Origin of the sequence: Tessaracoccus rhinocerotis, from assembly GCF_007197885.1 — a bacterium.
GTDB lineage: Bacteria > Actinomycetota > Actinomycetes > Propionibacteriales > Propionibacteriaceae > Arachnia > Arachnia rhinocerotis.
This window is the reverse complement of sequence record NZ_VKKG01000005.1, coordinates 55,503-167,800: the sequence shown is the minus strand read 5'-3', so window position 1 is coordinate 167,800 and position 112,298 is coordinate 55,503. Positions and strand designations below refer to the sequence as shown.

Genomic DNA, 112,298 nt, shown 5'->3' with positions numbered 1-112,298 from the left:
GGCGCACCACCTGGGAGTGCTCGCGGCCGCGGGTGTGGTCACCCGCCGGCGCAGCGAGCACGACGGGCGCAGGCAGTACCTCCAGCTCTCGCACTTCGAGCCGATGGTGAGGCAGTTGGTCGGCGTCGGCATCGGAGCCCGTCCCCAACCGGAGCGGGTGCTGTTCGTCTGCACCCGCAACTCGGCCCGTTCGAAACTGGCCAGCGCGCTGTGGCGACGCCACAGTCTCCTCCCCAGCGCGGACGCGGGCACCGCTCCCGCGACCGCGCCGCACCACACCGCGAACGCCGTCGCCGAACGCCTCGGCCTGTCACTGGATCGTGCGATGCGTGACGTCGAGCGCGCCCGGCGCCCGGGGGACCTCGTCGTCACGGTCTGTGACCACGTCCAGGAGACGTGGGATCACGATGGGCCCGGCCTGCACTGGTCGGTGCCGGACCCCGTGCCGGGCGGCGCCGAAGCGGACTTCGTGGGCGCCGCAGAAACCCTCGAGGCCCGGATCTCGATCCTGGCCCCGCAATTCCAGAAGGAGTCAAGCCATGACCAACACTGACACCAGGGCGAACCTGTTGTTCGTCTGCGTGAAGAACGGTGGCAAGTCACAGATGGCGGCGGCCATCGCACGGCAGGTCGGCGGCAACGCGGTCGACGTCACCTCCGCGGGGACCAGGCCCGGGTCGAAGCTGAACCAGCAGTCCGTCGAGTCGCTGGCCGAGGTCGGTGCGGGGATGGAAGGCGAGTACCCCAAGCAACTGACCGACGACATGCTGCGTGCCGCGACGCACGTGGTCCTCGTCGGATCGGAGGCGCAGGTGGAGCCGGTCGAGGGGATGACCGGCCAGATCCGCACCTGGGACATCGACGAGCCCAGCCTGCGTGGGATCGAAGGGGCCGAGCGCATGCGGCTGGTCCGTGACGACATCTCCGAGCGGGTGCTCCACCTGGTGCTGGAGGTGACCGGTCAGCCGGCCGAGCATGCGGAGCGCTACGCGGGCATCATTGCGGACCTGACGAACCAGTACGAGGGGGTATTCACGGTCGACGAGGTGCGGGCCTTCGTGCGCGAGGCGCACGCCAACCTCGCGCCGAGCGCCAGGATCCCCGCCAACCTGCCCGTGTTCGTGGAGCGCTTCAGCCACGACAAGCTGCGCGCGGCCGCCAAGGCCAAGGGCGAGCCGCGCGACGGCAAGCCGGAGCTCCTGTTCGTGTGCGTGCACAACGCCGGCCGCTCCCAGATCGCGGCCGCCATGGCCAAGCACTTCTCGGAGGGCAGGGTGGTCGTCCGCTCGGCCGGGTCCAACCCGTCCGGCCAGATCAACCCGGTGGCGCTGCAGGTGCTCGAAGAGCGGGGGATCGAGGCGGCCTACCTGTTCTCCAAGCCACTCACCGACGACGCGCTGCAGGCGTCCGACGTCGTCATCACCATGGGCTGCGGCGACGAGTGCCCCTACTACCCGGGCAAGCGGTACGAGGACTGGAAGCTCGACGACCCGAACGGGCAGCCGATCGAGACCGTCAGGCGGGTCGCCGACGAGATCGAGGTCAGGGTCCGGGGGCTGCTCGCCGAACTCCTCTGAGCCCGGCTCAGCCCTTCAGCCCCCAGGCCTCCGCAGTGAGTTCCAGCGAGCGGAGGCGGACCGCCGGGTCGTGGGCATAGGTGACCGTGATCAGTTCGTCTGCGCCCGTCTGGTCCGCGATGGACTGCAGGGTCTCGGCCACCTGGTCGGCCGTTCCGATCGCGCTGACCATGAGCATCCTTTCGGCCATCAGCTCACCCATCTCCGTGACCTCGAAGTCGGGCTCGCCCGGTGGCTGGAGCTTCTGGCGTCCACCGCTGCGCTGCATACCCATGAACATGTTGCGGGTGACCGTGAACTGGTGATGGGCCTCGGCCTCGTCCCGGCAGGCCATCACGTTGACCCCGACGCTGACGTAGGGCTTGTCGATCTGGGCCGTGGCTGAACTCGCGTCGAAGTTCGAGCGGTAGACGTCGAGCGCCTGGAACAGGGCGTCGGGGGCGAAGTGGGAGGCGAAGGAGTACGGCAGCCCCAGTGCTGCGGCCATTGACGCGCCGGCTGTGGAGGAACCCAGCATCCAGATCGGGACCTTCGTGCCCTCGGCGACGCCGGCGTGGATGCCGAGGCGGTCGCGTCCGCCGTCGAACCAGTTCATGAGGTCGACGATGTTGGCGGTGAAGTCCTCCGGCTGGGCGCTCGAACGGGCAAGCGCACGGGCGGTCAGTTGGTCGGTTCCGGGAGCGCGCCCCAGCCCGAGGTCGATCCTGCCCGGGAACATCTGCGCAAGGGTGCCGTAGTGCTCGGCAACCATCAAGGGCGCATGGTTGGGCAGCATCACGCCGCCCGAGCCGACCCTGATCCGCTCTGTCAGCGCGGCCGCACGGCCCACGAGCAGCGAGGTCGCCGACGACGCGACCGAGGCCGTGTTGTGGTGCTCGGCGTACCAGAGCCGCTCGTAGCCGAGCCGGTCGGCCACCTGTGCGGCCTCCATCGAGACCGCGATGGCATCGGCCGGGCTCTGGTTCGAGGACACGGACACGAGGTCCAGAACGGACAGGGGAATCTGGTTCATGCTTCAAACGTATCCGATGTCCGGCCGGCCGTCGGAAGCCTGCCCCACCCTCCGGCTCACGGGACCCAGCGGACGCCGTCCTCGTACAACTCCTCACCAGAGACGCAATGCGATTGGCTCGAATAGGGATCCTCTCGGCAGATCGCGTCCACGAGAACACGGTCGCCCACCGGTTCCGTGAGAGTCAACGTGAACGACTCCCAAGGATTGGATGGGCACAGTCCGCCCCCCTTGTGGCGTTCCACCTCGGCGCGGATCAGTATCTCGTCCTCACCGTAGGTGACCACTGGCTCGAGCACCTTGCCGGTGAAGCTGCTCGCGCACTCGATCCGCGTGACCGACAGTTCGAGCACGGTGGACCGGGGCGTGACCTCGTCGGGAGCGGCCAGGACCCAGGTCGCGGGATCGCCATCCACGGACGGCCGCCATCGCACACCGTTGTCGTGGGCATCGACCAGTACCCGATCGCCGATGGGCTCCGACAGCTCAACGAGAGCTGTCCCCACAGTTCCCTCGCACGTGTGGACCACGTCCGGCTCGGGCGGCGTGTAGTCGCCTGCGGCGCTGATGACGATGCGGTCCGTCTCAAGAGCAACCAGCGGATCGTGGACACTGAAGGTGGCTCCGCAGCCTCCCTCCGGCTGCTCCACCAGGATCTCGAAGGCAGTCGCTTCAGACGTCACGTCCGAGGGGTCGGCGAGGGTCCAACTGCCCAGCCTCACGTTGGGGGTCGGGGCGGTGTCCGCCAGTTCTGTGCCGCCATCACTGAGGAGGGATGCTGCGCCGAAGGCTGTCCCAACCATGGCGGCCACGAGACTCAACACCGCGGCGGCACGTTGCCGGCCACGGCGCTTGCGCACCCTGCCGCGGATCTCGGCCAGGTCGACCGCTGGCAGGTCCTGCGCCGGTACCGCTGCCAGTCTGTCCTCGATCTCAGGCATATTCTGCTCCCTCCTTGAGTTCCTGTTCTGTGAGGAGGGTCCGCAATTCGGCGAGTCCCCGTGACGACTGGCTCTTGACTGTCCCGACTGAGCGCCCGGTCAGCCGAGCCACCTCATCGATTGACAGGTCCTCGACGTAGCGCAGGACGACCACCTGCCGTTGCACGAGCGGCAGGCGAGCCAGGGCCCTCGACAGGACCTGTCGATCCTCGACCCCGGCGTCCGGGCTGCGCCCGGATTCCGGCAGGTGCTGCGTGGGCACCTCGCCGCGCCACTTGCGACGCCACCATGCCGACTGGAGCCGGACCATGGTGGTCCTCACCCAGCCGGCCGGGTTGGTCTCGATCCGGTCCCAGTGCGCGTACGCCTTGGCGAGCGACTCCTGCAGCAGGTCCTCACCGACGTCACGCGATCCGGTCAGCATCCACGCGGTGTGCAGCAGCCGGGGTGACTGCTCGCGCAGAAACACCTCGAACCCCTCTGGGTCAGACACGGACACCTCCTCACTCTCCCAGAGGGGCTGGGGTGCTCGGTAGGTTCCCGGACTTTCGGTAAACCTGCCCGTGGTAGGGCGGTCGACGCCGGGAGATAGGCTTGCGGGCGTGAACTACGACCTATTCGGCAACCCCGACCCGACGCCGACAAAGCCCGTCGGGTCGCTGGGTGACGCGCGCTCTGAGGGTGCCCCGCTGGCGGTGCGGATGCGGCCGCGCACGCTGGAGGAGATCGTCGGGCAGCAGCATCTCCTGAGCCCCGGGTCGCCGCTTCGTCGACTCGTCGAGGGCCAGCCGATGAGCGTGTTCCTGTGGGGACCGCCGGGGGTGGGCAAGACAACGCTGGCATCCATCGTCTCGCGCGCCTCGGGCGCGCGCTTCGTCGAGGTTTCGGCCGTCAGCGCCGGAGTCAAGGAACTGCGCACCGAATTGGACAAGGCCCGCCGGGAACTGGAGCGCGGCAACCCCACCGTGCTGTTCATCGACGAGGTCCACCGCTTCTCCAAGACGCAGCAGGACGCCTTGCTGCCGGCCGTGGAGAACCGCATCGTCACCTTGATCGCGGCCACGACGGAGAACCCGTCGTTCTCGGTCATCTCGCCGCTGCTGTCCCGCTCCCTGTTGCTGCGGCTCAAGCCGCTCACCGATGACGACATCGGCGGCCTGATCGACCGCGCGGTCGCCGACAAGCGCGGACTCGACGGCAACGTGACCCTGACCAAGGCCGGCCGCTCTGACCTGGTCCGGATGGCGCAGGGGGACGCCCGCCGCGCGCTCACGTTCCTGGAGGAGTCTGCGGCCAGCGCCGTCGCCCTCGAGACCAACGAGATCACCCCCGACGTGGTGGCCTCCGCCGTGGACCGTGCCACCGTTCGCTACGACCGCGACGGCGACCAGCACTACGACGTCATCAGCGCCTTCATCAAGTCGATGCGCGGCTCGGACCCGCAGGCCGCACTCCACTACCTCGCCCGGATGCTCGAGGCGGGGGAGGACCCCCGCTTCGTCGCGCGTCGCCTCATCATCCACGCCTCGGAGGACGTCGGCATGGCGGCGTCCGGGGTGCTGCAGACCTGCGTGGCCGCTGCCCAGGCGGTGCAGCTCATCGGCATGCCGGAGGCGCGCATCACCCTCGCCCACGCCACCATCGCCGTCGCGACGGCCCCGAAGTCGAACGCCGTCATCACCGCCATCGGGGAGGCGACCGCGGACGTGCACTCGGGCAAGGGGCTGGAGGTGCCCGCCCACCTGCGCGACGCCCACTACTCCGGCGCCGAGAAGCTGGGCCACGGAAAGGGCTACAAGTACCCGCACGATTACCCCCACGCCCTGGTGGCCCAGCAGTACCTGCCCGACGACCTCGTCGGCGCCAGCTACTACCGGCCCACCGCCAACGGCGCCGAAGCCGCAGTGGGGGAGCGTCTGGCGGCCATCGAGGAGGTCACTTCGGGCGGGCCCCAGTCAGCTAGAGTTACGGCGAAGCGCAACGAGGAGAGCGAATCATGACCGTTGGAGAAATCGCGGGCCTGCTGGCCGCCGTGGCACTGTGCGTGCTGGTGGCCTTCTGCGCCGTGCCGCTGTTCAAGCTCGGCCGGGTGCTCGAGGAGCTGCGGCTCACCGTGCGGGACGTCGGCCACAACTCGGTGCCGATCCTGCAGGAGCTCAAGAGCACCGTCGAGGCCACCAACGACGAGATCGCCAAGCTGTCCCTGGTCACCGAGGACGTGCACAAGGTCTCCGGCCACGCCACCGTGGTGAGCGAGAACGCCGCCCAGATGTCCCAGCTGTTCTCGGCCACCCTCGGTGGCCCGCTGGTCAAGACCGCAGCGTTCACCTACGGCGTCCGCTCCGCACTGAAGGGGCGCAGGAAGAAGTGAGAAACCTGTTCTGGCTCCTGGCGGGAGCCGCTCTGACGTGGTTCGTCATCATGAAGGGGCGCGCGCTGCTCCACCGTCTCACCCCGAAGGGCGTCGCCGAGCAGGTGGAGCGCAAGGGGAACGAGGCCGCCGCGAGCTTCGGCGACTTCTACGCCACCTTCAAGACCTCCATGGCTGCCCGGGAGGCCGAACTCCGCGAGGAACTCGGCGTTCCCGAGAGCAACTGACACACACAACACCCAAGGACGACCACCAATGAAGACCTCCGAGATCCGGAGCCGTTTCATCGACTTCTTCGCGCGCCACGACCACACGGTCGTGCCCAGCGCGTCACTGCTGTACAACGACCCCACGCTGCTGTTCGTGAATGCCGGCATGGTCCCGTTCAAGCCCTACTTCCTCGGGGACGAGCCCGCGCCGTTCAAGCGCGCCGTCTCCGTCCAGAAGTGCGTACGCACCCTCGACATCGACGAGGTGGGCGTCACCACCCGCCACGGCACCTTCTTCCAGATGAACGGCAACTTCGCCTTCAACGACTATTTCAAGGCCGAGGCCATCGCCTACGCCTGGGAACTGGTGACTGGCAGTGTGGCCGACGGCAACTGGGGCTTCGACGGGGACCGCATCTGGGTCACGGCCCTGCACGGCGACCAGGAGACCGTCGACCTGTGGCAGCGCGTGGGGGTCCCGCGCGAGCACATCCAGGAGCGTGGCCTCAAGGACAACTACTGGCACATGGGTGTTCCCGGGCCGGGCGGGCCGTGCTCTGAGATCTACTTCGACCGCGGGCCCGAGTTCGGTCCCGACGGCGGCCCCGAGGCGGACGAGGACCGCTTCCTCGAGATCTGGAACCTGGTGTTCCAGACCGAGGAACTCTCCGCTGTGCGCGCGAAGGACGACTTCGACGTCCTGCGCCCCCTGGCGTCGAAGAACATCGACACCGGCAACGGCCTCGAGCGCACCGCCTACCTCCTGCAGGGCGTGAACAACCTCTACGAGATCGACGAGGTCTTCCCGGTGATCGCGAAGGCAGCCGAGATCTCGGGGCGGACCTACGGCGCCGACGCCGCCGACGACATCCGCTTCCGCGTGGTCGCCGACCACGTCCGCAGTGCCCTGATGCTCATGACCGACGGCGTCACCCCCGGCAACGAGGCGCGCGGCTACGTGCTGCGACGGCTCCTGCGCCGCAGCATCCGCGCGATGCGCCTGCTCGGCGTCGGCGACCCGGTCCTCGGCGAACTGCTGCCGGTCAGCCGCGACCTGATGGGCGTGTCCTACCCCGAGGTGCACGGCGCCTGGGACCGCATCTCGCAAGCCGCAGGCACCGAGGAGGAGTCGTTCCGTCGCACCCTCCAGGCCGGCACCACCATCCTGGACACCGCCGTCGCCACGGCCAAGCAGGAGCGCGCGGAGACACTTGCCGGTGAGAAGGCGTTCCAGCTGCACGACACCTACGGCTTCCCCATCGACCTGACCGTCGAGATGGCGGCCGAGCAGGGCCTGAAGGTGGACCGCGAGCGGTTCAACTCCCTGATGACCGAGCAGAAGGAGCGCGCCCGCGCCGACGCCAAGGCCAAGAAGGGTGGCGCCGCCAGCCTCGAGGCCTACCGCAACCTGCGCGACAAGGGCGAGACCCCGTTCCTCGGGTACACCGACCTCGACGTCGAGACCTCCGTGGCCGGCATCATCTCCGACGGCGCGCTGGTGGACCGCGCCGGCGACGGCGACGAGGTCGAGATCGTGCTCGCCGAGACCCCGTTCTACGCGGAGGCCGGCGGTCAGGACTCCGACGCGGGCCGCATCACGGGCGACGGCTTCTCGCTCGAGGTCCTCGACGTGCAGCGCCCCGTCCCCGGACTCGTGATCCACCGCGTCCAGGTGCTCGGCGAGCTGCCCGCCGGCGCGCACGCCCGCGCCGTCGTCGACGCCGTGCACCGCCACGCCGGCTCCCAGGCGCACACCGCGACGCACATCATCCACGCCGCGCTGCGCGAACTGGTGGGCCCGACCGCCACCCAGGCGGGCTCCTACAACAAGCCCGGCTACATGCGCTTCGACTACTCGGCCGCGCAGGGCATGTCCGACGCGCTGAAGCTCGAGATCGAGCAGCGCGCCAACGAGGCCATCCGGGACTCCTTCGAGGTGACCGCCCAGCAGATGAAGCTGGATGAGGCCAAGGAACTCGGGGCGATGGCCATGTTCGGCGAGAAGTACCCGCCGGTGGTCCGCATGGTCGAGCTCGCCGGACCGTGGTCCCGCGAGCTGTGCGGCGGCACCCACGTGCCGAACACTGCCCAGATCGGTGTCCTGAACCTGATCAGCGAACAGTCCATCGGCTCCGGCGTCCGCCGGGTCGAGGCACTCGTCGCGCAGGACGCCTTCAGCAAGTTCGCGGCCGAGCGCGCACTGGTGAACTCGCTGACCAACACGCTGCGCGTGCAGCCCGACCAGCTCGTCGGCCGCGTGGAGCGGCTGATCGCAGAGCTCAAGGACGCGGAGAAGCGGCTCGCGGCCGCCCAGGCGCAGCAGTTGCTGTCGCGCGCCTCGGAGCTCGTGGCACAGGCCCGCGACGTCTCAGGTGTCCGCTACCTCGGCGTGCCGGTTCCCGGCGTCGGTGGGGGAGACCTGCGCACTCTCGCAGCCGACCTGCGTGACCGGCTCGGCAGCGGCCCCGCCGTCGTCGCGCTCGTCGGGGGAGGCGACGGCAAGGCCGCAGCCCTCGTCGCCACCAACGACGCCGCCCGCCAGGCAGGCCTGAAGGCCGGCCGCCTGATCTCGGTGGCCTGCCAGGCCCTCGGCGGCAAGGGTGGCGGCAAGGACGACATGGCCCAGGGCGGAGGCTCGCAGCCCGAGAACGCGCAGGCGGCGCTGTCGGCCGTCGAGGCCGCCATCCCCGCAGCACTGGAGAACCGTGGCTGATCACCCCGTCGGGCCGCGCCTCGGCATCGACTGGGGCAAGGCCCGGATCGGGGTGGCCGCGAGCAACCGCGGCACCACCCTTGCCTACCCGGTCGAGACGGTGCAGGCCGGGCCGAACGCGCTGCGTCGGATCGCCGAGCTCGTGGCCGAGTATGAGCCCGGCATCGTCTACGTCGGACTGCCGCTCACCCTGAAGGGCGAGCGCAGCTTCTCCGCGCAGTACGTGCTGGAGCGCGTCGCCGAACTGGGCGGTGTGATCGGGGCGGACAACATCCGCCTCGTCGACGAGCGGATGAGCACCTCGTCGGCGTCACGTAACCTTGGAAGTGCGGGGCGGCGAATCAAGCAGCAGAGGAATGTCATCGACCAGGCAGCAGCGGTCGAGATCCTGCAGCGCGCGCTGGACCTCGAGATCAGTTCCGGCAACCCGGCCGGCGAGGCTCTGGAAGGAGACGAAGCGTGAGCCCAGCCTTCGTTGACAACGACGGCAACCTCAACTGGCGCAAGATCGGCTACCACGCCCGCAGCGCCTTCGCCGTCCTCCTGTCCGCCGCGATCCTGGTGGGCGGCGGCTGGTTCGTCTACAGCAAGGTCAACGAGGCCTACGTCTCCTGGCGCACCGCCGACGACTACATCGGCGAGGGCGTCGACCCGGTCTCCGTCGTCGTCCCCCTGGGCGCGACGATCACCAACATCGGCGACATCCTCGTCGAGAACGACGTCATCAAGTCCACCTCGACGTTCCGCGACGAGGCGGCCAAGAATCCGGACTCGAACAGCATCCAGGCCGGACGCTACAACCTCAAGACCCAGATCCCGGCCGCCATGGCACTCGAGATGCTGCTGGACCCGGCCAACCTGGAGGTGACCACGATCACCATCCCGGAGGGCTTCGCCCTGTCCCAGCAGTGGACGGTCATCACCCGTGAGCTGGACATCCCGCGCGAGGACATCTCCGCCGCGTACAACAGCGGCGAGGTGGAGCTGCCCGAATGGGCCGCCGGAAACTTCGAGGGCGTGATGTTCCCCGACACCTACCAGGTGGCGGAGCCCGTCAACCCGCTGCAGATCGCACAGGCGCAGGTGGCCCAGTTCAAGCGCGTGGCCACTGAACTGGAACTCGAGAGCAGGGCCCAAGCAATGGGTCTGACGCCGTATGAGGTCGTGACCGTCGCCTCGATCATCGAGAAGGAGGTGGCCACGCCCGAATACCGACCCATGGTCGCGCGTGCCATCTACAACCGGCTCGAGAAGGGGATGAAGCTCCAAGTGGATTCCTCGGTGCACTACGCCCTCGGCGACTTCTCCAAGGTCACCACCACGGCAGAGGACCGCGCGAACCCCTCGCCCTACAACACCTACGTGCACGAGGGCCTGCCGCCCGGACCCATCAGCAACCCCGGACGCGCCGCCCTGGACGCCGCACTCACCCCTTCCGAGGGCGACTACGTGTTCTGGGTGACGGTGAACCTCGACACCGGCGAGACGCGCTTCGCCGCCACCGCCGAGGAGCACGAGGCGAACGTGGCGCTGTTCCAGCAGTGGTGCCAGGCCAACACGGGCCGCTGCGTCTGATGCGCTGCGCAGTCATCGGGGACCCGGCGGCGCACTCGCTGTCCCCGGCGATCCACCGCGCCGGATACGCCGCAACCGGGCTGGACTGGACCTACGACGCCATCACGGTTGCGCCCGAGGCCCTCGACGGCTTCCTCACCGGTGTGCTCGCCGACCCGCAGTGGCGCGGCCTCAGCGTGACGGCGCCCCACAAGGAGGCGCTGCTTTCCTACGGCGAGCCCGACCACGTCGCCCGTCTCGTGGGCGGCGGCAACACGCTGGTCAAGGGCGAGTCCGTCACCGTCCACAACACCGACGTGCCCGGCTTCGTCCGTGCCTGGCGGCACCACGGCCTGGGTGCTCCCAGGCGCGCCGCCATCGTCGGCAACGGCGCGACGGCGCGCTCGCTCATGGTGGCGCTGGCCGGTCTCGAGGTGGCAGAGGTGATCGTGCTGGCGAGGCGACCGGAGCGTGCGACGTCGCTGGTGGAACTGGGGATCGCGCTGGGGGCCAACGTCGAGGCGGTGGCCATCGACACCGAGCTCCCGGAGCTGGACCTGCTGGCCTCCACCGTCCCCACCGGCGCGACCGCTCCGCACGCGGAGCGCTGGGCCGGGGCGTCGTCGGTGCTCTTCGACGCCGTCTACGACCCGTGGCCGACGCCGCTGGCGCAGGCCGCGCGGGAGGGGCAACCCGTGATCACCGGTCTCGACCTGCTGGCCGGCCAGGCGGTCGACCAGTTCTACCTGATGACGGGCCGCGAGGTGACGTTCGTCGACTGCCTATCCGCCGCCGAGGACGAGCTGCGACGTCGCTGACGAAGCATGGAAGAATACCTTCCATGCTTCGATACCTCACCGCCGGCGAGTCGCACGGCCAGGCCCTGATCGCGACGATGGAGGGCATCCCCGCCCACGTCAGGGTGGGAGTACCGGAGATCTCGAAGGCGCTTGCGAGGCGCCGGCTCGGCATCGGCCGCGGTGCCCGGATGAAGTTCGAGGCAGACGAGCTCTCCCTCCTCGGCGGTTTCCGCCACGGCGAGACCCTCGGGTCGCCGATCGCCATCATGGTCGGCAACACCGAGTGGCCCAAGTGGGAGCAGGTGATGGCCCCGGGCGAGGTGGACGCCGACGAGCTGGCCGAGGTGGCCCGCAACGCACCGCTCACCCGGCCGCGCCCCGGCCACGCGGACCTCGCCGGCATGCAGAAGTACGACTGGGACGAGTCCCGCCCGATCCTCGAGCGTGCCTCCGCCCGCGAGACCGCCGCGCGCGTCGCGCTGGGCACGGTCGCGCACGCCTTCCTGCAGCAGAGCCTGGGCGTCACGGTCCTCAGCCACGTCGTCGCTCTCGGCCCGGCGGAGACGAAGTCAACGGCCATCCCCACCTACGCGGACCTGGAGGCCATCGACGCGGCACCCACCCGCTGCTTCGACCCGGAGGCCGCCGCCGCGATGGAGGCCGAGGTCGAGGCCTGCAAGAAGGCCGGCGACACCCTGGGCGGAGTCGTGGAGGTGGTGGTCTGGGGTCTGCCACCGGGCCTCGGGTCCCACATCCAGGGTGACCGGCGGCTGGACGCGCGCCTCGCGGCGGCACTGATGGGCATCCAGGCCATCAAGGGCGTCGAGGTGGGTGACGGCTTCGACCTGGCCCGCCGTCGCGGCTCCGCCGCCCACGACGAGATCCTCGCGGGGGAGACCGGGGTCGAGCGCGCCACCCACCACGCCGGCGGCATCGAGGGCGGCATGACCACTGGCGAGGTGCTGCGGGTTCGCGCCGCCATGAAGCCGATCTCCACCGTTCCCCGCGCACTGCGCACCATCGACGTCGCCACCGGCGAGGCCGCCTCCGCCCACCACCAGCGCAGCGACGTCTGCGCCGTCCCCGCCGCCGGGGTCGTGGCCGAGGCGATGGTGGCACTCGTCGTCGCTGAGGCGGTCCTCGAGAAGTTCGGTGGTGACTCCGTCGCGGAGACCAGGCGCAACGCCGAGTCCTACCTGGCGCACCTCGAACAGCGTGGACTGCAGGTGCACTCATGAGCATCGTGCTGGTCGGGGCGCCGGGCTCGGGGAAGTCATCGGTGGGGCGAGCCCTCGCCGCCGAGTTGGAACGCGACTTCATCGACGTCGACTCCCGCATCGAGGACGTGGTGGGCAAGCCCATCCGCGAGATCTTCGCCGACGAGGGCGAGGCGCACTTCCGCGAACTGGAGGAGTCCGCCACCCTTGAGCTGATCCAGACAGATGCGGTCGTCTCGCTCGGAGGGGGAGCGGTGCTCAGCGAGAAGGTCCGCGACGCGCTGCAGCACCACGACGTGGTCTGGCTCAAGGTCTCCATCGGCCAGGCCACCCGACGGGTCGGCATGAACACCGTGCGTCCCCTGCTGCTGGGCAACGTCCGGGGCCGGCTCATCGAGCTGCTGCGCGAACGCACCCCGCTGTACGAGGCCGTGGCAACCACGACGATCGACACCGACGAGCGCTCACCCAGGGAGATCGCCTCCGAGCTCGCCGACAGGCGCAGGCCGTGACGGTTCGCGTCGAGTCCAAGGCAGGTCCCTACGAGGTCCACATCTCCCGAGATGCGCTTGAAGCGCTGCCCGCGCAGCTGGAGGGCGCGAACCGGGTGGCCCTGATCCATTCGCCGCCGCTGGAGGACGTGGCCCACCACGTATCCGGACTGCTGGACGGCCTCGAGGTGCTGCGGATCGAGGTCCCCGACGCCGAGGAGGCCAAGACCCCCGGTATCCTCGCGTGGTGCTGGGACCAGCTGGCCGAGGCCGGCTTCACCCGCAACGACGTCGTCGTCGGACTGGGTGGCGGCACCGCCACGGACCTCGCCGGGTTCGTCGCAGCCAGCTGGCTGCGGGGCGTCGCCTACGTCAGCGTCCCCACCTCCGTGCTGGGGATGGTGGACGCGGCAGTCGGCGGCAAGACCGGGATCAACCTGACCGCCGGGAAGAACCTCGTCGGTGCGTTCCACGAGCCACGGGCCGTGATCTGTGACCTGTCGTTGCTCGACAGCCTCCCCGCAGCCGAGGTGCGCTCCGGGATGGCGGAGGTCATCAAGTGCGGCTTCATCGCCGATCCGCAGATCCTGCGGCTGGTGAGCGACGACCTGGACGACTCGCTCGACGTCACCTCCATCAGGTTCGCGGAGCTGGTGCGGCGCGCGATCACGGTCAAGGCCGAAGTGGTGGCTGCGGACCTGACCGAGCGCACGTCCATCGGGGCCGACATCGGTCGGGAGGCCCTGAACTACGGCCACACCCTGGGGCATGCCATCGAGGCGCGCGAGAGGTTCACCCTCCGCCACGGCGAGGCCATCAGCATCGGCATGGTGTTCATGGCTGAGGTCTCCCGACGGCTGCTCGGCCTGGACGACGAGACCGCGGCGATGCACCGTGAACTGCTGGGCGGGATCGAGCTCCCGCTTCGCTACGAGCAGGAAGCCTGGCCCGAGCTGCGTCGCCTCATGAGCCTGGACAAGAAGTCCCGCGGTTCCACGCTGCGGCTGGTCGGCCTCAGCGCCCAGGGGCGACCACGGATCCTCGCCGACCCGGACGAGCGGGTCCTCGAGGAGGCCTACGCCTCACTGGCGTGACGGATCGCCCACCAGACGACAGAGGGGCGGGTGCACGTGCACCCGCCCCTCATCCGTGTGACAGCCGTCAGCGGCGGTCCCTGTCGTTGTCAGTGACGTCGTTGAACGCCTCGGACGCACCGTCCTTGACGTCCTCGACACCCTTCTTGACGTGGGCCTTGCCCTGGTCCATGCGGCCCTCGGCCTCGAGCTGCTCGTTGTCGGTCGCGTCGCCGACGCCTTCCTTGATCTTGCCCTTGGCGTCCTCGGCGGCGTTGGAAAGCTTGTCTCCCAAACCCATGTTCAACTCCTTCGATCCACCTCGGTGCGGGATTGCCCGAGAGGAACCAGCCTACGCCCGTTGGAGGTCAACGGTCCGGGATGCGGTGAGACGACCCCTTGGGCTTTTCGCGCATCGTGAGATGTTGGGTAGACTCTCGCGACGGCCCGGATGGGCTCCGGATTGTGACGAGAGGCGGAAGTTGTGGCGTCGACCAACGACCTGAAGAACGGCATGGTGCTGGACCTGGACGGCCAGCTCTGGCAGGTGCAGTGGTTCCAGCACCACAAGCCCGGCAAGGGCAACACCGTGGTTCGCACCAAGCTCAAGCACGTCCTCAGCGGCAAGACCGTTGACCGGACGTTCCCTGCGGACACCAAGGTGGACACCGCCACCGTCGACCGCAGCGAGATGCAGTACCTCTACATGGACGGCGACGACTACGTCTTCATGGACAACACCTCGTTCGAGCAGCTGATGATCAGCGCCGCCGTCGTGGGGGAGGCCAAGGACTACCTGCTGGAGAACCAGTCGGCCACGGTGGCCACCCACGAGGGCAACCCCCTGTTCATCGAGCTGCCCGCCTCCGTGGAGCTCGAGATCACCTACACCGAGCCCGGCCTGCAGGGCGACCGCTCCAGCGGCGGCACCAAGCCCGCGACCCTGGAGACCGGCAAGGAGATCCAGGTCCCGTTGTTCATCACCAACGGCGAGAAGGTCAAGGTGGACACCCGCGACGGTTCCTACCTGGGCCGCGTCACCGGTGCCTGAGGCCTCGCACTACGGCGCCCAGACGAAGGCCCGCAAGGCCGCCCTGGACGTCCTGTTCGCCGCGGAGCAGCGCGGCGTGGGGATCGTGGATCTCCTGAACGAGCAACTGACCCTGGGCGGTGGCACCGTTCGCGAACTCACTCGCACGATCGTCCACGGCGTCGCCGAGCACAAGCAGGCGATCGACGCGCGCATCGCCGCTGCCGTCTCAGATTCGTGGACGCTGGATCGCATGCCGGCCGTGGACCGTAATCTGGCGCGGATCGCGGTCTTCGAACTGGACCACAGCGACGTCCCGGCGTCGGTTGCGATCTCGGAGGCGGTCCGCCTGGCCTCCGACCTGTCCACCGACGAGTCACCGACATTCCTCAACGGCCTGCTCTCACGAGCCGCGGCCGACCCACACAAGCCCACTGAAAACTGACCACTGACGAGGTACGCATGAGTTCTCAACCCGCAATCTTGGTTCTGGAGGACGGACGCGTATTTCGTGGTCGATCCTTCGGCGCGGCCGGCGAGGCCTTCGGTGAGCTGGTGTTCTCCACCGGCATGTCCGGATACCAGGAGCTCCTCACCGACCCCAGCTACCACAAGCAGGTGGCCCTGACCACGGCGCCGCACGTCGGCAACACCGGCTGGAACGACGAGGACGACGAGTCCTCCCGCATCTGGGTCGCAGGCTTCGTGGTCCGCGACCCCGCCCCCCGCCCGTCGAACTGGCGCTCCAAGGGGAGCCTCGACGCCGAGTTGGCGCGGCAGGGCGTCGTCGGGATCGCCGACGTGGACACCCGCGCCCTCACCCGCCACATCCGCGAGGCCGGGGCCATGCGCGTCGGCATCTCCACCACCGACCTCGACGAGAAGTCGCTGTTGGCCAAGGTCCTGCAGCAGCCGTCCATGGAGGGCGCCGACCTGACCGGCGAGGTCACCATCGACGAGGCCTACGTCATCCCCGCGCGCGGCGAGAAGAAGTACACGGTCGCCGTGCTGGACCTCGGCATCAAGTCCATGTCGCTGTCGCGGCTCTCCGAGCTCGGCATCGAGCAGCACGTGCTGCCCGCCACCGCGAGCTGGGCCGACGTCGAGGCCACCAACCCCGACGGGGTGTTCTTCTCCAACGGCCCGGGCGACCCAGCAGCGGCCACCGGCCCGATCGCGGTGCTGAAGAATGTGCTGGAGAACCGGATCCCCTACTTCGGCATCTGCCTGGGCAACCAGCTCTTCGGCCACGCACTCGGCTTTGGCACCTACAAGCTCAAGTTCGGCCACCGCGGCCTCAACGTGCCCGTCAAGGACCTCGCCACCGGCAAGGTCGAGATCACCGCGCAGAACCACGGCTTCGCCGTCGACGCCCCCATCGGGGAGCACGTCGAGACCCCGTACGGCACGGCAGAGGTCAGCCACGTCTGCCTCAACGACGACGTCGTCGAGGGTCTCGAGCTGCGACGCGACGGGCGGCGGGTCGGGTTCTCCGTGCAGTACCACCCCGAGGCGGCCGCAGGCCCGCACGACTCCACCCACCTGTTCGACCGTTTCGTCGAGATGCTGGCGGCCAACGCCGGGAAGGAAGCCTGATGCCCCGTCGCCAGGACATTGAATCGATCCTCGTCATCGGCTCCGGCCCCATCGTCATCGGTCAGGCCTGCGAGTTCGACTACTCCGGCACCCAGGCGTGCCGGGTGCTGCGCGAGGAGGGGTTCCGGGTGGTCCTCGTGAACTCCAACCCCGCCACGATCATGACGGACCCGGACTTCGCAGACGCCACCTACGTCGAGCCCATCACCACGGAGTTCCTGGAGCGCGTCATCGCGAAGGAGCGCCCCGACGCGGTGCTGGCCACCCTCGGCGGCCAGACCGCACTGAACGCGGCGATCAAGCTCGACGAGGCCGGGATCCTCGAGAAGTACGGGGTCGAGCTGATCGGCGCCTCCGTGGAGGCCATCCAGCGCGGCGAGAACCGCGAGGAGTTCAAGGACATCTGCCTCGCACTGGACGTCCCGGGCGGTCCGCCCGAGGTGGCCAAGTCCTTCATCTGCCACTCCATGGAAGAGGTGCTCACGGCCGCCGACACCCTCGGGTTCCCCGTCGTCGTGCGCCCCAGCTTCACCATGGGCGGGGTCGGCTCCGGGTTCGCCCACGACGCCGACGAGCTGCGCCAGATCGCTGGTGCGGGCCTGTCCGCCAGCCCCGTCACCGAGGTCCTGATCGAGGAGTCCATCCTCGGGTGGAAGGAGTTCGAGCTGGAGCTGATGCGCGACACCGCGGACAACGTGGTGGTGGTCTGCTCCATCGAGAACTTCGACCCGATGGGCGTGCACACCGGCGACTCCATCACCGTCGCCCCGGCCATGACCCTCACCGACCGCGAGTACCAGCGGATGCGCGACGTCGGCATCGCGATCATCCGCGCGGTGGGCGTCGACACCGGCGGCTGCAACATCCAGTTCGCCATCGAGCCCGACACCGGGCGCATGATCGTCATCGAGATGAACCCGCGCGTGTCCAGGTCCTCCGCGCTCGCCTCCAAGGCCACCGGCTTCCCGATCGCCAAGATCGCGGCCAAGGTCGCCGTCGGCTACACCCTGGACGAGATCACCAACGACATCACCCAGGTCACGCCGGCCGCGTTCGAGCCGGTCATCGACTACGTCATCGTCAAGGTGCCGCGGTTCGCGTTCGAGAAGTTCCCGGCCGCCGACTCCACGCTCACCACGCACATGAAGTCCGTGGGCGAGGTGATGGCCATCGGCCGCAACTTCACCGAGGCCCTCGGGAAGGCGCTGCGCTCCATGGAGGACGCCTCGGCGCCCTTCGACTACGCTGCGCCCGCCGAGCGTTCCGTGACCGACCTGCTCACCGACGCCGCCCGTCCGCACGACGGCCGCATCCGGCTCGTGATGCAGGCCCTGCAGCAGGGTGCCACCACCAAGCAGGTCTACGAGGCCACCAAGATCGACCCCTGGTTCATCCACCAGCTCGAGTTGCTGCGCGACCTGGCCGTCGAGGTGGCCGACGCTCCCGAGCTGACCGCCGAGGTGCTCCGCAAGGCCAAGAAGCACGGCTACTCGGACTCCCAGATCGCGCAGCTGCGCAACCACAGCACCGACGTCATCCGCGGCGTGCGGTGGGCGCTGGGAATCCGCCCTGTCTTCAAGTCGGTCGACACCTGCGCCGCCGAGTTCGAGGCCAGGACCCCCTACATGTACTCCTCCTACGACGAGGAGACCGAGGTCCCGTCCCGCGAGAAGCCTGCTGTCCTGATCCTCGGTTCGGGACCCAACCGCATCGGCCAGGGCATCGAGTTCGACTACTCGTGCGTCCACGCCACCATGGCGCTGCGGGAGGCCGGCTACGAGGCCGTAATGGTCAACTGCAACCCCGAGACGGTCTCCACCGACTACGACACCTCCGACCGGCTCTACTTCGAGCCGCTCACCGCCGAGGACGTGCTCGAGATCTACCACGCCGAGTTGAAGGCCGGCCCCGTGGTGGGGGTCATCTGCCAGCTCGGCGGCCAGACGCCGCTCAAGCTCGCGCAGACCCTGAAGGACGCGGGCGTGCCGATCCTTGGCACCAGCCCGGAGGCCATCAACCTGGCCGAGGAGCGCGGCGCCTTCGGCCGCCTCCTCAGCCGGGCCGGGCTGCCGGCACCCAAGCACGGCATGGCCAGCTCCTTCGCGGAGGCGAAGGCCATCGCCGCGGAGATCGGCTACCCCGTGCTCGTGCGCCCCAGCTACGTGCTGGGCGGCCGCGGCATGGAGATCGTCTACGACGACGCCGCCCTCGAGCGCTACATCTCGAACGCCACCGAGGTCACCGAGGACTCGCCCGTGCTGGTGGACCGGTTCCTCGACGACGCCGTGGAGATCGACGTCGACGCCCTCTACGACGGCGAGGAGCTCTTCCTGGGCGGCGTGATGGAGCACATCGAGGAGGCAGGCGTGCACTCCGGTGACTCGGCCTGCTCCCTGCCGCCGATCACCCTTGGCGACGCCGTCGTGGAGCACATCCGCGAGGCCACCCACCTGATCGCCGACGGGGTGGGGGTGCGCGGTCTGCTGAACATCCAGTTCGCCCTGCACGCGGACACCGTCTACGTCCTCGAGGCCAACCCGCGTGCGTCGCGCACCGTGCCGTTCGTGAGCAAGGCAAAGGGCATCCAGCTGGCCAAGGCCGCCGCCCGGATCATGCTGGGGGAGTCCATCCAGGACCTGCGCGACTCCGGGCTGCTCCCGGCCGAGGGCGACGGCTCGACCACGCGCCCCGGCGCCCCAGTGGCGGTGAAGGAGGCCGTGATGCCGTTCAACCGGTTCCGCACCTCCACCGGCGCCTTCGTGGACACCGTCCTGGGCCCCGAGATGCGCTCCACCGGAGAGGTGATGGGCCTGGCCGACAACTTCGGCACGGCCTACGCGAAGGCCTGGGCCGCGTCGGGCGGGCCACTGCCGACCAGCGGCACCGTGTTCGTGTCCGTCGCCAACCGCCACAAGCGGCACGCGCTGTGGCCGATCAAGCGGCTGGCAGACCTCGGGTTCAAGCTGATGGCCACCAGCGGCACGGCCTCGGTGCTGCGCCGCAACGGCGTGGAGGTCACCGAGGTGCACAAGCTCTCCGAGCGGGAGGATGGCGACACCGCCCCCACCATCGTCGAGCTGATCAGCAGCGGCGACATCGACCTCGTGTTCAACACGCCGCAGGGCAGCAACGTCGACGGTGCCTCGCCCCGTGAGGACGGCTACCTGATCCGCACCGCGGCCGTGCTGGCCGACGTGCCGTGCGTGACGACCGTGCCCGGCCTCGCCGCGGCGGTGCAGGGCATCGAGGCGCTCCGCCGCGGTGGCCTCGAGGTGCAGTCGCTGCAGGAATGGGCGGCAGCCGCCCGATGACTGACCCGTCCGTCCCCACGAGGCTGATGCGCACCGCGTACCAGCTGGGGCTCCGCCCGTTGTTCTTCCGCCTGCGCCGCGGGGACGCCGAGCGGGTCCACGAGGACGTTATCGGGCTGCTTTCCAGGCTGCCCTCGGGTGGGCGCGCGGCGGTGGCGGACCCCGTCACCGTCGCCGGCATCCGGTTCCCGAACCGGGTCGGCCTCGCGGCCGGCATGGACAAGGACGGACGCGCGGCCGGGGCGTGGGCGAGGCTCGGCTTCGGGTTCGCCGAACTCGGGACCGTCACGGGCCAGGCCCAGCCGGGCAACCCGAAGCCGCGCGTGTTCCGCCTGAAGCAGTCGCGGGCACTGGTGAACCGGATGGGCTTCAACAACTCCGGCGCCGAGGCCATGGCCGAGCGTCTCCACCTGCTGGGCGTGCGTCGCGGCAACCACGCCGTCGGGATCCCGCTGGGCATCTCGATCGGCAAGACCAAGGTGGTGCCGCTGGACCGGGCCACCGACGACTACCTGCACTCGCTGCGAGCGCTGGAACTCTACGCCGACTACTTCGCGGTCAACGTCTCCAGCCCCAACACCCCGGGGCTGCGGGACCTGCAGGGGGCCGAGGAACTGGCCGCCCTGCTGGCGGCGCTGGTGGCGGAGACCGCGCGCCTGTCCGGGCGCCCGACGCCCATCTTCGTCAAGCTCGCGCCCGACCTCGAGCCGGTGCAGCTGCGCGAGACGCTGGCCGTCATCAACGACTCGGGCGCCGCCGGGATCATCGCCACCAACACGACGCTGTCCAGGGACCACCTCGCACCCGCCGACCGCGTCCTGGGCGAGCAGGCCGGCGGGCTCAGTGGGGCGCCCCTGACCGAGCGTGCGCTGCGCTTCGTCGAGGACGTCGCCGCCGGCACCCGCCTGCCGGTGATCGGGGTCGGCGGGATCATGACGCCCTGCGACGCGTCCCGGATGTTCGACGCAGGAGCTCGACTCGTCCAGCTGTACACGGGATTCATCTACGAAGGGACCGCACTGATCCGCGGAATCCGGGAACTGGAGAGCTATGAGCAGCTACCGCACAAGGCTTGAGGAGCTGACGGCGGCGCGCGGCCGCCTCTGCGTCGGCGTGGACCCGATGCCCTCGGTGCTGGAGGCGTGGGACCTGGGCCGCGACCTGGCCGGGCTCGAGGCGTGTGCCCGCGGAATCGTCGAGGAGCTGGGGGAGAAGGTGGCCGTGTTCAAGCCCCAGTCCGCGTTCTTCGAGGCCTTCGGCTCCGCCGGCGTGGCCGTCCTGGAGCGCGTCCTGGCAGACATCCGCGACGCCGGCGCGCTCTCCCTGCTCGACGTGAAGCGCGGCGACATCGGCAGCTCGATGGCCGGCTACGCCAGCGCCTACCTCGACGACCACTCCCCGCTGCGGGCCGACGCCATCACCGTCAGCCCGTACCTGGGCGTCGGTTCGCTCGCCCCCGCCATCGAGAAGGCGGTCGCGGCGGGGCGCGGTCTCTACGTCCTGGCCCGCACCTCCAACCCCGACGGCCACGCGATCCAGACCGGCGTCGTCGACGGCGTCAGCGTCGCGCAGCACGTGGTGGACACGGTCGCGGCGGGAAACCCCGGCTGGGACCATGCCGTCGGCCTCGTCGTGGGCGCCACCCACGAGGACCTCGGCTGCGACGTCTCCGGCTTCAACGGCTCCATCCTGACACCCGGCATCGGGGCGCAGGGCGGCACCATCGAATCGGTCCGGAGGGTCTTCGGAGACGCCTCCGCACTGGTCCTGCCGACCGCCAGCCGGGAGGTCATCGGTGCTGGCCGGGGACAACTCGTGGCCCGTGCGACACGGCTGTTGGAACAGTCAGAACAGCTCGGCTGAGCCCGCCCGAGGCGCGGTCATATCGATTTCGCACCAACCTTCGAGGTGTTCGCGCTAACAGTGGTTGCCGCGGGCTACATTGCTCGAAAGTGTTGGCACACCCGAGGACTCGGGTGACATCGAACTGGAGTACGCCATGGCCATTCCGCAGTTGAGCCCCGAGCAGCTCGAGTCCGCCCGCAGCGCCGCAACCGCGGCCAGGCGTGCGCGCGCGGACCTCAAGGAGAAGGTCCGCACGGGGAAGATGACGCTCGGGCAGGCGCTCGAGCACGCAGCCGACGACGAAGTCCTCTCGCGCGTCAAGGTGGTCGACCTGCTGCGCGCCCTCCCGCGAGTCGGGATCACCCGCTCCCAGGAGATCATGGAGAGCCTGCAGATCGCCCCGAACCGCCGCATCCGGGGACTCGGGCGCCACCAGGTGGAGCGACTCAAGGAGATGTTCGCCTGAGCCGTGGCTAAGCTGTCCCGGGTGGACAACAAGAACGCATCGGTCTGGGTGATCTCCGGCCCCAGTGGGGTTGGCAAGGGAACGGTCTGTGCAGCGTTGCGCAGGCAGCGACCGGAGGTGTTCTTCTCGGTGTCGATGACCACACGCAAGCCGCGCCCGAGCGAGACCGACGGGGTGAGCTACCACTTCGTCTCCGACGAGCACTTCCGCGAGCTGGTGGACGCCGGCGAGATGCTGGAGCACGCCGTGGTGCACGGGCTGCACAGCTACGGCACCCCGCGCCGCGCCGTCGAGGAGGCGCTGGCGCAGGGCCGCCCCGTCGTCCTCGAGATCGACCTGCAGGGGGCGCGCCAGGTCAAGGAGAACCTGCCCGAGGCCAAGCTCGTCTTCCTGCAGCCGCCCTCCTGGGACGAGCTGGTCAAGCGGCTGCGGGGGCGCGGCACCGAGGACGAGGAGGCCCAGAGCCGTAGGCTGGAGACGGCCAAGCTCGAGCTCGAGGCCATGGCGGAAGCCGACGAAGTGGTGGAGAATGACGACGTCGAGGAAACCGTGGCCAATTTGATAAGCTTGATGGGCTTGTGACCACAGGCAGTTCCACAACTCTGATCAGAGGTCAACCTTGAGCATCCATCCCGAAGGCATCACCAACCCGCCGATCGACGATCTCCTCGAGTCCATCGACTCGAAGTACCGGCTGGTGATCTTCGCGGCCAAGCGTGCACGCCAGATCAACGCCTACTACTCACAACTCGGCGAGGGCCTGCTGGAGAACGTCGGCCCGCTCGTCTCCGCCGCACCCCAGGAGAAGCCGCTGTCCATCGCCCTGCGCGAGATCAAGGAAGGCCTGCTCGAGTACACCGACATCGACCCCGAGGCCGAGGCAGCGGCAGCCGCCGAGGCCGATGCCGATCCGGCGTTCTCGTTCGTCGACCCGTTCGCGGACTCGACGACGCCCGACCCCGCCTCCTGACCACCTCCTGAAGGATTTCCCCGCAGCACGCGGGGTTTGGTGGCTTGTTGCCACCGCCCAAAACCGATCGTGGCTTGTCGCCACACAAGGAGCAACAATGAGTCGTCTGTTCACCTCCGAGTCAGTCACGGAGGGACACCCCGACAAGATCGCCGACTCGATCTCCGACGCCGTCCTGGACGCCCTGCTCGAGCAGGACCCGGGCGCGCGCGTCGCCGTCGAGACGCTCGTCACCACCGGTCTGGTGGTGGTGGCCGGCGAGGTCAACACCACCGGCTTCGCCGACGTCGCACAGATCGCGCGGCAGCGCATCCTCGACATCGGCTACACGTCGTCCGCGATGGGATTCGACGGCGCGTCCTGCGGCGTGTCCGTTGCCATCGGCGCCCAGTCCCCGGACATCGCCCAGGGTGTCGACTCCGCCTACGAGGCCCGCGTGGAGCACGACACCGACGCCGGCAGCCACCAGGGCGCCGGCGACCAGGGCCTGATGTTCGGCTACGCCTGTGACGAGACACCGTCCCTGATGCCGCTGCCGATCGACCTCGCACACCGCCTCGCGGAGCGCCTGACGGAGGTCCGCAAGGACGGGACCCTGGCCTACGTCCGTCCCGACGGCAAGACGCAGGCCTCCGTCGTCTACTCCGACGGCCGCGCCACCGGCGTGGAGACCGTGGTGGTCTCGACGCAGCACGCCGACGGGATCTCCCTCGACGAAGTGATCCGGCCGGACATCGAGCGCCACGTGATCGCACCCGTCCTGGAGCAGTACGGGTTCCCCGCGCCGGACCGGGTGCTCGTGAACCCCACCGGCAAGTTCGTCATCGGCGGCCCGATGGGGGACGCCGGCCTCACGGGCCGCAAGATCATCGTCGACACCTACGGAGGAATGGCCCGCCACGGTGGGGGCGCGTTCTCCGGCAAGGACCCCTCGAAGGTGGACCGCTCGGCGGCGTACGCCATGCGCTGGGTGGCCAAGAACGTGGTGGCCGCAGGGCTCGCGAAGCGCTGCGAGGTGCAGGTGGCCTACGCCATCGGCAAAGCCCATCCCGTCGGCTTCTACCTGGACACCTTCGGCACCGAGGCCGTGCCGCACGACCAGATCCGCGATGCCGTCCTGGCCACGTTCGACCTGCGCCCCGGCGCCATCATCCGTGACCTCGAACTGCTGCGCCCCATCTACCGGGAGTTCAGCGCCTACGGCCACTTCGGTCGCGAGGTGGCCAACGCCACCTGGGAGCGCACCGACCGCGCCGAGGCCCTCGCCCGGGCGGTGAAGGGATAGCGGAGCGGAGATGTCGCAAGCCGCACCGGCGCTGATCGGCGACCCGCAGCCACCCAGGGTGGCGCGGGTCGCCGTCGACATTCCCCTCGCCCACCTGGACCGGTTGTTCGACTACGCCGTCCCTGAGGAGTTGGCGGAGGCGGCGGTGCCCGGCGTCCGGGTGCGGGTCCGGTTCAGCGGGCAGCTTCGCGACGGCTGGCTGGTGGACTTCGGCGAACCCGAGCCCGGCATGAAGCTGTCCAAGCTGCACGCCGTCGTCTCCTCCGAGCCCATCCTCACCCCCGAGCTCTACGAGCTCCTGCGCAACGTCGCCGACCACTACGCGGGCGTCTGGACCGACGTCGCCCGGCTCGCGATCCCGCCCCGCCACGGCGCGACGGAGAAGGCGAACCAGCGGGAGTGGCCCGATCCCAAGGAGGCCGACCCGCCGACGGTGCTGCCCCGCTTCGACGACGGCGAGGGCTTCCTCGGCGCCATCGCCTCCGGCGGCAACCCGCGTGCGTTCTGGCAGGTGCCGCCCACCTCGGCGGCGCCGGGTGACCTGCTCGGCGGCGTGGTGGAGGCGGTGGCCGCCACGGTGGCCTCTGGCCGCAGCGCCGTCGTCGTGGTGCCCACGGCCCGGGAGCTCGAGCAGGCCCACGCCCGGCTGTGCCAGGCGTTCGGGGCCAGCGCCGTGGCCACGCTCAGCGCCGACCTCGGCCGCTCCGCCAGGTACCGCAACTACCTCGCCGCAGCGCGCGGGCAGGCGCGGGTGGTCGTGGGGACGCGCAGCGCAGCCTTCGCGCCGGTGCGGGACCTGGGCCTGGTGGTGGTCGTGGACGACGGCTCCGACACGCACGCCGAGCTGCGCGCCCCCTACCCCCACTCCCGAACGGTGGCGGTGCTGCGCACCGTCCAGTCGTCCTCGGCGCTGCTGTTCGCCTCGCACGCCCGCTCAGCCGAGGCGCAGGGTCTCATCGCGTCCGGCTGGCTGCACCCCATCGCCATGACTCCGGCACAGACCCGCCGGGTGAGCCCGCCGGTTCGGATCGTGGGGGACGACCCGGCCCGCGAGCCCACCGCCGCCCGGCTGCGGCTGCCCTCCGACGCGTTCCGGTTCCTGCGCGACCGGCTCCCGCAGGGACCGGTGCTGGTGCAGGTGCCGCGGTCGGGGCACTCCGCGTCCCTGAGTTGTCGACGCTGCGGCAACCAGGCGCTCTGCAGCAAGTGCAGCGCCCCGCTGCGGATGCGGTCCAAGGGAGTTGTCTCCTGCTCGCTGTGCGGGCACCAGCCCGCCCGCTGGGAGTGCCGGCACTGCCACGGCAGCGAACTGCGCTCCACCGTCGCCGGGGCCGCACGGACGGCCGAGGAGCTCGCACGGGCGTTCCCCGGGGCGCTGGCCGTCAACAGCTCGTCCGACTCGATCCGCCCCGAGGTGCCAGACACCTCCGCCATCGTCGTCGCCACCCCCGGCGCCGAACCCCTCGCTCCGCACGGCTACGCCGGTGTGCTGCTCCTGGACACCGGCCTGATGCTGGCGCGCCCCGACCTCCGGGTGGAGGAGGAGTCCCTGCGGCGCTGGCTGAACGCCATGGCGCTGTGCCGCAGCCCCGAGGAGGGCGGCACCGTGGTGGCCGTGGGCACTCCGCAACACCCCACGCTCCAGGCCCTGGTGCGGGGCGACGTCGGCGGCTTCATGGAGCGAGAACTGGCCGAGCGCGCCGCCGTCGGGCTGCCGCCGTCGGCGAAGGTGGTCCGGGTGGGTGGGGACCCCGACGCCCTGGCCGAGTTCCTGGACAACGACCCGTTCGAGCAGGTGGACATCCTCGGCCCCACGGAGCTGCGTGGCGGACCGGAGCCGGAGTTCGCCGCCCTGCTGCGCGTGCCGCTCGAGCGCGGCAAGGAGCTCGTGTCCCGAGTGAAGGCCGCCGCCGCGATCAGGTCCGCGCGCAAGGAAGGTGGCAGGCTGTACATCCAGGTGGACCCCGAGGTGATGGAGTAGGCATGAGACTGGTCTTCGCAGGAACCCCCGAGGTGGCGCTGCCGCCGCTGGAGGCGCTGTTGGCCTCCGAGCACGAGGTGGTGGCCGTCGTCACCCGGCCCGACGCGCCGTCGGGGCGCGGGCGCAAGCTGACGCCGTCGCCGGTGGGGCAGCGCGCCGCCGAGCTGGGGCTCGAGGTCCTCAAGCCCGCCAAGCCGTCCGACGAGGCGTTCAAGGCCCGTCTGGCCGAGCTCGCACCCGACCTGTGCCCCGTCGTGGCCTACGGCGGATTGCTGCCGCAGTCAGTCCTGGACATCCCGCGCCTGGGCTGGGTCAACCTCCACTTCTCGCTGTTGCCGCGCTGGCGCGGCGCCGCGCCCGTGCAGCGCGCCATCATGGCGGGTGACGAGGAGACCGGAACCGCCTGCTTCCGGATCGTGAAGGAACTCGACGCGGGCGACGTCTACCGGATGGAGTCCCAGCCCATGCCCGATGCCACCGCCGGGGAGGTCCTGGCCCACCTCTCGGAGTCGGGTGCCGCGCAGCTGGTGGAGACCGTCGACGCGATCGCGGCCGGCGAGGAGCCCGTTGCGCAGGAGTCCGAGGGCATCACCCTGGCTCCCAAGATCACCGTCGAGGAGGCGCGCCTGGACTTCGGCAGGAGCGCCGCCGAGCTTCGCAACCAGGTGATGGGGTGCTCCCCCGATCCGGGCGCGTGGTGCGAGCTGGACGGCGAGCGCCTCAAGATCTACCGGGCTGCGGTCGTCGACGACGCCACCGCCCTGGCCCCGGGTGAACTGCTGTTGCGGAAGAACCGCGTCCTGCTGGGAACAGGTGACGGACTCCTCGAGCTGCAGGAGGTGCAGGCCGCCGGGAAGAAGCGGATGACCGCGGCGGACTGGGCCCGCGGCGGCCACTCCGGGGCGGTGCTGTCATGATGGCCACGCAGCCCAGCAGCCCACGCCGGGTCGCGTTCGACGTGCTGAGGCAGGTCACCGGCGAGGACGCCTACGCCAACCTCGCCCTCGCCAAGCGCCTGGCGACGGCTGGCCTCGACACCCGGGACGCCGGGTTCGTGACCGAGCTGGTCTCGGGCACCTGCCGCTTGATGGGCAGCTACGACCAGATCATCGAAGCCGCCGGGGGGCGGCCGCTCTCCACCCTGCAGCCCGCGGTGGTGGACCTGTTGCGGCTCGGTTCGCACCAGGTGCTCAGCATGGACGTTCCCGACCGCGCCGCCGTGGCAGCCACCGTCGACCTGGCCCGCGAGACCGTCGGGCAGCGCGTCACCGGCGTGGTCAACGCCATCCTGCGCAAGGTGGCGGCAAGGACCTTGGAGCAGTGGGCCACGGACCTGGACCTGAACGGGCACCACCCGAGGTGGGTGGCCGACGCCTACGCCGAGGTCCTCCCCGCCGAGGAGGTGGCCGAGGCATTGGCCGCCAACAACGTCCCACCCGTGCCAACCCTGGTGGTCCGTCCGGGACTCCTGCAGCGCGACGAACTCGTGGCGCTCGGTGCGCGACCCACGCGGTTCTCCCCCTTCGGTGCCTCCTTCGAGGGGCAGCCGGCGAGCCTGGAGCCCGTTCGCGACGGCCGCGCCGGCGTCCAGGACGAGGGCTCGCAGCTGGTGGCGTGGGCCCTGGCCCGGGTGCAGGCGCCCGAGGGGCCGTGGCTCGACCTGTGCGCCGGCCCCGGCGGCAAGGCGGCCCTGCTCGCGGGCCTGGCGCGCGAGGCCGGCCAGGTACTGGTGGCCAACGAGGTGGCAGAGCACCGGGCGCAGCTGGTGGAGCAGGCGCTCACGGCCTATCCAGCGGGCACCGCGCAGGTGGTGTGCTCGGACGGCCGTGACCCGGGTGCGTTCAGTGAGCAGGGCCCCTATGCCCGCGTGATGGTCGACGCCCCGTGCACCGGTCTCGGGGCGTTGCGGCGTCGGCCCGAGTCGCGCTGGCGGCGCAGCGCCGACGACGTGGCCCAGCTCGCCGGACTGCAGCGCGAACTCTTGCGCTCGGCCCTCGATGTCACGATGCCCGGGGGAGTGGTGGCCTACGTGACCTGTTCACCGCACCGGGCCGAGACCCGCGACGTCGTCTCCGACGTGCTGGCGGGGGAGCCGGGCGTGGAGCTGCTGCACGCGGCCGACCACCTGCCGGGTGAGCTGGACGCCGCCGACGGGGACTTCGTCCAGTTGTGGCCCCACCGGCACGGCACGGACGCGATGTTCCTTGCCCTGCTGCGCCGGAGGTGACGGCTGGGCGTCGGTTCAGTGGGCGCAGGCCGCGACGGCGAGCTCGCGCAGGCGGTTGACCATCGCGTTGGGATTATCCGCCGAGTAGACGGCCGAGCCGGCCACGAACGTGTCGGCGCCGGCCTCGGCGCACCGCTCGATGGTCTCCACGGAGACGCCGCCGTCCACCTGGATCCAGACGTCCCGCTCGCCGAGGAGCTCTCGGGTGCGGCGGATCTTCGGCAGCACCAGGTCGAGGAACTTCTGGCCGCCGAAGCCCGGTTCCACCGTCATCAGCAGCACCATGTCCACCTCGCCGAGGGCATCCGCGACGGAGTCGATGGACGTGGCGGGGTTCAGCGCCAGCGAGGCGCGCGCCCCGAGTCGTCGAAGCTCGCGGGCAAGCCGGATCGGGGCCTTCGCGGCCTCCACGTGGAAGGTGACGGACTCGGCGCCGGCCTCGGCGTAGGAGGGCGCCCAGCGATCCGGGTCGGCGATCATCAGGTGGATGTCCAGCATCTGCTGCGTCGACTTCCTGATCGCCTCAACCACGGGTAGCCCGATCGTCAGGTTCGGCACGAACCGGTAGTCCATCACGTCGACGTGGATGGCGTCGGCGTCGGGGATCCGGGCGATCTCGGCCCCGAGGTTGGCGAAGTCTGCGTTGAGGATGCTGGGGGTGATGCGCATGGCGACACCCTATCGAGAAGCATCATCTGGCCGGCCGTCGGCCCGGTCCATGGTCAGCCCCGGTTCTCGCCCGAACCGGCATCGGGGCCCTGCCTGCCGCGCAGGTAGCGCTCGAACTCCGCGGCGATGGCGTCGCCGGTGGCGTCCTCGACGTCCGAGGCGTCCTTGGCCTCCTCGAGCTGCTCGATGTACTCGGCCACGTCCGGGTCCTCCTGGCTGAGCTCGTCCACGGCGGCGGTCCACTTGTCCGCCTCTGCCGGGAGGTCGTCCAGCTCCAGGGAGATCTGCAACGCGTCAGAGAGCTGGGTCAGCACGGCCTGCTGCGCCTTCGGGTTGGGCGGGGTGGCGACGTAGTGCGGCACCGAGACCCACAGGGAGATGGTGGGGATGTTCTCCACCATCAGGAACTGGTTGACCACCCCGATGATGCCCGTGGGGCCCTCGTACTCGGAGGTTCCCAGCGTGAACCGGTCACGCAGGCCGGAGTCAAAGCTGTACATGTTCACCGGTAGCGGCCTCGAGTGGGGGGTGTCGCTCAGCATGGCGCCGAGCAGCACCACCATCCCGGGCTCGACGAGCTTGATCCGGTCCACCAGTTCGTGGACGTAGGAGCGCCAAAGCAGACTGGGCTCGGGTCCGACGACCACGAGCAGGTCCCGGTCCGGGTGGCGCACGAGCTGGAGGGTGGTGTGCGGCCACTGCAGCCAAGGGCCGTCGGGGGCGCGTCGCACGTTGGGCCTGGTGGCCTGGAAGTCGTAGTAGCGCTCGTCGTCGATCCGACCGAACTCCTCGTTCGGGTACTTCTCGAGGAAGTAGAGCGCGCTGTCGCTCGCCGCGTTGCCGGCGTCGTTCCAACCGCTGAAGGCGATCACGACGGCCGGGTCGCGAAGATCTCCCAGACGCTCGAACTGCATTCCTCCATCATAGGACGCGGGGCATGGCTACCCCAGTCGGCGACTCGCCACCGTCTCGGCTGTGCGCGAACGCGGTCGGGCGGACACGGCCGCGAGGGCTAGTGTTGGGCACCATGTCGACCTCAATCCTGAACGCCCTGCAGTCCCGTGTCCTCGTCGCCGACGGAGCCATGGGAACGATGCTGCAGTCGTTCGGTGACCTGAGCCTCGCCGACGACTTCCTGGACCTCGAGGGCTGCAACGAGATCCTCAACGTCACCCGGCCAGACATCGTGGCCCAGATCCACCGCGCCTACTTCGAGGCCGGCGCCGACTGCGTCGAGACCAACACCTTCGGAACGAACCTCGCCGCGCTGAACGAGTACGGCATCACCGACCGCCTCGAGGAGCTGGCCCTGGCGGCCGCGAGGATCGCCCGTGGCGTGGCCGACGAGTTCTCCACCCCGGACAAGCCGCGCTACGTGCTCGGCTCCGTGGGGCCCGGCACCAAGCTCCCCAGCCTCGGCCACGTCCGGTTCGCCGAGATCCGCGACGCCTACCAGCTCCAGGTGGAGGCGATGGTGGCCGGCGGCATCGACGCCGTCCAGATCGAGACCGCACAGGACCTGCTGCAGGCCAAGGCCGCGGTCATCGCAGCCAAGCGCGCCCGCGCGAAGCTGGGCGTTGAACTCCCGATCTTCGTCAACGTCACCGTCGAGACCACGGGCACGATGCTCCTGGGTTCCGAGATCGGGGCGGCCCTGACCAGCCTCGAGGCCCTGGGCGTCGACGTGATCGGCCTCAACTGCGCCACGGGTCCCGCCGAGATGAGCGAGCACCTGCGCCACCTCTCGCGCCGCGCCAACATCGCCATCGGCGTCATGCCCAACGCCGGCCTGCCCGAGCTGACGGCCGACGGCGCCCGCTACCCGCTCACCCCCGAAGGGCTGGCCGACGCGCTCGGCCAGTACCTCGAGGAGTTCGGGATGAACGTCATCGGCGGCTGCTGCGGCACCACGCCCGAGCACATCCGCCTCCTGTCCGAGCGGTTCAGCGGCCAGCCCGTGAAGGAGCGCACCCCGGACCTCGAGCGATCCGTCTCCAGCCTCTACATCGAGGTGCCGCTCACACAGGACGCGAGTTACCTCAACATCGGCGAGCGCACCAACGCCAACGGCTCCAAGGCGTTCCGTGAGGCCATGCTGGTCGAGAACTGGGACGAGTGCGTGGAGATCGCCAAGGCCCAGGCCCGCGACGGCGCCCACGTGCTGGACCTGTGCATCGACTACGTCGGCCGAGACGGCGCCAAGGACATGGACACCATCGCGTCCCGGCTGGCCACCGCCGTGACGCTGCCGATCGTGCTGGACTCCACCGAGCCGCCGGTGATCCAGGCCGGCCTCGAACGGCTCGCCGGTCGCTGCATCATCAACTCCGTCAACTACGAGGACGGCGACGGACCCGAGTCCCGGTTCGGTCGGGTGATGCCGATGGTCAGGGAGCACGGCGCCGGCGTCGTCGCGCTGACCATCGACGAGGAGGGACAGGCCCGCACCGCCGAGTGGAAGGTGCGCGTCGCCTCCCGGCTCATCGAGGACCTCACGGGCAACTGGGGCATGGACGTCGGCGACATCCTCGTGGACTGCCTCACCTTCCCGATCGCCACGGGGCAGGAGGAGACCCGGCGCGACGGCATCGAGACCATCAACGCCATCCGCGAGCTGAAGCAGAAGTACCCCGGCGTCCATACCACCCTCGGCGTCTCCAACGTCTCCTTCGGCCTCAACCCGGCCGCCCGCATCACCCTGAACTCGGTGTTCCTGAACGAGTGCGTCGCCGCGGGCTTGGACTCGGCCATCGTCCACAGCGCGAAGATCCTGCCGATGGACCGCATCCCCGAGGAGCAGCGGGAGGTGGCGCTGGACCTGGTCTACGACCGACGCCGCGACGGGTACGACCCGCTCACCAGGTTCCTCGAGCTGTTCGAGGGCGTCACCGCGGCCGACGCACGGGCCACCCGGGCCGCGGAACTCGCCGCGCTGCCCCTCGCGGAGCGCCTCTCTCGACGCATCATCGACGGCGAGGCCAAGGGCCTGGAGGCCGACCTCGACGAGGCGCTGGAGGCCAAGCCGGCGCTCGACATCATCAACGAGGACCTCCTGGCCGGCATGAAGGTGGTCGGCGAACTCTTCGGCTCCGGCCAGATGCAGCTGCCGTTCGTGCTCCAGTCCGCCGAGGTGATGAAGACCGCCGTCGCCCACCTGGAGCCGCACATGGAGAAGGTGGAGGACTCCGCGGGCAAGGGCACCCTGGTGCTCGCGACCGTGCGCGGCGACGTCCACGACATCGGCAAGAACCTCGTCGACATCATCGTGAGCAACAACGGCTACACGGTGATCAACATCGGCATCAAGCAGCCCATCAACGCGATCGTCGAGGCCGCCGAGCAGAACAAGGCCGACGTCATCGGCATGTCCGGGCTGCTGGTGAAGTCGACCCTGGTGATGAAGGACAACCTCGCCGAACTCAACCGCCTCGGGCTCGCGGACAAGTACCCCGTCCTCCTCGGCGGTGCCGCACTGACCCGGACGTTCGTCGAGCACGACCTCGGCGACATGTTCGAGGGCCAGGTCCGCTACGCCAAGGACGCCTTCGAGGGGCTCGCCCTCATGGACGCCGTGATGGCCGTCAAACAGGGCGTTCCCGGAGCCAAGCTGCCCGAGCCGCGCAAGCGTCGGCACACCAAGACGTTCGTGGAGGAGGTGGTGGACATGGACTCGCTGCCCACCTCCGACGTCGCGCGCCGCATCGACGTGCCCACCCCACCGTTCTGGGGCTCGAGGGTGGTCAAGGGGATCGCGCTGGCCGACGTCGCGGAGTGGCTCGACCACCGCGCCACGTTCATGGGCCAGTGGGGCCTGCGCGGCACCCGCGACGGTGCCTCCTACGAGGAGCTCGTCGAGACCGAGGCGCTTCCCCGGCTGCGGATGTGGATGGACCGGATCAAGACCGACAACCTCGCCAACTTCGGGGTGGTGCACGGCTACTGGCCCGTCCACAGCGAGGGACGCACCCTCGTCGTCGGGGACCCGCAGGACCCGACCCGCGAGCTCACCCGGTTCACCTTCCCGCGGCAGCGACGCGACCGGCACCTGTGCCTGGCCGACTTCTTCCGCAACAAGGAGGAGGCCGCCGAGCTCGGTCCCGACGTGCTCGCCATGCAGCTCGTCACCATGGGATCCGAGGTGGCCAAGGGCACCGCGAAGCTGTTCGAGAACAACAACTACCGCGACTACCTCGAGCTCCACGGCCTGTCCGTGCAGCTCACGGAGGCGCTCGCCGAGTTCTGGCACCACCGCACCCGGCAGGAGCTGGGCCTCACGGGTGAGGGAGAGGTCGAGGCGGCCATCCGCGACCAGGCCTACCGCGGGTCGCGCTACTCCTTCGGCTACCCGGCCTGCCCGGACCTCGAGGACCGCGTGAAGCTGGTGGAACTGCTTGAACCCCACCGGATCGGCGTTGAGTTGAGTGAGGAGCTGCAGCTGCACCCCGAGCAGTCGACCGACGCGATCGTGCTGCACCACCCGGAGGCCAAGTACTTCAACGCGAAGTAGGCTCGGAGGCCATGTCCGAGAATCGCACCCCCGCCGCCGTCCTGTGGGACTTCGACGGCACGCTGGCCGACACCGAGACCGTCTGGACGGAGGTCCAGCAGTCACTGCTGGCAACCTACGGCCTGTACTGGGACGACGAGAAGATGAAGTCGTTGATCGGGGTCGGGGCCATGACCACGGCCGAGCTGGTGGCCGAGGCGCTTGGCGAGCCGGAGCAGGCCACCCACTTCCACGACCGCGCCGAGGAGGGGGTCGTCGCCCGGATCCGGGAGGGTCTGTCCTGGCTCCCGGGCGCGCACGACCTGCTTGAGCAGATCGACGCCGCCGGGGTCCCGAGCGCGATCGTCACCGCCAGCAGCCGCAGGGTGATGGCACCCGTGATGGACCACCTGCCACCGACCGTGAGCTTCGTGGTCACCTCCGACGACGTGAGGCAGAGCAAGCCGGATCCCGAGGGCTACCTGCAGGCGATGGCTCGCCTGGGGGTGGATCCCGCCGACGTGATCGTGCTGGAGGACTCCGTGCCGGGGTCGCAGGCGGCGCTCGCCGCGGGCGCGGTGGTCTATGCTGTACCGGCTCTGGCTCAACTCGAGCCGCATCCGAGGATGAAGGTCTCCACCAACGGTCTCAGGTCCACCACCTGGGCGGATCTGGTGGCGGTCTGGAACGAAAGAAGCAGATGAATCTCTCCGGCGTCACCGACGGCCCACTCCAGGCGGGGGACCGCGTCACCCTCACCGACCCGAAGGGGCGACGCAAGTCCCTCGTCCTGCGGGAGGGGGCCGTCTGGCACACCACCCGCGGCGCGGTCAGCCACGACGACATGATCGGCCGTCCGGACGCCATCGTCGTGACCTCCGTGGGCGGGATGGAGTACCTGGTGCTCCGGCCGTTGCTCAGCGAGTTCATGGTGTCCATGCCCCGCGAGGCCGCCGTCGTCTACCCGAAGGACGCCGCCCAGATCCTGATGTGGGCCGACATCTTCCCGGGCGCGCGCGTCCTGGAGGCCGGTGTCGGCTCCGGCGCCCTCTCGCTGGCGCTGCTGCGGGCGATCGGCCCCGAGGGAAGCCTGCACTCCTACGAGCGGCGCGAGAAGTTCGCCGACGTGGCGCGCAAGAACGTGGAGACCTGGGTGGGCGGTCCGCACCCGGCCTGGCGGCTCACGGTCGGGGACCTCGTGGAGTCGATCACCGACGAGCCACTCGACCGCGTGATCCTCGACATGCTCGCACCCTGGGAGTGCATCGACGCCGTGGGCGAGCGCCTGGTGGCCGGCGGCGTGGTCTGTTGCTACGTGGCCACCTCCACCCAGCTCGGGCGCGTGGCCGACACCCTGCGCGCGCACGGCGGCTTCACCGAACCCCACCTGACGGAGACCACGGTGCGGGACTGGCACGCCGAGGGACTGGCGATCAGGCCGGGCCACGGCACCTCCGGGCACACCGGGTTCCTGGTGATCTCACGCCGCCTGGCGCCCGGGGTCCAGGCGCCCATGCGCAAGCGTCGCCCGGCGCCCGGCGCCTACGGCCCCGACTACACCGGCCCCAGGCCGGCCAACATCCCGGGCGCGGCCGCCCAGGCCGAGTCGGTCCAGGAGGAGCAGCCTCAGGACGAGGGGACAGCGGCAGACGACTGAGCCCCGCCGCGCCGGACCAGCCCGGCCACCAGGCGCCACCCGAACAGCGCCGCGGCCAGCACGAGTGTGGCCACGAGCACGAAGGGCAGCGCCGCGCCTCCGCCGGCGAGGATCCGCAGGCCCATCCCACCCAACAGCGTGACCAGCCACACCACCAGGGCCGAGCGGAACCCGAAGCCGTCGTCGTCGAGCAGGTTGACGACCACCCAGCCGAACAGGCAGGCCACGACGAACGGCCACGCGGTCTGGAGGATGCCGAGCGGGGTGAGGTCGCCGCCGTGCGTGGCGCGGCCGATGGTGGCGAACACCAGCACGAGCAACAGGTCGAAGGCGGCCGGGACGATGCGCATCATGGGGGCAAACCTATCGCGGCGACTCCACTAGGATCGGCTGGGCAACCACACAGGAGGCGAATCGATGCACGAGGGCAATCCCGCGTCGTTCAGGGACTACGTGTCACGCGTGGCCCCTGGGGCGCTGCCCACCCCGGTACCCGGCGAGGGCGCCGTCCACGGCACCACCATCGTCACCGCAGCCTTCGACGGCGGCGTCCTGATGGCGGGGGACCGCCGCGCGACGCTGGGCTCCACCATCGCGATGCGCGACATCGAGAAGGTCTTCGGCGCCGACCGCCACTCGGTGATCGGGATCGCCGGCGTGGCCGGGCTTGCCGTCGACCTGGTGCGCCTGTTCCAGGTGGAACTGGAGCACTACGAGAAGGTGGAGTTCGCAGAGCTCAGCCTCGACGGCAAGGCGAACCGGCTCGGGACGCTGCTGCGCGCCAACCTGCCGCAGGCCATGCAGGGGCTTGGCGTGCTGCCGCTGTTCGTGGGATGGGACCCGCAGGCCGGGCGGGGCCGGATGTTCTCCTACGACGCGACGGGTGGTCGCTACGAGGAGCAGAGCTTCGCGGCCGTGGGTTCCGGTGCTGTGTTCGCCAGGGGTGCGCTCAAGAAGCTGCACGACCCCCGCGCCGGCGAACGCGAGGCGGCCCTCGCCCTGCTCCAGTCGCTCTACGATGCCGCCGACGACGACTCGGCCACCTCCGGCCTCGACCTCACCCGGGGGATCCTGCCGCTGGTGATGAGCGTGACGGCCCACGGCGTACGGCGGTTCGACATCGAGGAGCTGCGTCCGCTGGCCGAGGAGATCCTGGCGGCGAGGGCGTACCGTCCCGACGGCCCTCGAGCAGGAGCGCTGTGATGTCCGCCCCCTTCTACGTGTCGCCCGACCAGCTGATGCAGGATCGCGCGGAGTTCGCCCGCAAGGGCATCTCGCGCGGCCGCTCCGTCCTGGCGCTCAGCAGCCCCGCGGGGATCGCGCTCGTCGCGGAGAACCGCTCCGACAGCCTGCACAAGGTGGCCGAGATCTACGACCGCATCGGCTTCCTCGCCGTCGGCCGCTACAACGAGTTCGAGGCGCTGCGCGTGGCCGGGATCCGGCAGGCCGACCTGCGCGGCTACTCCTACGACCGCCGTGACGTCACGGCGCGTGGACTCGCCGGCCAGTACTCCCAGTTGCTGGGTGCGGCGTTCTCCGGTGCCGAGAAGCCCTACGAGGTGGAGCTGGTCGTCGCGGAGCTCGGATTCGAGGCCGCCGGGGACGTGCTGTTCCAGATCTCCTACGACGGCAGCATCTCCGAGCACCACCGGTTCGCCGTCCTCGGCCGGGACTCCGACGGCATCGCAGCCCGGGTCCGCGCCGGGCTCGACGGGGAGGGTGCCACGGACCTGCCGGCGGCCGTCCGGCTCGCGCGTGCCGCACTTTCGGAGGACGGGCCGCTCGGTGCCGATGCGCTCGAGGTGGCAGTGCTGGAGCGAGGCCGCGGCAGTCGCCGCACCTTCCACCGCGTGACCGGGAGACAGCTCGAGGAATGGCTGGTCGAGGCCCAATGACCTGCGTACTGATCATCGGGGCCGGGCTCGTCGGCTCCTCGCTCGGGCTCGCGCTGACCCGCGCCGGCGTCGACGTCCACCTCGAGGACCGCTCGAAGTCCCACGCCCGGGTGGCCGCCGGCATGGGCGCCGGCCGGATCACGCCGCCGCGGGCCGACGAGGTCGACGTGGTCGTCGTCGCCACACCACCGGCGACCATCGCGGGCGTCGTCCGCGAGGCCCTGGAACGGTTCCCCCTCGCCGTGGTCACCGACGTCGGCTCGGTGAAGGCGGCGATCGTGGACGAGGTCGGCCGCACCAGTGCGCACCACGGGCGCTACGTCGCATCGCACCCGATGGCGGGTTCCCAGTTCAGCGGCCCCCTGACTGCCACCGCCGAGCTGTTCCAGGACCGCACATGGGTGATCACGCCGTCGCCCGCGAACCCCGACCGGAGCGTGGCCACCATCCGTGACCTCGCCTCGCTCACCGGCGCGCGCGTCGTCGAGCTGAGCCCCGCCGCGCACGACGAGGCTGTCGCCCAGGTCAGCCACGTGCCCCACCTGATGAGCATCCTGACCGCCAGCCACCTGCGCGAGGTCCCGGGGGAGCACCTGCGCCTGGCCGGACAGGGCATCCGCGACGTCACCCGGATCGCCGGCTCCGACACCGCGATGTGGCGACAGATCATCACCACCAACGCCGCGGCGGTGCGGGAGGAACTGGAGGAGGTCGCCGAGGACCTGTCCTACCTGATCTCCGTCCTGGACCGGCCGGACCTGCTCGAGGAGTGCCTCCGCATCGGCCAGAGCGGCGCCCGCTCGTTGACCGGCAAGCACGGCCGTGCCCCCAAGGACGTCGTCGAGGTCACGGTGGAGATCCCGGACGAGCCGCGCGCCCTGGCCCGGCTGTTCGGGGACGTCGGCGAGATGGGGTTCAACGTCGAGGACTTCGACCTCAGCCACGACGCAGTCCGTGAGGTGGGCTACCTGTCCATCTCCGTCGCGCAGTCGAAGGGCGAGCAACTGCGCGCAGACCTCACCGACCGGGGCTGGACCGCCTGGTCCGCCGAGATGGAGGCACACATGACCGGACCCATGGTCATCGCGATCGACGGACCCAGCGGGTCCGGCAAGTCCACGACGGCGAGGCTGCTGGCGCAACGCCTGGGTCTGGCCTACCTGGACACCGGCGCCATGTACCGCGCCATCGCGTGGGCGTACCTGCGCTCCGGGCTCGACGCCTCCGACACCGAGGGGATCCGGAGCCTCGCCGTGTCCACGGACCTGAGGATCGCCACGATCCCGGACCAGCCGCGCGTGAGCGTGGACGGTGAGGTCGTGACCGACGCCATTCGCGAGCCCCGGATCTCCGAGAACGTCTCCACCGTGGCCGCCATCCCGGAGGTGCGGAAGTTCCTGATCCGCAAGATGCGCGAGATCATCGCCGCCCACGGGCGCCGCATCGTCGTCGAGGGGCGCGACATCACCACTGTCGTCGCCCCCGACGCACAGGTCCGGGTGCTGCTCGTCGCCGACCCGGACGCGCGCGTCGCCCGCAGGAGGGCCGAACTGGGGGAGAGGGTGGACGAGACCGCCGTCACCGACCAGGTGATCCGACGCGACCGCGACGACTCGCGCGTCACCAACTTCACCGAGGCCGCCGAAGGTGTGACGGTCATCGACTCCACGCACATCGGCCCCGACGAGGTGGTCGAGCACATCGTCCAGTTGACGCGGCGCTGACATGGGCGGCCTCGACGTGCTCGTGTTCTACGTCCCGGTGGCGGACACCGACGCCGTGCTCGCGGCCCTGTTCGAGGCCGGCGCCGGCCGGGTTGGGGACTACGACTCCTGCGCCTTCGTCGCGCCCGGCCGCGGCCAGTTCCGGCCGCTCGCCGGCGCCGACCCGACCATCGGCCACCTCGATCAGCTGACGCACGTCGACGAGAACCGGGTGGAGCTCACCTTCCCGCGCGAGATCCGCGCCCACGTCGTCGCGGCCCTGCGGGAGGCGCACCCCTACGAGGAGCCGGCCTTCCATGTGCTGGAGAACCAGGCCTGAGCGCTGACCGTCACGGCGCGCCGTGCTCCGTCAGTGCGCCGGTCCGGTCGAGTTCAACCACCTGGTCGAGTTCCAGTCGCGCCAGGAGGTGCTGGTCGTGGCTGATCACGAGCAGCCCGCCGCGGTAGGAGCGCAGGGCGTCCACGAGTTGTCCGACGCTGTCGAGGTCGAGGTTGTTGGTGGGCTCGTCGAGGATGAGCAACTCCGGCGGCGGGTCGGCGAGCAGCAGCCGCGCGAGGGCGACCCGGAAGCGTTCCCCACCGGACAACGTGGCGACGGTTCGGTCCACCGCCTCGCCGCGCAGCAGGAACCTCGCCAGGGCGCCGCGCACCTCCTGCGGCTGCCGCTCCGGCGCGGCCCGGCGCACCACCTCGAGGACGGTTGCGGCGTCGTCGAGTTCCAACCGCTGGTCGAGGTGTCCGTACCGGGTGGTCAGCAACCTGCCCGCGGCGGGTGTGTGCCTCGGCTCCAAGGGATGGAGCAGGTGCCGAACGAGGGAGGTCTTGCCAACCCCGTTGTCGCCGACGAGGCCGATTCGGTCCCCGCCGGTGACGTGCACGGTCCGGTTCGTGCCCACCAGCTCCGCCAGCCGTCGTCCTCGGGCGGCTCCCGGGTCGACGATGTCGACCCGGATCGAACGGTCGGCCCGGACCCGCTCCTCGGCCGCGCCCACCGCTGCGGCGGCCTCGGCCACCTTCTCGGCAGCCTTGATGTTCTCGGCCGCACGAACCTTCTCGGACTTCTCGGCCCACGACTTCATGGTGATGCGTGGTGCCCGCTTGTTCACGTAGTCCTTGCGGCTCTTCTGCTCGCGCCTTGCCATGGCCGTCTGCACGTGGTCGCGCTCCCTGCGCTCGGTCCGCAGCTTCTGTTCCGCTGCCCGGACGGCCTGCTCGGCGGCTGCCTGCTCCGCCGCGAGGTGCTCCTGGTAGGCGTCGAAGTTCCCGCCGTGCAGGGTGAGCCTGCCCTCGTGCAGCTCGAGGATGGAGTCGACGAGGTTCAGCAGGGTGACGTCGTGGCTGACCACGAGCAGGGTCCCGTCCCACTCCCGCACGGCTTGGTGTAGCGCCTCGCGGGACCGGGCGTCGAGGTTGTTGGTGGGTTCGTCGAGCAGGGCGACGGCGCCGCCTGCCAGCTCGAGTCCACACATCGCCGTCAGCATCAGTTCGCCACCCGAGAGCGTGGCCGCGGTTCGGTCGAGGACACCGTCGGCGTGCAGGCTCGGGACGCGTCGCGCCAGGAGCGCGATTGCACGCGCCTCGACGTCCCAGTCCTGCCCCACGGTGTCGTAGTCCGTCTGCTCGAGGCTGCCTGCCTCGATCGCGCGCAGGGCTCCCAGGACGTGGTCGATGCCGAGGAGTTCGGCCACCGTCGCCTCAGGGCGCTGGAGCAGGTCCTGACGCAGGCGGATGACGGCACCGGGGGTCTCCAGGTGACCGGCGGTGGGTCTCAGCTCCCCGGACAGCAGGCGAAGCAGGGTGGTCTTTCCCGTCCCGTTGCGCCCGACGACGCCGGTGCGGCCGGGAGGAATGGTGGCGTTCAGCCCGTCGAGCAGCGGCGGACCGAGCGGGTCGAAGCCGAAGCTGAGGCCGGACAGGACGATTGAGTCAGTGGTGTGCATGGATGCTCCTGGGTTGGTCGGGCTTGCGCCGAACCGGAGCAGGCATGCTCAACGGCTACGACGCGGGTCAGCGGCGCGACCAGGAATCCACGAATCATCCAATCGTCGGGAACAGGGGCCCGAACACATTAACCGATACCATGCACTTCTCCAAGCCCGGAGGAGAACCATGACCGACGAGACCGCCCCCATCCCCAGGGTGCGCGCGATTACCGGCATCTTCGTCGAGACCGGCATCGTGATGGTCTTCCTCGTGTTCTGGGCGCCCACGGCACTGGGGATGCTGGAGGCCTTCGAGGCCGGGGAGGACCCCAACCTGCCGCTGCTCCTCGGTGGCTCCGCGCTGCTGGCCGTCGCGGCGTTCGCGCTGACGTTGCTGGTGTCGCGGCTCGCGGTCGGGCGCGCGGGGGCTGCCGTCACCCGCCGCTGGGTGGCTTGGGAGTGCGTCCGCTACGCACTGCTCGGCATCGCGACCGGGCTGGTGCTCGGCGTCGCGTTCACGTCGAGCTGGCTGCGGTGGCAGGGCATCGTGACCGTGCTCGTCGGGCTCGCGGTGGTCCCGCTCGCCCTTTTGGGGGTCGGCAGGATGCGGCGCTGGCGGGACCGGGAGTATCGCGAGCAGCTGCTCCGACGACTCCCCGAGGGCTACGTCGTCGTGGAGGGCGCGGTGCTGGACTCGCGCTCGTCGGGGCGGATGACGGACATGACCACCATCGGGTGGCGCGATGCGGACGGGGCGGCCCACTACGCTCGCATCGTGACCGGTGGCCTGTGGTCCCGCCTCGCCCCGGTCTCGCTCGTCCTGCGCGGTGACGACCCGACGAGGGTGGTGCACGCCGCCCAGCAGATAGGATGAGCCGAACCGAAAGCCCGAGGAGAACCGTGAGCGAAGAACCCATCCTGACCAAGCCCGTCGTGGCGGTGGTCGGACGCCCGAATGTCGGCAAGTCGTCGCTCGTCAACCGCATCCTCGGGCGCCGTGAGGCCGTCGTCCAGGACGTACCCGGAGTGACCCGCGACCGCGTCTCCTACGACGCGAACTGGAACGGCCGCGAGTTCGTCCTCGTCGACACCGGCGGCTGGATGTCCGACGCCCAGGGCATGTCCCAGCAGATCGCCGAGCAGGCGGAGCTCGCGATCTCCCTGGCCGACGCCGTGCTGTTCGTGGTGGACGCCACCGTCGGCACCCTCGACGAGGACGAGGCCGTCGTCCGCGTCCTTCGCCGATCCAAGAAGCCGGTGGTGCTCGCCGCCAACAAGGTCGACGACCAGCGCCACGAGGCGATGGCCGCGACCATGTGGAACCTCGGTCTGGGGGAGCCCCACCCGGTCTCCGCCATGCACGGCCGCGGCTCCGGCGACCTCCTCGACGCGATCCTGGGCGCGCTGCCCGAGGCCCCCGAGGAGAAGTTCGTGGAGGAGTCCGGGCCCCGCCGCGTGGCCATCGTCGGCAAGCCGAACGTCGGCAAGTCGTCGCTGCTGAACAAGCTGGCCGCCGAGCAGCGGGTGGTGGTCTCCGACGTCTCGGGCACCACCGTCGACCCGGTGGACGAGATCGTCGAGGTCGGTGGGCAGGTCTACCGGCTGATCGACACCGCCGGCATCCGCCGTCGCGTCAAGGAGGCCTCGGGCCACGAGTTCTACGCGTCCCTGCGCACCCAGACGGCCATCGAGCGGGCGCAGGTGTGCGTCGCGGTGATCGACGCGTCGGAGCCCGTGACGGAGCAGGACCTGCGCATCCTCAGCAACGTCGAGGAGACCGGACGTGCCCTCGTGGTGGCGTTCAACAAGTGGGACCTCACCGACGACGAGCGCCGCCGCTACCTGGACCGCGAGATCGAGCGTGACATGGTCGGCTTCACCTGGGCGCCGAAGGTGAACATCTCCGCGCTCACCGGGCGCAACGTCGACAAGATCAGCAAGGCGATCGAGGAGGCCGCGGAGGGTTGGGAGACGCGGATCTCCACCGGCAAGCTGAATGCGTTCCTCGGGCGCATCGCCGCCTCCCACCCGCACCCCGTGCGCTCGGGGAAGCAGCCGCGGGTGCTGTTCGGCACCCAGGCGCAGAACTGCCCGCCCAAGTTCGTGCTGTTCACCAGCGGCACGTTGGACGCCGGCTACGTGCGCTTCATCGAGCGTCGCCTGCGCGAGGAGTTCGGGTTCTCGGGCTCACCGATCCACATCGACGTCCGGGCACGGGAGAAGCACAAGGACCGCAAGTAGTGGAGGTCCTGCTCCAGTGGGTTCCAGTGGTGCTCGTCGCGGCGTTCGGGGTGTTCCTCGTCTGGCGTGACCCGCGGAGGATGCCGCCGGGGCTGGTGCTCACCGGGGTCGTGTTCTTCCTCCTGGGCCGGCTGCTGTCCGAACTGGTGCACCTGGCCGAGAATCTCGACCCCGAGCTCGGCGCGGTGTGGGTGCTCGTGGCATTCATGGGCGTCGCGCTGATGGCCGTCGTGGTGCTCGGGGTCTTCCTCATCTGGAACACATTCGAGATGTTGCGCAAGGAGGGCAGGAGGCCTGCCGCGCTCCTGACCGGGGCCATCGGGGCGCTGCTGCTCGCCTACGTGGTTGCGGCGGTCCTCGGCGTGCTCCTCAACAGCTTCGAGCTGACCGTTTGGCTGATGTTCGCCGGGCTGCCGCTGGGCTACATCGGGTTCGTGTTCGCCGCCTTCCTGATCTATTCGAGCATCTACGGCTGGGCCACCCGGCGCTTCGGCAAGCCGGTGGGAGCCGTCGTGGTCCTCGGGGCGGGCCTCTTCGGCGGGGAGCGAGTCTCGCCCCTCCTGGCCGCCCGCCTCGACCTCGGGATGGAGCTCTACGAGCGCTCCCGTGCCGCCGGTCTCGAGACGGTCCTGGTCCCCTCGGGCGGCCGCGGCGCCGACGAGAAGTTGGCGGAGGCCGAGGCGATGGGCAACTACCTCCGTGAGAAGGGCGTGCCCAACCAGCACATCCTGCTGGAGGACCGCTCCACCGACACCCGCGAGAACCTCGAGTACTCGGCCGAGGTGATCAGGCGCGCCGGGGTGGGGGAGGACGTCGCCGTCGCCACGAACAGCTACCACGCCTTCCGGGCGGCCACCCTGATGCGGGACGCCGGCGTGCCGGGCTACGCCGTCGGTTCGCCGACCGCTCGCTACTACTGGCCCAGTGCCACAGTGCGCGAGTTCATCGCCATCCTCCGGGACAACCTCGTGGTCAACGCGGTGATCGTCGGCGTGCTGTGCCTCCCGTTCCTCGTGCGGGTTGGCTCCCTGTTCCTCGGACAGCGCTGAGTCATCCTGGATTCGGGACGGCCGGCCGGGCCCTGCTCAGCTTCGGTACGACCCCGATGTGCGTCCCGGGCGGATACTCGCTAATCTATGGGGGTTGCCTGATGGCGACGGCGGGCTGTAGCGCAGCTTGGTAGCGCACTTGACTGGGGGTCAAGGGGTCGCAGGTTCAAATCCTGTCAGCCCGACCGCAAAAGGCCTTGTCAGAGGCCGGTTCGGCTGGAAGTTCAAGTCCAGCCCGAACCCCGCCCGGAGACTCTCGCGCCACCTTACGCGGCTTCGGTGTTGCCCTGCCCGACGGGCTCGTGGCCGCGTCGGAAGTCTTCGACCCAGTGCCCGGGATCTTGTTAGTCCAGCGCATCCGCCACCCCGCCACCGACGTCGCCAGCGAGGCGCACGCACGTGTGACCATCACCGGTTGATGTTTCGCAGTGCCTCGTAGTGGAGCGCGGTCTGCCGAGCCGCCCGGTGATCCGGCATTCGATCGATACGCGCAAGGTTCTCGGGGTTGGTGCCAGCGCCCGCGAGTCTCCTGAGGAGCCGGTTGGAGCGACTCGTTACGACTCGCGCGCGAAGCGCTGCCTGCACACGGGTGACCCGCCGGATGGCCCGGGAGATGGCCTGCGACAGGTGTGGACGGCGGGTGCATCCCACCAGCACCAGGGCCGGGCCTCGATCTGCTGAGTGGTGTGATTGCTGATAGCTGCCCATGGAGCGTCCTCTCGGGGTAACTCGAGCATCATTGCTTGACTTCAACAGTGTAACTCGTACACTCGTGATCGAGAAGTGCGCCGATTAGTGGAGGTGGCTGGTGCCAGGGGTTGAGCGGGCAACTGCGGCGGATGACAACAGGACGGCGAACCGTCGAGCCGACGCCCAGCGGAACCGCGCGGCGATCCTCGCGGCCACTCCCGGGGTGTTGCGGCAGAATCCGGAGGCCTCCGTCGCTGACATCGCTGCTGCAGCGGGACTGGGGCGGATGACGCTCTACGGACACTTCAGGTCCAGGGCCGAGCTCATCGACGCAGCGCTGACGGACAGTCTGGAGCGTGGCGATTCGGTGTTGTCCGTCGTGCCGCTCGACGGGCCTCCCGCGGAGGCGTTCGCCAGGCTTGTCGAGACCAGCTGGGCACTGATCAGCGATGCCCGAGGTCTGGTGATCGCGGCGCAGAAAGAACTGCCGTTCGAGCGGGTGCGAGAGTTGCATGTGAAAGCGGAGGAGCGGGTGCGTCGGGTGTTGGAACGTGGGCAACGAGAGGGAGCATTCCGAACCGATGTGCCCCTGCGCTGGCTGCTGACCACCACGCATGTGATCATGAACGCGGCCGCCGACGATGTCGTCGCCGGGCACGTGGACGGCAACGATGCGGCGCGCCTCATAAACGCCGTGCTGCAACCAGCCGTAGCGGCCCCGCGACAGTCGCCGACGAGGAGGGCAAACCGATGAGACCACTTCGATACTCGATCAACGTCACGCTCGACGGGTGCTGCCACCACGAGGCAGGGCTCCCGCCGGACGATGAGTCCATGCGCTACTGGGCCGCCGAGATGGAGCGGGCCGACGCCCTGCTCATGGGTCGCGTGACCTACGAGATGATGGAATCGGCATGGCGCAAACCGGCCGAGGGCCACTGGCCGGACTGGATGGAGGAGTGGGAGGTGCCGTTCGCTGAGGCGATCGACCGGGCGAAGAAATACGTGGTCTCCAGCACCTTGGAGGGGGCGGACTGGAACGCGGAGTTGCTGCGAGATGATCTGGCACAAGCTGTGCGGCGGCTCAAGCAGCAGCAGGGCGAGGGGCTGTGGGTGGGTGGAGTGACGCTTCCCCTGGCTCTCGCGGATCTTGGATTGATCGACGAGTACGAGTTCCTCGTGCAGCCGGTCCTGGCCGGGCGCGGGCCCACGTTGCTCGCCGGCCTTCGCGAGCGCATCCAACTCGAACTCGTGCACCGACACGAGTTCCGGTCGGGGGCAACGGTCATGCGGTTCCGGCCCGCTCAGGTCCCGGCGTGACATGCCGCTCCCGGGCTCGTGGTCCAGTGCCGTGATCGGGCGCTCGGTGTCCTGCGACGACGGCCTCTCCGGGGCGTACTCACCGGCTCCGCTCGATGTCGTACGACAGGGCGACGCTTCCCATTCGGGTGGTGTTGCAGCTCATGAGCTTCAGGTTGCGCGGAAGCTCGAGCGTCCCGAAGAGCCGCTTGCCGGAGCCCAGGATGATCGGGTGGACGAACAACCGAACTGCATCCAGGAGCTCCTCACTGAGCAGGAACCGGACAAGGGCGCCGCTGCCGAGGATCGCGATGTCACCCTCGCCGACAGCCTTGAGTGCCCGCACAGCGGCCGGGAGGTCGCGCCGCAGCACCCGCGTGTTGCTCCAGTCGACCCCGGTCGACGCCGACGTCGCCACGTACTTCTCGGTCGAGTTCAAGTGGGCGGCGAGCGGGTTGTCGTCGGACACGGAGGGCCAGTAGGCGGCCATCTTCTCGTAGGTCTTCCTCCCGAAGAGATAAGCGGTTGTACGTTCCAGGCCCGATCCGCTCGACTCGTGGATCCCCTCGGCATAGGGTGCGCCCCAGCCGCCGTGTTCGAACCCGCCCTCGCGGTCCTCATCGGGGGACCCGAGGCCCTGCATGACCCCATCGACCGAGAGGAACTCGATCGCAACCAGTTTGCGCATGATGCACTCCTTTCGGGGTCAAGGATCTGCCATGAGCCTGTCTCCCGGCTTGAAGAAATCTGACCGGAGGCACCCGACCATGGCCTTCTCGCAACCACCTTCGATCGGACCTTCCCTCGTGCGCCACCGGGTGCGCCCGGAACTGACGGGACTGGTGGCCGGCATCGTGGGCCACCGGGAGCAGGCGTCCCAGCCGGTGACACGGCGCCAGGTGGCGGGCAGCCTGATGCCCTTGGTCCTGTCGTCGGGGCCGACGCTGGACGTGGTCCACCTCTCGCACGGAGCGGGAGAGGGGCGGCACGACTCCTTCGTGGCGGGTCTCATGCCCGGCTGGGCAACGACGTCGTTCTCCCAGGTGCAACTCAGCGTCCAGATCTACCTCACGCCGCTGGGGATCCTGCGCCTCTTGGGGTTGCCGGGGCGTGAGCTGGCCTCGAGCGTGGTTTCCCTGGCTGAAGCTGCGCCAGCGTTCAACCAGGACTTCCTCGAGCAACTGTGGGACAGGCCGACCTGGGGCAAGAGGTTCGAACTCGTGGACCGCAAGCTGCTGTCACTGCTGAGTGGTGGCCTGAGCCCCGATCCCTCTGTCGCGTGGATGTGGCGGCAGATCCAAGGCGCTGGCGGTCGGGCCAGGATCGGCGACTTGATAGAACAGACCGGCTGGAGTGAGCGTCATGCCACTTCTCGCTTCACCGCGCAGATCGGGCTCGGCCCCAAGGCCGCGTCTCGGATCGTGCGCTTCGAAAATGCCCTCCGAGCGTTGCGGAAGCTCCCGGCTGCGCGGGTCGCTGCAGAGTTCGGGTTCGCCGACCAGAGTCATCTCGTGCGCGAGGTCCACCGATTCGCCGGCGTCGCTCCCACGGACCTGCTCCGGGAGGACCCGCCCACGGCGCACAGTGCCATCGGTTCGGGTTCCGAGCGGTTGCCTCCCGGGCAGGACCAGTCGCCTGTCCGCCCGCGGCGCGATCTGTCACCCCAGGGTTGACGGGCTTCGGCCAAGGTGCCACCATGTCCGTATGGATAGTAACCCCTGGGGTGACAGCTCTCTCGTGCCGGACAGCTCATCACGGCCGGCCGAGTGGTCGCACGTTCTTGAGCACCGTCGCAAGGACGGCCCAGAGACGGTCGAAGCCGTGGTCGAGCGATTCGAGGCGGCCGGTGTCACCCCCGCCCAAGTTGCCTCTCATCTCGAGGATGGCGGGGATCGGCTCTTCGCTGCCGCCGCCTCGGGGGGTGAGGACTGGGCAGCTCCGTTCGGGGGTGAGCGAGCGGTCGCCCTCATCTCCGCAGAGGTCAGCGCCTTGATGTCGCACCTGGTCGCACGTGCCGCGAGCGTCCGGTCGGTCTGCGTTGATGCGTTGCTCGAGGAGTTCAGCGCAGTCACGGTTGCCGGAGCCCTCGGCGTGGCGCGGCAGAAGGTCTACGAACTCGCACGGGCGAGCGTCGATCCCGAGTACCTCACAACAACACCTTGGAGAAGACATGAATGACATGCACGAGGCAGTGGAACTGCCCGACCCTGCGGTGAAGCGGCTGCTCCACCCCACTGATCTGCCCGAGGCGAGGGAGGCGTACCTGCGCGGCTGGTGGTTCGCTCGGCTCTCGTCGCTCCCGATCGCCGTCGCCCTGGGCGCGGTGGTCTGGGTTCTCAGCGGCAATCTGTTGGCCACCATCGCGGCGCCGCTGACCACATTCGTGGTCGGCTTCGTCGCGAGCCGCTGGCACGACGCGCGGGCCTGGGACTTCATCCCGCGGAGGAGACAGGATCGAGACGGTGCAGGACCTTGGCCGCTGCTCGCAAGCGGCCTGGATGCCCTCGCGCTGCTCGTGACGGCCGCCGCGGTCATCCTCGCAGTCAGGGGCGCACCCGTACCGGGTGGGGTCGTTGCGTACGCGGTCGGTTCGGGCTTGGGTGTTGCTCTGCTGCAGATCGGCGAGATCGTCGCGTCGGTTGCGCGCAGACGCAGCGACGCCTCTGTCGCCCAGCGGGTCACGATGCTCGTCGCGGTCATCGCCGGGTCCGCCTCGGTGGCTGTCTTCGGCCGGAGTGACGGTTGGGACCGGGAATCCTACGTGCTCGTGGCCGCGGGCATGGTGACAATGCTCCTGGTCTACCTGCTCTGGTGGAGCTTCACCCGGAGCCGCCGGCAGCGCGGTGAGGAAAAGCAATGAGCCCGGGCACGCACCGTCAGCAGGCTGCGCGGCCACTCGGGCCGCGTGACGCCGCTGTGACCGTGCGCGAACTGCGCAAGACGTTCCCCGGCGTCGTAGCCGTCGACCACGTCAGTTTCTCCATTCGACCAGGGGAGGTCTTCTGCATCCTGGGCCCGAACGGCGCCGGCAAGACCACCACGGTCGAGTGCATCGCAGGCACGCTGAAGCCCGATTCCGGCCGGATCAAGGTGCTCGGGATCGACCCGATCAGGGAGCGTCAGCAGGTGCGGGAGCAGGTCGGGTACCAGTTGCAGTCTGCCGTGCTGCCGGCGGCCCTGCGGGTGGAGGAGGCGGTGAGGTTGTTCGCGTCCTTCTACAGCAGGCCGGTATCCGTGGGGGACTTGTTGACCACCGTCGGACTCGAGGACCAACGCAGGCGGGCTTTCGGGAAGCTCTCGGGAGGTGAGAAGCAACGACTCTCGATCGGGCTTGCCCTGGTCGGCTCACCCCGGATCGTGGTCCTGGACGAACTCACCACCGGCCTCGATCCACAAGGGCGGCGCAGTGTCTGGCAACTCATCGAGCGGCTGAAGGGGCGAGGAGTCACGATCATCCTCGTCTCCCACCATCTCGACGAGGTGCAGAGGCTGGGGGACCGACTCGCCATCATCGCTGCTGGGCGGACGCAGTTCGTCGGAACACCGGTAGAGCTCCGGCGGGCCACCTCGGCCGGCTCCGACTCCGACCGGACCCTGGAGGACGCCTACCTCGCCTTCGTCGACGACGTTGACCCACGGGAAGGGACAGGTTCATGAGTGCACTAACCACTTTGACGGTCACTGAAGCACGGCTGTTCATGCGCAATCCGACCAGCGTGTTCATGGCTTTGCTGCTGCCCTCACTGCTCCTGCTGATGCAGGGATTCGTCATACCCGGCACGCTGGAACCCGTCGGGGGCGACGACCCAGCCTTGGCAGGACTGCGTGCGATCGATTTCTTCGTCCCGATCTCGATCACCGTGGCACTGGTCAGCGTGGCCGTCACGAACTACCCGTCGGCGATCGGCGGCTATCGCGAAAGCGGTGTCCTGCGGCGCCTCGACGTCACTCCGGTGGGCTCCCACCGCGTGCTGTTCGCGCAGTGGATGGTGAGCGCTGCCTCGTTCCTCATCGCGATCACGGTCACGTTCGTGCTGGCCCGCGTCGCGTTCGGAGCCGTCGGACCCCGCAACGTCGTCCTGGTCGCGGTGTTGATCGCGCTCGGAACCCTCACCATGATGTCTGTGGGATCGCTGATCGCGGCGACCGCCCCCAACGCACAGGTGGCCTATGGCGTCGGGATGCTGGTCTTCATGGCCTGCATGTTCACTGCGGGAATGTGGACGCCGGGTCCCATGATGGCGCCGGGTGTCCAACGGGTCACCGGATTCACCCCCCTGGGCGCGCTGACACAGGCCCTGACATCTGCCTGGTACCAGGGCACGAGCGAGCTGGCACCCTTCGTCGTCATGTCCGTGTGGGCCGTGCTCTGCGCGGCCATCTCGGTGAAGGCGTTCCGGTGGCGCTGAGCCAGGCCGCGGGCCGGCCGCGGGACAGCAGGGCCATCCGTGCGCCCATGGCTGCGACGGGGGAGGGCCCGTCGGACGCGCCGAGTCCTCGCCTGGTCGTGTTGGGTGTGCTGATGGCCTGCTTCGCCTGGGCCGTGGTGATTCCGCTGTCTCTCAGCACGCCTCCCACCCCGCTGCTCGCCGCGCTCCATGCCTCCGGTCTGGCGGTTTACGGTGCGACGCTCCTGCTCGTCCTGTGGGCATCTGTCTGGGTGCAGGCAGACGCCAGCGCCACGTGGTGGTGCGCCGTCGCGGTCGTGGCAGTGAGCCTCGGTCTCTGGTTTCCGGGGCACGCGTGGGCGGAGCCGGGCGGGCATCCGTGGGCATGGGTTGGGGGATTCACCACGGCGGCCTGCGCAGTGCTCGGCTGGCGAAGCGCCGCCCCCGCGGGGATCACCATGGCACTCGCGGCATACGGCGGCAGCGTCGCGTTCGAACGCCCCGCCGCAGCGGTGCTTCTGACCATGCTGGGCTGCGCACTAGTGGTCTGGGCGATGTCCCAGGCGCTGGTCTGGCTGCTGCGTCTGCTGTGGGCTGCTCAGGCCGCGCGCGAGGCCGGGGCCGAGATCGCGATCGTCCAGGAGAGGCTACGAGTCAGTCGTGAACTGCACGACGTCCTCGGGCACCGCCTCAGCGTCATCGCACTGAAGGCTGAGCTCGCGGCCGGCCTCGTCGGCAGCGACCCAGCCCGGGCCGTGGCCGAGAACGGCGAGATCCAGTCGCTGGCACTGGGTGCCCTCGCCGAAGCGCGCCGGACCGTACGTGGCCGGGCCGACACCGATCTCCCGACCCAACTCTTCAACGCCGAGCTCGTGCTCGGCTCCGCCGGTATCGATGTGAGGATCAGCGTCCCCCCGGAGATCCTGGGAGGAATGCCGCAGCCCGTCTGCGAGCTCATGGCCGCCGCCACGAGGGAGGCCGTGACCAATGTGCTGCGCCACAGCGAGGCGACACAGGTGTCGATCCAGCTCGCGCAGACCACTTCCGACGTGGAACTGGCCATCACCAACGACGGGGTGCGCGGCCCCGCTGCCGGTGAGCGCTCTCATGGGACCGGGCTGGCAGGGTTGGCGGCGCGCTGCGCCGCCCTCGGCGCTCGCCTTGACGTCACCCAGGATGCGGCCGCTTGCCACGTGCTGCGGGTCCGATGCCCGTGCGACCCGGCAGGGTGGCGATGAGCACGGCCATCCGAGTTCTCCTCGCCGAGGACGACGAACTGATCAGGGAGGCCTTGGTGAGCCTCCTGGAGCGCGAGCCGGACATCGAGGTCGTGGGTGCGGTCCGGGACGGCAGGCAGGCCGTGGAGCAGGCGCTGCTCAGGCGACCTGCCGTCGCGATCCTGGACCTGCAGATGCCCAAGCTCGATGGCGTGGGCGTGGTCCGTGAACTGGGCCGAGTCCTGCCGGAGTGTGCCGGTGTGATTCTCACTGGTCACGGCCGTCCCCATGTCCTGCGGCAGGCGCTGCTCTCCGGGGCTCGAGGATTCCTCGCCAAGGGCGCCCCCGGCACCGCCCTCGCCGACGTGGTCCGCCGCGTCAACGAGGGCCAACGCTACGTGGACCCGGTGCTCGCGGCTGACGCGCTCACCGTCCAGCCGATGCCGCTCACGCAGCGCGAGGTCGTGGTCCTGGCGGCAGCCGAGGAGGATCGTCCGGTTCGCGACGTCGCACGCGAACTGTTCCTCTCCCCGGGAACCGTTCGTAACTACCTGGCCTCCATCCAGCGGAAGCTCGAGGCCGGATCCAGGGCCGAGGCCAGGCGGATTGCACGAGACAATGGCTGGGTGTGACTCGACCCGCGGTGCACAGGTTCTTCGTGCATGACGCACGGGTTCACCGGGCGCACTGGCGACTGAGACTTGGGGACATGGAAACAAACTTCAAGAGTCGCACCAAGTCCCAGCCCTCCGGCGGCCGCGTCGCACGCGCCCTCGGCCACCTGATGGCGCGATGGCCGGCAGCCCTGGGGCTGCTCGCGCTGCTCGCCAACCTCGCCGACGGCGCCGACCCACACGTCACCGCGATGATCATCATCATCGCGGCCACCTGCTACCTCGGGGCGGCCGTCCTCGGGTCGCGGCGGAGCGTCTGGGTGATGGTGGTGGCCACCAGCGCCGTCGTGGTCCTCGCAAGTGTCGCCGGTCTCGATCCCACCGCCGCCCTGATCGCCATGGGTATCGGTCTCGCCGTCTTCGGGCTCATCAGCGCCAAGGGCAGCCGGCGCCGAGACGTAGGCGTCCAGGCCCTGGGATTCCTTTGCTACACGGCCGTCGGGGTGGCTGCGATGATGTCCGCCCCCGTGCCGACGATCTACCTCGCGGCAACAGCCGCGATCGGACACACGCTCTGGGACGTCGTGCACTTCATCCGTGACAAGGTCGTCACCCGGTCACTCGCGGAGGCCTGCTTCGTGCTCGACCTCGGCCTTGCCGTCGCGCTCCTGGTGTCGGCCTGGTCAGCACTGCCCCAGTGAGGTGCGTCAGTCTCGTCGATCAACTGCCCCGTCTCGGAAGCGCCTCGCCGCCAAGGGCAGGAAGACCACGGTCAACAGCACCGGCCACGCGACGGCGAGCACCGGGGCGAACTCGCCCCCGATGCCCACATTCGGCCAGGAAGTTCCACCGAGGAGTCCGCGGACCGTGCTGGCGGTGGCCGAGACCGGACTGAACTCGGCGACCGCTCCCAGCCACGCCGGCATCGTGGCTGGGTTGACGAAGACGCTGGAGAAGAACGCGAGGGGCCACACCAGGATCTGGACGTAGGCCACGGACGCCACCGACTTCGCGCCGTACCCGACGTACAGTCCGATCCACAGCAGCGCGAAGCGCAACAACAGGAGCAGTGCGAGGGCGGCCGACGCAGACCCGGGGGACAGGTCCGGTACCCGCCACCCGAGGAGGAAACCGAAGGCCACCATGACCGTGAGGCCGACCAAGGAGCTCAGCATGTCAGCCAGACAGCGACCGAGGACGATGGCCGCGGAGTGGATCGGGAACGTGCGGAAGCGGTCGTTGATCCCCAGGGCGGAGTCGGCGGCGGCGCTCAACGTCGTCGTCTCGAGGCCGAAGAGCATCGTCACCGCCAGCATCCCGGGCACCAGGAAGTCGACGTAGGCGGTGCCCTCGGGCACGCGGAGTGCGCCACCGAACAGGCCGAGGAACAGCACGGTCACGAAGACCGGAAAGAGCCAGGTGATGACGACGGTAGCGAGCTGCTCCCGCCAGGAACCGACCGTTCGCCCTGCGATCACCCAGGCTGCCGTGAACACCCCCGGGGGATGGATGGAGTGTGGATGACCCAGGACAGGCGTCGTTGTGGTGCTCATGCTTCCTCCTCAGGGGCGTCGGTCTGGTGTCCGGTCAACCTCATGAACGCGTCGTCCAGCGACGGTTTGCCCATGCTGACCTCGATCGGGCTGGCGGAGACGTCCCGAAGTGCCTCGAGGCACCGAGCCAGCACGTCGGTGTGGTTTGCGTCGACGGCGACCGTCCTCAGATCCCTGAGGACGGCCCCCTTGACGGTCCGCCCGATTGCCGACAGCGCGAGATCCGCCTGGGCCCCGGTCTCGAAGACCAGTTGGATCACGGGCGGGCCGACCATGCTCTTGAGCCTGTCCGGCGAGCCTTCGGCAATGACCTCGCCATGACCCAACAGGATGACGTGGTCGGCCAGGGCGTCCGCTTCCTCGAGGTACTGCGTCGTCAGCAGAATCGTCGTGCCTTCCCGCACCATCGACCTCAGGATCTGCCATAGGTCCCGGCGCGCCATGGGATCGAGACCCGTGGTCGGCTCGTCGACGAACAGGACCTCCGGTCTGACCAGCATGCTGGCGGCAACGTCCAGTCGCCGCCGCATGCCACCCGAGAAGCCACGAACTGCGCGGGCGTCCGCCTCAGACAGGCCGAACTGGTCCAACAGTTGACTGGCTCGCGCACGGGCGTCTGCGCGACCCATCCCTCGCAGTCGGCCGAACAGGACGAGGTTCTGGGTCGCCGTGAGTTGGTCGTCAACGGCAGCAGACTGCCCGACCAGGGCGATCCGTTCCCGAACCTCTCGAGCCTGGGTGCGGATGTCGTGGCCGGCGACCCGGGCGCGGCCCCGGTCGAAGCTCAACAGCGTTGACAGCCCACGTACCGCCGTAGATTTGCCTGCTCCATTGGGCCCCAACAGCGCCAGCACGGTTCCGGCCTCCGCTTGCACGCTCAGGTCGTGCAGCCCGACATCACCCCCTTCGGTCCTGTAGCTCTTTCCCACGTGCTCCGCCTCTATCGCAACCATCACGGGCATCCTTAGTTCTAGATTCTTTCGTACGGCGTACCATGGTACACCGTACAGTAGGCTGTCCGCGGAAGGTTGTTCCGTTGAGCCGACAGGAGTTCGAAGTGGTTGACCACACGGGTCGAGGGGATCCGCTGCAGAGCCTCCAACTCCTGTGGCGGACGCACACCAAGACCGGCCGATCAGGACTGTCCCTCGATGCGATCGTCGACGCGGCGGTGGCGTTGGCCAGCGAGGGTGGGACGGACAGTCTGTCGATGCGCAAGCTCGCAGATCGGCTGCACGTCGGTGCCATGTCGCTCTACGCCTACGTCCCCGGGAAGGCGGAACTCATCGACCTGATGGTTGATCGGGTGAACGGCCAGGTGTACGAGGATCCCGATGCAGTTCCCGAAGATGGTCCGTGGCGGCAGGCCATCGAAGTCGTCGCTGCGCGGAACCGGGACCTCTTGGCCCGCCATCGTTGGCTGCTGGGCGTCGACGAATCACGTCCGGCGCTGGGGCCCGGGACGCTGACGAAGTACGACGTCGAGCTCGCAACACTGGCCGGAACCGGACTGGACGACGTAGAGATCGACCTGGTGCTCACACTGGTCCTTCAGCATGTGAGGTCAACCGCCCGTCTCTCGGGCGCCGAGACGAATGTGGACACCTCCGAGGGCGAATGGTGGAGCACAGCCGGCCCCCTGCTCGCGGCGTTGGTCGATCCGACACGGTTTCCACATGCAACCCGGGTGGGAACTGCTGCGGGGGAGGAGTTCCAGGCCGCCACGGACCCGCGACGCACGTACGATTTCGGTCTCGCGATCATCCTGGACGGCGTTGAGCAACTGATCGAGCGCAAGACGTACCGAACGGCAACCAGTTCAAGGACCGACGAAGGAGGAACACAATGATGAGCACCCCTTCGGGCAACTCGCCCTCGGGATCAGACACGGAACTCGCGAGCTTCGTCCACCGTTGGGCTGAGGCCATCGTCACCAATGACGTGGAGCGGATTGCGCCGTTCACCACCGAGGACTGGATTCTCGTCGACCGGCCCGGACCCATCTCGCGTCAGGCCTTCCACGACGTGGTGGCCAGTGGGAATCTGCGACATGACGACATGATCCACGAGGTCCTCGGGATCGACCGATTCGGAGCGGTGGCGGTCATCCGCACCCGCGGGCGAAACAAGGCCTGGTTCCGTGGCGAGGCGATCGAAGCCGATGAATGGACCACAAATCTCCTCCTCCAGGGACCCGACGGATGGCGTTGCTTCCTGACCCAGCTGACTCCCAGGAGTCAGCCCGAACCGGAGTGAGAGCATGCGGCCGTCCGTGCAGGTGACTCTCGTGGAGCAGGAGATGTGGTGGCGATTGCGTGACATACGTCTGGCTGCCTTGACAGACTCTCCCGACATGTTCGGCTCCACCCTGGTGCGCGAACAGGCGTTCACCGAGGGAGAGTGGCGTCGGCGGGCGCAACGTCCGTCCTCATTCTTGGCCTCACGCTCGGGTCAGGACATCGGCGTCGCGGGAGTGCACGAGTTCGGCGGGACCTGGACGGTGGTGGGCATGTGGATCGCCCCCCGGGCACGTGGAACCGGGGTGGTGGAAGCCCTGATGGAAGCCTGCGAGGCGGTGGCCCGCGGTTCCGGTGCGAATGAGATCGTGCTTGGGGTGATGGAGGACAACGCGGCGGGAAGGAACGCCTACCGACGTCTGGGATTCGAACCGACGGGCAGACGCGATCGTCTGCACGGTGGCCGCCGCGAACTCTGTCTGAGCAAGACCCTTGTCAGTCGCGAGGAACCGATGCCGCCATCCAGACCGCTTCTCAGTGAGCTGAAGCTGGTTCCCGTGGATGAGGCGGTGCTGGACGAACTCATCGGGGTTGCGATGTCGGACGCGGAGCCGGACGACGTCACCCCACCGCTGGGGGATGGCTGGACAACCAGCCGCGTGGAGTGGTTGCGCGCCTTCCACCGCCAGCGCCGCGCCGGCCTCAGCGGGGGCGACGAGGAGACCGCAGCGATTCGCACAGGCAACCGCATCGTGGGAGCGACACGGCTCCATCGCTCATCGATCGAGGATCCGGAACAGTTGGAGTATGGAATCTGGCTGGCGCGCTCAGCGCGAGGCAGGGGGCTGAGCCATGAAGTGCTGCGGCTCGTCGCGGCACGAGCTGTTGCGCTGGGAGCCTCACGTCTCGTGCTGCGAACGAAATCCTCCAACGCGCCCGTGATCGCCACGCTGCGCCGCGCGGGTGCCTCCATACAGCAGGGCTGTGACGGCAACGTGGTCGGGGTGATAGCACTGGACACCGACGCGCATGTGCCGGCGACTGGCTCCCCCGCCGCAGTCACGGCCGAGGACGGTAAGAGCGATTGAGAGCCGCTCTGACCGCGGCCAGGGCGGCTATTGAGTCAGGGCGGCGGCGTGCCTGTCGAGATATTCGGCCAAGCCGGGGCGACGAAGAGTGAGCGACAGGTTCACCATGCCGATCCGCCGCACGATGAACAGCTGCCGCAGGCGCTCGTCGTCCAGATCCGGCCAGGCGGCGTGGCGCTCGTAGCCGGTTCTGAACATGGTGATGGCGTGGGCGTCGAACTCCCCGTGCGTGATGCCGTAGATGGTGTTGGCGATGTCCTGTGCGCGATGCCCCCAAGCCAAGTCCTCGCAGTCGATGACGGCCAGGCCTTCGCCGTCCATTTCGACCACGTTCTTGGGCGTGAGGTCGAAGTGGAGCACCCGCGGGACCTCTTCCTCGCTTGACCAGAGTTCGTGCAGCCACTCCCTGGCCTGCTTGGACCGCTGTCGCAGGATCTCACGGTGCCCGGGCGGTGCCGATTCCAGCACGTCGGGAACGGCGAAGAGAGTCGGGGAGCTGGCATCGAGCACGCCGGCGGGTCGGGTGCTGCTCGGCGGGGTTGCCTGGTGCAACCGGGCGCTCAATTCGCCCAGCGACGTGATGCGATCCGCGGGGAACGGCTGCTCGAGGACTTTGCCGGCGATCCACGTGAGCATAACGGCCCGTCGCGCGGCAGGTCCGTCCTCCGTCACCACGAGGCCGCCGTCGCGGGTCCCGACGACCGTCGGTGCGGACAGTCCGGCGCTACGAATCCGGTCAGTCCAGGCCTGCTCGGCCTGTGCGGCGTGGGCGGAGTGGACGCATTGTCGTGGACTGACCCGAAGCACGAACTCGCCCTCAACCGCTGAAACTCGGTAGATGTCGTTGAAGGAGGAAGCGAAGGGGCGCAATTCGGGCTGCGTCAGCGCATACCTCGCGAGAGCGGCACGCGGAAACCGATCCAGGGTTCTCGCCGTGTCGGAGCGTGCCATCCAGCGAACCTACCAGCCGCGTTCGACAGGGTCGGGCCCAAGTGGCGACTCCCACCAATTCGGGACTCACCCGGTGGCAGACTGGCTGGATGACTCGCTTCGCTCGGCTCAGCGCCCTGGACGCGATCTTCCTGCCCATGGAGACCGAGACCCAGGCGCTGCACGTCGGGTCAGTACTGATCCTGGAGGGTCCGGCCCCCGAGACGTCGTCGATCCGGGACCTCGTCGTGACGCGTGTAACGGGGGTACCGATCGCTCGTCGGCGGGTGATGCGGATGCCGCTGGATCTGGGGCGGCCGATCTGGGTGGACGTCGAGAACTTTGACGCGGCCCGTCACCTGCACCAGGCCGAGGTCGACGCCCCCGGGGGCGAGTCGCAACTGCAGGCCCTGGTGGCGCAGGTCATGGCGTCGCGTCTGGACGCAGACCGCCCCCTGTGGGAGTTGTGGCTGGTCCACGGACTCTCGGGCGGGCGCTGGGCGGTCGTGGTCAAGGCTCACCACACGATGGTCGACGGGGTGTCGGGGATGGGTCTGGTGGGTTCCCTGCTGACGAGCGGACCGCAGGCTGCGCCACCGCTAGTGGGCGTGGAGCACCCAGCGCCCGCCCCCACGCGGGCCCGGTTGGTGGTTGACCTGGCGAGTTGGCTGGCGCTGCTCCCAGTTCGTGCGATTCGTCTGACCGCCCGATGACTGCGCGCCCCTCGCGAGGCTCGCCGCCGGGTCGGGCAGGTTCGCTACGGGTTGGCCCAGGTGATGCGGCCGGATCTGCCGCCGTCAGTGCTCACGGGTCCGTTGGGGGCGCGCAGGATCTGGGGGTGGACCAGTGCCGACCTGGCACCGGTCGTGCAGGCGGCGCGGAACGCCGATTGCACGGTCAACGACATGTTCCTGGCAGCGCTCGCAGGCGGGTACCGCCGCTACCTGGCGGAGCGTGGAGAACCTTTGGCCTCGTTGGTCCTCCGCGCGATCGTCCCCGTGTCCCGCAGAACGGCACGGCAATCGGTGGGACCCGGCAACCTGTCGGCGGCGATCTTCGTCGAACTGCCCGTCGACCTGACCGAGCCTCATCACCGCCTCACAACGGTGAGCGCCCGGACCGCCGACCAGAAATCCCGCCGGGTGGCCGACGCGACCGCCGCCCTGGTGAGGGCGGCAGACCACATCCCGTCCGCCCTTCTCGCCCGGGGTGCCGGAGCGTACGGACGTGCTCGGCAGGGACGCGTCAACGTGGTCGCCTCCAACATCCCCGGACCGACGCAGCCGCGGTACTTCGCGGGTCGGCGGGTGCTGGAGCTCATCCCGTTCGTGCCCATCGCGCAACAGATCCGGGCGAGCGCGGCGATGCTGACCTACGCCGGGCGCCTCACGATCAGCATGACCGGCGACGCTGACGCACTTCCTGACCTCGACCACCTTATCGCGGCTGTCGGCGCCGAACTCCACGACCTCTCAGCAAGTCCGCTTGACACCGGCTCATCTGCACTCTGACCCGGGTGGGCGCGAAGAGCCGGGCGCCACCTTGCGGCGAGGGCGACGATCTCGCCGGGCGCGAGCCGCACGGGGAACAGCGCGAAAGGAGCCGGGAACCGTCGCCACGGGACCATTGTGGAGGTGCTGGTGCCGGCGTATCGTCTGGAGCAGCACGAGGCATCCGGGGGGTCGGGCGGGATGCGTGCCCAGCCAGCCATGGGGCCGTCTGTTCAACGTCAGGAGGGGACGCGATGGGGAGCAAGAAGCGTTGGAAGGACATGTCACGACGTCAGCGCGTCGGGACCTCGGCACTGACCGTCCTGCAGTTGGCCCTCGCAGTCATGGCTTGGGTCGACCTGGCCCGTCGTGCCCCCGAGGATGTCAACGGCAGCAAGAAGAAGTGGGCGGCGATCATCGCCATCAACTTCGTGGGCCCCATCTTGTACTTCGCGCGAGGACGTCGCGACAAGTAGCGGCGTCCCAGCCGATGGCTCGATCCACACCACCGCGTGGGGCCGCCGGACGCGATCGCTCACGCTTCCCGGATGCGGTGGACCATCACGTCGACGAACTGGTCCTGGGTGTTCGCGTCCAGTCCGTGACCACCCTCCAGCCAGATGAGCTCCTTGTGGGGGGCGGACAAGACCTCGAAGTACTCCTCCGCCAAGGAGCTCATGGCGTTGACGTCGTGCTTGCCGACGAAGAAGTAGACGGGGACTTCCAGCTCCCGCGCCTGCTCGGTGAAGTCCAAGCGTCTCGAGTTGCGGGTAGACGGCGTTGAAGGAGTCGATCAGGCCGCGGGTGTGGTTGACCTTGTCGACCAGCCCGTACTCCGGGGCGAGAAACGGCACCACCGGCACGATGAGCGAGAGTGCCGGTTGCCCCATGATCTCGTTCAACACGTCAAGAAATGCGACGTAGCGGAAGACGACGTCGCCGCCCCGGTACGGCGGCGGCCCGTTCTGCCTCAGCTTCTCCGCCCTACCGGTGTCCCCTCGTTCGTCGAGGTACTGCAGCGCCAGGGCGTAGCCGAGCCGGTCGTTCTCCGTGGTGTTGACCATCTGGCCGGTGCTCACGAACGCTTGGAACAGCGACGGGTGCTGCTGAACGAGCCAGATCCCCGGAATGCTCGACCACGAAACTCCGTACAGGTAGATGCGATCCTGCCCGAAGCGCTGGCGCAGGAGCTCGGCAAGGCTCGCGGCGTCAGCCACGAAGCGTTCCTTCGTCAGCCGGTCGAAGGCGACCGCGCCGTAGGACTTGCCCGTACCCGGCTCATCCCAGCTGACGACCGTGAAATACTCCTCGAGCGGTTCGAACAGTGACCGAGTGGCGAAACCTCCCCCTCCCGGACCTCCCATGCCGAGGTTAAGGAGGACAGGGTTGTCGACGTCGTGGCCCCGGATGGTGATCCACTGCTCGGTCCCGTTGAGCGTCACGCGCTCCAGGCTGGCGACGCTCCCCGGCATGGCTCGTCCGTCCGCCCCCTCTATCGCAGGGGTCGCAGCCAGCCCCTGCGAGGCGACCACCGACAAGGCTGCCACCAGCGCGGTCCCCGTGATGGCAATCGGAACGACGCCGCCGCCGCCCCCGCAACGTCAACCACACCAGCAGCGCCAGGTCGAGCAGGAGCAGCGGGATCCACAAGAACGGCGTCACGGCGGTCGAAAGGGGGAGCAGCAGGACGGGAACCCCCAGCACGAGGGCGCAGCAGATCGCCACTGCGTTGGGCCAGAGCGGTCGGCGGTGACGTCGGCCTGTGGCCGAGTGCTCGGCCATCGCTCCTCCTTGAACGGGCGTGCCACCAGCCTACGCCCGCCCGCAGCAGGAAAGGTTGGCTACAGCCAGTCGTGTCTTCGAAAGAGCAGGTACAGGATTCCCACTCCTGCGAGGACCATCACGAGGGAAAGCCAAACACCGAGCGGCTCTCCGTACCCGAGGACCGGGAGGTTCTGTCCGAACCAACCCGTGATCGCCGTTGGAACGGCGATGATCGCGCCCCAGCCGGCCAGCTTCTTCATGATGGTGTTCAGGCGGGCATCGGTCAGGGAGAGGTTGGTCTCGAAGGCGGAGGCGAGCAGGTCGCGCAGCGACTCTGTCCACTCGCCGGCTCTCAACACGTGGTCTGTCAGGTCATCGAACCATGGCCCGAGTGCTGGGGAATCCAGATCAGGGGGCGAGCAGACGGGGATCGTCCTCCCAGGCAGCCACCACCGGTGACATCGAGAATCGGTCGTCGAGACGAATGGTGACGAGGGCGTACGGGAGCAACCATCCAGAAACCCTGGTTGAACAGTTGGCGAACCGGCTCTGGTCATGGTCAGGGGCGGCCATGACGTACGTGGTGAAAAAGAGGTAGGAGTCGTGCCGGATGAGCTTCGGACGCTCCTTGGGGGCGAGGGCATCCTCAACTGCAGTGAAGGGCAGCCCCAACTCGCTGGCAATCTTGGCCAGTCGGTCCACAGACGGTGCCAGTAGGTCCACCCACACAAGGGTTTGCTCGTCGTGCACCGCGCGCAGGAGTTCCTCATCTGTGAGGTCGTCGTCCGTGACAACCCCGTGGCGCCATGATCGACTCGTGACAGTGGCCATGATTCCATTGTCAGGCCGGCCCGCGAAGTCTACTGCCGCCGCGCTGAACACAATCACAGGAGAGAAGAGTGGGTGCAATAGGCGGTGAACGGCAGTCGGGCGAACGTCCTGCGACAGGCACGGTTGGGACCCCGCCGGCGGAGGTCGACGTCACCGTCGAACTCGTGCGGGGTCTGCTGGCCGAGCAGCATCCGGATCTCGCGGAGCGGGACCTGGCGATCGTGGCCAATGGCTGGGACAACGTGATCGTGCGGGTCGGCACAGATCTGGTCGCCCGCCTCCCGCGTCGCGAGCTCGCCGCGGCACTGGTCGCGCACGAGCAACGCTGGCTTCCCGCACTCGCCACCCACTTGCCCATTCCGGTGCCCGTGCCGCTCAGGGTCGGCGTCCCCGGGCTGGGGTATCCATGGGCCTGGAGCATCTGCGACTGGTTCCAGGGCGAGGTGGCGGCCGATGTCCCACTCGCCGATCCCGCGAGAGAGGCCGATCGGCTCGGAGCGTTCGTACACGCCCTCCACCGCCCGGCGCCGGTGGAGGCCCCTCGCAACCCGTTCCGTGGCCAACCCGTCACGGGATTGGTGCCGCGGATCCGCGCCAACCTTGCGCGGCTCCACCTCGAACGGACCGCGCTCGACGCGCTCGTCGACGAACTCGCCAAGACGTCGCCGTGGCGAGGGCCGGCGAAGTGGCTCCACGGCGACCTGCACAGCGCCAACCTCCTCGTCGACGGGGGTGAGATCGTGGCCGTGCTCGACTTCGGCGACCTCACCTCAGGTGACCCTGCGGTCGACCTCGCCGTGGCCTGGATGCTGTTCCAGCCGGAGGAACGCCGACGGTTCCGGAGCGCGGCGGGCGGCGGCACCCCGGTCGACGAGCCGACGTGGGATCGCGCCCGGCTCTGGGGCCTCCACTTCGCGCTGATCTATGTCCGCCACTCCTACGGCAACGAGCGCTTCGCCCGCATGGGGGAGCGGCTTCTCCGAGCGGTCACCGCCGGGGACACCGGAGGGGACTGAGAGGGCGGCCAACCCCGGCCGGGGCCGCGCGGCCACGACCCGGTGAAGCCGGCTCAGCCTGCGTCAGGGGAGTCGGGTTCCCATCTCAGCAGTTCCCCGGGCTGGCACTCGAGTGCCGCGCACAGGGCGTCGAGCGTGCTGAACCGGACGGCCTTCGCGCGGCCGTTCTTGAGTACGGCGAGGTTGGCGGGCGTGATGCCCACGAGTTCGGCGAGGGTGCCGACGGCCATCTTTCGCCGGGCCAGCATGACGTCGATGTCCACCACGATCGGCACTAGACCACCTCGTCCAGCTCGGATCGCAGTGCTCGCGCCTCGGACTCGGTGGCGATCGCCTGGACGAGCAGGCGCCTCATCACGGCCACCAGCAGGGCGATGCCGGCCAGCACCAGTGCGGCACCGCTGACCAACCCGACCAGTCCGGGTGCCACCCCACCGGGTGCGAGCAGCACGGCCAGGACGAACGCGAGGACAGCGGCCGTCACGAATGCGCCGATGATGACGTTGACGTACCGGAAGGAGGCCTCGGAGAACACGGAACCCCTCCGCACGAGGGTCAGCAGCCGCCAGACGCAGACGGCGAACACCTGCATGGTCAGCACTCCCAGCGCGGCGATGGACACCAGGGCGACCCGCGCCCACGTCGGCACGTCTGCGTCCACCAGGTCACCCCACGCGGCGGGCAGGATCATCGCCTGGACCACCAGTGAGCCCGCCAACGACAGGGCGATCACCACCTTGAGCACCACGATCGACGCGCCATGCATCATTACCTCCCGAGACTCGATATCAATCTATCGTTTCTCGATGAATGAGGCAATGGCGCGACCGACATCGGCACCTCCTGCCGCAGTGACAAGCCGAGCGCGGTAACGTCCGTGCGTATGACGCAGACACCGGACGAGGACGACGTCGAGAGCCGTGCCAAGTTGCTGCCCGAGGAGCGATCTGCGGGCAGCGAGGCCCCCCTCGAGCAGGCCGAGGCCATCCTCGAGGAGTCGATCGAGAGAACCGAGGATCCTGAGGGCACCCGGAAGGACTCGAGCCAGACGCCGGGATAGCCCAGGCCGGACGTCCCGAGTCGGTAGGTTGGATCCAACACCGACCCGAACGGAGCAACGATGCACTACACCCAACTCGGCAGGACCGGGGCGAAGGTCTCCAGAATCGTCCTCGGAACCATGAACTTCGGTCCCCAGACGGAAGAGGCCGAAGCCCATCGGATCATGGACTCCGCCCTGGACCAGGGCATCAATTTCTTCGACACCGCAAACGTCTACGGCGGTGCCGATCGGAGGGGATGGACCGAGGAGATCATCGGCAGGTGGTTCGAGAAGTCGGGGCGCCGCGACGAGGTGGTGTTGGCGACGAAGGTCTTCGGCAACATGTCGGACCGCCCCAATGACTCGCGGCTCTCCGCCGTCCACATCCGATGCGCGGTGGATGACTCGCTGCGCCGTCTCCAGACTGACCACATCGACCTGTACCAGATGCACCACATCGACCGGAACACGCCCTGGGAGGAGGTCTGGCAGGCGATGGACACGCTCGTCGCGCAGGGCAAGGTGGTCTACGTCGGGTCGTCGAACTTCGCCGGCTGGCACATCGCCGCAGCGTGCGAGTCGGCCCGTGCCCGGCACTCCCTCGGGCTCGTGAGCGAGCAGTCGCTGTACAACCTCACCGCGCGCACCGTCGAACTCGAGGTGCTCCCCGCGGCCCAGGAGTACGGCCTCGGTGTGCTGCCCTGGTCGCCCTTGGGTGGCGGGCTGCTCGGTGGCGTCCTTCGCAAGATCGAGGACGGCCGCCGTTCCGAGGAGCACATGCGCAAGGAGATCGAGCAGCGCCGCGAGCAGCTGCAGCGCTGGGAGGACTTCTGCGACCAGCGTGGCGAGGAGCCGGGCGACGTCGCCCTGGCCTGGCTGCTCCACCAGCCGGCCGTGACCGGACCGATCGTCGGGCCGCGGACGATGGAGCAGCTGGACAGCGCAGTCAGGGCACTCGACATCGAGCTCGACGACGACGCCCTCGCGGTCCTCGACGACATCTTCCCGGGTCCGGGAGGCACCGCACCGGAGGCCTACGCCTGGTAAGTCACTTTCGCACTGCCTCGTGTGTTTGGGTCGTAGTGAGCGCCTCATCCGCCAGACTGGGCGGAGTGTTTCGAGGGACCGGGCTGGGGGCCCGGCCGAGAAAAGAGAGGTAATCATCCATGGAGTGCCCACGCTGTGGGGCCCAACTGCCGGACGTCGCTCATTTCTGCCATCGCTGTGGGCACGACATGACGCATCCGGACGAGGCCAAACGAAAGTCATTCGCAGTCAAGCCCGACGAACCCGTCGCATCGTTCGCGCTGGTCTCGACGATCATGCCGCGCGGTGCCGGTGAGAAGCCGCAGACCTATCGGCTCGCGCTCGTGATCGCCCTGACGGCGGCACTCGTGGCCGCCATCTTCGGCGCGCTGCCGATCGCGGTGCTGATCGCGGCGTTCTCCGTCCCGATCGTCTACATCGTCTACATCTACGACGTGAACCTCTGGGAGGACCAGCCGGTCCCGGTGACGGTGCTGGCGTTCATCCTGACGGGCGGCCTGGCGGCCGTGTTCCTGGCAATCCTCAAGAGCCTCGGCCTGCTCGCAGCCGCAACCCCGGTCAACGACGTCGACGGGATCTCCCTCGGGGGCATCGGGGCGGGACCGCTCCTGACGGCCCTCATCGTCGTCCCGGTCGTGGGCGAGCTCATCCGCCAGATCGGACCGGTCATCCTGGCCAGCCGTCCGGCGTTCGACGACCTCATGGACGGCCTGACCTTCGGCATCATCGCCGGCGTCGCCTACTCGACGGCGGACACGCTGGTACGCCACTGGCCGTCGCTGACCGGTGGCTTCATCGAGTCCTCCGACCCGGGCACGTGGGTCTCCCTGATCTTCCTCGAGGGCTTCGTCAAGCCCTTGCTGATCGGAACTGCCACCGGCATCGCCTGCGCCGAGTTTTCGGGACTCGGTGAGGGCTACGACGGCTTCACCGGCCGCTACGTGCGTGGTCTCGCCGAGGCCATCGTCGCCAACGTCCTCTACAGCGGTGGCGTCTACCTACTGGGCCTCGTGTCGGACCCGACGATGCGGGTCATGCTGCAGGTCATCTGGGGCCTCCTCATCCTGGGCGTCCTCATCATCCGCGTGCGCAACGTCCTCCACCACGGCCTGATGGAGGGTGCCCTCGAGGCGTCCGCCCGCTCCGGTGTCGGCCCGCATGAGGGCGTCGGCGCCGACGGGCAGCTCGAGTTCTGCCCCAAGTGTGAGATGCCCCTCATCGCCCATGCCGCCTTCTGCAGCGCGTGCGGCACGTCGACCCGGACCCGGTCCAAGGCGAACAGGGCCGGCGCGGCGCTCGCCCCTGTCGGTTCCGTGGCCGAGAGCCGGGGAATCCCCGCCGGTGAAGCCGCCAGCACCAGCCAGGACGAGGAGGAGGCCCGATGACTGACAACCAGAATCCCGGACAGTACGGTGGCCAACCGTCCCAAGGCCCTGGCCCGCAGGGCGGCCCCGGTCAGCCCCAACCCGGCTACGGCCAGCAGCCACAGCCGGGTTACGGTCAACAGCCGCAGCCCGGCTACGGTCAGCAGCCGCAACCCGGCTACCAGCAGCCGCCGTCTGGGTACGGCCAGCAGCCGCAGTCCGGTTACGGCCAGCAGCAACCGGGGTACGGGCAGCAGGGCTACGGCCAGCCGGGTCCGTACCAGAACTACCAGGGCGCCCAGCAGCCGCCCCAGAAGAACTCCAGCGGCAAGATCATCGGCATCGTCGTGGGAGCTGTCGGTGTGCTCGCGATCGCCGGGCTGGCGTTCGCGCTCCTCGGCGGCGGTGACGACGGCCCGGACGTGCCACCACCTCCACCGGTCTCGCAGACGCCGGCGGACCCGGAGACCACCGAGCCCGCCGAGCCGGAGACCACCGAGCCGGCGGACCCGGAGACGACCGAGCCCGCCGAACCGGAGACCACCGAGCCAGCGGACCCGGAGACGACCGAGCCCACCGAGCCCGAGACCGAGGATCCCCAGCCGCCGGCCGGTGCGATCGACGTCGGCAACGGCATGAGCGTCGTTCCGGCTGCCGGCTGGAGCGTCGCGGACCAGTCCGACAACGGCGTGTTGCTCACCGACGCCGCGGGCCGGGTGTTCCTGGTCAACACGGGCAACAGTGCCAACCCGGAGGCCGAGGTCGCGCAGCTCGTGGACAACCTCACCCAGGACGGCACCGACGTGAGCAAGGGCGAGGTCCAGGTGGCAGACGTCCATCCGGACCTGGCGGTCGCCAGTCAGCTGGCGATCATGACCACCACCGGTGGCAGCGGCACCACGGAGCTCGGCCTGTTCGCCGTGATCTCCAGCCGCACCGCGGACCAGGTCGGCTTCGCGAGCGTGCTGCTCGTGCCGGCGGCCGACTTCGAGGACGAGGCGGTGCTCACCCAGGCCGACGAGATGCTGAACTCCGTGTTCATCTCGCAGCTCGGAGGCTAACGGCGGATCGAGGTCAGGGGCGGGTCGGTGGAGTCTCCACCGGCCCGCCCTTCGTCGTCGGACGAGACGAACTTGAGGCCCACCACCGCCGCGATGATGCCGGTGATGAACACGACCTTGCCCACCGAGACGCTCTCCGCGCCCGTGGCCATCGCCCACGACACGGTCAGGGCGGCGCCGACACCGGTCCAGACCGCATAGGCGGTTCCGATCGGGATGTGTTTGGCCGCCCAGCCGAGCCCGAGCATGCTGAGGACCACCGCGACGAAGAACACGATCGAGGGCGTGAGCACACTGAGGCCCTCCGACATGCCCAGGGCGGTGGCCCACACCGCCTCGAACACGGCGCTGACGAGCAGGATGATCCACGGCACCTCAGCTCACCGCCTTGAGCCCGACGACGCAGGCGACCAGCAGGACGAGCAACAGGATGCGGGCAACGGTGGCCTTCTCCTGACCCACGATGATGGCCCACACCACGGTGAGGGAGGCCCCGATGCCGACCCAGACCGAATAGGCGGTGCCCGTGGGAAGCGTCGTCATCGCCCAGGCCAGCCCCAACATGCTGAGGGTGCACGAGACCAGGAACAAGATGGTGGGGCCCGGTCGGCGAAAGCCCTTGGAAGCGGCCAGCGCACTGGCCCACACGGCCTCGAGCGCTCCGGACAGTACAAGAATGATCCACGCCATGTGACGTACTCCTCCAATGAGTCAGTCTTGTCGTGGTGCGGGTACTGCTCCCTCGTCCGCGAGCCCTTCCCGGGCTCCTGCCAGAATGCTAGCAAGCTCCGCGGACCCCATCAAAGGACCCGTTCCGCCAGTGGGGAGCGCAGGGCCGCGGAGCGCTCGTGACGGGTCAGTCCCCGAGGTTCCCGCTCAGACGGGTGTGGAAACGGGAGGCCTGCTGGTTCAGGCCGAGGAAGTCGACGCTCTTGCCGCGCTGCTCGTAGCGGGTGACGATTGCGTCCAGCGCAGCCACCGTCGAGGCGTCCCAGATGTGCGAACCGGACATGTCGATCAGCACGTGGTCCGGGTCGTCGGTGTACTCGAACTGGGTCGTGAGGTCGTTGCTCGAGGCGAAGAACAACTCGCCGCGCACCTCGTAACTGGCGGTGGCGCCCCCGTCGACGAGCGTGCGCTCGACGGTCACGAAGTGCGCCACGCGCCGGACGAACAGCACCGAGGCCACGACCACCCCGACGACCACGCCGATCGCGAGGTTGTCGGTGGCCACGACGGCGATGACGGTGGCGAGCATGACCATGGTCTCGCTCCGGGGCAGGCGTCGCAGGGTGGCCGGGTGGATGCTGTGCCAGTCGAAGGTCGCCACGGAGACCATCACCATGACGGCCACCAGAGCGGCCATCGGGATGATCGCCACCCAGTCGCCCAGCACCACCACGAGTACCAGCAGGAAGGCGCCGGCCAGGAAGGTGGAAATACGCGTGCGGGCTCCCGAGACCTTCACGTTGATCATGGTCTGCCCGATCATGGCGCAGCCTCCCATGCCGCCGAAGAAGCCGGACATGACGTTCGCGACGCCCTGCCCCCAGGCCTCCCGGGTCTTGTTGGAGTGGGTGTCGGTGACCTCGTCGACGAGCTTGGCCGTCATGAGTGACTCCATCAGACCCACCAGTGCCATGCCCAGTGCGTAGGGGGCGATCGTGGTGAAGGTGGCCCAGGTCCAGGGGATGTCCGGGATGAACAGCTCCGGCAGGCTGCGGGGCAGTTCGCCCTGGTCGCCGACCGTGGGCACCGAGATGGCCAGTACCACCACGACCGCAGTGGTCAGGACGATCGAGACGAGCGGTGCCGGCACCACCTTGGTGAGCCTCGGCATCAGGACCATCACCAGCAGCCCGGCGGCCACGAGGGGGTAGACGGGCCAAGGCACGCCCAGCAGGTGGGGGAGTTGTGCCATGAAGATGAGGATGGCCAGCGAGTTCACGAAGCCGATCATCACGCTGCGCGGGATGAAGCGCATCAGCTTGGCCACGCCGGCGAGCGCCAGCACCACCTGCAGGACGCCGGCGAGGATCACCGTCGCGATCAGGTAGTGGATGCCGTGTTCGCGGACCAGCGGTGCCACGACCAGGGCGACCGCGCCCGTGGCGGCGGTGATCATGGCCGGGCGTCCGCCCACGAACGCGATGGTGACCGCCATGACGAAGGAGGAGAACAGGCCCACCCGGGGGTCGACGCCGGCGATGACGGAGAACGAGATCGCCTCCGGGATCAGGGCCAGCGCCACGACGAGCCCTGCGAGGACCTCCTTGGTGAGGAGCCTGGGGGACCGCAGGGCGGTGAGCACCGAGGGCCGCGGCGCGTAACGCGAGGACTTGTCGTCGGGGATCTTGACTGCGGTCACCAGGTACCTCCGTGGCCGTGTTGGCGGTGCGCCATGGACCGACGCAAACCTCCAGCACCCTACCCCAGGAAATTGCTGCCTTGAACTTCGTAACCGGTTGCTGGTAGCGTCCGGCACGCTGTCCTGCGTCCCCTCGTGCGGATGCGACAGCGCTTGCCGCGTCAGGCCGGTCGGAGAGTCCACGGGTCGACGTACGGTAGTGGGGATCGACTGACGGCTACTCCTGCCTTGTCATGTCTGCGGCACTCGGAGCGCCGCTGTGGTCTCCCGCAACCCGGTGTGGGGTGGTCAGGTAACCACCATCCCGGAGGGAATGTGGCTGAGAACGAAGTCCAACTGAGAGCCGAGGCTCTCTACAAGGTGTTCGGCAGGTCTGCCGAGTCCACAATCAGGAAGCTCGAGGCGGGCGTCGACCGCGACGACCTCGGGGAGGGGACGACCGCCGCGGTGATCGACGCCTCCTTCGAGGTCCGCAAGGGCGAGATCTTCGTGGTGATGGGCCTGTCGGGGTCCGGGAAGTCGACCCTGATCCGGATGCTCAACGGTCTCCTGGAGCCCACGCACGGGTCCGTGGAGATCGGGGGCGAACCGCTCACCGGCGTGCCCACCGGGAAGCTTCGCGAACTGCGTCGCCGCAAGGTCTCCATGGTCTTCCAGCACTTCGGGCTGCTGCCACACCGCAGCGTCATCGACAACGTCGCCTACGGCCTGGAGATCCAGGGGCTTTCGCGCCGCGCCCGCCTGGAACGTGCCCGCGAAGTGATCCAGCTCGTCGGCCTCGCCGGCTGGGAGAACAACCTCCCCTCGGAACTCTCCGGCGGCATGCGCCAGCGGGTCGGCCTGGCACGGGCACTGGCCAGCGACACAGACGTGCTCCTGATGGACGAGGCGTTCTCCGCCCTGGACCCGCTCATCCGCCGCGAGATGCAGGAACAGCTGCTGGACCTGCAGTCCAGGCTGGGCAAGACCATCATCTTCATCACCCACGACCTCAACGAGGCCATGTTCCTCGGGGAGCGGATCGCGGTGATGCGCAACGGTCGGATCGTGCAGATCGGCACCCCCGAGGAGATCCTCACTGATCCCGCCAACGACTACGTCGCCCAGTTCGTGCAGGACGTCGACCGCGCCCGGGTCCTCACGGCGGGCGCCGTGATGGAGCCGGCGCTGGCGGTCGTGCAGGAGTCAGCCGGCCCGCGTGCCGCGCTGCGCGTCATGCGCGACGAGCAGACCTCCGCCGCGTTCGTCGTCAGCCGTGACCGGCGCCTGCTCGGTGCGATCACGGACCGAAAGGCGCTCGAACTCGTCCGCGGAGGCCGCTCCAGCATGACGGCCGAGCTGGCCGAGGCGGCCCATGTCGAGACCGGCACCACCATCGCGGAACTCGTGGCCCCGGCCATCGAGTCACCGCTGCCGCTGGCCGTCACGGACGCCAACGGCCACCTCGTCGGCGTCGTGCCGCGGGTGACCCTGCTCGCCGCGCTCGGCGGGGACGAGGCCAGCGAGGCCGTGGCGGCGAAGCTGATCGCCCCGCTGCCGGCCGCCACCGTCGAGACAGCGCTCAGCGCCGCCCACACCGCAGAAGGAGGCCTGTGATGCCTGATGCCTTCAAGCTTCCCTTCGGGGACTGGGTCGAGGCCGGAGTCGACTGGATCGTCGCCAACGCAGCCGCCCCGTTCGCAGCGGTGCGGTCCGCACTCGTGTTCCTCTACGAACTACTCAACACGGCACTGACCGTCCCGCCGTGGTGGCTCATCATCCTGATCGTGGCCCTGCTGGCGCTTCTCGCCCGGGGACCCCTCTTCGGCGTCGGCGCGGGCATCGGCCTGCTCCTGATCGTCGGGCTCGACCAATGGGTGAACGCGATGGACACGCTGGCGCTGGTACTGGTGGCCGCGATCATCGCGGTGGCGCTCGCGGTGCCGATCGGCATCCTGGCCGCCACCTCAAGATCGGTCTCGCTGGTCACCAAGCCCGTGATGGACTTCCTCCAGACGATGCCGGCGTTCGTCTACCTGATCCCTGCACTGCTCCTGTTCCGCATCGGCGTCGCACCCGGAATCGTGGCAACGATCATCTTCTCCCTCCCGCCCGGGGTCCGGCTCACCGAGCTCGGCATCCGAGGGGTGGACAAGGAGGTCGTCGAGGCCGGCTCCGCGTTCGGGGCCTCCCGCTTCCGCATCCTGCGGCAGATCCAGCTCCCGCTGGCCATGCCCAGCATCATGGCCGGCATCAACCAGGTCATCATGCTCTCCCTGTCCATGGTGGTCATCGCCGGGCTGGTGGGTGCCGGGGGCCTCGGCGAACAGGTGATCGCCGCGTTGCAGCGTCTGGACACGGCCCTCGGGTTCGAGGCCGGCCTGTCCGTCGTGATCCTCGCGATCCTGCTGGACCGCTTCACCGGATCATTCGGCCTGCGCACGGGCCTCTACACCTGGGGTCGGGAGAAGCTCGCCCGGAGGCGCGCCTCCCGTCCCACCACCACCCAGACCGTCGAGGCGGCCTGAGGTGAGGCCGCGCGGCAGCAATCGGGCCGCGCGGCACGGCAGGGGGAGATGCCCACTGCCGGGAAAGGAACACATGAACAAGCGTCTGCTCAAGGTCGTCGCAGGGGCCGTCGCCATCGGCGCCGCCCTCACCGGCTGCTCGAGCGATCCCGGCAACGCGCCGGGCAACGACACCACCGCGCAGGGGACCGACGCCGCGCAGGACAAGGGCGAGCTCACCATCGCAGTCTTCAACGGCTGGGAGGAGGGCATCGCCACCTCCGAGCTGTGGAAGCATGTGCTCGAGGAGCAGGGCTACTCCGCCGAGCTGTCCTACGTCGACGCGGCCCCGGTCTTCGCGGGCCTCGCCTCCGGTGACTACGACTTCACCACCGACGTGTGGCTGCCCGTCACCCACGCCGGCTACATCGAGGAGTTCGGTGACCAGATCGTCGACCTCAGCCCCTGGTTCGACCAGGCCAAGCTGACGGTCGCGGTCAACGAGGACGCCCCGATCGACTCCCTCGCCGAGCTCGCTGACAACGCGGACCTCTTCGGCAACACCATCGTCGGCATCGAGGCAGGTGCCGGCCTCACCCAGACAATGGAGAGCGCCGTCATCCCCGGCTACGGTCTGGAGGGCATGACGTTCCAGACTTCCTCCACCGTCGCGATGCTCGCCGAGCTCACGGCCGCCACCGACGCCGGCGAGAACATCGCCGTCACCCTCTGGGAGCCGCACTGGGCCTACGAGGCGTTCCCGATCAAGAACCTCGAGGATCCGGAGGGCGCACTCGGCGGCGCGGAAACCATCCACGTCTACAGCCGCACCGGCTTCGCCGACGACTTCCCCGAGGTCGCCGGTTGGCTGGAGAACTTCGAGATGGACGGCGAGCTCCTCTACAACCTCGAGGACCTGCTGTTCAACCAGAACGACACGGATGACTACGGCCCGCTCATCGAGCAGTGGGTCGAGGAGAACCGCGAGTACGTGGACGGCCTCACCAGCTAGGTCCGGTCCCGCACCCCGACAAGGAGCACCCTGTTGCCCCGCCACACGGCGCCGCAATAGGGTGCTCTGGTCATCCCGATCCAATGCCGGCCCCGAGGAGCCACGATGCCAACGCGTCCCACGCCGGTCCTGGCCACCCGTGGCATCAGCAAGGACTACGGCCCGAACCGCGTGGTCTCCGACGTCTCGCTCGAGTTCCACCGGGGCACCATCCATGCGCTGCTGGGTGAGAACGGAGCCGGGAAGTCGACGCTGATGGGCATCCTCGCCGGCGTCCGGCAACCCACCGAGGGTGACGTCCTGCTGGACGGGCAACCGGTGCAACTGCGCTCCGTCGCGCAGGGGCAGGCCGCCGGGGTGGTCGCCCTGCCGCAGGAGCTGGTCCTGGTGGGCACCCTCGGTGCCGCCGAGAACATCTTCCTCGGGATGCGACGCCCCGGGCGGCGAGGCCTCGCGAACCGACGCGCACTGGCCCGCGCCGCCGCCGAGCAGCTCGACCGGCTGGGCGTCGAACTGGACCTCGAACGCCCCGTGGCCGAACTGTCGGCCGTGCAGCAGACGATGGTGGCGCTCGCGCGCGCCCTCGCACGGGACGCCCGGGTGCTCGTCCTCGACGAACCGACCGCGGCCCTCACCGACACCGAGACCGAGCGGCTCTTCGGAGTGCTGCGCCGCCTCCGCAGCGAGGGCACGACGATCATCTACGTCTCCCACCGCCTCGACGAGGTGTTCGCCCTCGCCGACGTGGCCACCGTGATGCGCAACGGCAGGCACGTCTGGACCCGGCCGATCGGGGAGACCGACGACGACGACGTCGTCCGCGCGATGATCGGACGATCCCCCGAACAGGCGTTCCCGGAGCGCTCCGCGACGCCCGGCGAGTGCGTCCTGCGGGTGGCGGACCTGGCCGGGCACACCCTGAAGGGGATCTCGCTCGAAGCCCGTTCCGGGCGGGTGCTGGGCATCGCCGGCCTGGCCGGTTCCGGACGCTCGGAGCTGCTGCGGCTGGTGGCCGGGGCCGAGCGCGCGAGGGCGGGCACCATCGAGGTGCGCGGCCGCGACGTCACCCGTGCCCCTGTCGGGCGACGGATGGCCGCGGGCATCGGCTACGTCCCCGAGGAGCGGCGCAGCCAGGCCCTCGTCATGAACGCCACCATCACCTCGAACATCGCCCTCGGCAGCCTGCGTGAGCTGAGCCGGGCCGGGGTGATGGACTCCGGCCGGGAGCTGCGCCGCAGCAGGGAACTGGCACAGCAGCTGCGGGTCAGCGCCACGTCGGTGAAGCAGGACGTCGCCGAACTCTCGGGCGGCAACCAGCAGAAGGTGGTCCTCGCGAAGTACCTCGCGAGGAACCCCGAGGTGCTGCTCCTCGACGAGCCGACGCGCGGCATCGACGTCGGTACCAAGGCCGAGATCTACCAACTCGTGCGCGGCCTGGGCGAGCGCGGTGTGGCAGTGGTGATGGTCTCCAGCGAGATCCCCGAGCTGCTGGGCCTGGCCGACGAGATCGCCGTGCTCCACGAGGGCCGGCTCATCGACGTCGTCCCCGCCGCCTCCGCCACCGAAGAGTCCATCCTCCACCTCTGCTACAGGAAGCCCGACCGATGAGCACCCGCACCACCTCCCGCCTGGCCTCCTACGGGACCCTGATCGGACTGCTCCTGCTGGTCGTGCTGTTCGCCGCACTGGACAGCAGGGGCATCTTCCTGACCACCGGCAACCTCACCAACGTCCTCGAGCAGATCGCCGTGCTCGCGATGGTGGCCGCGGTGCAGACCGTCGTGATGGTGGTGGGGGACTTCGACCTGTCCGTCGGGTCGCTGGCCAGCCTCGTCGGGGTGATCACGGCGCAACTGCTGGTGGGCGGCACGTCCCTGCCCGTCACGATCCTGCTAGCCCTGCTCGTCGGCCTGGCCGCCGGTGCCCTCAACGGCGTCCTGGTCTCCTACCTGGGCCTGTCAGCCTTCATCGCCACGCTGGCCACCATGACCTCCTTCACGGGACTCGCACTGCTGGTCTCCAACGGAGCCACCGTGTTCGGTCTGCCCGAGGGATTCGTTGCCATCGGCCAGAGCCGGCTGGGACCCGTTCCGATGCCCGTCGTGATCGCGGTCGTGCTCACGCTGCTGGTCTGGTTCGTCCTGTCCCGCACGGTGCTGGGTCGCGAGTGGTACGCGGTCGGCGGCAACTCCGAGGCCGCCCGCCTGTCCGGTGTGAACACGAGGTTCGTCCGCTTCACCGCCTTCCTGGCGTCGGGCTTCGGCTCGGCACTGGCCGGCGTGGTGCTCACCGCCCGCCTGGCCTCTGGACACCCGAACGCCGGCGACCCGATGATGCTGATGTCCATCGCGGCGGTCTTCCTGGGCGTCACCCTCTCGCGCGCCGGCCAGCCGCTGGTGGGCGGCACCGTGATCGGACTCCTCATCGTCGGCGTCCTCAACAACGGGCTGAACCTGCTCCAGGTGAACAGCTACGTGCAGCAGGTGCTCACGGGCGTGATCATCGTCGCCGCGGTGAGCCTGTCCCAGTTCAGCAGGGCCCGACGGTGACCGGGCTGCTCGCCGGGCTGGACCTCGGGACCTCCAGCGCCAAGCTCGTGGTGCTCGACCCCGACGGCACGTTGGTCGCGGAGGCCGAACAGGCCTACCCGACGCACACGGCCGCCGGGGGAGTCGTCGAGCAGCGACCCGAGGACTGGTGGGACGCCACCGTGTCCGTGCTGCAGCGCAGCGGCGTGGCGGCGAGGATCGGTGCACTCGGACTCACCGGGCAGATGCAGGACCTGGTACCCGTGGCCGCCCGCAGGGCCACCCGCCGCGCCATCCTGTACTCCGACACCCGCGCGGGCAGCCAGCACCAACGCCTCCGCGTGGCCGTCCCGGACTGGGAGTACCGGACGGGGAACCACCAGGACGTCACCAACGTGGCCGCGAAGGTCGCCTGGCTGGCCGAGCACGAGCCCCAGGCACTCACCCGGGCCCAGCACCTACTGCTGGGCCCGGGCGCGTTCGTCGCCCACCGCGCCGGCGCCGAGGCCGCCTGTGACGTCACCACCGCGTCGACCACCGGGCTGCTGGACGTCGGGGAACGCGACTGGCTGAACGACGCCGTGGCCGCCGCCGGGGCGCTCGCAGACCAGCTGCCCCGCCTCACCGGCCAGGTGGCCGGGGACGCAGTGGTGGGCCACGTGGGTGCGGACGCCGCCCGCGAGACCGGTCTGGCCGTCGGCACCCCCCTGGTGCTGGCCATGGGCGACGCGGTCTCCACCACTGCGGGACTCATCGGCACCGACCCCGGCGAGGCGTACCTCTACCTGGGCACCACGGGATGGGTCGCCGCGATCACCCCCGCACGCGATTGCGCGCCCTCGCCGATCCACTCGCTCGTGATGCCCGGGTGGGAAGAGCGCCTGCGGATCGGTGCGGTGCAGTCCGCCGGCTCGGCGGCAGCCTGGGCCCTGCGCACCTTCCTGCCCGGAACCTCGTTCGCCGAGGCGGAGGAGCGGGTGGCGCCGCGACTCCCGGCCGTGGCGGACAGGCCGCTGTGCCTGCCGGGGCTGGCGGGGGAGCGCACCCCGGTGCGCGACGGTGACCTGCGCGCGGCCTTCGTCGGAGCACAGGAGACCACCGGGCCCGAGGACCTCTACCTCGCGGTGCTGACCGGCGTGGCGATGGGACTGCGGCACGCGGCCGTGGAGATGGGTGCCACCCAGGCGAGGCTGCCGCTCGTCGGCGGCGCCTCCGGCAGTGCCGTGTGGCGCCAGGTGCTCGCCGACGTGTTCGGTGCCACCGTCGTCGTCGCCGCGGCGGCGAGCGCCCCCGGCGCCGTGCACGCAGCGCGGGAGGCGGCCGAGGCTACAGGGCTCGTGCACGCACTGAGGCCGGTCTTCGAGACCGGTGTGCAGGAGACCACGCCTCCTTCGCCGACCCACGAACTGCTCCGCGAGCAGCTCGACGTCCACCGACGCCTGTACGACGCCCTGAAGCCCACCTTCGACGACCTGGCCGAGCACCGTCACCTGTCCACGCGGGGCGGTCCGGCCGCGTGATCGCATCCGGGCCTCTACGATGCTCTGAAACACACGTCCCACGTCGTGGCCGACCGGCCCGGACCGTCGAGTGAAGTTGAGGAAGCATGAAGTCGAAGAAGTTCTGGAGCTCGTTGGCGCTGGGCGTGACAGCGTCCCTGGCCCTCACCGCCTGCGGCGCCGAGGCCGAACCCGAGGGCAGTGACGCGCCTTCGCAGGAGGTCGCGACCTCCGTCGAGGTCTCCGTGCTCACCCCCTACCTGGCCAACGCGGCCACCAAGGAGGTCATCGAGCTGTTCCAGGCGGAGGGTGAGCAGCGCGGCTGGGAGGTCAGCGTCGTCGACACCGCCGGGGACTTCAACAAGCTCAACAGCGCCTTCCAGGACGCCGCCGCCCAGGGACCCGACGCCATCGTGCTCGGCACGGGGGACCCGGCACAGATCTCACTCGGGCTGAAGGCCGCCGCCGATGCAGGGGTTCCGGTCTTCGCGATCGACGCGGGGGCCGCCGAAGGCATCGCCGCCAACGTGACCAGTGACAACGTCGACCTCGGCGAGCAGAGCGCCAACGCCCTGATCGACGCCATGGGGGCGAGGGCGCCATCGTGATGCTCACCCACGACCCGCACCCGGGCGTGAAGGCCCGCGCCGAGGGCGCGCGAGCGGTCTTCGAGGCCGCCGGGATCGAGGTCCTCGAGGCCAAGCACGTCGAGGTTCCCGGGCCCGTCGAGAACGCCCGCGCATCCGTGCAGGACCTGGTCTCGGCCCGAGGCGACGACATCACCGGAATCTGGGGCGGCTGGGACGAGCCCGCCCTCGGCGCCACGCAGGCGCTCGAGGCGGCCGGAGTCTCCGACGTGCCCGTGGTCGGCGTGGACGGGCAGGACTTCGCGCTGGCAGAGATCGACAAGGGCGGCCCCTTCGTCGCCACGGTGAAGCAGGACTGGGCCGCGATCGCGGCAGAGGTGGCCGAGCTGGTGGAGGCCAAGGTGGTCGACGGGCAGGACCCGGCCGAGAGCAACATCGAGCTGCCCGGCACCCTGGTCACCGCCGATTGACTGACCCTGCGCCGGATCGGGGCCGGGCGCGACGAGTCCGACCGAGGCGGCATACTGGTTCCCATGGACAGCGACGATCCCGTACCGCAGCGCATCGGCGACGCCGAGCGTGACTTCGCGGTCCAGCAACTGCAGGAGCACCACTCGCAGGGCAGGCTCGACGCGTTCGAGTTCGAGGAGCGCATGTCGAAGGCGCTCGAGGCCCGGACGGGACCGGAGCTGGCCCGACTGTTCCGTGACCTGCCCGGGCCCAACCCGGGCGAGCCGGTGACCGGGTGGGAGGCGCCCGTGCCCCAGCCAAGTCCCTATGCCGTGGCCCCGCAGCCGGAGCAGGATCTGGGCACGCCCTGGTACGCGCACTGGTGGTGGATCCTCGTGGCCGTGGGCCTGACCGTCGTGTCGCGCGGGAACGTCGGTTTCATCATTCCGATGATGGCGATCTGGCTGTTCGTGGTCTGGCCCAGCATCAACAGCTCGAGGCGCCGTCCCCCCATCGACGACCCCGCGCAGGGCGCCCGGCTGACCGCCTCGCTGACCGAGTGGCAGCGCCAGCAGGTGCTGGGCGAACTGGGCCAGGGTCGCAAGATCCAGGCCATCAAGCTCTACCGCGAGTACACCGGAGCCGGGCTGAAGCTCGCCAAGGACCAGGTGGAGCTCATGGGCAGGCAGATCGGCCGCGGCTACTGAAGAGCCGCGGCCGACCAGTTGGGGATCAGGCCTTGAACCTGACCATGTTGTTGAACACCCAGCCCTCGGTCCAGCCATAGGTCCAGGTCCCCGACGCGTTCTGGGTGCCGGCCACGTAGCTGGCCCAGATCCAAGACCGGCAACCGTTGCGACCGGTCTGCGCGGTGTCGCACTCGGTGCGCCACTGGCGGCCGTCGCTGGTGAACTCGCCAGCATTGGCCAGCGGGTTGTCACCCCACTGCGCGCGGGTCATGTGGGGCAGGTAGGTGAGGTTGTTGAAGTGCCAGCCGGTCTCGGAGACGAAGCCCGCACCCTCGGCGCTCACCTGGGTGGCCCAGATGTCGGTGGTGCAACGGATGGTCCGGGAGTAGGGCTCGCACTGCGTGTACCACCAGCGGCCGTTCACGCTGTGGAAGCCTGGCGTGGAGTACACGTCCCGCTGCACGGCCGGCGGGGTGGCCGACGGCGTGGCCGTGACGGTCACCGTCGGCGTCGGCTCCGCGCTCGGCGAGGGCTGCGGCTGCAGTCCGGCCAGCGCCTCGGTCACCACTGTGGTCGCCCTTGCCACTGCCTCCTGCGTGGGGGCGTCGGCGCCGAGGACGATCTCGGCCTGGGCGACCGCCTCGTCCAGGGCTGCAAGCGCATCGGCGGGCACTCCGTCGCGCTCCGCGGCGAGTGCTTCGGCCACCAGCTCGGCGAGCTCGGTGGTGTCGGCGCCGGTGCCACCGGAGCCGACCAGCTCGACGTCGTCGAGCGTTCCCCAGGCCTCGGCGGGCAGGTCGAGCGTGATGGTGACGAGGACGTCGTCACCCTCGGCCACCTCGATCGGTCCGGCCACGGGGGTGGACCAGTTGCGCCAGCCGTCGAGCCCGAACCCCGCTACGGCATCAGGGCCGTCGGGAACCACGGCCACCTCGATCTGCATGGTGCTGTCCTCGGCCTCGCCGTCACCCTGCAGTGCCGCGCTGGCCTCGTAGGAGCCGGCGGGCACGTCGGCGACCAGCTGGCTGACGGTGAAGGAGACCGGTGACGAGCTGTAGAAGTGCACCGAGCGCTCCCCGCCGTGCGGGTCGTCGGTGGCCCTCATCGTGAAGCCGGTGCCCGCCGTCTCCCACATGGAGGTGTCCTCGGCCTCGAAGCCGGGGTTGGCCAGGAGGTTCGGTGCGGTCACGACGATGTTGGCCTCGGTGGCCAGGCCGGTCGACGTGGTTCCCGGGACGGTGTAGGAACCGGGCCCCTCGATCCAGTGCACGGCGGTGGACCAGGTGACCGGCTGCTGTTCGACGGAGCCGTCGTTGAAGGTGACCCCGATCCGCACTGGCAGGTTGATGCGCTCGCCGTGGACCACCTCGAGGTCGATGGTCTCCACGGAGACCACCTCCCGGGGCGCCACCGCACCGGTGCGGGCGTAGGAGAACACGTTGAGCGACTCGAGCGGGTTGCCCTCGAAGTCGAACAGGGCCTGGTTGTCCCACGAGCTGCCGCCGTACCAGACGCCCGCGTCCTCGGGGTCGTACTCGGCCGCGTGGCTGGTGGCCCAGCCGGAGCCGAACTCCTCCCACAGCAGCTTGTTGGCCTCGAGCTCCTCCGGCGGCCCGACGGGCAGCCAGGCGGGTTCCCAGTAGTAGACGCCGATGCCGGCCTCGCCGACGTTGACGACGGCTTCGATCACGTCACGGATCGCGGTGGCCTGGCCCTGCACCGAGACGGGGTAGGCCGTCGCCTCGGACGGCTGGTCGATGGTGTTGCCGTGGCCGTCGCCGTCGGCCATCGTGTGGGCCCAGGAGGTCTCGGCCACGACGACCTGCTTGCCGTAGGTGTCGGCCACCTGGGACAGCACGGCGGTGAGATTGTCCAGCGTGCCGTGCCAGAACGGATAGTAGGACGAGGCGAACACGTCGTAGTCCACCTCGTTCGCGTCGAGCTGGGCGGCCACGTCGGAGTAGAACCCCGCTCGGTGGGGGTCGGTGAAGTGGAGGGCGACAAGGGCCTCGGGCAGCACCTCCCGCACGGCAGCGGAGCCCGCGGAGAAGATCCGGCTCATGTCCGTGAGGCCGCTGACGCCTGCGACGCGGCCGTTGGTCTCATTGCCGACCTGGACCATCCGGACGTCGACGCCCGCGTCCTCGAAGGACTGCAGGGCCTTGGTGGTGAAGTCGCGGACCGCGCCCACCTTCTGCTCGAGGTCCATGCCGGCCCAGGCCTTCGGTGCCTGCTGCTTGCTGGGGTCGGCCCAGAAGTCGGAGTAGTGGAAGTCCACCAGCAGGGACAGGCCCGCGGCCGTCGCGCGCTCACCGATCTCGACGGCCCTGGCCACGTCGACGTTGCCTCCGCCGTAGCCGTTGTCCTCGGCGTCGAAGGGGTCGTTCCAGACGCGCACGCGCACGTCGGTGACCCCCGCGTCCGCGAGCAGCCCGAACAGGTCGGCAGGGGCGCCGGCGGCATCGCGGAACACGACCCCGGACTCCTCGAGGGAGAGCACGGACGAGACGTCGACGCCGTTGATGAAGTCCTCGGGGAGGCCCTCCACCTTCTCCACGAAGATCCCCGCCTCGACGGGTTCGTCGGCGCCCGCGAGTGGGACCGGGCCCACCAGGGGTACTGTCAGGGCCGCAACGGCGGCACCCAGTGCGATTCTTCTCCAGGACATACCTGGCCTCCATCCACTTTGATGTTGAGTATCGACTATTCAGTTGTAAGCGGTTACAGCCGAGGGCCGAGAGAAGCCCACCCGCAGGTACGGGTGGACTGCTCGGCTCAGCCCTTCACGGAGCCGGCGGTGAGGCCGCCGACGATGTAGCGCTGGAGCGAGAGGAACAGCAGCAGGACCGGGATCGCGGCTACGACCACGCCGGCCGCGAACAGGCCCCATCGGGAGGTGAGCTGGTTCGAGACCCACTGGTACATGCCCACCGAGAGGGTCCAGTTCTCCTCCGAGGTCAGCACGATCTTGGCCAGGATGAAGTCCCCGAACGAGGAGATGAACGCCAGCAGCCCCACAACTGCCAGCACCGGTGCCACCAGCGGCATGATGAGCTTCCAGAAGATCTGGGCGTGCGTGGCGCCGTCCATCTTCGCCGACTCGTCGATCTCCATCGGGATGGTGTTGAAGAAGCCGTACATCAGGAAGGTGTTAGCGCCGAGGGCGCCGCCGAGGTAGACGCAGATCAGTGCGAGTCGGGAGTTGATCCCCAGCGCGGGGACCACGCCGCCCAGCGCCAGCAACAGCAGGAAGACCGCGACGAAGGCGATGGTCTGCGGGAACATCTGCACGATCAGCAGGGCGGTCAGGCTGGTGCGGCGCCCCTTGAACCGGAAGCGCGAGAACGCGTAGGCGGCCGCCGCCCCCATCAACACCGCGCCGATGGCCGCGGCACCGGAGACGTAGAGCGTGTTGAGGAACCACTGCCAGAACGCGGTGTCGGCCAGTGCCTTGAAGTTGTCCAGCGAGAACGTCGTGAACAGTGAGTTGCTCGCGGAGAGGCTGCCGCGGGGGTTGAAGGAGGCCGAGACGATGTAGACCAGCGGGAACACGGCGTAGAGCACCAGCAGCACCGCGAGCGGGTACTTCCATCCCACCTCGGCCAGCCACCTGCCCCGCTTCGCCTTCGCGCGCTCGGCTGGGAGGACGTTGTTCCTCGACGTGCTCATCAGAACTCCTCAAGCTTTCGGGTCTGGCGGAAGGCCAGGGCGGAGATGATGCCGATGACCACGAACACCATGATGGAAAGGGCGCTGGCCATGCCGTAGTCGGCCACACCGCCGGAGACGCCGGAGATCTTGTAGATCGCCGAGATCAGGATGTCGGTGGCGCCGAGGCGCGAGGGCGAGTTCACGAAGCCCGGCCCGCCCTCGGTGAGCATGTAGATGATCGTGAAGTTGTTGAAGCTGAACGCGAACGACGAGATCGCCAGTGGCGCCGTCGAGACGAGCAGCAGCGGCAGCGTGATGTACTGGAACTTGCGCCACCTGCCGGCACCGTCGATGGTGGCGGCCTCCAGGGTGTCGCCCGGCAGCGACTGCAGCGCGCCAGTGGAAACCAGGAACCAGTACGGATAACTGAGCCACACGTTGACGAAGAGCACCGCGAACTTCGCCAGCCAGGGGTCCGAGAGCCAACCGATGCCGGCACCGAAGAAGAACAGGTCGTTGACGATGCCGAACTCGGAGTTCAGCATGCCGCGCCAAAGCAGCGCGGACATGAAGGCCGGGAACGCGTAGGGGAGGATCAGCAGGGTGCGGATCACCTTCCGGCCGCGGAGCCGGTCGTCGTTGTAGACGATGGCGAAGAACAGCCCCAGCCCGAAGCTGACCAGCACCGACAGGGCCGCGAACGCGAACGTCCACAGCGTCACCTGGAGCAGGTCGCCGGCCAGGTTGCCGTCGGTGAAGGCCCGCACGAAGTTGTCGAAGCCGACGAAGACGTACCACCCCGTGGTGAGCCGCGTGCCGTCGGGCGCGGCGAACTCGCCGGTGGCGGTCGGGGAGTAGACGACGCCGGTGTCGGTGTTGGTGAGGGTCTGCGCGTCCGGGTCCCACTCGAGCGAGGACTGGTAGATCGTGCCGCGCGTTCCTTCGCGGGTGCGGATGGAGCCGTCGTCGGCCTCGTCGGAGACGGGCACCCGGAGGCTGAGCACGGTCTCCTGCAGCTCGGCGTCGGCATACAGTTCGGCCCGGGGCACGACGTCCCAGCCGGGCACGGCCGTGGGGGTGCCGTTCTCCGCCACCTCGGCGTCCTCGACCTCGGTGAGCGGTTCGGTCTCGGTGCCGACGCGCACGACGCCCTCGTCATTGATGGCGAAGCCGACGACGTCCGGCTCCTGGGTGACGATCGCAAGCGGGTAGGCGGGGGAGTCGTCGACGCGTCGCTCGTCCTGGATGAGTGCGGCGTCGACCGCCTGCTCCATCGAGCCGGCGTGACCCGTGCCGTAGTTGGTGAGGGCCACGTACGCGGTGTAGCCCATCGTGAAGATCTGGAAGATGAAGAGGAACACCAGTCCGGGGAACAGGTACTTCAGAGGCAGCGCGCGCTTCGAGAAGTAGACGATGTCCGCGAGGAGCAGCAGGACCACCGAGGCCCCGAGGATCCACCACGACTCCACTGCCCACGCCTGCAGGATGACCAGGACGCCGAAGGCGTTGACGATCGCCATCAGGGCCAGCTTCACCAGGAAGCCCGCTCCGTTGCCGCGCCAGCGCCGGGCGTGCGGCTCTGGCTGGGGGGTGGGGCTCGTTGTCCGGGGCTGCGCCGCCGCCGAGGTTGATTGCGCCACTGCAGTGTCTCTTCCGTAGGGTCCGGTTGCTCAGGGCTGGGGTGGTGGGGCCGTGTGGGCCCCACCACCGGGGTTTTGACTCGTCAGCCGTTCAGCTCGGCGTTGAGGTTGTCAATCATCGTGTTCCAGGTGGTCGCCGGGTCGGCGCCGTTGATGATCTGGACCTGGGCAGCGTTCCAGAAGTCCCACACGGCACCCATCTCGGGGATCGACGGCATCGGGACGCCGTTCTGCGAGGAGGCGAGGAAGCCGGCGATGATCGGGTCGTCGGAGACGGAATCGGCGATCGCGGACAGTGCGGGGATGCGGGGGTCGGCCTCGTAGAGGGCCTGCTGGCCCTCTTCGGAACCGAGGTAGTTGACCAGGAAGTCCGTGGCCAGCAGTGCGTTCTGGCTCTGCGAGCTCAGGTAGAAGCCCTGCACGCCCACGAACGGTGCAGCGGGCTCGCCGCCGGCCGAGGGGATCGGGTTCACCTTGAGGTTGACGTCCGGGAAGGAGGAGATGGCCCACGGTCCCTGGATGGTGTAGGCGGCGGTCCCGGAGTTGAACAGCTCGTTGTTGATGTCGTAGTCGACGGTGGTGGAGATGTAGCCGGTGCCGCTGGCGCCGTTGTCGTAGAGCCACTGGGCGAATGCCTCGCCGGCCTCGCCGCCCATGCCCACCTCGGTGGTGTAGGAGCCGCTGTCGTCCTGGACGAACACGGGGGCGCCGAAGGAGGTCTGGAAGCCGTACATGGTGTAGGCGTCACCGGTCTCGCCGGCGGTGTTGATGGCGATCGGACGCTCGGCACCTGCGGCCTCGGCCGCGGCCACCATGTCGTCCCATGTGGCCGGGGCCTCTTCGCCGACGAGGTCGACGTTCTGGATCAGCGCGACGGTCTCGAGGGAGTACGGCAGGGCGTAGAGCTGGCCGTCGTAGGTGAAGGCCTCGAGCGCAACGGACTCGAAGTTACCGGTGGTGGCTCCGAGGTCGACGGTGTCGACGACGCCGGCGGTCACGAGGGCGCCGAGCCAGTCGTGGGCGCCGACGGTGATGTCCGGGCCCTCACCGGTGGGCACCTGGGCGATGAAGTCGTTGCGGAGGTCCTCGAAGTTCTTCTGGACCACCTCGACGGTGGCGCCGGTGTCGGCCGCGAACTTGTCGGCCTCTGCCTGGATCGCGTCCTGGCGCTCGGCGTCGGTCCAGATGGTGATGGCTCCGGCGGCGCCGGGCTCGGTGCCCTCCGTCTCCTCGGCCGCGGTGGTCTCCTCGGCGGCGGTGGTCTCCTCGACGGCGGTGTCGGTGGGAGTCGTGTCGGGCTCGGTGTCCGCGGTGCAGCCGACGATCAGCAACGCCGACGACAGCACGAGCGCCCCGAGAGCGAGTGGCTTGCGCATTTTCATTCCTTTCACAGGGTGGTCGGGATCGACCGGGTTTCGCCGGAGCCGGAGTGCTCCGTCGACGGGTTGTTTCCGCGATCGGTACGGACGACGGCTACGTCGCCCTCCGCGATCCGCAGTACGCCACCGGTGGGTGCACCGGAGACGAGCTCGACGCCGTGCAGCGGGATCTCCGCCGGGGAGGCGCCGTGGTTGATGACGACGGTGAAGTCGGCCTCGTCGCCCCTGCGGGTGACGAGCTCCACGCCGTCGGGCAGGCCGAGCGGGGCCAGCCCCGCATCGGCGTAGACCTCGTGCATCACGACGGCCAGGGAATCGGGGTCGAGCCGGGTACTGACGTACCAGCCGGTCCCGCTGCCGTGGGTGTTCCGCGTGATGGCCGGCATGCCGGCTCCGGGGCCGTCGACGTAGGTGGCGCGGACCTGGGCGCCGTGGACCCGGAGGTCCTCGTGCCAGACGTCGGCCACCAGCTCCGGGACACCCTCGCCCAGCCACTCAAGGGTGGACGTGACCCCCTCGCGCAGGGGGAGGAACTCCTCCACCACCACGCCGAGCGAGTCCCGCAGGGGTGCCATGTAGCCATCATCGTGCACGCAGTCGTGCTCGTCGACGATTCCGGAGAAGAAGGAGACCAGCAGGGTGCCACCGTCGGCCACCCACGAGTTCAGGTTGGCGGCGTCGGACTCGGTCAGCAGGTACTGCGCGGGGGCGATGACGAGGCGGTAGCCGGAGAGGTCCTGGCCGGGCAGGGCGAAGTCGACCGTGATGCCGTCGCGCCACAGCCGCTCATAGAACGCCCGAATCCGCTCGTTGTGGCTGACGTCGGTGGAGGGACGCCACTCGAGGTCCTGCGCCCACATGGACTCGAAGTCCCAGAGGATGGCGACGTCGGCGCGCACCCGCGAGGACCGGATGTCCGAGAGCGTGCCGAGCTTGGCGCCGAGGTCGACGACTTCGCGCCAGACGCGGGACGACGTGCCGGCGTGCGGCAGCATCGCGGAGTGGAATTTCTCCGCGCCCTTGCGGGAGGCGCGCCACTGGAAGAACATGATCGCGTCGGCGCCGCGGCCGAGGTGCGCGAAGGCGTTCCGCGCCATCTCGTTCGGCCGCTTCGCCACGTTGCGCGGCTGCCAGTTCACGGCTGACGTGGAGTGCTCCATCAGCATCCACGGCGCGCCGCCACCGACCGATCGGCTGAGGTCCGCGGCGATGGCCAGGCCGATGTGTGCCTCCGGATCCGCGGCCCACAGGTAGTGGTCGTCGGCGACGACGTCGACCTCCCGCCCCCAGCGCCACAGGTTGGTGGTCCAGCTCTGGTTGGCCATGAAGTTGGTGGTGACGGGCTGGGAGGCGTGCTCACGGATGGCGTCGCGCTCGGCGACGAAGCGCTGCAGCAGGGCGTCGTCGGTGAAGCGGGCGAAGTCGAGCTTCTGGGACGGGTTGACCGTGGTGGGGGTGGCCGCCGGCGCGCCGACATGGCCCCACTCACGATAGGTCTGGCCCCAGAAGGCGGTGCCCCAGGCGTCGTTGAGGGCATCTAGGGATCCGTAACGGGCCCGCAGCCAGGCTCGGAAGGCGGCGACGGCCGCGGGGGAGTAGTCCTCGCCCACCGGCACCCCGTACTCGTTGTGGACGTGCCACATGACGACTGCGGGATGCTGGCCGTAGCGCTGCGCGAGCCGGCTCGCGATGTTGACGGCGGCGCGCTGGTAGGCCGGGTGCGAGTGCGATGCCATTCCCCGGGAGCCGAAACCCAGCACGGTGCCCTCGCGGGTGACGACTCGGGCATCGGGGTGGTTCGCGAAGAACCAGGCCGGCGGGGAGGCTGTGGGGGTGCCCAGGTCCACGGCGATCCCGTTGGCGTGGAGCAGGTCGAGCAGTTCGTCGAGCCATCCGAAGTCGAACTCGCCCTCGGTGACCTCCAGGAGGCCCCAGGAGAAGATGCCGACGCTCACGAGGTTCACCCCGGCCTCGCGCATCAGCCGCACGTCGGTGTCCCAGACGTCGCGGGACCACTGCTCGGGGTTGTAGTCACCGCCGTAGGACAACCCCTGCACTGCGGGCCAAGCTGCGATCTGGGTCATGCCACTCCATCGTTCGTTGATGCCGATTGTGCCGGTTCCACACATCATGCTCAGTAAATTTGCGAAAATCAATGCAAACTTGCAGTACGTTATGGAACTGTAACCGTTTACAATCAAGCTTGTCGCCGAATCCAACTAGAGTCAAGCCCATGACGACGAGTCCAGGCGGCAGCGGTGGCCGCAAACCCACGATCCGCGAGGTGGCCAAGGCTGCGGGCGTGTCGTACGCCACCGTCTCCCGGGTGATGAACGGTGCGAACTGGGTCTCGCCGCAGGCCCGCTCGGCCGTCGAGGAGGCCATCCGGACGACCGGCTACAAGGTGAACGCCCATGCCCGCAGCCTCGCCACGGGGCGGACGGACTCGGTCGCGTTCCTCCTCACGGAGGAGTACCAACTCCTGTTCGCGGACCCCACCTTCTCCCTGCTGCTGCGCGACATCGCCGAGGCCATGGCCGAACACTCCATGACCCTCGTGCTGCTGGTGGCCGGGACGCAGCGGGAGCGGGAGAGCGTGGAGCGCTACCTGAGCGCGGGCCACGTCGACGGAGTGATGCTGATCTCCTCCCACGAGCAGGACCCACTGCTGCCGTCGCTGCTGGACCACAAGCTGCCGCTCGTCGCCTGCGGGCTGCCGTTGGGTCACGAGACAGCGGTCTCCTCGGTCTCGGTGGACGAATCGGGCTCGGCCAGGACGATGACCGAGTACCTGCTGGGGCGCGGCCACCAACGGATCGCCATGATCGCAGGCCCGCCGGACACGCCCGGCGGACATTTCCGGCTGGAGGGGTTCCGGGAAGCCATGGGGGACCACTTCGACCCCGATCTGGTGGTGCAGGGTGACTACAGCCGCGCCTCGGGCCGGCGCGCCATGGGGGAGCTGCTGGCTTCGGGCCGGGACTTCGACGCGGTCTTTGCCGCCAACGACCTCATGGCGGTGGGTGCCATCGGTGCCCTGGACGCCGCGGGTGTCGCAGTCCCCGCCGACGTGGCGGTGGCTGGCTTCGACGACTCCGGGCTGGCGGCCCGCAACCACCCGCCCCTGACCACGATGCGCCAGCCGTGGAAGACGCTCTCGCAGCAGATGGTCGAGGTGCTCGTCGCACTGATCCGGGGCGGTGAACTGCGCCACGTCACGCTGCCCACCGAGCTCGTCGTGCGCGAGTCCGCCTAGCGGGGAATAGCCGGGTGGACGCCGGGGTTGCAGCTGTGGAAGCTCGCTAGTCTTTCCAGCGTCCGACCCAACCTCTCCAAGGAGCACAATGACGTACCGTCCTGAAACGCTCGCCGTCCAGGCAGGCCAGGAGTCCGCGGACCCGGCGACCAACTCCCGGGCCGTCCCGATCTACCAGACCACGTCCTACGTGTTCGACGACACCGAGCACGCCGCGGACCTGTTCGCGCTGCGCAAGCCCGGCAACATCTACACCCGCATCATGAACCCGACGCAGGACGTGTTCGAGCAGCGCGTGAACGCTCTCGAGGGTGGCATCGGCGCACTGGCGACCGCCTCGGGCTCCTCCGCGGTCACCTACGCAGTGCTGAACCTGACCTACGCCGGTGACAACTTCGTCGCCCTCTCCACGCTCTACGGCGGCACCTACGCGCTGTTCGCCCACACCCTGGCGCAGTTCGGCATCGAGGTCCGCTTCGTCGATCCGTCCAAGCCCGAGGACCTCGCCCAGCACGTCGACGAGAAGACCAAGCTGGTCTTCGGCGAGACGGTCGGCAACCCCGCCATCAACGTGATCGACATCAAGGCCTGGTCCGACGCCGCGCACGAGCTCGGGCTGCCGTTCATCCTGGACAACACCGTGCCCACGCCCTACCTGACCCGCGGCTTCGACCACGGAGCCGACGTCGTCGTGCACGCCGCCACCAAGTACATCGGCGGCCACGGCACCAGCATCGGCGGCATCATCGTCGACTCCGGCAAGTTCGACTGGGCAGCGCACGCCGACCGCTTCCCCGGGCTGACCCAGCCCGACGGCGCCTACCACGGCGTCGTGTGGACCGAGGCCGCCGGCGCCGCGGCCTACATCATCCGTGCCCGCACCGTGCTGCTGCGCAACACCGGCGCCGCCATCGCACCGCTGAACTCGTGGCTGATGCTGCAGGGCCTCGAGACGCTGCACCTGCGGATGGAGCGCCACAGCGACAACGCGCTGCGGATCGCCCAGTACCTCGAGGGCCACGACGCCGTGTCCTGGGTGAACTACCCCGGACTCGAGTCCAGCCCCAGCCACGAGATCGCCAAGCGCGTGCTGAAGGAGGGCTACTTCGGTGGCCTGGTCTCCTTCGGGCTCAAGGCCGGCCGCGAGGCCGGTGCGAAGTTCGTCGAGTCGCTCACGCTGTTCAGCCACCTCGCCAACATCGGCGACGCCAAGTCCCTGGTGATCCACAACGCCACCACCACGCACTCCCAGCTCTCCGACGAGGAGCTGGTCGCGGCCGGGGTGGCCCCGGAACTGGTCCGGCTGTCCGTGGGCATCGAGAACGTGGAGGACCTGATCGCGGATCTGGAGCAGGCACTGGCCGGGGTTTCTGCGTAAAGCCCCTAGTCAGGCGGGGTAGGGAAGCCTAGTCTTCCTTGCCGCGCCCCTCCCGCGGTGGCATCGTTGGGGCATGACGACGCAACTGGCGAAGAAGGGCAACGACCGACCGCTTGGTTCGAGGCCACTCGCCGAGCGCCTGAACTGGCTCCGCGCCGGGGTGCTGGGGGCCAACGACGGAATCGTCTCCGTCGCGGCCACCGTGGTCGGCGTGGCAGCGGCCACGGACGCGTTCGTCCCCGTGCTGCTCGCCGGCGTGGCCGCGGTGGTCGCCGGGGCACTTTCGATGGCGCTGGGGGAGTACGTCTCGGTCTCCAGCGCTGCGGACTCGCAGCGCACGATCATCCGTCGGCTGCGCGACGAGTTGCGTGAGCGGCCCGAGCACGCCCGGGACCGGTTGCGGGAGGTGGTGGCCGCACAGGGTCTGAGCCCCGCCACCGCCGAGCTCGTCTCGAGCGAACTCAGCCAGCGCGACGCCATGGCCGCCCACCTCAGCGTCGAGTACCACTTCGCCGAGGACGAGGTCGTCAGCCCCGGTCACGCCGCGCTGGCCTCGGGCATCTCCTTCGTGGCCGGCGCGGCGCTGCCGGTGGCCACGATCCTCCTCACGCCCGTGGACTGGCGCATCCCCGTGACCTTCCTGGCCGCCGTGGTGGCGCTCGGGCTCACGGGTGGTGCCGGCGCACGGCTGGGCAACTCCCCGGTGCGCCGGGCGGTGGTGCGCGTCGTCGTCGGCGGCATCCTGGCCCTGGCCGCCACGTGGCTGGTGGGCAGCCTGCTGGGCGTCGGCATCGCCTGACACAATGGCCGGGTGGAAACCTCTTGTCACGATGCACTCCTGTTCACGGCCGAGCATCCGCTGCGCCTGCGCAGTGGCGCGACGATGGCAGAGGTGTCCGTCCGGTACGAGACCTACGGCACCCTGAACGCCGAGCGCACCAACGCGGTGTTCATCTGCCACGCCCTGACCGGGGACGCGCACGCTGCGGGCAGACGCCCCGGCGACAAGCGGCCCGGCTGGTGGGACACCTTGATCGGCCCGGGCAAGCCCATCGACACCGACGTCTGGTTCGTGGTCTGCCCCAACCTGCTCGGCGGCTGCCAGGGCACCACCGGACCCTCGTCCACCAACCCGGCCACCGGCGAGCCGTACGGGCTGGACTTCCCCCTGCTCGCGATGTCGGACTTCGTTACGGTCCACCGTCGCCTCGGTGAGCACCTCGGCATCGAGCGCTGGGCCGCGCTCGTCGGCGGCTCGCTGGGCGGGATGCAGGTGCTGGAGTGGATCCTCACGCATCCCTCTGAGGTGGACAACGCGATCGTGATCGCTGCCTCGTCCCGGTTGACCGCGCAGAACATCGCGTTCTCGGCGGTGGGTCGGCAGGCGATCATGCGCGACCCGGAGTTCCGCGACGGTGCCTTCCAGGCGCAGGGCACCTCACCGGACAAGGGGCTCAGCGTGGCTCGGATGATGGCGCACATCACCTACCTGTCCGAGGACGGCTTCCAGTCGAAGTTCGGCCGCGAGGCGCAGTCGGGGGAGCTGGGCCACAACTTCGGCGTCGACTTCGCCGTCGAGAGCTACCTGGAGCACCAGGGCAACTCCTTCCTGTCCCGCTTCGACGCGCTGAGCTACCTGTACCTGACGCGGGTGATGGACTACTTCGACCCGTTCGCGACGCCCGATGCGACTGCAGCCCTCGCCGCCGACCCCGCCAAGGTGCTGGTTGTCAGCTTCGACACCGACTGGCGGTTCTCCACCGAGCACTCGCGCCGCATCGTGCGGCACCTGGAGGGCGCGCGCGTCCCCACGTCCTTCCGGGAGATCTCCTCGCCGTGGGGCCACGACAGCTTCCTGCTGACCATCGACGACTACCACCGCACCATCTCCGCCTTCATGGAGCGTGCTGCCGCATGATCCACCAGCTGCGCCCCGACCTCCAACTGATCTCCCGCCTGATCCCCGAGCGTTCCCGCGTGCTCGACCTCGGCTGTGGCGACGGCGAGCTCCTGAAGCTGCTCGAACGCAAGGGCTGCACCGGCACCGGAGTGGAGATGGATCCCGTGGAGCTGACCGCGGCCATCCGCGCTGGCGTCAACGTCATCGAGCTGGACCTGAACACGCAGCTGGACGAGTTCGGCGACGACTCCTACGACATCGTGGTGCTGTCGCGCACCCTGCAGAACGTGTACAAGCCGCGCGAGGTGCTCAGGCAGATCGCACGGATCGCGGTTCACAGCGTGGTCTCGATGCCGAACTTCGCGCACTGGCGCAACCGGTTCCGGCTGCTGGGCGGTCGGATGCCGATGTCGAAGGACCTGCCGTTCGAGTGGTACGACACGCCGAACATCCACTACACCTCACTGGCCGACCTGGAGCCCCTCTTCCAGAGCCTCGACCTGCAGGTGGACCGTCGGATCCCGCTCGACGAGCAGGGGCACGCACACAAGCTGGGCTGGCTGGCTGCGAATGCGTTCGCCAGCTCGGCCGTCTACCTGCTTCACGCCCCCCGCTGAGCCAGCGCGGCCACGATCCGGTCCATCGTCCCGCCGAGCCCGAGCCGGGCCTGGATGGCCTCGGCCGTGGCCTCCGGCACGTCCAGCGGCAGGGCCGTGGGCGGCGGGAGCTCCAGGTCCTTCACCACCTCGACCACCACCTCGGCCTTGAGGATGTACTCGGCACCCTCCACGATGCGGGCGCGGGTGGCCGGTGGCATGACGCCGGTTCCGGTCACGGCGGCCTCCACGAGCTCGGTGAGGGAACCGAACTGCTTCAGCAGCTTCGCCGCTGACTTCTCCCCGACGCCCTTGACCCCGGGCAGGCCGTCGGAGGGGTCGCCGCGCAGGACGGCGAGGTCGACGTAGCGGTTGGCCGGCAGGTCGTACTTGGTGACCAGCCAGTCGTCGTCGACCATCTCGTGCTTGGCAACCCCGCGGCCGACGTAGACCACGGAGATGTCGTCATCCACCAACTGGAACAGGTCCCGGTCACCCGTCACCACCAGGCTGCGGCCGGAGTGCTGGGCGGCGAGCGAGGCGAGGACGTCGTCGGCCTCGTGCCGCGCGGCCCCGATGACTGCGAGCCCGAGCTGCTGGAGCACGTCCCGGATCACCGGCACCTGCTGCGCGAGCTCGTCGGGCGTCTCCTCCTGGTCGATCCCGGCGGGCACCTCCTCGACGACCCGGTGGGCCTTGTAGGAAGGGATCAGCTCGGTTCGCCACTCGGGCCGCCAGTCGTCGTCCCAGGCGCACGCCACGAGGTCGGGGCGGTACTGGTCCACGAGGCGGGCGATCGAGTCGAGCAGGCCCTTGACCGCGTTGATGGGGCTGCCGTCGGGCGCCCGCATCGAGGAGGGCACCCCGAAGAAGGCACGGAAGTACAGGTACGAGGTGTCGAAGACCATCAAGGTGCTCACCGGCCAATCGTGTCACACCGCGCCCCGGGTAGGCTGGCGCGCGTGTCGCCGCTCCCCACCCCTGGAATGACCAGGCTCCTGTCCCTGCCGATGGCAGTCGTCACGGGACTCCTCATCGGCCTCGGATTCGCACCCATGGGAGTCTGGCCCGCAACCCTCGTCGGCGTCGCGCTGTTCACCTGGCTGCTGGCCGGGCGCAGCGCCGGGAGCGCAGCGGTGCACGGGCTCCTCGCCGGCCTCGCGCTCAACGCCCTGACCATCCACTGGATCTCGGTGCTGGGCGTCCCCGTGGCCGTCGCGCTGGTCGCCTTCATGTCGCTGTGGTTCCTCGTGCTCGGGATCGTCGTCGCCCTGCTCACCCGCACCCGGGCCTGGGTGTTCCTGGTGCCGGCCGCCTGGGTGGGTGTCGAGACCGCTGCCGGCTCCTTCCCGTTCGGGGGCTTCCCCTGGATCCGGCTCGCCTACACCGGCCTGGACCAGCCGATCGCGGGCTGGTTCGCCTGGGTGGGCTCGGCGGGGGTCACGTTCCTGTTGGCGCTCGGCGCCAACCTGCTGCTGCTGGCCGTCGTCGACCGGGGGCTGCGCCTGCGTGCCACCGCCGGCGGCCTGGCCGTCTTCCTGGTCGGTGCAGCCCTCACCCTCGTGCCGCACGCCGAGCCCGAGCAGCACGTCACGGTCGGCGTCGTCCAGGGCAACGTGAACCGGGCCGAGAAGGGGACCGGGACCTATGCCCGGTCCGTCACAGCCAACCACCTCAGCGAGACCGTGTTCCTGCTCGCCGAGGAACGGGCGCGCGGCGGCGAGCTGGACTTCATCCTGTGGCCGGAGAACGCGACCGACATCGACCCGATCGCCGACGACACCACCCGGGAACAGATCGAGACCGCGGTCCGGCTCGCCGGGGTACCCATCTTCGTCGGTGCAGTCATGGACGGTCCGGTCCCGGACTCGCGGCAGACCTCGAGCCTGTGGTGGCACCCAGAGACCGGTCCGGGGGACCGCTACGACAAGCGCAACCTGGTGCCCTTCGGGGAGTGGATCCCGTTCCGGGAGTTCCTGCTGCCGCGGCTCCCGGTCCTCGAGCAGATCGGACGCCAGTCCATCCCCGGCGAGGGTCCCGGCGTCGTCGACGCCCCCACGGACGCCTTCGAGTACCTGCGCGTCGGAACCATGATCTGCTTCGAGCTGGCGTGGGACTCCACCAGCTACGACACGGTCCGGGGCGGGGCGCAGGTGCTGGTCTCGCAGAGCAACACCAACACCTACGCGGGCACCTTCGAGGTGCCGCAGCAGACCGCGCTCAACCGGATCAGGGCACTCGAGACCGGACGCGAGGTCATCGTCTCCACCATCAACGGCATCTCCGGCCTGGTGGACGTCGACGGCGAGCTCAGCGGAACGACCGAGGAGCTCACCTCCGCGCACCGGACGTTCACCGTGCCGCTGCGCACCAACACGAACCTGGCGGTCACGCTCAGCCCGTGGCTGGCGCTCGTCGTCTCCGCTGCGGCACTCGGTGGCACCCTCTACGCTGTGGCTACCCGGGGCGGACGCAGGCGCCCCGGTAGGATGGACAACTCCGAACAACCGATTGGAAGCACGCAATGACGGACTACCCGCCGCTGGGCAAGGTTCTGGTGATCATCCCGACCTACAACGAGGCCCAGAACGTCGAGAGCATCACCCGACGGTTGCGCACCTCGGTGCCGGAGGCCCACGTCCTGATCGCGGACGACAACTCGCCCGACGGCACCGGCGAGGTGGCCGACAGGCTCGCGGCCGACGACGAGCACGTCCACGTCATGCACCGCAAGGGCAAGGAGGGACTGGGCGCCGCCTACCTCGCCGGCTTCCACTGGGGGCTCGACGCCGGCTACGGCGTCCTCGTCGAGCACGACGCCGACGGCTCCCACCAGCCCGAGCAGCTGCCGCTCCTCCTGAAGGCCCTCGAGAACGCGGACATGGTCAAGGGATCCCGCTGGGTCAGGGGAGGCAGCGTCGTGAACTGGCCCAAGTCGCGCGAGATCCTGTCCCGCGGCGGCAACCTGTGGACCCGCCTGTGGCTCGGGATCGACCTCAAGGACGCCACCGGCGGCTTCAACGCGTTCCGTGCCGAGACACTGCGTGGCATCGGCCTCGACGAGGTGGCAAGCGCCGGATACTGCTTCCAGGTCGACCTGGCCTGGCGTGCCGTCAAGAAGGGCTACAAGGTGGTCGAGGTCCCCATCGAGTTCGTCGAGCGCGAGTTCGGCGACTCGAAGATGAGCAGAGGAATCGTGATCGAGGCCATGATTCGCACCGCGCTGTGGGGAGTGGACCACCGGGCCCGCCAACTCGGGAGCTTCGTCGGGGGGCTGCTGGGGCGGCGCAGGCGCCATGTCTGAGGCTGGCCCCCGCGTCCTGAGCAGGTGGGGGATCCTGCTCGTGGTGGTGCCGTTCCTGCTGCTCGTCTTCGCCGAGATCGCAGCACTGATCTGGGTCTCCAACCAGCTCGGGTGGTGGACGCTGGCGCTGCTGTTCGCAACCACGCTCGTGGGGGTGTTCCTCCTGCAACGGGAGTGGCGTCGTGCCTGGGGCAACCTGGCGGAGTCCGTTCGCACGGGTGCCCTGCCGCCGGGGCGTGCCGCCGACGCGGTGCTGGTGGTCATCGGCGGGCTGCTGCTCATCATGCCGGGATTCATCACCGACGTCATCGGCCTGTCGCTGCTGCTGCCGTTCACCCGACCCCTGGTGCGGGCCGGGCTGGGCAGGTGGGCCGGGCGGGCGATGACCAGGACGACGAAGACGACCCCGCCCGGATCACAGGTGATCAGGGGCGAGGTCGTCGATGATGATGACGCTCCCCCGGAAGCGCCCGAGATCGGGCGGCCCGAGGAGGAGCGCTAGGGCTTCCCGGGGTCGCGCAGCTTCTCCAGCTGCTCGTCCAGGATCTCCTCGAGCTCGGGGATGGAGCGACGCTCCCGCAGCATGTCCCAGTGGGTGCGCTGCGGCTTGGTCTCCTTCTCCTCCCCGACGGACCCGTCGGAGCGCACGGCCATCAGGCCGCACTTCTTGCACTCCCACTCCGTGGGCAGCTCAGCCTCCAGGGCGAAGGTCACCTCGAAGTGGTGGCCCTTGGGGCAGTCGAACCCGATCTGGTTTCGATCGGCGAACTCAATTCCCTGTTCGTCCTCGAAGCTCTTGGCGCCCAGTCCGACGCCTCTCAGTGCACGATCAGCCATAGTCGTCTCCCTCCTGCTGGATCAACGAACGGTGTGCCCCATCAGTTCCGAGTAGACCACATACCCCGGCTCGTCAGTACGCCTTTGAGCACATCGGGACGGTCCGTGATGATGCCGTCGACGCCCCAGTCGATGAGCTCGTGCATCACCAACGGGTCATCGATCGTCCACACGTGGATCTTGCGTCCGGCGTCGTGGAGGGCGCGGATCCGCTGCGGCGTGACGACGTTCACCGTGGCGGGACCGAACCGGTATGTCAGGGGCACCTGGTAGACCCGCGGTGCGCCGCCGGGGCTGCGTCGGTGGAGGCCCAGCAGCATCGTCGCCACCTCGGCGGGGGCGAACGAAGTCGTCACACCCGGGAGCCTGCGCCGGAACCGCTGCAGGCGCGCGCAGGAGAAGGAACCGACGCACACGCGATGTTCGGCCTTGTGTCTGCGGATCGCCTCCACCAGCAGGTGGGTTGCCGCGTCCGCCTTGAGGTCCAGGTTGATGCGGCAGTCCGGGAACTCCTCGAACAGTTCGTCGACGGTGGGGATGGCTGCCCGGCCGCCCACCCGCAGCTCGCGCAGCTGGGCGAAGGTGAGTTGGGAGATGTCGGCGTCGGTGTCGGTCACACGAACGAGGTTCACGTCGTGGAAGGCGACGAGCACGCCGTCGCGGGTGGCGTGCACGTCGGTCTCGAGGTACTGGTAGCCGAGTGCGACCGCGTTGCGGAACGCGTCCAGGGTGTTCTCGATGCCCAGGTTCTCGGACAGGAGGGCGCCGCCCCGGTGGGCCATGGCAGTGAAGCCGTGGGAGAGGAAACCATCCGGTTCGGAAAGCATGGACGCCATTATGCCCATCCGGGCAGGCGGTGCCACACTTTGTGGAATGCGTACGGTTCTCTCGATCCAGTCGGCCGTTGCCTACGGCCATGCGGGCAACTCCTCCGCCGTGTTCCCACTACAACGCAGCGGGGTCGACGTGTGGCCCGTCTACACGGTCAACTTCAGCAACCACACCGGCTATGGCGCCTGGCGGGGCCCGCTGATCCCGGCCGCGGACGTCGCCGACGTGGTGCGTGGCATCGACGAGCGCCAGGTGCTGGACCGGGTGGACGCGCTGCTGGCCGGCTACCAGGGCTCCCCGGAGATGGGACAGGTGATCGTCGACGCGGCGGCGCTGGTCAAGTCGCGCAACCCGGAGGCAGTGTTCTGCGCGGACCCGGTGATGGGCGACGTCGGCCGCGGCTTCTTCTGCGCCCCCGGCATCCCGGAGTTCATGCGGGACCACGTGGTGCCCGTCGCCGACATCATGACGCCTAACCTGTTCGAGCTCGAGTACCTGACCGGTCGCACCACCGGGACCCTCTCCGAGGTGCTGTCCGCCGCCAACGAGCTGCGTGCGCGCGGCCCGAGGCACGTGCTGGTCACCTCGGTGGTGGGTGCCGACATGCAGGCCGGCGTGATGCGGATGCTGGCGGTCGGGCCCGACGGTGCCCACCTCGTCGAGACCCCGCTGCTGGACCGCGGCTTCGTCGGGTCCGGCGACCTCACCACCGCCGTGTTCCTGGCGCACTGGCTGAAGTCGGGTGACCTGGCCGGGAGCCTCGCGATGACGGCCTCAGTGGTCTACTCCATCCTCGAGACGACGGCGCTCAGCGGCGAGCCGGAGCTGCAGCTGGTGGCGGCCCAGGAAAGCATCGTGGCCCCGAAGCATCGCTTCGAGGCCACGCCGCTGCGCTGAGGATCAGGCCTTCTCGCCCCAGAAGACGTTGATCTTCGCACCGAGCTTGTTGAGGCGCTGGGGCAGGTCCTCGTAGCCCCGGTTGATGACGTAGACGTCGGTCAGGTTCGTGGTGCCGCGGGCGGCCATTGCGGCCAGCAGCAGGCACACCGACGGGCGCAGCGCGGGCGGGCACTCGATGTCGCGGCCGCGCCAGCTGGTGGGGCCGATGATCATGAGCCGGTGCGCGTCCATCAGGGTCACGTTGGCGCCCAAGTCGGCCAGCTTCTTCAGGTGGATGGCGCGGTTGTCGTAGACCCAGTCGTAGATGATCGACTGGCCCTCCGCCATCGCGCAGATCACCGCGAAGAACGGGAGGTTGTCGATGTTGAGCCCGGGGAACGGCATCGGGTGGATCTTGTCCAGCGGTGCCACCAGCTTCGAGGGGTGGACGGTGACGTCGACCAGCCGGGAGCGACCGTTGCGGCTCGTGTACTCGGGGGAGAGGGTCATGCGTTGGCCCATCTCCTCCAGCACCGCGAACTCCACCTCCAGGAACTCGATGGGGCAACGGCGCACGGTGATCTCGGAGTTGGTGACTATCCCGGCGGTCAGCAGGCTCATGGCCTCGATCGGGTCCTCGGAGATGTGGTACTCCACGTCGACGTCGATGTCGCGGACGCCCTCGACGCGCAGGGTCGTGGTGCCGACGCCCTCGATCCGGACGCCCAGGCGCTGCAGGAAGAAGCAGAGGTCCTGCACCATGTAGTTGCCCGAGGCGTTGCGCAGCACCGTGACTCCGGGGGTACGGGCCGCGGCCATCAGCGCGTTCTCGGTGACGGTGTCGCCGCGCTCCACCAGGGTGACGTGGCGCTCGGTCATCGTGTCGCGGTCCACGGTGGCGTGGTAGTGCCCCTCGGTGGCCTCGACGCCCAGCCCGAATCGGCGCAGGGCGGACATGTGGGGGTGGACGGTGCGTGCGCCGAGGTCACAGCCGCCGGCGTAGGGGAGCTTGAACTCGTCATAGTCGTGCATGAGGGGGCCCAGGAACATCAGGATGCTGCGCGTGCGGCGGGCCGCCCGCTGGTCGATGGTCTCCCAGGACAGCGTCTCGGGGCGGACCAGTTCGAGGTCGCCACCGTCGCCGGTCCAGGTCATCTGGACCCCGAGGGACTCGAGCACCTCACAGATCCGGTCGACCTCCTCGATGCGGGCGATGCCACGCAGGACGGTGCGGCCCCGGTTGAGCATGCTGGCGCACAGCAGCGCGACCGCGGCGTTCTTGGAGGTGCGGACCTCTATCTCGCCCGAGAGCTGGGTGGGGCCCTGGATCTCGAAGTTCATCTGGCCGGCGGTCGCGGTCTGGATCAGCGGCATGTCGAGTGCCTCCGCGAGGCGTCCGATCATGTTCAGCGAGAGGTTCTGCTGGCCGTTCTCGATCCGGTGGACCGCGCTCTGCGCGGTCCCGACTGCATCGGCCAGCCGCTGCTGGGACCACCCGCGCGAGGTGCGGGCCTCGCGGATCATGATTCCTAGGGACTGACTGGTTGCGCTCATCGGGCCACTGTATCTCATATCTGAGATAAACCCGATTCTGATGTGTCCGTCGGTGTCACATGCAGGTTTGAGGGGGACTAGAGTGGCTCCCATGACCCACGATTTTGACGTAGTTGTTGTTGGTGCCGGTCCCGGTGGTTACGTGGCGGCCATTCGTGCCGCCCAGCTCGGCCTGAAGACCGCGATCGTCGAGAAGAAGTACTGGGGCGGTGTCTGCCTGAACGTGGGCTGCATCCCCACCAAGTCCCTTCTCCGGAACGCGGAGATCGCACACATCGTCAACCACGAGGCCGACGTGTTCGGGCTCGAGGTCGAGGGCAAGGTCTCCTTCGACTACCGCAAGGCCTACCAGCGCAGCCGGGCCGTCTCGGAGCGGATGACCAAGGGCATCCACTTCCTGATGAAGAAGAACAAGATCCAGGAGTTCAACGGCTGGGGCACGTTCGTCGACGCCAACACGATCAAGGTGGCCGACGACAACGGGTCCGAGCAGAACGTCACGTTCGCCAACGCCATCATCGCGGCCGGCGCCACCACCCGGATGCTGCCGGGCACCGAGGTCTCCGAGAACGTCGTCACCTACGAGGAGCAGATCCTCGAGGAGTCCGTCCCCGAGTCCATCATCATCGGCGGTTCCGGCGCGATCGGGACCGAGTTCGCCTACGTGCTCAACAGCTACGGGGTGGACGTCACCATCGTCGAGTTCCTCGACCGGATGGTCCCCACCGAGGACAGCGAGATCTCCAAGGAGCTCGCGAAGGCCTACAAGAAGCTCGGCATCAAGGTGCTCACGTCCACGAAGGTGGAGAGCATCGAGGACACCGGCTCCGGCGTCAAGGTCACCGTCAGCCCCTCCGACAGCGGCGAGCAGCAGGTCCTCGAGGCCAGCCGCTTCCTGTCGGCCATCGGTTTTGCACCCCGCATCGACGGCTACGGCCTCGAGAACCTCGGTGTCGAGCTGACCGAACGCGGCGCCGTCGGGATCGACGACTTCATGCGCACCAACGTCGAGAACATCTACGCCGTCGGCGACTGCACCGGCAAGATGATGCTGGCCCACGCCGCCGAGGCCCAGGGGATCGTCGCCGCCGAGACCATCGCCGGCGTGGAGACCCAGCCCATCAACTACGACATGATCCCGCGCGCCACCTACTCCCAGCCGCAGGTGGCGTCCTTCGGCTACTCCGAGCAGCAGGCCAAGGACAAGGGCTTCGAGGTCAAGGTCTCCAAGTTCCCATTCGCCGCCAACGGCAAGGCCTGGGGCCTCGGCGACGGCAACGGCTTCGTCAAGATCGTGGCCGACGCCCGCTACAACGAGATCCTCGGCGCGCACATGATCGGTCCCGACGTCACCGAGCTGCTGCCCGAGCTCACCCTGGCGCAGGCCTACGACCTGACCACCGACGAGATCGCCCGCAACATCCACGCGCACCCGACGCTGTCGGAGGCCATGAAGGAGGCCGCCCACGGCATCGGCGGCCACATGATCAACTACTGACCAGCACGGACGACGGGGGACCTTGGTGGTCAAACGACGACGGATGGCCGCGCTGATCGGGGTCGTGGTGGTGGCGGGCTCGCTCGCGGCGTGCAACCAGCAGAACTCGTCGTGCAGGGGCGCGACGGCGAGGTACGCGGAGTGCGTGATCGACACCACGAGCGACGGCCACAGTGAGACGGTACGGCTCCCGTTCTTCATCGACCCGGAGAAGTCGGGCAACGACTTAGAGGACATCTACGACTTCAACGGTGTGACGGACGACGTAGCGGCCTTCCACGTCGCGGGGCAGGAATACACCTGCCGGCAGGGTGACAGGCTGGAGGTGAGCCGGGGCCACGCCGAGTGCCTCGTCGTCGAGGAGCGCCGACTGAAGATCAAGCTCTGGGTGGGGAACCCGACCATGCGCTGAGCACGGCTCACGGACAGTCGCGACCGACACCCATCAGGGAGCGAATGCGCGCACCCGACGCTGACGGAGGCGATCACAGGGGCCGCCGAGGACATCGTGGCCACATTGTAGACTTCTGACCATGGACAAGCGCACGAGGGTCTGGCTGGCCCGGCACGGAGCCACCGAGTGGTCCGAGTCGGGGCAGCACACCTCGGTCACCGACCTCCCGCTGCTCGCGAAGGGACGCGACGACGCCCAGCGGGTGGGCGCAGCGCTGGCCGGGCGCGAGTTCGGCCTCGTGCTGTCCAGCCCCAGGCGCCGAGCCTCGGAGACCGCGGAGATCGCCGGCTTCACCCCGGAACTCGACGAGGACCTCGTCGAGTGGGCCTACGGGCCGGGGGAGGGGCTGACCTCTCCCCAGATCCGCGAGAAGATTCCCGGCTGGCGGATCTGGAGCCACGGCGCGCCTCAGTTCGAGCGCGACGGCTACGACCCCGGCGAGACCGAGGCCGACGTCTCGGCCCGGCTCTCCCGCGTGGTGGAGCGGATCCGTGACTCCGGCCCGGAGGACGCCATCGTCTTCGCCCACGGCCACTCCCTGCGCGCTTTCACGATGGTCTGGCTGGGCCTGCCCATCGCGACGGCCAAGCACTTCCCGCTCGAGACCGGCACGCTCAGCCTGCTGGGCTACGAGAAGGAGAACCCGGCCGTCATCCGGTGGAACGCCGAGGTCTGACCCCGGTCAGCTCGTGATCGCCCCGTGCGCGGCGGACTGGACGACCTTCGCGTACTTCCCGAGCACCCCGCGGGTGTACTTGGGCGGGTGCGGCATCCAGCCGTCGCCGCGCGACAGGAGTTCGTCGGCCCCCACCCCGAGGTCGAGGGTCCGGTTGGCGACGTCGAGGGTGATCGTGTCTCCGTCGCGGACGAATGCGATCGGGCCGGCGTCCACCGCCTCGGGGGCGATGTGTCCGACACACAGGCCGGTGGTGCCACCGGAGAACCGGCCGTCGGTGATCAGGAGCACGTCCTTGCCCAGGCCGGCCCCTTTGATGGCGCCGGTGATGGCCAGCATCTCCCGCATCCCGGGGCCGCCCTTGGGACCCTCGTAGCGGATCACGACCACGTCTCCCGCGACGATGCGGCCCTCGGCCAGTGCGTCCAGGGCGGCGCGTTCGCCGTCGAAGACCCTGGCCGTGCCCGCGAAGACGTCGTTGTCGAAGCCGGCGGACTTCACCACGGCGCCCTCGGGGGCCAGCGAGCCCTTCAGGATCGTGATCCCGCCCGTGCGGTGGATGGCGTTGTCGAGGGTGTGGATCACGTCGCCGTCGATCTCGGGCGGGGCGATGTCGGCGAGGTTCTCGGCGAGCGTCCTGCCGGTGACGGTCAGCGCGTCGCCGTGCATCAGGCCCGCCTCCAGCAGCGCCTTCATGACCATGGGGATGCCACCGACGCGGTCGACGTCGGTCATGACGTACTTGCCGAAGGGCTTGAGGTCTCCCAGATGCGGGACCTTCTCCCCGATGCGGTTGAAGTCGTCGATGCTCAGTGGGACGTCCGCCTCGCGGGCGATGGCGAGGAGGTGGAGCACCGCGTTGGTGGACCCGCCCAGCGCCATGACGACGGCGATGGCGTTCTCGAAGGCGTCCATGGTCATGATGTCGCGGGCGGTGATGCCCTTGCGGATCATTTCCACGACGGCCTCGCCGGAGGCGATGGCGTACTTGTCGCGGCGACGGTCCGGTGCCGGGGGAGCCGCGGAGCCGGGCAGCGACATCCCGAGCGCCTCGCCCACCGAGGCCATGGTGTTGGCCGTGTACATGCCGCCGCAGGCGCCCTCGCCCGGGCAGATGGCGCGCTCGACCCGGTCCACCTGTTCCCGGGTCATCCGGCCCGCCAGGCAGGCGCCCACCGCCTCGAAGGCGTCGATGATGGTGACGTCCTCGCCGTCGAGCCTGCCGGGCAGCGTGGAGCCGGCGTACAGGAACACCGCCGCCAGGTCCAGGCGTGCGGCCGCCATCAGCATCCCGGGCAACGACTTGTCGCAGCCGGCGAGCAGCACTGCGCCGTCGAGGCGTTCGGCCATCATCACGGTCTCCACCGAGTCGGCGATCACCTCGCGCGAGACGAGGGAGAAGTGCATTCCCTCGTGGCCCATGGAGATGCCGTCGGAGACCGAGATGGTGCCGAACTCGAGCGGGTACCCGCCGCCTGCGCGCACCCCCTCCTTTGAGGCCTTGGCCAACCGGTCGAGGGAGAGGTTGCAGGGCGTGATCTCGTTCCAGGAAGAAGCCACCCCGATCTGGGGCTTGTCCCAGTCATCGTCGCCCATGCCCACCGCGCGGAGCATGCCGCGGGCGGCTGTCTTCTCGAGTCCGTCGGTGACGTCGCGGGAGCGGGGCTTCATGTCTGGTGTCTGGCTCATGCCCCGAGCCTAGGTGCCAGCAAAGCCCCGTGGGTCAGAACTTGGCGAGGTTCACGGGCGGCTCGACCGTCGCGAAGATCCGCGACAGCCGCGCCACGTCCTCGGACGACCCGCGCACCAGACCGGCCCAGGCCAGTTCGGCGGCGCTGCGGTCGCCCAGCCAGATGCGGGCCAGGGTACTGACGTCCAGGGACACCTCGGCGTCGGACGTGCTGGGCACGGCGGTGCCGTGCCCACGCTGGACGCTGAGCCGCCAAGTGCCGGCGCAGTAGCCCAGGGCGTCGGTCAGCGACACCAACACCTCGCCGTCGCCCTCGAACCCGCGGCCGGCGACGGCGCGCGGCAGGTCGAGTACCCGGAGCCAGACCGCGTCCCCGGCGTCCTTCTGCTTCACCGCCCACGGGTCGGCCAGTGCTGCGCGCAGCGGCTCGGCCGGGTGGGACATCCCGTAGGTGAGGCGCTCGACGAGGTCTGTCGCGGCCAGTGCCTGCCAGAGCGCGCGGTCGATGGCGGGGTCGGGGGAGCACAGCATCCGCACGGTGGTGTTGATGGGCGAGTTGTCCCAGCCGTCGTGCTTGAAGGTGGCGAACCCGTCGGGCACGCCGCCGGAGTCGAAGTGGACGACGGCCCGCAGTGCCCGCGACGCGGACTCCTCCTCAGTGTCCCAGGCGCCGGTGTCGACGAGGCGGTGCGCCTCCTGGATGCCGCCGGCGCCGCGGTAGCGGGCCTGGTGTGCGAGCCTGATCCGCTCGTGGTGAGGCAGCAGGAACGAGGGGTCGACGAACTCGACGGAGCCGGGGGCGACGGCGACGTCGTCGCGGAACCTCATCCTGGCGGTGTCCACCTCGATGGTGGGGGTGCGGGTGGCGACTCCGAAACCGAAGCGGCCGTAGATGGTGGCCTCACTCGCGGTGAGGACGGCCAGCGCCGTGCCGTCGTCGATCGCCGCGTCGAGGTGGGCGCGCATCATCGCGGACAGGATGCCGCGGCGGCGGTGGCTGGGCCGCACGGCGATGGTGTTGATCACCAGCGCGTCGACAAGACCTGCGCCGTCGTTGAGGGTGAAGGGGGCACTCACGAACGCACCCACCGGCCGTCGGCCCTCCAGACCGGGACCCTCGGTGGTGACCATGCCCAGGGTGGACCGGTCGGCGCGGCGCGACCGGCGGTAGATCCCGAGGCCCTCGGCGCTGGCGCGCTTGTCGAGGAACCCGAGCCTGAAGATGTCCAGGTACTCCGCCCAGCGCGGGTCCTCGTCCGGGGTGTCGAGCGGCAGTGTCTCGTAGCGGTATGGCTCTTGCACGATCCACGAGCCTACCGCCGCGAGTGTCACGAACTCACTGACAAGGCCGGGTCGAGCAGGCAAGATTCACTGGGGAAGAGGGGATCGCATTGGCATCCAGCGGCGCGACACAGGTTGAGGTGGACGGCAGACGGCTGCGAGTCACCAACGTCGACAAGGTCATCTATCCGGCCACGGGCACCACCAAGGGCGAGGTCATCGCCTACTACCGGCAGGTGGCCCCGTGGTTCGTCCCGCACGCCCGCCGCCGCCCGGCCACCCGCAAGCGCTGGCCCAACGGAGTGGGGACCGACGACAACCCCGGAGGGTCGTTCTTCGAGAAGAACCTGCAGGCCAGGTCCACTCCGGACTGGGTGACGACGGCCACGATCGAGCACAGCTCGGGCCCCAACACGTACCCGCTCATCGACGACGCCGCCACGCTGACCTGGCTGGGCCAGCTGGCGGCGCTCGAGCTGCACGTCCCGCAGTGGCGCTACGACGACGCCCTCAAGCCACAGAACCCGGACCGGCTCGTGCTGGACCTGGACCCGGGACCCGGCTCGACCACCGCGCAACTGGTGGAGCTCGCGCTGCTGGTCCGCGAGGTCCTCCACGGGGTCGGATTCGACTCCGTGCCGGTGACCAGCGGCAGCAAGGGCATCCACGTCTACACCTGCCTCGACGGCTCCATGACCACCCGCGGTGCCTCGGACTTCGCGCACGAGCTCGCCCGACAGCTGGAGAAGCTGCGCCCCGACCTCGTGGTCAGCGACATGAAGAAGGCGCTGCGCGAGAAGAAGATCCTGCTCGACTGGAGCCAGAACAACGGCAACAAGACCACGGTCTCGCCGTACTCCCTGAGGGGACGCTCGCACCCCACCGTGGCGGCCCCGAGGGAGTGGGACGAGCTCGACGAGGACCTGCGCCAGCTCGAGTTCACCGAGGTGCTGGAGCGGCTCAGCTCCGGCGGCGACCCACTGGCGAGGCTGCTGCCTGACAACGTCGGTCGCTCCGGGGACCGGCTGCGCACGTACCGCTCGATGCGCGACGCCGGGAAGACGCCCGAGCCCGTCCCGGATGAGCCACCAGAGCCCGGCCCGGGCAACACCTTCGTGATCCAGGAGCACCACGCCCGCCGCCTCCACTACGACTTCCGCCTCGAGCGCGACGGCGTGCTCGTGTCCTGGGCAGTCCCCAAGGGCCCGCCGCTGGACGGGGACAAGAACCACCTCGCCGTACAGACCGAGGACCACCCACTGTCGTACGCCACCTTCGAGGGGCGGATCCCCAAGGGGGAGTACGGCGGCGGCGTCGTGACGATCTGGGACCACGGCACCTACTCGCTCGAGAAGTGGCGCGACGGCAAGGAGGTGATCGCCACCCTCACCGGCCAGCCCACCGGAGGCCTCGGTGGCGTGCCCCGCCGCTACGCGCTGCTCGCCACCAAGCTGGGCGGCGACCAGAAGAACTGGCTGATCCACCTCATGGCCGACGACGGCTCGGGCCACTCGGACGAGGTTGGGACCGCAGCCCCGGTGGTGGAGCTCGAGGACGAGCGCGCGGCGCGGGAGCCCGGTGCCGAGCTGCGCGGACTGCCCGAACCCGAACCGATGCTCGCCACCCCGGCCAGGGAGACCGAGCTGGACGGCCCGGGATGGCACTACGAGATCAAGTGGGACGGGTACCGCGGCATCGCGCGGGCAGCACGGGGCGCGTTCAGCCTCAAGAGTCGCAACGGCCAGGACCTCACTGCGCAGTTCCCCGAACTCGCCGAGGTCGCCACCCTGCTGCAGGGCCACGAGGTGGTGCTCGACGGGGAGATCGTCGCCCTCGACGAGCACGGGGTGTCCCACTTCGAGCTGCTCCAGAAGCACAGCGCCTCACCGGGGACCGCCCACTACATGGTCTTCGACCTGCTGCACCTCGACGGCGAGTCCCTCCTGCGTAAGCCGTGGAAGGAGCGTCGGGAGCGGCTCGAGGCGCTCGTCGGCAAGGGCGGGCGACACGTCCACGTGCCAGACACGCTCGGCACCGACTCCGGCGTGGCGCTCGCCGTCAGCCGGGACCTCGGGCTCGAAGGAGTGATCGCCAAGAAGATCAGCAGCGTCTACCAGGGCGGCAAGCGCGCCAGGACTTGGCTGAAGGTCAAGCACGTCCTCAGCCAGGACGCCATCGTCGTGGGCTGGGCGCCGGGCCAGAACTCGCGGGCGGGGAGCCTCGGGTCGCTGCTGCTGGCCGTCAACGAGGGGGACCACCTGACCTACATCGGCAAGGCCGGCTCCGGCTTCAGCGACGAGGCGTTGCGGGTGGCCCAACAGGTCCTGGGCGAGATCGAGCGCCCCGACCCGCCGCTGGCGGACGTCCCCAGCCTGGACGCCCGCGGCGCCCACTGGGTGGAGCCCCTCATGGTGTGTGAGGTGAGCTTCACCGAGTGGACGCCGTCGGGCCGGATGCGGCACCCCGTGTGGCGGGGCTGGCTGCCCGAGACCCACGTCGAGGACGTGGTCCGCGATACCTGACCTCAGTTGCCCGTGCTGGGCAGCCCGGGCCGTGCGGTGCCGCCGTCGTCGTCACCGGGCGTGCTGCTGGGCGAGGGCGAGACCGACGGGGCCTGCGTCGGCGACTGCGTGGCCGACGGCGACGGGGAGGGCGATGGCGAGGGCGTCACGGTCGGCCAGATGCTGACGATCGACGGGCGCGGCACGGAGTCGCCACCGTCGGGCCAGTGGGACGTCTGCGCGTCGAAGGAGGCCTCGTCCCCCTCTCCCGGGTGCTGGACCGCGATGTTGACGCGGTCGTCGCCGACCCAGGGGCCGCAGCACTCGGCGTCGTTGGGCACGGACAGGAACTGGCGCACCCGGCCACGGTTCTCGCCGTCGACGATGACCTCGTAGAGGCCGTCATGGGCGCCGAGCTTGTTGCCGTCGGTGGAGATCCACAGGTTGCCGTTCGAGTCGAAGGCGACGTTGTCCGGGCAGGAGATGGGGGAGACCTGCGACTTGTCGTAGCCCGCGAAGTAGGTGCTCGGGTCCGCCGGGTCACCGGCCAGGAGCAGCACGTTCCAGCCGAAGGTGGTCGAGGCGTGGTCCTCGCCGCCGGGAACCAGTTCGATGACGTGGCCGTGCTTGTTCGACGAGCGCGGGTTGGCCTCGTCCACCTGCTCGACGGTGCGGTTGGTGTTGTTGGTCAGCGCCAGGTACACGCGGCCGTTGACGGGGTTGGTCTCGACGTCCTCGGGCCGGTCCATCTTCGTGGCGCCGACGGTGTCGGCGGCCAGGCGGGTGAACAGCAGCACCTCGGCCGCGGTGAAGCCGTCGACGAAGGACTCGTCGTTGTGCACGAGCGGGATCCACTCGCCGGTGCCGTCGAAGGCGCCGTAGGCCGGGAGCTGGCCGCCGTCGGCGATGGTGCCCGAGTTGCCGTCGAAGCGGGCCACGTAGAGGGTGCCCCGGTCCAGCAGGTCGGCGTTGGCGGCGGCGCCGCCGTCCAGGTCGGCGACGTCGTCGGAGACGAACTTGTAGACGTAGTCGAAGCGCTCGTCGTCACCGGAGTAGACGACGGCCCGGCCGTCGGCGGCGATCGCCACGGTGCCGGCCTCGTGCTTGAACCGGCCGAGGGCCGTGCGCTTCTTCGGGGTGGAGTCCGGGTCGAACGGGTCGACCTCAACGATCCAGCCGAAGCGGTTGGCCTCGTTGGGCTCGAGGGTGAGGTCGAAGCGGTCGTGGAACAGTTCCCAACCGCGCTCGGTCTGGCCGCCGCGCAGGCCGTAGCGTGCCAGACGGGTCGCTGCGGGCTCGTCGGTCACCTGCTCGGCGTTGGCGAAGTACTGGTTGAAGTTCTCCTCGGCGGTCAGCCAGGTGCCCCACGGCGTCAGGCCGCCCGCACAGTTGTTGAGGGTCCCGCGCACGACGGTGCCGGAGGGATCCTCGGTGGTGCGCAGGAGCTCGTGTCCCGCCGCGTGACCGGTGAGCTCGAACTTGCTGGTGGCGGTGAAGCGACGGTTGAGCTCGTGGTCGAGCACCGGGGTCAGCCGGCCGCTGCCGGCCTCCTTCGACACGGCCACCACGGACAGGCCGTGGGCGGCGAGCCCGATGTTGACCTGCTCCTCGGTGGGGGCGCCGGCGACGTAGTCGGGGAACATGATGTACTCGTCGGTGTACTCGTGGTTCACCATCATGAGCTCGGTCTCGGCGTCGAGCTCGAAGAATCCGAGGAAGTCGCAGTTGTAGCCGAACTGCTGCGCCTGGGCGGCGGCGGTCTGGGCCATCACGTCGAAGTCGGGTGCCGTCGAGAAGAGCTTGTCACCCCAGCGCATCACGATGTCCTGCTCCCAGCCCTCCGGGATGAACACGGAGTCGGTGGCCTGCGGCGCGATCGCCTCGAAGTCCAGCACCGGTTCGGCGGCGAACGCGGACGGGGTGGACCCGGCGGTGATCACGGACCCCGCGACGGCCACGGCACCGACGACGGCACCGGCCTTGAGGAACCCACGCCGGGAGACGACGGTGGCCACGACGTCGGCGAAGTACTCGTTGCCCGTGGTGTTGGGGACCTCGTGGAAGCAGGCGTCGCCGCAGCGCATCCTGCAGGTCATGGACGAGCGGTTCCCGTGGACGGGTGCGCCGAGGATCGGCAGGAGTTTGCGAAGGTGCATCGTGGATGTTCCTCTCGGGGTGGGATGACAACGGGTGTCAGCCAACCGGGAGAACACGAACTGCCGGCCACCGGCGGGTTAACGCCGGCTGAACATCAGGTGATCGGCACTGCCAACGACTGCAGTTCAACGGCAAGCGACGGGGTCTGCACGCGCTTGAGTGCGATGGCGACGCGCTCCTGCAGCCCCACCTTCACCCCCGGCCAGTCCTGCGCGAGGATGGAGTAGACGACGGTGTCGCGCCAGGTCCCGTCGAGGCGGCGGATGTCTCGGCGCACGATGCCCTCGAACTGCGCCCCCAGCCGGGTGATGGCCCCGCGAGAACGGGTGTTGTTGATGTCGGCCTGGATCTTGACGCGACCGAACCCGCAGTCCTCGAACGTGTGTTTGAGCGTCAGGAGCTTGGTCTCGACATTGATGCCCATGCCCCAGAACTCGCGCCCGATGAACGTGCCACCGAGGTGCAGCTTCTCGTTGACCAGGTCCATCTCGCTCAGCGACGTGGTGCCGACGACCGTCCCCGGCCTGCCGAAGGCGGGGTTGGCCAGGCGAATCACGTAGACGGCGCACTCCCGGGCGAGGCGACCGTTGATCCAGGCCGCGGTTTCCGAGAGGTCCGCATGGGGCCTCTCGAAGGGGTAGCCGCCACCGCAGGCGCTGGGATCGGACATGACCGAGTGCAGGTCGGGAAGGTCGCGCTCGACGATCGGATCGAGGGACACGATGTCGCCCATCAGCGACTCGCCGGAAGGCCGGCGGCACAGGAAGTTGTGACTCACGCGGATCAGTATCAGGCCATGATGGCCCGGCTGCCAAATGGGGGAATTTCCGCGCGCCGGGAGGCGTTTGACCGGGCGTGGGACAAGCGCTTTCAGCAGTCGTGGTCGGGGCCGGGCAGGCCGGTTTGTCGGCTGCCCACCACCTGCTGCGGCTCGGGCTCGAGCCATGGCACGAACTCCTGGTCCTGGACGCCAATGACGCCGCCGGCGGCGCGTGGCAGCACCGCTGGCGCACCCTCACCATGCACGACGTGCACGGGGTGGCGGCGCTGCCCGGCGAGGAGCCGCCGTCCACCTCCCCGGAGGAGCGGGCGAACGAGGCGGTGCCCGCCTACTTCGACGGCTACGAGCGGCGTTTCGGCATTCCCGTGGAGCGACCGGTGCGGGTGGACCGGGTGGCCTCCGAGGGTGAACTGCTGCGCGTGCAGGCGGGGGAGCGGAGCTGGCTCACCCGCACCCTGGTGAACGCCACCGGCACCTGGAACCGGCCGTTCTT

General features: G+C 69.2%; 108 protein-coding genes, 1 tRNA gene, 5 pseudogenes and 1 riboswitch (2 of these 115 cut by a window edge). Of the genes and pseudogenes, 79 read left to right on the top strand and 35 right to left on the bottom strand.

Going from position 1 to position 112,298, the window contains the following annotated elements:
* On the top strand, window positions 1-553 hold the 3' portion of the coding sequence (locus tag FOJ82_RS12535) for an arsenate reductase/protein-tyrosine-phosphatase family protein (protein ID WP_246099875.1). The gene continues 128 nt to the left of window position 1, outside the view; 553 of the gene's 681 nt are visible here — the last part of the coding sequence; its start codon lies beyond the left edge, outside the window; it ends in the stop codon at window positions 551-553.
* Complete coding sequence (locus tag FOJ82_RS12530; protein ID WP_246099874.1) at window positions 540-1,577, top strand: arsenate reductase/protein-tyrosine-phosphatase family protein; 1,038 nt, start codon at window positions 540-542, stop codon at window positions 1,575-1,577. The genes FOJ82_RS12535 and FOJ82_RS12530 overlap by 14 nt, the downstream gene beginning before the upstream one ends.
* Window positions 1,578-1,584: 7 nt before the next feature.
* On the opposite strand, the gene FOJ82_RS12525 is transcribed toward FOJ82_RS12530, so the two are convergent.
* The 3 genes from FOJ82_RS12525 to FOJ82_RS12515 are packed head-to-tail and all read right to left on the bottom strand — an operon-like array spanning window position 1,585 to window position 4,023.
* Entirely contained in the window at window positions 1,585-2,589 is a 1,005-nt protein-coding gene (locus FOJ82_RS12525) for an LLM class flavin-dependent oxidoreductase (protein ID WP_143938826.1), read from the bottom strand.
* 56 nt (window positions 2,590-2,645) lie between these two features.
* Window positions 2,646-3,530, bottom strand: coding sequence for a hypothetical protein (locus FOJ82_RS12520; protein ID WP_143938825.1), 885 nt, complete (start codon window positions 3,528-3,530; stop codon window positions 2,646-2,648).
* Window positions 3,523-4,023, bottom strand: coding sequence for a SigE family RNA polymerase sigma factor (locus tag FOJ82_RS12515; protein ID WP_143938824.1), 501 nt, complete (start codon window positions 4,021-4,023; stop codon window positions 3,523-3,525). The genes FOJ82_RS12520 and FOJ82_RS12515 overlap by 8 nt, the downstream gene beginning before the upstream one ends.
* A gap of 109 nt (window positions 4,024-4,132) precedes the next feature.
* Between FOJ82_RS12515 and FOJ82_RS12510 the strand changes: the two genes are divergently transcribed.
* From FOJ82_RS12510 to aroB, 10 genes are read left to right on the top strand one after another with little or no spacing between them, the layout of a single operon-like run.
* Window positions 4,133-5,530: a replication-associated recombination protein A gene (locus FOJ82_RS12510; protein ID WP_425472502.1), complete on the top strand. Its 1,398-nt coding sequence runs from the start codon at window positions 4,133-4,135 to the stop codon at window positions 5,528-5,530.
* On the top strand, window positions 5,527-5,901 hold the full coding sequence (locus tag FOJ82_RS12505; protein WP_143938823.1) for a DUF948 domain-containing protein: 375 nt from the start codon (window positions 5,527-5,529) through the stop codon (window positions 5,899-5,901). Before FOJ82_RS12510 ends, FOJ82_RS12505 begins: the two co-directional genes overlap by 4 nt.
* Entirely contained in the window at window positions 5,898-6,128 is a 231-nt protein-coding gene (locus FOJ82_RS12500; protein WP_143938822.1) for a hypothetical protein, read from the top strand. The genes FOJ82_RS12505 and FOJ82_RS12500 overlap by 4 nt, the downstream gene beginning before the upstream one ends.
* Window positions 6,129-6,156: 28 nt before the next feature.
* Window positions 6,157-8,823 (top strand): alanine--tRNA ligase, encoded by a 2,667-nt coding sequence (alaS, locus tag FOJ82_RS12495; RefSeq protein ID WP_143938821.1) that lies wholly within the window; start codon window positions 6,157-6,159, stop codon window positions 8,821-8,823.
* On the top strand, window positions 8,816-9,286 hold the full coding sequence (gene ruvX / locus FOJ82_RS12490) for a Holliday junction resolvase RuvX (protein WP_143938820.1): 471 nt from the start codon (window positions 8,816-8,818) through the stop codon (window positions 9,284-9,286). Before alaS ends, ruvX begins: the two co-directional genes overlap by 8 nt.
* Complete coding sequence (gene mltG, locus FOJ82_RS12485; RefSeq protein WP_143938819.1) at window positions 9,283-10,398, top strand: endolytic transglycosylase MltG; 1,116 nt, start codon at window positions 9,283-9,285, stop codon at window positions 10,396-10,398. The genes ruvX and mltG overlap by 4 nt, the downstream gene beginning before the upstream one ends.
* On the top strand, window positions 10,398-11,195 hold the full coding sequence (locus tag FOJ82_RS12480) for a shikimate dehydrogenase family protein (protein WP_143938818.1): 798 nt from the start codon (window positions 10,398-10,400) through the stop codon (window positions 11,193-11,195). The genes mltG and FOJ82_RS12480 overlap by 1 nt, the downstream gene beginning before the upstream one ends.
* A 23-nt stretch (window positions 11,196-11,218) precedes the next feature.
* On the top strand, window positions 11,219-12,415 hold the full coding sequence (gene aroC / locus FOJ82_RS12475; RefSeq protein ID WP_143938817.1) for a chorismate synthase: 1,197 nt from the start codon (window positions 11,219-11,221) through the stop codon (window positions 12,413-12,415).
* A complete protein-coding gene (locus FOJ82_RS12470; RefSeq protein WP_143938816.1) occupies window positions 12,412-12,906 on the top strand; it encodes a shikimate kinase in 495 nt (164 codons plus the stop codon). The genes aroC and FOJ82_RS12470 overlap by 4 nt, the downstream gene beginning before the upstream one ends.
* Window positions 12,903-13,979, top strand: coding sequence for a 3-dehydroquinate synthase (gene aroB, locus FOJ82_RS12465; protein ID WP_143938815.1), 1,077 nt, complete (start codon window positions 12,903-12,905; stop codon window positions 13,977-13,979). Before FOJ82_RS12470 ends, aroB begins: the two co-directional genes overlap by 4 nt.
* A gap of 67 nt (window positions 13,980-14,046) precedes the next feature.
* Here the strand turns inward: aroB and FOJ82_RS12460 are convergent, their stop codons facing one another.
* Window positions 14,047-14,259 carry a CsbD family protein gene (locus tag FOJ82_RS12460; protein ID WP_143938814.1) on the bottom strand — a complete coding sequence of 71 codons (213 nt, stop codon included), beginning with the start codon at window positions 14,257-14,259 and terminating at the stop codon, window positions 14,047-14,049.
* 183 nt (window positions 14,260-14,442) lie between these two features.
* Here FOJ82_RS12460 and efp point away from each other — a divergent pair, with 183 nt between their 5' ends.
* The 13 genes from efp to FOJ82_RS12395 all read left to right on the top strand — a co-directional run bounded on the left by efp (window position 14,443) and on the right by FOJ82_RS12395 (window position 28,669).
* Window positions 14,443-15,009, top strand: a complete 567-nt coding sequence (gene efp, locus FOJ82_RS12455; RefSeq protein WP_143938813.1) for an elongation factor P — start codon at window positions 14,443-14,445, stop codon at window positions 15,007-15,009.
* Window positions 15,002-15,433 carry a transcription antitermination factor NusB gene (gene nusB / locus FOJ82_RS12450; protein WP_143938812.1) on the top strand — a complete coding sequence of 144 codons (432 nt, stop codon included), beginning with the start codon at window positions 15,002-15,004 and terminating at the stop codon, window positions 15,431-15,433. The genes efp and nusB overlap by 8 nt, the downstream gene beginning before the upstream one ends.
* Window positions 15,434-15,450: 17 nt before the next feature.
* Window positions 15,451-16,584: a glutamine-hydrolyzing carbamoyl-phosphate synthase small subunit gene (gene carA, locus FOJ82_RS12445; RefSeq protein WP_143938811.1), complete on the top strand. Its 1,134-nt coding sequence runs from the start codon at window positions 15,451-15,453 to the stop codon at window positions 16,582-16,584.
* On the top strand, window positions 16,584-19,895 hold the full coding sequence (gene carB / locus FOJ82_RS12440; RefSeq protein WP_143938810.1) for a carbamoyl-phosphate synthase large subunit: 3,312 nt from the start codon (window positions 16,584-16,586) through the stop codon (window positions 19,893-19,895). Before carA ends, carB begins: the two co-directional genes overlap by 1 nt.
* A complete protein-coding gene (locus FOJ82_RS12435; RefSeq protein ID WP_143938809.1) occupies window positions 19,892-20,971 on the top strand; it encodes a quinone-dependent dihydroorotate dehydrogenase in 1,080 nt (359 codons plus the stop codon). The genes carB and FOJ82_RS12435 overlap by 4 nt, the downstream gene beginning before the upstream one ends.
* The gene (gene pyrF / locus FOJ82_RS12430) at window positions 20,946-21,758 is read left to right on the top strand and encodes an orotidine-5'-phosphate decarboxylase (protein ID WP_143938808.1); all 813 of its coding nucleotides are present in this window, start codon (window positions 20,946-20,948) and stop codon (window positions 21,756-21,758) included. Before FOJ82_RS12435 ends, pyrF begins: the two co-directional genes overlap by 26 nt.
* Before the next feature lie 136 nt (window positions 21,759-21,894).
* Complete coding sequence (mihF, locus tag FOJ82_RS12425; RefSeq protein ID WP_185975780.1) at window positions 21,895-22,206, top strand: integration host factor, actinobacterial type; 312 nt, start codon at window positions 21,895-21,897, stop codon at window positions 22,204-22,206.
* Between the two features lie 12 nt (window positions 22,207-22,218).
* A complete protein-coding gene (gene gmk / locus FOJ82_RS12420; RefSeq protein WP_221933162.1) occupies window positions 22,219-22,788 on the top strand; it encodes a guanylate kinase in 570 nt (189 codons plus the stop codon).
* 37 nt (window positions 22,789-22,825) lie between these two features.
* Window positions 22,826-23,176, top strand: coding sequence for a DNA-directed RNA polymerase subunit omega (rpoZ, locus tag FOJ82_RS12415; protein ID WP_246099873.1), 351 nt, complete (start codon window positions 22,826-22,828; stop codon window positions 23,174-23,176).
* Window positions 23,177-23,273: 97 nt separating this feature from the next.
* Complete coding sequence (gene metK, locus FOJ82_RS12410; RefSeq protein ID WP_143938806.1) at window positions 23,274-24,461, top strand: methionine adenosyltransferase; 1,188 nt, start codon at window positions 23,274-23,276, stop codon at window positions 24,459-24,461.
* Between the two features lie 10 nt (window positions 24,462-24,471).
* Window positions 24,472-26,442, top strand: a complete 1,971-nt coding sequence (locus FOJ82_RS12405) for a primosomal protein N' family DNA-binding protein (protein WP_143938805.1) — start codon at window positions 24,472-24,474, stop codon at window positions 26,440-26,442.
* Window positions 26,443-26,444: 2 nt separating this feature from the next.
* On the top strand, window positions 26,445-27,359 hold the full coding sequence (gene fmt / locus FOJ82_RS12400) for a methionyl-tRNA formyltransferase (RefSeq protein WP_143938804.1): 915 nt from the start codon (window positions 26,445-26,447) through the stop codon (window positions 27,357-27,359).
* The gene (locus FOJ82_RS12395; protein WP_143938803.1) at window positions 27,356-28,669 is read left to right on the top strand and encodes an RsmB/NOP family class I SAM-dependent RNA methyltransferase; all 1,314 of its coding nucleotides are present in this window, start codon (window positions 27,356-27,358) and stop codon (window positions 28,667-28,669) included. The genes fmt and FOJ82_RS12395 overlap by 4 nt, the downstream gene beginning before the upstream one ends.
* 15 nt (window positions 28,670-28,684) lie before the next feature.
* Here FOJ82_RS12395 and rpe read toward each other — a convergent pair whose 3' ends face one another.
* Together rpe and FOJ82_RS12385 are read right to left on the bottom strand one after the other, a co-directional pair.
* Window positions 28,685-29,338, bottom strand: coding sequence for a ribulose-phosphate 3-epimerase (rpe, locus tag FOJ82_RS12390; protein ID WP_143938802.1), 654 nt, complete (start codon window positions 29,336-29,338; stop codon window positions 28,685-28,687).
* Between the two features lie 53 nt (window positions 29,339-29,391).
* Window positions 29,392-30,252 (bottom strand): PAC2 family protein, encoded by an 861-nt coding sequence (locus FOJ82_RS12385; protein WP_143938801.1) that lies wholly within the window; start codon window positions 30,250-30,252, stop codon window positions 29,392-29,394.
* A 113-nt stretch (window positions 30,253-30,365) separates the two neighbouring features.
* Between FOJ82_RS12385 and metH the strand changes: the two genes are divergently transcribed.
* Window positions 30,366-33,845: a methionine synthase gene (gene metH, locus FOJ82_RS12380; RefSeq protein ID WP_143938800.1), complete on the top strand. Its 3,480-nt coding sequence runs from the start codon at window positions 30,366-30,368 to the stop codon at window positions 33,843-33,845.
* A gap of 11 nt (window positions 33,846-33,856) precedes the next feature.
* Window positions 33,857-35,481 (top strand): annotated as a pseudogene (locus tag FOJ82_RS17055) (HAD-IA family hydrolase).
* Here the strand turns inward: FOJ82_RS17055 and FOJ82_RS12370 are convergent.
* Window positions 35,451-35,834, bottom strand: a complete 384-nt coding sequence (locus FOJ82_RS12370; RefSeq protein ID WP_143938799.1) for a DUF3054 domain-containing protein — start codon at window positions 35,832-35,834, stop codon at window positions 35,451-35,453. The pseudogene FOJ82_RS17055 and the gene FOJ82_RS12370 overlap by 31 nt on opposite strands.
* A gap of 64 nt (window positions 35,835-35,898) precedes the next feature.
* Between FOJ82_RS12370 and prcB the strand changes: the two genes are divergently transcribed.
* From prcB to FOJ82_RS12345, 5 genes and pseudogenes are all read left to right on the top strand, one after another.
* Entirely contained in the window at window positions 35,899-36,684 is a 786-nt protein-coding gene (gene prcB / locus FOJ82_RS12365) for a proteasome subunit beta (RefSeq protein ID WP_143938798.1), read from the top strand.
* A complete protein-coding gene (gene prcA, locus FOJ82_RS12360; RefSeq protein WP_143938797.1) occupies window positions 36,684-37,376 on the top strand; it encodes a proteasome subunit alpha in 693 nt (230 codons plus the stop codon). Before prcB ends, prcA begins: the two co-directional genes overlap by 1 nt.
* Window positions 37,355-38,422 (top strand): annotated as a pseudogene (locus FOJ82_RS12355) (prephenate dehydrogenase); the annotation flags it as partial. The gene prcA and the pseudogene FOJ82_RS12355, both read left to right, overlap by 22 nt.
* An 18-nt stretch (window positions 38,423-38,440) precedes the next feature.
* Entirely contained in the window at window positions 38,441-39,100 is a 660-nt protein-coding gene (cmk, locus tag FOJ82_RS12350; protein WP_246099889.1) for a (d)CMP kinase, read from the top strand.
* Window position 39,101: 1 nt separating this feature from the next.
* Complete coding sequence (locus FOJ82_RS12345; RefSeq protein ID WP_143938796.1) at window positions 39,102-39,419, top strand: YqfO family protein; 318 nt, start codon at window positions 39,102-39,104, stop codon at window positions 39,417-39,419.
* 10 nt (window positions 39,420-39,429) lie between these two features.
* Here FOJ82_RS12345 and FOJ82_RS12340 read toward each other — a convergent pair whose 3' ends face one another.
* Window positions 39,430-41,040 (bottom strand): ABC-F family ATP-binding cassette domain-containing protein, encoded by a 1,611-nt coding sequence (locus FOJ82_RS12340; RefSeq protein WP_143938795.1) that lies wholly within the window; start codon window positions 41,038-41,040, stop codon window positions 39,430-39,432.
* Window positions 41,041-41,209: 169 nt separating this feature from the next.
* Here FOJ82_RS12340 and FOJ82_RS12335 point away from each other — a divergent pair, with 169 nt between their 5' ends.
* The 6 genes from FOJ82_RS12335 (at window position 41,210) to FOJ82_RS12310 (ending at window position 46,322) form a co-directional block, all read left to right on the top strand.
* A complete protein-coding gene (locus FOJ82_RS12335; protein WP_143938794.1) occupies window positions 41,210-41,896 on the top strand; it encodes a hypothetical protein in 687 nt (228 codons plus the stop codon).
* Window positions 41,893-43,263, top strand: coding sequence for a ribosome biogenesis GTPase Der (gene der / locus FOJ82_RS12330; protein ID WP_143938793.1), 1,371 nt, complete (start codon window positions 41,893-41,895; stop codon window positions 43,261-43,263). Before FOJ82_RS12335 ends, der begins: the two co-directional genes overlap by 4 nt.
* Window positions 43,263-44,312, top strand: a complete 1,050-nt coding sequence (locus FOJ82_RS12325; protein WP_143938792.1) for a YdcF family protein — start codon at window positions 43,263-43,265, stop codon at window positions 44,310-44,312. The genes der and FOJ82_RS12325 overlap by 1 nt, the downstream gene beginning before the upstream one ends.
* A 111-nt stretch (window positions 44,313-44,423) precedes the next feature.
* A tRNA-Pro gene (locus tag FOJ82_RS12320) sits at window positions 44,424-44,497 on the top strand.
* Window positions 44,498-45,120: 623 nt separating this feature from the next.
* Complete coding sequence (locus FOJ82_RS12315) at window positions 45,121-45,756, top strand: TetR/AcrR family transcriptional regulator (RefSeq protein ID WP_221933151.1); 636 nt, start codon at window positions 45,121-45,123, stop codon at window positions 45,754-45,756.
* On the top strand, window positions 45,753-46,322 hold the full coding sequence (locus FOJ82_RS12310; protein ID WP_143938790.1) for a dihydrofolate reductase family protein: 570 nt from the start codon (window positions 45,753-45,755) through the stop codon (window positions 46,320-46,322). Before FOJ82_RS12315 ends, FOJ82_RS12310 begins: the two co-directional genes overlap by 4 nt.
* A 79-nt stretch (window positions 46,323-46,401) precedes the next feature.
* Here the strand turns inward: FOJ82_RS12310 and FOJ82_RS12305 are convergent, their stop codons facing one another.
* A complete protein-coding gene (locus tag FOJ82_RS12305; protein WP_143938789.1) occupies window positions 46,402-46,989 on the bottom strand; it encodes a dihydrofolate reductase family protein in 588 nt (195 codons plus the stop codon).
* Window positions 46,990-47,020: 31 nt separating this feature from the next.
* Here FOJ82_RS12305 and FOJ82_RS12300 point away from each other — a divergent pair, with 31 nt between their 5' ends.
* The 8 genes from FOJ82_RS12300 to FOJ82_RS12265 all read left to right on the top strand — a co-directional run bounded on the left by FOJ82_RS12300 (window position 47,021) and on the right by FOJ82_RS12265 (window position 53,221).
* A complete protein-coding gene (locus FOJ82_RS12300) occupies window positions 47,021-47,974 on the top strand; it encodes a helix-turn-helix domain-containing protein (protein ID WP_185975777.1) in 954 nt (317 codons plus the stop codon).
* Between the two features lie 31 nt (window positions 47,975-48,005).
* Window positions 48,006-48,479, top strand: a complete 474-nt coding sequence (locus FOJ82_RS12295; RefSeq protein ID WP_143938787.1) for a hypothetical protein — start codon at window positions 48,006-48,008, stop codon at window positions 48,477-48,479.
* A complete protein-coding gene (locus FOJ82_RS12290) occupies window positions 48,472-49,161 on the top strand; it encodes a hypothetical protein (RefSeq protein WP_143938786.1) in 690 nt (229 codons plus the stop codon). Before FOJ82_RS12295 ends, FOJ82_RS12290 begins: the two co-directional genes overlap by 8 nt.
* Window positions 49,158-49,958, top strand: coding sequence for an ABC transporter ATP-binding protein (locus tag FOJ82_RS12285; RefSeq protein WP_143938785.1), 801 nt, complete (start codon window positions 49,158-49,160; stop codon window positions 49,956-49,958). Before FOJ82_RS12290 ends, FOJ82_RS12285 begins: the two co-directional genes overlap by 4 nt.
* Complete coding sequence (locus tag FOJ82_RS12280; RefSeq protein ID WP_143938784.1) at window positions 49,955-50,710, top strand: ABC transporter permease; 756 nt, start codon at window positions 49,955-49,957, stop codon at window positions 50,708-50,710. Before FOJ82_RS12285 ends, FOJ82_RS12280 begins: the two co-directional genes overlap by 4 nt.
* On the top strand, window positions 50,701-51,927 hold the full coding sequence (locus FOJ82_RS12275) for a sensor histidine kinase (protein ID WP_143938783.1): 1,227 nt from the start codon (window positions 50,701-50,703) through the stop codon (window positions 51,925-51,927). Before FOJ82_RS12280 ends, FOJ82_RS12275 begins: the two co-directional genes overlap by 10 nt.
* A complete protein-coding gene (locus tag FOJ82_RS12270; RefSeq protein WP_143938782.1) occupies window positions 51,924-52,538 on the top strand; it encodes a response regulator transcription factor in 615 nt (204 codons plus the stop codon). Before FOJ82_RS12275 ends, FOJ82_RS12270 begins: the two co-directional genes overlap by 4 nt.
* Before the next feature lie 77 nt (window positions 52,539-52,615).
* Window positions 52,616-53,221 (top strand): hypothetical protein, encoded by a 606-nt coding sequence (locus FOJ82_RS12265; RefSeq protein WP_221933150.1) that lies wholly within the window; start codon window positions 52,616-52,618, stop codon window positions 53,219-53,221.
* A gap of 6 nt (window positions 53,222-53,227) precedes the next feature.
* Here the strand turns inward: FOJ82_RS12265 and FOJ82_RS12260 are convergent, their stop codons facing one another.
* Entirely contained in the window at window positions 53,228-54,073 is an 846-nt protein-coding gene (locus tag FOJ82_RS12260; protein ID WP_143938781.1) for an ABC transporter permease, read from the bottom strand.
* Window positions 54,070-55,026, bottom strand: coding sequence for an ATP-binding cassette domain-containing protein (locus tag FOJ82_RS12255; RefSeq protein WP_246099872.1), 957 nt, complete (start codon window positions 55,024-55,026; stop codon window positions 54,070-54,072). The genes FOJ82_RS12260 and FOJ82_RS12255 overlap by 4 nt, the downstream gene beginning before the upstream one ends.
* A gap of 83 nt (window positions 55,027-55,109) precedes the next feature.
* Here FOJ82_RS12255 and FOJ82_RS12250 point away from each other — a divergent pair, with 83 nt between their 5' ends.
* From FOJ82_RS12250 to FOJ82_RS12240, 3 genes are read left to right on the top strand one after another with little or no spacing between them, the layout of a single operon-like run.
* A complete protein-coding gene (locus FOJ82_RS12250) occupies window positions 55,110-55,922 on the top strand; it encodes a TetR/AcrR family transcriptional regulator (protein ID WP_246099871.1) in 813 nt (270 codons plus the stop codon).
* Window positions 55,919-56,329 (top strand): nuclear transport factor 2 family protein, encoded by a 411-nt coding sequence (locus FOJ82_RS12245; RefSeq protein ID WP_143938778.1) that lies wholly within the window; start codon window positions 55,919-55,921, stop codon window positions 56,327-56,329. The genes FOJ82_RS12250 and FOJ82_RS12245 overlap by 4 nt, the downstream gene beginning before the upstream one ends.
* Window positions 56,330-56,360: 31 nt before the next feature.
* The gene (locus tag FOJ82_RS12240) at window positions 56,361-57,398 is read left to right on the top strand and encodes a GNAT family N-acetyltransferase (RefSeq protein ID WP_185975776.1); all 1,038 of its coding nucleotides are present in this window, start codon (window positions 56,361-56,363) and stop codon (window positions 57,396-57,398) included.
* Window positions 57,399-57,425: 27 nt separating this feature from the next.
* Here the strand turns inward: FOJ82_RS12240 and FOJ82_RS12235 are convergent, their stop codons facing one another.
* The gene (locus tag FOJ82_RS12235) at window positions 57,426-58,349 is read right to left on the bottom strand and encodes a phosphotransferase enzyme family protein (RefSeq protein WP_143938776.1); all 924 of its coding nucleotides are present in this window, start codon (window positions 58,347-58,349) and stop codon (window positions 57,426-57,428) included.
* Between the two features lie 89 nt (window positions 58,350-58,438).
* Here FOJ82_RS12235 and FOJ82_RS12230 point away from each other — a divergent pair, with 89 nt between their 5' ends.
* Window positions 58,439-59,041, top strand: a complete 603-nt coding sequence (locus tag FOJ82_RS12230; protein ID WP_143938775.1) for a wax ester/triacylglycerol synthase domain-containing protein — start codon at window positions 58,439-58,441, stop codon at window positions 59,039-59,041.
* Between the two features lie 44 nt (window positions 59,042-59,085).
* On the opposite strand, the gene FOJ82_RS16265 is transcribed toward FOJ82_RS12230, so the two are convergent.
* Window positions 59,086-59,229 carry a hypothetical protein gene (locus FOJ82_RS16265; RefSeq protein WP_185975775.1) on the bottom strand — a complete coding sequence of 48 codons (144 nt, stop codon included), beginning with the start codon at window positions 59,227-59,229 and terminating at the stop codon, window positions 59,086-59,088.
* 4 nt (window positions 59,230-59,233) lie between these two features.
* Between FOJ82_RS16265 and FOJ82_RS12225 the strand changes: the two genes are divergently transcribed.
* Window positions 59,234-59,839: a WS/DGAT domain-containing protein gene (locus tag FOJ82_RS12225; protein ID WP_185975774.1), complete on the top strand. Its 606-nt coding sequence runs from the start codon at window positions 59,234-59,236 to the stop codon at window positions 59,837-59,839.
* A 233-nt stretch (window positions 59,840-60,072) separates the two neighbouring features.
* A complete protein-coding gene (locus FOJ82_RS16750; RefSeq protein ID WP_143938773.1) occupies window positions 60,073-60,294 on the top strand; it encodes a PLD nuclease N-terminal domain-containing protein in 222 nt (73 codons plus the stop codon).
* 59 nt (window positions 60,295-60,353) lie between these two features.
* On the opposite strand, the gene FOJ82_RS16745 is transcribed toward FOJ82_RS16750, so the two are convergent.
* The 4 genes and pseudogenes from FOJ82_RS16745 to FOJ82_RS16505 form a co-directional block, all read right to left on the bottom strand.
* The gene (locus FOJ82_RS16745; protein WP_246099870.1) at window positions 60,354-60,572 is read right to left on the bottom strand and encodes an alpha/beta fold hydrolase family protein; all 219 of its coding nucleotides are present in this window, start codon (window positions 60,570-60,572) and stop codon (window positions 60,354-60,356) included.
* 367 nt (window positions 60,573-60,939) lie between these two features.
* Window positions 60,940-61,182: pseudogene (locus FOJ82_RS17050) on the bottom strand (alpha/beta fold hydrolase); the annotation flags it as partial.
* Between the two features lie 477 nt (window positions 61,183-61,659).
* Window positions 61,660-61,974, bottom strand: a pseudogene (locus FOJ82_RS16510) (CorA family divalent cation transporter); the annotation flags it as partial.
* Between the two features lie 16 nt (window positions 61,975-61,990).
* Window positions 61,991-62,413, bottom strand: a complete 423-nt coding sequence (locus tag FOJ82_RS16505; RefSeq protein ID WP_221933147.1) for a CorA family divalent cation transporter — start codon at window positions 62,411-62,413, stop codon at window positions 61,991-61,993.
* A 68-nt stretch (window positions 62,414-62,481) separates the two neighbouring features.
* On the opposite strand from FOJ82_RS16505, the gene FOJ82_RS12205 reads away from it, so the two are divergent.
* A complete protein-coding gene (locus FOJ82_RS12205) occupies window positions 62,482-63,429 on the top strand; it encodes an aminoglycoside phosphotransferase family protein (protein WP_221933146.1) in 948 nt (315 codons plus the stop codon).
* Between the two features lie 53 nt (window positions 63,430-63,482).
* Here the strand turns inward: FOJ82_RS12205 and FOJ82_RS12200 are convergent, their stop codons facing one another.
* A complete protein-coding gene (locus FOJ82_RS12200; RefSeq protein ID WP_143938771.1) occupies window positions 63,483-63,704 on the bottom strand; it encodes a helix-turn-helix domain-containing protein in 222 nt (73 codons plus the stop codon).
* Complete coding sequence (locus FOJ82_RS12195; RefSeq protein ID WP_246099868.1) at window positions 63,704-64,198, bottom strand: DUF2975 domain-containing protein; 495 nt, start codon at window positions 64,196-64,198, stop codon at window positions 63,704-63,706. Before FOJ82_RS12195 ends, FOJ82_RS12200 begins: the two co-directional genes overlap by 1 nt.
* Before the next feature lie 114 nt (window positions 64,199-64,312).
* Between FOJ82_RS12195 and FOJ82_RS16260 the strand changes: the two genes are divergently transcribed.
* The 4 genes from FOJ82_RS16260 to FOJ82_RS16255 all read left to right on the top strand — a co-directional run bounded on the left by FOJ82_RS16260 (window position 64,313) and on the right by FOJ82_RS16255 (window position 67,943).
* On the top strand, window positions 64,313-64,489 hold the full coding sequence (locus FOJ82_RS16260) for a hypothetical protein (RefSeq protein WP_185975773.1): 177 nt from the start codon (window positions 64,313-64,315) through the stop codon (window positions 64,487-64,489).
* Between the two features lie 60 nt (window positions 64,490-64,549).
* On the top strand, window positions 64,550-65,518 hold the full coding sequence (locus tag FOJ82_RS12190) for an aldo/keto reductase (RefSeq protein WP_143938769.1): 969 nt from the start codon (window positions 64,550-64,552) through the stop codon (window positions 65,516-65,518).
* A 119-nt stretch (window positions 65,519-65,637) separates the two neighbouring features.
* Window positions 65,638-66,903, top strand: coding sequence for a zinc ribbon domain-containing protein (locus FOJ82_RS12185; protein WP_143938768.1), 1,266 nt, complete (start codon window positions 65,638-65,640; stop codon window positions 66,901-66,903).
* Complete coding sequence (locus FOJ82_RS16255; protein WP_185975772.1) at window positions 66,900-67,943, top strand: hypothetical protein; 1,044 nt, start codon at window positions 66,900-66,902, stop codon at window positions 67,941-67,943. Before FOJ82_RS12185 ends, FOJ82_RS16255 begins: the two co-directional genes overlap by 4 nt.
* On the opposite strand, the gene FOJ82_RS12175 is transcribed toward FOJ82_RS16255, so the two are convergent.
* From FOJ82_RS12175 to FOJ82_RS12165, 3 genes are all read right to left on the bottom strand, one after another.
* Window positions 67,940-68,317: a DMT family transporter gene (locus FOJ82_RS12175; protein ID WP_143938767.1), complete on the bottom strand. Its 378-nt coding sequence runs from the start codon at window positions 68,315-68,317 to the stop codon at window positions 67,940-67,942. The genes FOJ82_RS16255 and FOJ82_RS12175 overlap by 4 nt on opposite strands.
* A 1-nt stretch (window position 68,318) precedes the next feature.
* The gene (locus FOJ82_RS12170; RefSeq protein ID WP_143938766.1) at window positions 68,319-68,633 is read right to left on the bottom strand and encodes a DMT family transporter; all 315 of its coding nucleotides are present in this window, start codon (window positions 68,631-68,633) and stop codon (window positions 68,319-68,321) included.
* Between the two features lie 15 nt (window positions 68,634-68,648).
* Window positions 68,649-68,714, bottom strand: a riboswitch (guanidine-III (ykkC-III) riboswitch).
* 85 nt (window positions 68,715-68,799) lie between these two features.
* The gene (locus tag FOJ82_RS12165) at window positions 68,800-70,311 is read right to left on the bottom strand and encodes a SulP family inorganic anion transporter (protein ID WP_143938765.1); all 1,512 of its coding nucleotides are present in this window, start codon (window positions 70,309-70,311) and stop codon (window positions 68,800-68,802) included.
* A gap of 315 nt (window positions 70,312-70,626) precedes the next feature.
* On the opposite strand from FOJ82_RS12165, the gene FOJ82_RS12160 reads away from it, so the two are divergent.
* The 8 genes and pseudogenes from FOJ82_RS12160 (at window position 70,627) to FOJ82_RS12120 (ending at window position 79,580) form a co-directional block, all read left to right on the top strand.
* A complete protein-coding gene (locus tag FOJ82_RS12160; RefSeq protein ID WP_246099866.1) occupies window positions 70,627-71,907 on the top strand; it encodes a quaternary amine ABC transporter ATP-binding protein in 1,281 nt (426 codons plus the stop codon).
* A complete protein-coding gene (locus tag FOJ82_RS12155) occupies window positions 71,907-72,818 on the top strand; it encodes an ABC transporter permease (protein ID WP_143938763.1) in 912 nt (303 codons plus the stop codon). The genes FOJ82_RS12160 and FOJ82_RS12155 overlap by 1 nt, the downstream gene beginning before the upstream one ends.
* Window positions 72,819-72,891: 73 nt before the next feature.
* Entirely contained in the window at window positions 72,892-73,809 is a 918-nt protein-coding gene (locus FOJ82_RS12150) for a glycine betaine ABC transporter substrate-binding protein (RefSeq protein WP_143938762.1), read from the top strand.
* Between the two features lie 105 nt (window positions 73,810-73,914).
* Window positions 73,915-75,417 carry a sugar ABC transporter ATP-binding protein gene (locus FOJ82_RS12145; RefSeq protein WP_143938761.1) on the top strand — a complete coding sequence of 501 codons (1,503 nt, stop codon included), beginning with the start codon at window positions 73,915-73,917 and terminating at the stop codon, window positions 75,415-75,417.
* A complete protein-coding gene (locus FOJ82_RS12140) occupies window positions 75,414-76,358 on the top strand; it encodes an ABC transporter permease (protein ID WP_143938760.1) in 945 nt (314 codons plus the stop codon). The genes FOJ82_RS12145 and FOJ82_RS12140 overlap by 4 nt, the downstream gene beginning before the upstream one ends.
* Window positions 76,355-77,857 (top strand): FGGY family carbohydrate kinase, encoded by a 1,503-nt coding sequence (locus FOJ82_RS12135; protein ID WP_143938759.1) that lies wholly within the window; start codon window positions 76,355-76,357, stop codon window positions 77,855-77,857. Before FOJ82_RS12140 ends, FOJ82_RS12135 begins: the two co-directional genes overlap by 4 nt.
* Before the next feature lie 236 nt (window positions 77,858-78,093).
* Window positions 78,094-78,893: pseudogene (locus FOJ82_RS17045) on the top strand (sugar ABC transporter substrate-binding protein); the annotation flags it as partial.
* Between the two features lie 63 nt (window positions 78,894-78,956).
* On the top strand, window positions 78,957-79,580 hold the full coding sequence (locus tag FOJ82_RS12120; protein WP_143938756.1) for a DUF1707 domain-containing protein: 624 nt from the start codon (window positions 78,957-78,959) through the stop codon (window positions 79,578-79,580).
* A gap of 25 nt (window positions 79,581-79,605) precedes the next feature.
* On the opposite strand, the gene FOJ82_RS16905 is transcribed toward FOJ82_RS12120, so the two are convergent.
* The 5 genes from FOJ82_RS16905 to FOJ82_RS12095 form a co-directional block, all read right to left on the bottom strand.
* Entirely contained in the window at window positions 79,606-82,230 is a 2,625-nt protein-coding gene (locus FOJ82_RS16905; RefSeq protein ID WP_221933145.1) for a glycosyl hydrolase 53 family protein, read from the bottom strand.
* 107 nt (window positions 82,231-82,337) lie between these two features.
* Window positions 82,338-83,231 carry a sugar ABC transporter permease gene (locus FOJ82_RS12110; protein ID WP_143938755.1) on the bottom strand — a complete coding sequence of 298 codons (894 nt, stop codon included), beginning with the start codon at window positions 83,229-83,231 and terminating at the stop codon, window positions 82,338-82,340.
* A complete protein-coding gene (locus FOJ82_RS12105; RefSeq protein ID WP_221933144.1) occupies window positions 83,231-84,853 on the bottom strand; it encodes an ABC transporter permease subunit in 1,623 nt (540 codons plus the stop codon). Before FOJ82_RS12105 ends, FOJ82_RS12110 begins: the two co-directional genes overlap by 1 nt.
* Before the next feature lie 83 nt (window positions 84,854-84,936).
* Window positions 84,937-86,229 carry a sugar ABC transporter substrate-binding protein gene (locus FOJ82_RS12100; RefSeq protein WP_143938754.1) on the bottom strand — a complete coding sequence of 431 codons (1,293 nt, stop codon included), beginning with the start codon at window positions 86,227-86,229 and terminating at the stop codon, window positions 84,937-84,939.
* Between the two features lie 11 nt (window positions 86,230-86,240).
* Entirely contained in the window at window positions 86,241-88,316 is a 2,076-nt protein-coding gene (locus FOJ82_RS12095) for a beta-galactosidase (RefSeq protein ID WP_143938753.1), read from the bottom strand.
* Between the two features lie 149 nt (window positions 88,317-88,465).
* Here FOJ82_RS12095 and FOJ82_RS12090 point away from each other — a divergent pair, with 149 nt between their 5' ends.
* The 5 genes from FOJ82_RS12090 to metW all read left to right on the top strand — a co-directional run bounded on the left by FOJ82_RS12090 (window position 88,466) and on the right by metW (window position 93,383).
* Window positions 88,466-89,488, top strand: a complete 1,023-nt coding sequence (locus tag FOJ82_RS12090) for a LacI family DNA-binding transcriptional regulator (protein ID WP_143938752.1) — start codon at window positions 88,466-88,468, stop codon at window positions 89,486-89,488.
* Window positions 89,489-89,576: 88 nt separating this feature from the next.
* The gene (locus FOJ82_RS12085) at window positions 89,577-90,866 is read left to right on the top strand and encodes an O-acetylhomoserine aminocarboxypropyltransferase/cysteine synthase family protein (RefSeq protein WP_143938751.1); all 1,290 of its coding nucleotides are present in this window, start codon (window positions 89,577-89,579) and stop codon (window positions 90,864-90,866) included.
* A 73-nt stretch (window positions 90,867-90,939) separates the two neighbouring features.
* Complete coding sequence (locus FOJ82_RS12080) at window positions 90,940-91,665, top strand: VIT1/CCC1 transporter family protein (protein ID WP_143938750.1); 726 nt, start codon at window positions 90,940-90,942, stop codon at window positions 91,663-91,665.
* A gap of 12 nt (window positions 91,666-91,677) precedes the next feature.
* On the top strand, window positions 91,678-92,784 hold the full coding sequence (gene metX, locus FOJ82_RS12075; RefSeq protein ID WP_143938749.1) for a homoserine O-acetyltransferase MetX: 1,107 nt from the start codon (window positions 91,678-91,680) through the stop codon (window positions 92,782-92,784).
* Window positions 92,781-93,383, top strand: a complete 603-nt coding sequence (gene metW, locus FOJ82_RS12070) for a methionine biosynthesis protein MetW (protein WP_143938748.1) — start codon at window positions 92,781-92,783, stop codon at window positions 93,381-93,383. The genes metX and metW overlap by 4 nt, the downstream gene beginning before the upstream one ends.
* Here the strand turns inward: metW and FOJ82_RS12065 are convergent.
* Window positions 93,368-94,282, bottom strand: coding sequence for a 5'-3' exonuclease (locus FOJ82_RS12065; RefSeq protein WP_246099865.1), 915 nt, complete (start codon window positions 94,280-94,282; stop codon window positions 93,368-93,370). The genes metW and FOJ82_RS12065 overlap by 16 nt on opposite strands.
* Window positions 94,283-94,324: 42 nt before the next feature.
* Here FOJ82_RS12065 and lnt point away from each other — a divergent pair, with 42 nt between their 5' ends.
* From lnt to FOJ82_RS12050, 3 genes are read left to right on the top strand one after another with little or no spacing between them, the layout of a single operon-like run.
* Complete coding sequence (lnt, locus tag FOJ82_RS12060; RefSeq protein ID WP_143938747.1) at window positions 94,325-95,890, top strand: apolipoprotein N-acyltransferase; 1,566 nt, start codon at window positions 94,325-94,327, stop codon at window positions 95,888-95,890.
* Window positions 95,887-96,666, top strand: a complete 780-nt coding sequence (locus tag FOJ82_RS12055) for a polyprenol monophosphomannose synthase (protein ID WP_143938746.1) — start codon at window positions 95,887-95,889, stop codon at window positions 96,664-96,666. Before lnt ends, FOJ82_RS12055 begins: the two co-directional genes overlap by 4 nt.
* Window positions 96,659-97,168 (top strand): FxsA family protein, encoded by a 510-nt coding sequence (locus FOJ82_RS12050; protein ID WP_143938745.1) that lies wholly within the window; start codon window positions 96,659-96,661, stop codon window positions 97,166-97,168. The genes FOJ82_RS12055 and FOJ82_RS12050 overlap by 8 nt, the downstream gene beginning before the upstream one ends.
* Here FOJ82_RS12050 and FOJ82_RS12045 read toward each other — a convergent pair.
* Window positions 97,165-97,503, bottom strand: coding sequence for an RNA polymerase-binding protein RbpA (locus FOJ82_RS12045; protein WP_143938744.1), 339 nt, complete (start codon window positions 97,501-97,503; stop codon window positions 97,165-97,167). The two genes, FOJ82_RS12050 and FOJ82_RS12045, sit on opposite strands and share 4 nt — an antisense overlap.
* Window positions 97,504-97,544: 41 nt before the next feature.
* Window positions 97,545-98,330 (bottom strand): glycerophosphodiester phosphodiesterase family protein, encoded by a 786-nt coding sequence (locus tag FOJ82_RS12040; protein ID WP_143938743.1) that lies wholly within the window; start codon window positions 98,328-98,330, stop codon window positions 97,545-97,547.
* A 46-nt stretch (window positions 98,331-98,376) separates the two neighbouring features.
* On the opposite strand from FOJ82_RS12040, the gene pdxY reads away from it, so the two are divergent.
* The gene (gene pdxY / locus FOJ82_RS12035) at window positions 98,377-99,231 is read left to right on the top strand and encodes a pyridoxal kinase PdxY (RefSeq protein WP_143938742.1); all 855 of its coding nucleotides are present in this window, start codon (window positions 98,377-98,379) and stop codon (window positions 99,229-99,231) included.
* Between the two features lie 3 nt (window positions 99,232-99,234).
* Here pdxY and FOJ82_RS12030 read toward each other — a convergent pair whose 3' ends face one another.
* A complete protein-coding gene (locus FOJ82_RS12030; RefSeq protein ID WP_143938741.1) occupies window positions 99,235-100,767 on the bottom strand; it encodes a helix-turn-helix domain-containing protein in 1,533 nt (510 codons plus the stop codon).
* Window positions 100,768-100,858: 91 nt separating this feature from the next.
* Between FOJ82_RS12030 and lpdA the strand changes: the two genes are divergently transcribed.
* From lpdA to FOJ82_RS12015, 3 genes are all read left to right on the top strand, one after another.
* Window positions 100,859-102,265, top strand: a complete 1,407-nt coding sequence (gene lpdA / locus FOJ82_RS12025) for a dihydrolipoyl dehydrogenase (RefSeq protein WP_143938740.1) — start codon at window positions 100,859-100,861, stop codon at window positions 102,263-102,265.
* Window positions 102,266-102,290: 25 nt separating this feature from the next.
* Entirely contained in the window at window positions 102,291-102,677 is a 387-nt protein-coding gene (locus tag FOJ82_RS12020) for a hypothetical protein (protein ID WP_143938739.1), read from the top strand.
* Between the two features lie 121 nt (window positions 102,678-102,798).
* A complete protein-coding gene (locus FOJ82_RS12015) occupies window positions 102,799-103,395 on the top strand; it encodes a histidine phosphatase family protein (protein ID WP_143938738.1) in 597 nt (198 codons plus the stop codon).
* Between the two features lie 6 nt (window positions 103,396-103,401).
* Here the strand turns inward: FOJ82_RS12015 and ilvD are convergent, their stop codons facing one another.
* Both ilvD and FOJ82_RS12005 read right to left on the bottom strand, forming a co-directional pair.
* Window positions 103,402-105,084, bottom strand: a complete 1,683-nt coding sequence (gene ilvD, locus FOJ82_RS12010; RefSeq protein ID WP_143938737.1) for a dihydroxy-acid dehydratase — start codon at window positions 105,082-105,084, stop codon at window positions 103,402-103,404.
* 34 nt (window positions 105,085-105,118) lie between these two features.
* Entirely contained in the window at window positions 105,119-106,387 is a 1,269-nt protein-coding gene (locus tag FOJ82_RS12005; protein WP_143938736.1) for a GNAT family N-acetyltransferase, read from the bottom strand.
* An 89-nt stretch (window positions 106,388-106,476) separates the two neighbouring features.
* Between FOJ82_RS12005 and FOJ82_RS12000 the strand changes: the two genes are divergently transcribed.
* The gene (locus FOJ82_RS12000; protein WP_143938735.1) at window positions 106,477-108,888 is read left to right on the top strand and encodes an ATP-dependent DNA ligase; all 2,412 of its coding nucleotides are present in this window, start codon (window positions 106,477-106,479) and stop codon (window positions 108,886-108,888) included.
* Window positions 108,889-108,890: 2 nt separating this feature from the next.
* Here the strand turns inward: FOJ82_RS12000 and FOJ82_RS11995 are convergent, their stop codons facing one another.
* Window positions 108,891-111,023 carry a PhoX family protein gene (locus tag FOJ82_RS11995; protein ID WP_221933143.1) on the bottom strand — a complete coding sequence of 711 codons (2,133 nt, stop codon included), beginning with the start codon at window positions 111,021-111,023 and terminating at the stop codon, window positions 108,891-108,893.
* A 95-nt stretch (window positions 111,024-111,118) separates the two neighbouring features.
* The gene (locus tag FOJ82_RS11990; protein ID WP_185975771.1) at window positions 111,119-111,802 is read right to left on the bottom strand and encodes a GNAT family N-acetyltransferase; all 684 of its coding nucleotides are present in this window, start codon (window positions 111,800-111,802) and stop codon (window positions 111,119-111,121) included.
* Window positions 111,803-111,879: 77 nt separating this feature from the next.
* Here FOJ82_RS11990 and FOJ82_RS11985 point away from each other — a divergent pair, with 77 nt between their 5' ends.
* Window positions 111,880-112,298 carry the start of an NAD(P)-binding domain-containing protein gene (locus FOJ82_RS11985; protein ID WP_143938733.1) on the top strand. Its footprint extends 634 nt past the window's final position, so 419 of the gene's 1,053 nt are visible here — the first part of the coding sequence; the start codon lies at window positions 111,880-111,882; its stop codon lies off the right edge, out of view.

Excerpts from the sequence above, each read along its gene's own strand:
- FOJ82_RS12525 (WP_143938826.1), bottom strand. The coding sequence starts at position 2,589 with ATGAACCAGATTCCCCTGTCCGTTCTGGACCTCGTGTCCGTGTCCTCG.
- FOJ82_RS12310 (WP_143938790.1), top strand. The coding sequence starts at position 45,753 with ATGAGACCACTTCGATACTCGATCAACGTCACGCTCGACGGGTGCTGC.
- FOJ82_RS12245 (WP_143938778.1), top strand. The coding sequence starts at position 55,919 with ATGATGAGCACCCCTTCGGGCAACTCGCCCTCGGGATCAGACACGGAA.
- FOJ82_RS16260 (WP_185975773.1), top strand. The coding sequence starts at position 64,313 with ATGACGCAGACACCGGACGAGGACGACGTCGAGAGCCGTGCCAAGTTG.
- prcB (WP_143938798.1), top strand. The coding sequence starts at position 35,899 with ATGCACGAGGGCAATCCCGCGTCGTTCAGGGACTACGTGTCACGCGTG.
- FOJ82_RS12145 (WP_143938761.1), top strand. The coding sequence starts at position 73,915 with ATGCCAACGCGTCCCACGCCGGTCCTGGCCACCCGTGGCATCAGCAAG.
- FOJ82_RS12055 (WP_143938746.1), top strand. The coding sequence starts at position 95,887 with ATGACGGACTACCCGCCGCTGGGCAAGGTTCTGGTGATCATCCCGACC.
- FOJ82_RS12385 (WP_143938801.1), bottom strand. The coding sequence starts at position 30,252 with ATGCAGTTCGAGCGTCTGGGAGATCTTCGCGACCCGGCCGTCGTGATC.
- FOJ82_RS12050 (WP_143938745.1), top strand. The coding sequence starts at position 96,659 with ATGTCTGAGGCTGGCCCCCGCGTCCTGAGCAGGTGGGGGATCCTGCTC.
- metH (WP_143938800.1), top strand. The coding sequence starts at position 30,366 with ATGTCGACCTCAATCCTGAACGCCCTGCAGTCCCGTGTCCTCGTCGCC.
- pyrF (WP_143938808.1), top strand. The coding sequence starts at position 20,946 with ATGAGCAGCTACCGCACAAGGCTTGAGGAGCTGACGGCGGCGCGCGGC.
- FOJ82_RS12480 (WP_143938818.1), top strand. The coding sequence starts at position 10,398 with ATGCGCTGCGCAGTCATCGGGGACCCGGCGGCGCACTCGCTGTCCCCG.
- FOJ82_RS12530 (WP_246099874.1), top strand. The coding sequence starts at position 540 with ATGACCAACACTGACACCAGGGCGAACCTGTTGTTCGTCTGCGTGAAG.
- FOJ82_RS12340 (WP_143938795.1), bottom strand. The coding sequence starts at position 41,040 with ATGCACACCACTGACTCAATCGTCCTGTCCGGCCTCAGCTTCGGCTTC.
- FOJ82_RS16905 (WP_221933145.1), bottom strand. The coding sequence starts at position 82,230 with ATGTCCTGGAGAAGAATCGCACTGGGTGCCGCCGTTGCGGCCCTGACA.
- der (WP_143938793.1), top strand. The coding sequence starts at position 41,893 with ATGAGCCGAACCGAAAGCCCGAGGAGAACCGTGAGCGAAGAACCCATC.
- FOJ82_RS16750 (WP_143938773.1), top strand. The coding sequence starts at position 60,073 with ATGGGGAGCAAGAAGCGTTGGAAGGACATGTCACGACGTCAGCGCGTC.
- FOJ82_RS12285 (WP_143938785.1), top strand. The coding sequence starts at position 49,158 with ATGAGCCCGGGCACGCACCGTCAGCAGGCTGCGCGGCCACTCGGGCCG.
- FOJ82_RS12335 (WP_143938794.1), top strand. The coding sequence starts at position 41,210 with ATGACCGACGAGACCGCCCCCATCCCCAGGGTGCGCGCGATTACCGGC.
- prcA (WP_143938797.1), top strand. The coding sequence starts at position 36,684 with ATGTCCGCCCCCTTCTACGTGTCGCCCGACCAGCTGATGCAGGATCGC.
- FOJ82_RS12040 (WP_143938743.1), bottom strand. The coding sequence starts at position 98,330 with ATGCTTTCCGAACCGGATGGTTTCCTCTCCCACGGCTTCACTGCCATG.
- FOJ82_RS12435 (WP_143938809.1), top strand. The coding sequence starts at position 19,892 with ATGACTGACCCGTCCGTCCCCACGAGGCTGATGCGCACCGCGTACCAG.
- FOJ82_RS16255 (WP_185975772.1), top strand. The coding sequence starts at position 66,900 with ATGACTGACAACCAGAATCCCGGACAGTACGGTGGCCAACCGTCCCAA.
- FOJ82_RS12195 (WP_246099868.1), bottom strand. The coding sequence starts at position 64,198 with ATGATGCATGGCGCGTCGATCGTGGTGCTCAAGGTGGTGATCGCCCTG.
- pdxY (WP_143938742.1), top strand. The coding sequence starts at position 98,377 with ATGCGTACGGTTCTCTCGATCCAGTCGGCCGTTGCCTACGGCCATGCG.
- FOJ82_RS12270 (WP_143938782.1), top strand. The coding sequence starts at position 51,924 with ATGAGCACGGCCATCCGAGTTCTCCTCGCCGAGGACGACGAACTGATC.
- FOJ82_RS12470 (WP_143938816.1), top strand. The coding sequence starts at position 12,412 with ATGAGCATCGTGCTGGTCGGGGCGCCGGGCTCGGGGAAGTCATCGGTG.
- FOJ82_RS12100 (WP_143938754.1), bottom strand. The coding sequence starts at position 86,229 with ATGCGCAAGCCACTCGCTCTCGGGGCGCTCGTGCTGTCGTCGGCGTTG.
- FOJ82_RS12295 (WP_143938787.1), top strand. The coding sequence starts at position 48,006 with ATGGATAGTAACCCCTGGGGTGACAGCTCTCTCGTGCCGGACAGCTCA.
- FOJ82_RS12150 (WP_143938762.1), top strand. The coding sequence starts at position 72,892 with ATGAACAAGCGTCTGCTCAAGGTCGTCGCAGGGGCCGTCGCCATCGGC.
- FOJ82_RS12225 (WP_185975774.1), top strand. The coding sequence starts at position 59,234 with ATGTTCCTGGCAGCGCTCGCAGGCGGGTACCGCCGCTACCTGGCGGAG.
- aroC (WP_143938817.1), top strand. The coding sequence starts at position 11,219 with ATGCTTCGATACCTCACCGCCGGCGAGTCGCACGGCCAGGCCCTGATC.
- FOJ82_RS12015 (WP_143938738.1), top strand. The coding sequence starts at position 102,799 with ATGGACAAGCGCACGAGGGTCTGGCTGGCCCGGCACGGAGCCACCGAG.
- FOJ82_RS12345 (WP_143938796.1), top strand. The coding sequence starts at position 39,102 with ATGGGCGGCCTCGACGTGCTCGTGTTCTACGTCCCGGTGGCGGACACC.
- FOJ82_RS12085 (WP_143938751.1), top strand. The coding sequence starts at position 89,577 with ATGACGTACCGTCCTGAAACGCTCGCCGTCCAGGCAGGCCAGGAGTCC.
- mihF (WP_185975780.1), top strand. The coding sequence starts at position 21,895 with ATGGCCATTCCGCAGTTGAGCCCCGAGCAGCTCGAGTCCGCCCGCAGC.
- FOJ82_RS12290 (WP_143938786.1), top strand. The coding sequence starts at position 48,472 with ATGAATGACATGCACGAGGCAGTGGAACTGCCCGACCCTGCGGTGAAG.
- carB (WP_143938810.1), top strand. The coding sequence starts at position 16,584 with ATGCCCCGTCGCCAGGACATTGAATCGATCCTCGTCATCGGCTCCGGC.
- FOJ82_RS12030 (WP_143938741.1), bottom strand. The coding sequence starts at position 100,767 with ATGAGCGCAACCAGTCAGTCCCTAGGAATCATGATCCGCGAGGCCCGC.
- FOJ82_RS12300 (WP_185975777.1), top strand. The coding sequence starts at position 47,021 with ATGAGCCTGTCTCCCGGCTTGAAGAAATCTGACCGGAGGCACCCGACC.
- FOJ82_RS12185 (WP_143938768.1), top strand. The coding sequence starts at position 65,638 with ATGGAGTGCCCACGCTGTGGGGCCCAACTGCCGGACGTCGCTCATTTC.
- FOJ82_RS12370 (WP_143938799.1), bottom strand. The coding sequence starts at position 35,834 with ATGATGCGCATCGTCCCGGCCGCCTTCGACCTGTTGCTCGTGCTGGTG.
- FOJ82_RS12235 (WP_143938776.1), bottom strand. The coding sequence starts at position 58,349 with ATGGCACGCTCCGACACGGCGAGAACCCTGGATCGGTTTCCGCGTGCC.
- carA (WP_143938811.1), top strand. The coding sequence starts at position 15,451 with ATGAGTTCTCAACCCGCAATCTTGGTTCTGGAGGACGGACGCGTATTT.
- FOJ82_RS12395 (WP_143938803.1), top strand. The coding sequence starts at position 27,356 with ATGATGGCCACGCAGCCCAGCAGCCCACGCCGGGTCGCGTTCGACGTG.
- cmk (WP_246099889.1), top strand. The coding sequence starts at position 38,441 with ATGACCGGACCCATGGTCATCGCGATCGACGGACCCAGCGGGTCCGGC.
- FOJ82_RS12110 (WP_143938755.1), bottom strand. The coding sequence starts at position 83,231 with ATGAGCACGTCGAGGAACAACGTCCTCCCAGCCGAGCGCGCGAAGGCG.
- FOJ82_RS16505 (WP_221933147.1), bottom strand. The coding sequence starts at position 62,413 with ATGGCCACTGTCACGAGTCGATCATGGCGCCACGGGGTTGTCACGGAC.
- FOJ82_RS12045 (WP_143938744.1), bottom strand. The coding sequence starts at position 97,503 with ATGGCTGATCGTGCACTGAGAGGCGTCGGACTGGGCGCCAAGAGCTTC.
- FOJ82_RS12170 (WP_143938766.1), bottom strand. The coding sequence starts at position 68,633 with ATGGCGTGGATCATTCTTGTACTGTCCGGAGCGCTCGAGGCCGTGTGG.
- FOJ82_RS12080 (WP_143938750.1), top strand. The coding sequence starts at position 90,940 with ATGACGACGCAACTGGCGAAGAAGGGCAACGACCGACCGCTTGGTTCG.
- FOJ82_RS12095 (WP_143938753.1), bottom strand. The coding sequence starts at position 88,316 with ATGACCCAGATCGCAGCTTGGCCCGCAGTGCAGGGGTTGTCCTACGGC.
- FOJ82_RS12505 (WP_143938823.1), top strand. The coding sequence starts at position 5,527 with ATGACCGTTGGAGAAATCGCGGGCCTGCTGGCCGCCGTGGCACTGTGC.
- FOJ82_RS12265 (WP_221933150.1), top strand. The coding sequence starts at position 52,616 with ATGGAAACAAACTTCAAGAGTCGCACCAAGTCCCAGCCCTCCGGCGGC.
- FOJ82_RS12520 (WP_143938825.1), bottom strand. The coding sequence starts at position 3,530 with ATGCCTGAGATCGAGGACAGACTGGCAGCGGTACCGGCGCAGGACCTG.
- lpdA (WP_143938740.1), top strand. The coding sequence starts at position 100,859 with ATGACCCACGATTTTGACGTAGTTGTTGTTGGTGCCGGTCCCGGTGGT.
- alaS (WP_143938821.1), top strand. The coding sequence starts at position 6,157 with ATGAAGACCTCCGAGATCCGGAGCCGTTTCATCGACTTCTTCGCGCGC.
- FOJ82_RS12405 (WP_143938805.1), top strand. The coding sequence starts at position 24,472 with ATGTCGCAAGCCGCACCGGCGCTGATCGGCGACCCGCAGCCACCCAGG.
- FOJ82_RS12460 (WP_143938814.1), bottom strand. The coding sequence starts at position 14,259 with ATGGGTTTGGGAGACAAGCTTTCCAACGCCGCCGAGGACGCCAAGGGC.
- ilvD (WP_143938737.1), bottom strand. The coding sequence starts at position 105,084 with ATGAGCCAGACACCAGACATGAAGCCCCGCTCCCGCGACGTCACCGAC.
- fmt (WP_143938804.1), top strand. The coding sequence starts at position 26,445 with ATGAGACTGGTCTTCGCAGGAACCCCCGAGGTGGCGCTGCCGCCGCTG.
- FOJ82_RS12305 (WP_143938789.1), bottom strand. The coding sequence starts at position 46,989 with ATGCGCAAACTGGTTGCGATCGAGTTCCTCTCGGTCGATGGGGTCATG.
- FOJ82_RS12255 (WP_246099872.1), bottom strand. The coding sequence starts at position 55,026 with ATGGTTGCGATAGAGGCGGAGCACGTGGGAAAGAGCTACAGGACCGAA.
- metW (WP_143938748.1), top strand. The coding sequence starts at position 92,781 with ATGATCCACCAGCTGCGCCCCGACCTCCAACTGATCTCCCGCCTGATC.
- metK (WP_143938806.1), top strand. The coding sequence starts at position 23,274 with ATGAGTCGTCTGTTCACCTCCGAGTCAGTCACGGAGGGACACCCCGAC.
- FOJ82_RS12230 (WP_143938775.1), top strand. The coding sequence starts at position 58,439 with ATGACTCGCTTCGCTCGGCTCAGCGCCCTGGACGCGATCTTCCTGCCC.
- rpe (WP_143938802.1), bottom strand. The coding sequence starts at position 29,338 with ATGCGCATCACCCCCAGCATCCTCAACGCAGACTTCGCCAACCTCGGG.
- FOJ82_RS12260 (WP_143938781.1), bottom strand. The coding sequence starts at position 54,073 with ATGAGCACCACAACGACGCCTGTCCTGGGTCATCCACACTCCATCCAT.
- FOJ82_RS12155 (WP_143938763.1), top strand. The coding sequence starts at position 71,907 with ATGCCTGATGCCTTCAAGCTTCCCTTCGGGGACTGGGTCGAGGCCGGA.
- FOJ82_RS12280 (WP_143938784.1), top strand. The coding sequence starts at position 49,955 with ATGAGTGCACTAACCACTTTGACGGTCACTGAAGCACGGCTGTTCATG.
- FOJ82_RS12190 (WP_143938769.1), top strand. The coding sequence starts at position 64,550 with ATGCACTACACCCAACTCGGCAGGACCGGGGCGAAGGTCTCCAGAATC.
- FOJ82_RS12120 (WP_143938756.1), top strand. The coding sequence starts at position 78,957 with ATGGACAGCGACGATCCCGTACCGCAGCGCATCGGCGACGCCGAGCGT.
- FOJ82_RS12140 (WP_143938760.1), top strand. The coding sequence starts at position 75,414 with ATGAGCACCCGCACCACCTCCCGCCTGGCCTCCTACGGGACCCTGATC.
- FOJ82_RS12090 (WP_143938752.1), top strand. The coding sequence starts at position 88,466 with ATGACGACGAGTCCAGGCGGCAGCGGTGGCCGCAAACCCACGATCCGC.
- FOJ82_RS11995 (WP_221933143.1), bottom strand. The coding sequence starts at position 111,023 with ATGCACCTTCGCAAACTCCTGCCGATCCTCGGCGCACCCGTCCACGGG.